Annotated in this window: 101 protein-coding genes and 2 tRNA genes (1 of these 103 only partly in view); 52 read left to right on the plus strand and 51 right to left on the minus strand. The window is 65.6% G+C overall.

Annotated features, from left to right (window positions below):
- The 9 genes from CDO87_RS21015 to CDO87_RS21055 form a co-directional block, all read left to right on the plus strand.
- Nucleotides 1-6,326, plus strand: partial view of an LEPR-XLL domain-containing protein gene (locus CDO87_RS21015; RefSeq protein ID WP_198521775.1) — the 3' portion only. Its footprint begins 32,767 nt before the window's first position; the window shows 6,326 of its 39,093 coding nt (coding positions 32,768-39,093); its start codon lies off the left edge, out of view; its stop codon occupies nt 6,324-6,326.
- A gap of 33 nt (nt 6,327-6,359) precedes the next feature.
- Nucleotides 6,360-8,222, plus strand: coding sequence for an HlyD family efflux transporter periplasmic adaptor subunit (locus CDO87_RS21020; protein WP_100930590.1), 1,863 nt, complete (start codon nt 6,360-6,362; stop codon nt 8,220-8,222).
- Nucleotides 8,223-8,225: 3 nt separating this feature from the next.
- Nucleotides 8,226-10,382: a PqqD family peptide modification chaperone gene (locus CDO87_RS21025; protein WP_100930591.1), complete on the plus strand. Its 2,157-nt coding sequence runs from the start codon at nt 8,226-8,228 to the stop codon at nt 10,380-10,382.
- A 118-nt stretch (nt 10,383-10,500) separates the two neighbouring features.
- Complete coding sequence (locus CDO87_RS21030; RefSeq protein ID WP_100930592.1) at nt 10,501-11,289, plus strand: SapC family protein; 789 nt, start codon at nt 10,501-10,503, stop codon at nt 11,287-11,289.
- Complete coding sequence (locus CDO87_RS21035; protein ID WP_100930593.1) at nt 11,282-13,312, plus strand: hypothetical protein; 2,031 nt, start codon at nt 11,282-11,284, stop codon at nt 13,310-13,312. The genes CDO87_RS21030 and CDO87_RS21035 overlap by 8 nt, the downstream gene beginning before the upstream one ends.
- Nucleotides 13,309-14,130 (plus strand): efflux RND transporter periplasmic adaptor subunit, encoded by an 822-nt coding sequence (locus tag CDO87_RS21040; RefSeq protein WP_100930594.1) that lies wholly within the window; start codon nt 13,309-13,311, stop codon nt 14,128-14,130. Before CDO87_RS21035 ends, CDO87_RS21040 begins: the two co-directional genes overlap by 4 nt.
- 189 nt (nt 14,131-14,319) lie before the next feature.
- Nucleotides 14,320-15,594: an NAD(P)/FAD-dependent oxidoreductase gene (locus CDO87_RS21045; protein WP_100930595.1), complete on the plus strand. Its 1,275-nt coding sequence runs from the start codon at nt 14,320-14,322 to the stop codon at nt 15,592-15,594.
- 14 nt (nt 15,595-15,608) lie between these two features.
- Entirely contained in the window at nt 15,609-16,037 is a 429-nt protein-coding gene (locus tag CDO87_RS21050) for a RidA family protein (RefSeq protein ID WP_100930596.1), read from the plus strand.
- 4 nt (nt 16,038-16,041) lie between these two features.
- A complete protein-coding gene (locus tag CDO87_RS21055; RefSeq protein ID WP_100930597.1) occupies nt 16,042-16,716 on the plus strand; it encodes a DUF1028 domain-containing protein in 675 nt (224 codons plus the stop codon).
- 35 nt (nt 16,717-16,751) lie between these two features.
- Here the strand turns inward: CDO87_RS21055 and CDO87_RS21060 are convergent, their stop codons facing one another.
- Together CDO87_RS21060 and CDO87_RS21065 are read right to left on the minus strand one after the other, a co-directional pair.
- Nucleotides 16,752-17,921 (minus strand): acetylornithine deacetylase, encoded by a 1,170-nt coding sequence (locus CDO87_RS21060; protein WP_100930598.1) that lies wholly within the window; start codon nt 17,919-17,921, stop codon nt 16,752-16,754.
- 220 nt (nt 17,922-18,141) lie between these two features.
- Nucleotides 18,142-19,080 carry a LysR family transcriptional regulator gene (locus CDO87_RS21065; RefSeq protein WP_100930599.1) on the minus strand — a complete coding sequence of 313 codons (939 nt, stop codon included), beginning with the start codon at nt 19,078-19,080 and terminating at the stop codon, nt 18,142-18,144.
- 63 nt (nt 19,081-19,143) lie between these two features.
- On the opposite strand from CDO87_RS21065, the gene CDO87_RS26885 reads away from it, so the two are divergent.
- From CDO87_RS26885 to CDO87_RS21080, 4 genes are all read left to right on the plus strand, one after another.
- Entirely contained in the window at nt 19,144-19,455 is a 312-nt protein-coding gene (locus CDO87_RS26885; RefSeq protein WP_157815068.1) for a hypothetical protein, read from the plus strand.
- 171 nt (nt 19,456-19,626) lie between these two features.
- Nucleotides 19,627-20,787, plus strand: coding sequence for a tyrosine-type recombinase/integrase (locus CDO87_RS21070; protein ID WP_157815069.1), 1,161 nt, complete (start codon nt 19,627-19,629; stop codon nt 20,785-20,787).
- A 182-nt stretch (nt 20,788-20,969) separates the two neighbouring features.
- The gene (locus tag CDO87_RS21075) at nt 20,970-21,212 is read left to right on the plus strand and encodes an AlpA family transcriptional regulator (protein WP_100930601.1); all 243 of its coding nucleotides are present in this window, start codon (nt 20,970-20,972) and stop codon (nt 21,210-21,212) included.
- Nucleotides 21,212-22,414 (plus strand): hypothetical protein, encoded by a 1,203-nt coding sequence (locus tag CDO87_RS21080; protein ID WP_100930602.1) that lies wholly within the window; start codon nt 21,212-21,214, stop codon nt 22,412-22,414. Before CDO87_RS21075 ends, CDO87_RS21080 begins: the two co-directional genes overlap by 1 nt.
- Before the next feature lie 159 nt (nt 22,415-22,573).
- Here CDO87_RS21080 and CDO87_RS26890 read toward each other — a convergent pair whose 3' ends face one another.
- Both CDO87_RS26890 and CDO87_RS21085 read right to left on the minus strand, forming a co-directional pair.
- Entirely contained in the window at nt 22,574-22,714 is a 141-nt protein-coding gene (locus CDO87_RS26890; RefSeq protein WP_157815070.1) for a hypothetical protein, read from the minus strand.
- 640 nt (nt 22,715-23,354) lie between these two features.
- Nucleotides 23,355-23,567 (minus strand): hypothetical protein, encoded by a 213-nt coding sequence (locus CDO87_RS21085; RefSeq protein WP_100930603.1) that lies wholly within the window; start codon nt 23,565-23,567, stop codon nt 23,355-23,357.
- A gap of 126 nt (nt 23,568-23,693) precedes the next feature.
- Here CDO87_RS21085 and CDO87_RS21090 point away from each other — a divergent pair, with 126 nt between their 5' ends.
- The 9 genes from CDO87_RS21090 to CDO87_RS21125 all read left to right on the plus strand — a co-directional run bounded on the left by CDO87_RS21090 (nt 23,694) and on the right by CDO87_RS21125 (nt 28,037).
- Nucleotides 23,694-23,981, plus strand: a complete 288-nt coding sequence (locus CDO87_RS21090; protein ID WP_100930604.1) for a hypothetical protein — start codon at nt 23,694-23,696, stop codon at nt 23,979-23,981.
- A gap of 41 nt (nt 23,982-24,022) precedes the next feature.
- Entirely contained in the window at nt 24,023-24,184 is a 162-nt protein-coding gene (locus tag CDO87_RS26895; RefSeq protein WP_157815071.1) for a hypothetical protein, read from the plus strand.
- Nucleotides 24,181-24,591 (plus strand): hypothetical protein, encoded by a 411-nt coding sequence (locus CDO87_RS21095; RefSeq protein ID WP_100930605.1) that lies wholly within the window; start codon nt 24,181-24,183, stop codon nt 24,589-24,591. The genes CDO87_RS26895 and CDO87_RS21095 overlap by 4 nt, the downstream gene beginning before the upstream one ends.
- A gap of 108 nt (nt 24,592-24,699) precedes the next feature.
- On the plus strand, nt 24,700-25,332 hold the full coding sequence (locus CDO87_RS21100) for a hypothetical protein (RefSeq protein WP_100930606.1): 633 nt from the start codon (nt 24,700-24,702) through the stop codon (nt 25,330-25,332).
- Nucleotides 25,332-25,907 carry a hypothetical protein gene (locus CDO87_RS21105; protein WP_100930607.1) on the plus strand — a complete coding sequence of 192 codons (576 nt, stop codon included), beginning with the start codon at nt 25,332-25,334 and terminating at the stop codon, nt 25,905-25,907. The genes CDO87_RS21100 and CDO87_RS21105 overlap by 1 nt, the downstream gene beginning before the upstream one ends.
- Nucleotides 25,904-26,146 (plus strand): hypothetical protein, encoded by a 243-nt coding sequence (locus tag CDO87_RS21110; RefSeq protein WP_100930608.1) that lies wholly within the window; start codon nt 25,904-25,906, stop codon nt 26,144-26,146. The genes CDO87_RS21105 and CDO87_RS21110 overlap by 4 nt, the downstream gene beginning before the upstream one ends.
- A complete protein-coding gene (locus CDO87_RS21115) occupies nt 26,136-26,924 on the plus strand; it encodes a terminase large subunit domain-containing protein (protein WP_100930609.1) in 789 nt (262 codons plus the stop codon). The genes CDO87_RS21110 and CDO87_RS21115 overlap by 11 nt, the downstream gene beginning before the upstream one ends.
- On the plus strand, nt 26,909-27,625 hold the full coding sequence (locus CDO87_RS21120) for a hypothetical protein (RefSeq protein WP_100930610.1): 717 nt from the start codon (nt 26,909-26,911) through the stop codon (nt 27,623-27,625). The genes CDO87_RS21115 and CDO87_RS21120 overlap by 16 nt, the downstream gene beginning before the upstream one ends.
- Before the next feature lie 31 nt (nt 27,626-27,656).
- A complete protein-coding gene (locus CDO87_RS21125) occupies nt 27,657-28,037 on the plus strand; it encodes a hypothetical protein (protein ID WP_157815072.1) in 381 nt (126 codons plus the stop codon).
- A 173-nt stretch (nt 28,038-28,210) separates the two neighbouring features.
- Here the strand turns inward: CDO87_RS21125 and CDO87_RS26900 are convergent, their stop codons facing one another.
- Both CDO87_RS26900 and CDO87_RS21135 read right to left on the minus strand, forming a co-directional pair.
- A complete protein-coding gene (locus tag CDO87_RS26900) occupies nt 28,211-29,254 on the minus strand; it encodes a hypothetical protein (protein ID WP_157815073.1) in 1,044 nt (347 codons plus the stop codon).
- A 125-nt stretch (nt 29,255-29,379) separates the two neighbouring features.
- Nucleotides 29,380-29,820, minus strand: a complete 441-nt coding sequence (locus CDO87_RS21135; protein WP_100930613.1) for a hypothetical protein — start codon at nt 29,818-29,820, stop codon at nt 29,380-29,382.
- A gap of 243 nt (nt 29,821-30,063) precedes the next feature.
- Here CDO87_RS21135 and CDO87_RS21140 point away from each other — a divergent pair, with 243 nt between their 5' ends.
- Nucleotides 30,064-31,227 carry a phospholipase D family protein gene (locus tag CDO87_RS21140; RefSeq protein WP_100930614.1) on the plus strand — a complete coding sequence of 388 codons (1,164 nt, stop codon included), beginning with the start codon at nt 30,064-30,066 and terminating at the stop codon, nt 31,225-31,227.
- On the opposite strand, the gene CDO87_RS21145 is transcribed toward CDO87_RS21140, so the two are convergent.
- The 3 genes from CDO87_RS21145 to CDO87_RS21155 form a co-directional block, all read right to left on the minus strand.
- Nucleotides 31,224-32,813, minus strand: coding sequence for an Eco57I restriction-modification methylase domain-containing protein (locus CDO87_RS21145; RefSeq protein ID WP_100930615.1), 1,590 nt, complete (start codon nt 32,811-32,813; stop codon nt 31,224-31,226). The two genes, CDO87_RS21140 and CDO87_RS21145, sit on opposite strands and share 4 nt — an antisense overlap.
- Nucleotides 32,814-33,070: 257 nt before the next feature.
- Nucleotides 33,071-33,145, minus strand: a tRNA-Asn gene (locus CDO87_RS21150).
- A gap of 81 nt (nt 33,146-33,226) precedes the next feature.
- Complete coding sequence (locus CDO87_RS21155; protein ID WP_100931068.1) at nt 33,227-34,141, minus strand: MBL fold metallo-hydrolase; 915 nt, start codon at nt 34,139-34,141, stop codon at nt 33,227-33,229.
- Between the two features lie 47 nt (nt 34,142-34,188).
- Here CDO87_RS21155 and CDO87_RS21160 point away from each other — a divergent pair, with 47 nt between their 5' ends.
- Both CDO87_RS21160 and CDO87_RS21165 read left to right on the plus strand, forming a co-directional pair.
- Complete coding sequence (locus CDO87_RS21160; RefSeq protein ID WP_198521776.1) at nt 34,189-35,478, plus strand: ATP-binding protein; 1,290 nt, start codon at nt 34,189-34,191, stop codon at nt 35,476-35,478.
- Nucleotides 35,479-35,640: 162 nt separating this feature from the next.
- On the plus strand, nt 35,641-35,916 hold the full coding sequence (locus tag CDO87_RS21165; RefSeq protein ID WP_100930616.1) for a hypothetical protein: 276 nt from the start codon (nt 35,641-35,643) through the stop codon (nt 35,914-35,916).
- Between the two features lie 90 nt (nt 35,917-36,006).
- On the opposite strand, the gene CDO87_RS21170 is transcribed toward CDO87_RS21165, so the two are convergent.
- The 5 genes from CDO87_RS21170 to CDO87_RS21190 form a co-directional block, all read right to left on the minus strand.
- Entirely contained in the window at nt 36,007-38,202 is a 2,196-nt protein-coding gene (locus CDO87_RS21170; RefSeq protein WP_100930617.1) for a PAS-domain containing protein, read from the minus strand.
- A 5-nt stretch (nt 38,203-38,207) separates the two neighbouring features.
- Entirely contained in the window at nt 38,208-39,386 is a 1,179-nt protein-coding gene (locus CDO87_RS21175) for an FIST N-terminal domain-containing protein (RefSeq protein WP_100930618.1), read from the minus strand.
- A gap of 52 nt (nt 39,387-39,438) precedes the next feature.
- The gene (locus tag CDO87_RS21180; RefSeq protein ID WP_100930619.1) at nt 39,439-40,146 is read right to left on the minus strand and encodes a response regulator transcription factor; all 708 of its coding nucleotides are present in this window, start codon (nt 40,144-40,146) and stop codon (nt 39,439-39,441) included.
- Between the two features lie 273 nt (nt 40,147-40,419).
- On the minus strand, nt 40,420-40,533 hold the full coding sequence (locus CDO87_RS21185; protein WP_100930620.1) for an entericidin EcnA/B family protein: 114 nt from the start codon (nt 40,531-40,533) through the stop codon (nt 40,420-40,422).
- 101 nt (nt 40,534-40,634) lie between these two features.
- On the minus strand, nt 40,635-42,464 hold the full coding sequence (locus tag CDO87_RS21190; protein ID WP_100930621.1) for an extracellular solute-binding protein: 1,830 nt from the start codon (nt 42,462-42,464) through the stop codon (nt 40,635-40,637).
- Between the two features lie 471 nt (nt 42,465-42,935).
- On the opposite strand from CDO87_RS21190, the gene CDO87_RS21195 reads away from it, so the two are divergent.
- On the plus strand, nt 42,936-43,709 hold the full coding sequence (locus CDO87_RS21195; protein WP_100931070.1) for a 3-hydroxybutyrate dehydrogenase: 774 nt from the start codon (nt 42,936-42,938) through the stop codon (nt 43,707-43,709).
- Between the two features lie 91 nt (nt 43,710-43,800).
- On the plus strand, nt 43,801-44,835 hold the full coding sequence (locus CDO87_RS21200; protein ID WP_100930622.1) for a patatin-like phospholipase family protein: 1,035 nt from the start codon (nt 43,801-43,803) through the stop codon (nt 44,833-44,835).
- Nucleotides 44,836-44,842: 7 nt separating this feature from the next.
- Here the strand turns inward: CDO87_RS21200 and CDO87_RS21205 are convergent, their stop codons facing one another.
- The 3 genes from CDO87_RS21205 to CDO87_RS21215 form a co-directional block, all read right to left on the minus strand.
- On the minus strand, nt 44,843-45,622 hold the full coding sequence (locus CDO87_RS21205; RefSeq protein ID WP_100930623.1) for a DUF502 domain-containing protein: 780 nt from the start codon (nt 45,620-45,622) through the stop codon (nt 44,843-44,845).
- Nucleotides 45,623-45,706: 84 nt separating this feature from the next.
- Nucleotides 45,707-46,612 carry a pseudouridine-5'-phosphate glycosidase gene (locus CDO87_RS21210; RefSeq protein ID WP_100930624.1) on the minus strand — a complete coding sequence of 302 codons (906 nt, stop codon included), beginning with the start codon at nt 46,610-46,612 and terminating at the stop codon, nt 45,707-45,709.
- A complete protein-coding gene (locus tag CDO87_RS21215; protein WP_100930625.1) occupies nt 46,609-47,502 on the minus strand; it encodes a PfkB family carbohydrate kinase in 894 nt (297 codons plus the stop codon). Before CDO87_RS21215 ends, CDO87_RS21210 begins: the two co-directional genes overlap by 4 nt.
- 183 nt (nt 47,503-47,685) lie before the next feature.
- Between CDO87_RS21215 and CDO87_RS21220 the strand changes: the two genes are divergently transcribed.
- From CDO87_RS21220 to CDO87_RS21230, 3 genes are all read left to right on the plus strand, one after another.
- Entirely contained in the window at nt 47,686-48,909 is a 1,224-nt protein-coding gene (locus CDO87_RS21220) for an acyl-CoA dehydrogenase (RefSeq protein WP_100931071.1), read from the plus strand.
- 569 nt (nt 48,910-49,478) lie between these two features.
- The gene (gene aroQ / locus CDO87_RS21225; RefSeq protein ID WP_100930626.1) at nt 49,479-49,916 is read left to right on the plus strand and encodes a type II 3-dehydroquinate dehydratase; all 438 of its coding nucleotides are present in this window, start codon (nt 49,479-49,481) and stop codon (nt 49,914-49,916) included.
- Between the two features lie 3 nt (nt 49,917-49,919).
- Nucleotides 49,920-50,681 (plus strand): LuxR family transcriptional regulator, encoded by a 762-nt coding sequence (locus CDO87_RS21230; protein ID WP_100930627.1) that lies wholly within the window; start codon nt 49,920-49,922, stop codon nt 50,679-50,681.
- Between the two features lie 507 nt (nt 50,682-51,188).
- Here CDO87_RS21230 and tsf read toward each other — a convergent pair.
- The 15 genes from tsf to CDO87_RS21305 form a co-directional block, all read right to left on the minus strand.
- A complete protein-coding gene (gene tsf / locus CDO87_RS21235) occupies nt 51,189-52,064 on the minus strand; it encodes a translation elongation factor Ts (RefSeq protein ID WP_100930628.1) in 876 nt (291 codons plus the stop codon).
- A 140-nt stretch (nt 52,065-52,204) separates the two neighbouring features.
- Entirely contained in the window at nt 52,205-52,972 is a 768-nt protein-coding gene (gene rpsB, locus CDO87_RS21240) for a 30S ribosomal protein S2 (protein ID WP_100930629.1), read from the minus strand.
- Nucleotides 52,973-53,321: 349 nt separating this feature from the next.
- The gene (locus tag CDO87_RS21245) at nt 53,322-54,626 is read right to left on the minus strand and encodes a HupE/UreJ family protein (protein ID WP_100930630.1); all 1,305 of its coding nucleotides are present in this window, start codon (nt 54,624-54,626) and stop codon (nt 53,322-53,324) included.
- Between the two features lie 371 nt (nt 54,627-54,997).
- Nucleotides 54,998-55,585 (minus strand): rhodanese-like domain-containing protein, encoded by a 588-nt coding sequence (locus tag CDO87_RS21250; RefSeq protein WP_100930631.1) that lies wholly within the window; start codon nt 55,583-55,585, stop codon nt 54,998-55,000.
- 349 nt (nt 55,586-55,934) lie between these two features.
- The gene (gene phoB / locus CDO87_RS21255) at nt 55,935-56,624 is read right to left on the minus strand and encodes a phosphate regulon transcriptional regulator PhoB (RefSeq protein WP_100930632.1); all 690 of its coding nucleotides are present in this window, start codon (nt 56,622-56,624) and stop codon (nt 55,935-55,937) included.
- A gap of 5 nt (nt 56,625-56,629) precedes the next feature.
- Entirely contained in the window at nt 56,630-57,373 is a 744-nt protein-coding gene (gene phoU / locus CDO87_RS21260; protein WP_100930633.1) for a phosphate signaling complex protein PhoU, read from the minus strand.
- A 4-nt stretch (nt 57,374-57,377) separates the two neighbouring features.
- Nucleotides 57,378-58,175, minus strand: coding sequence for a phosphate ABC transporter ATP-binding protein PstB (gene pstB / locus CDO87_RS21265; protein WP_100931072.1), 798 nt, complete (start codon nt 58,173-58,175; stop codon nt 57,378-57,380).
- Between the two features lie 78 nt (nt 58,176-58,253).
- Entirely contained in the window at nt 58,254-59,609 is a 1,356-nt protein-coding gene (pstA, locus tag CDO87_RS21270) for a phosphate ABC transporter permease PstA (protein WP_100930634.1), read from the minus strand.
- On the minus strand, nt 59,606-61,063 hold the full coding sequence (pstC, locus tag CDO87_RS21275) for a phosphate ABC transporter permease subunit PstC (RefSeq protein ID WP_100930635.1): 1,458 nt from the start codon (nt 61,061-61,063) through the stop codon (nt 59,606-59,608). The genes pstA and pstC overlap by 4 nt, the downstream gene beginning before the upstream one ends.
- A gap of 102 nt (nt 61,064-61,165) precedes the next feature.
- Nucleotides 61,166-62,206, minus strand: coding sequence for a substrate-binding domain-containing protein (locus CDO87_RS21280; RefSeq protein ID WP_100930636.1), 1,041 nt, complete (start codon nt 62,204-62,206; stop codon nt 61,166-61,168).
- Nucleotides 62,207-62,598: 392 nt separating this feature from the next.
- A complete protein-coding gene (locus CDO87_RS21285; protein WP_100930637.1) occupies nt 62,599-63,636 on the minus strand; it encodes an ATP-binding protein in 1,038 nt (345 codons plus the stop codon).
- A 1-nt stretch (nt 63,637) separates the two neighbouring features.
- Entirely contained in the window at nt 63,638-64,813 is a 1,176-nt protein-coding gene (locus tag CDO87_RS21290; protein WP_100930638.1) for a PLP-dependent aspartate aminotransferase family protein, read from the minus strand.
- A gap of 113 nt (nt 64,814-64,926) precedes the next feature.
- A complete protein-coding gene (locus CDO87_RS21295; protein WP_100930639.1) occupies nt 64,927-65,448 on the minus strand; it encodes a gamma carbonic anhydrase family protein in 522 nt (173 codons plus the stop codon).
- Nucleotides 65,445-66,098, minus strand: coding sequence for a guanylate kinase (gmk, locus tag CDO87_RS21300; protein WP_198521905.1), 654 nt, complete (start codon nt 66,096-66,098; stop codon nt 65,445-65,447). Before gmk ends, CDO87_RS21295 begins: the two co-directional genes overlap by 4 nt.
- A gap of 5 nt (nt 66,099-66,103) precedes the next feature.
- Nucleotides 66,104-66,994: a YicC/YloC family endoribonuclease gene (locus tag CDO87_RS21305; protein ID WP_254698237.1), complete on the minus strand. Its 891-nt coding sequence runs from the start codon at nt 66,992-66,994 to the stop codon at nt 66,104-66,106.
- A 252-nt stretch (nt 66,995-67,246) separates the two neighbouring features.
- On the opposite strand from CDO87_RS21305, the gene CDO87_RS21310 reads away from it, so the two are divergent.
- A complete protein-coding gene (locus CDO87_RS21310) occupies nt 67,247-67,963 on the plus strand; it encodes a PAS domain-containing protein (protein ID WP_100930641.1) in 717 nt (238 codons plus the stop codon).
- Between the two features lie 144 nt (nt 67,964-68,107).
- On the opposite strand, the gene CDO87_RS21315 is transcribed toward CDO87_RS21310, so the two are convergent.
- Nucleotides 68,108-69,478 (minus strand): class II 3-deoxy-7-phosphoheptulonate synthase, encoded by a 1,371-nt coding sequence (locus CDO87_RS21315; protein WP_100930642.1) that lies wholly within the window; start codon nt 69,476-69,478, stop codon nt 68,108-68,110.
- 182 nt (nt 69,479-69,660) lie between these two features.
- On the opposite strand from CDO87_RS21315, the gene CDO87_RS21320 reads away from it, so the two are divergent.
- On the plus strand, nt 69,661-70,671 hold the full coding sequence (locus CDO87_RS21320) for a GlxA family transcriptional regulator (RefSeq protein ID WP_100930643.1): 1,011 nt from the start codon (nt 69,661-69,663) through the stop codon (nt 70,669-70,671).
- A 282-nt stretch (nt 70,672-70,953) separates the two neighbouring features.
- Nucleotides 70,954-71,475, plus strand: coding sequence for a GNAT family N-acetyltransferase (locus CDO87_RS21325; protein WP_100930644.1), 522 nt, complete (start codon nt 70,954-70,956; stop codon nt 71,473-71,475).
- Here CDO87_RS21325 and CDO87_RS21330 read toward each other — a convergent pair.
- Nucleotides 71,451-72,575, minus strand: coding sequence for a PQQ-dependent sugar dehydrogenase (locus tag CDO87_RS21330; RefSeq protein ID WP_100930645.1), 1,125 nt, complete (start codon nt 72,573-72,575; stop codon nt 71,451-71,453). The two genes, CDO87_RS21325 and CDO87_RS21330, sit on opposite strands and share 25 nt — an antisense overlap.
- 171 nt (nt 72,576-72,746) lie before the next feature.
- Here CDO87_RS21330 and CDO87_RS21335 point away from each other — a divergent pair, with 171 nt between their 5' ends.
- From CDO87_RS21335 to CDO87_RS21370, 7 genes are all read left to right on the plus strand, one after another.
- Nucleotides 72,747-73,934 (plus strand): ABC transporter substrate-binding protein, encoded by a 1,188-nt coding sequence (locus tag CDO87_RS21335; protein WP_100930646.1) that lies wholly within the window; start codon nt 72,747-72,749, stop codon nt 73,932-73,934.
- 93 nt (nt 73,935-74,027) lie between these two features.
- A complete protein-coding gene (locus tag CDO87_RS21340) occupies nt 74,028-74,813 on the plus strand; it encodes an ABC transporter ATP-binding protein (RefSeq protein ID WP_100930647.1) in 786 nt (261 codons plus the stop codon).
- 106 nt (nt 74,814-74,919) lie between these two features.
- Complete coding sequence (locus tag CDO87_RS21345) at nt 74,920-75,753, plus strand: ABC transporter ATP-binding protein (protein WP_100930648.1); 834 nt, start codon at nt 74,920-74,922, stop codon at nt 75,751-75,753.
- A gap of 4 nt (nt 75,754-75,757) precedes the next feature.
- Nucleotides 75,758-76,234 carry a hypothetical protein gene (locus tag CDO87_RS21350; protein WP_100930649.1) on the plus strand — a complete coding sequence of 159 codons (477 nt, stop codon included), beginning with the start codon at nt 75,758-75,760 and terminating at the stop codon, nt 76,232-76,234.
- A 241-nt stretch (nt 76,235-76,475) separates the two neighbouring features.
- A complete protein-coding gene (locus CDO87_RS21360; protein ID WP_100930651.1) occupies nt 76,476-77,486 on the plus strand; it encodes a branched-chain amino acid ABC transporter permease in 1,011 nt (336 codons plus the stop codon).
- A complete protein-coding gene (locus CDO87_RS21365) occupies nt 77,483-78,775 on the plus strand; it encodes a branched-chain amino acid ABC transporter permease (RefSeq protein ID WP_198521777.1) in 1,293 nt (430 codons plus the stop codon). The genes CDO87_RS21360 and CDO87_RS21365 overlap by 4 nt, the downstream gene beginning before the upstream one ends.
- Before the next feature lie 141 nt (nt 78,776-78,916).
- Nucleotides 78,917-80,191, plus strand: coding sequence for an MFS transporter (locus tag CDO87_RS21370; protein ID WP_100930652.1), 1,275 nt, complete (start codon nt 78,917-78,919; stop codon nt 80,189-80,191).
- A gap of 35 nt (nt 80,192-80,226) precedes the next feature.
- On the opposite strand, the gene CDO87_RS21375 is transcribed toward CDO87_RS21370, so the two are convergent.
- The 3 genes from CDO87_RS21375 to CDO87_RS21385 form a co-directional block, all read right to left on the minus strand.
- Nucleotides 80,227-80,634: a hypothetical protein gene (locus tag CDO87_RS21375; RefSeq protein WP_157815074.1), complete on the minus strand. Its 408-nt coding sequence runs from the start codon at nt 80,632-80,634 to the stop codon at nt 80,227-80,229.
- Nucleotides 80,635-80,796: 162 nt separating this feature from the next.
- Nucleotides 80,797-81,570, minus strand: coding sequence for a ZIP family metal transporter (locus tag CDO87_RS21380; protein WP_100931075.1), 774 nt, complete (start codon nt 81,568-81,570; stop codon nt 80,797-80,799).
- 72 nt (nt 81,571-81,642) lie between these two features.
- Nucleotides 81,643-82,263: a helix-turn-helix domain-containing protein gene (locus CDO87_RS21385; RefSeq protein WP_100930654.1), complete on the minus strand. Its 621-nt coding sequence runs from the start codon at nt 82,261-82,263 to the stop codon at nt 81,643-81,645.
- A gap of 91 nt (nt 82,264-82,354) precedes the next feature.
- Here CDO87_RS21385 and CDO87_RS21390 point away from each other — a divergent pair, with 91 nt between their 5' ends.
- The 4 genes from CDO87_RS21390 (at nt 82,355) to CDO87_RS21405 (ending at nt 86,225) form a co-directional block, all read left to right on the plus strand.
- Nucleotides 82,355-83,869, plus strand: a complete 1,515-nt coding sequence (locus CDO87_RS21390) for a class I adenylate-forming enzyme family protein (RefSeq protein ID WP_100930655.1) — start codon at nt 82,355-82,357, stop codon at nt 83,867-83,869.
- Between the two features lie 92 nt (nt 83,870-83,961).
- Nucleotides 83,962-84,606 carry a DsbA family oxidoreductase gene (locus CDO87_RS21395; RefSeq protein WP_100930656.1) on the plus strand — a complete coding sequence of 215 codons (645 nt, stop codon included), beginning with the start codon at nt 83,962-83,964 and terminating at the stop codon, nt 84,604-84,606.
- Nucleotides 84,606-84,956, plus strand: a complete 351-nt coding sequence (locus tag CDO87_RS21400) for a potassium channel family protein (protein WP_100930657.1) — start codon at nt 84,606-84,608, stop codon at nt 84,954-84,956. The genes CDO87_RS21395 and CDO87_RS21400 overlap by 1 nt, the downstream gene beginning before the upstream one ends.
- An 18-nt stretch (nt 84,957-84,974) precedes the next feature.
- Entirely contained in the window at nt 84,975-86,225 is a 1,251-nt protein-coding gene (locus CDO87_RS21405) for a multidrug effflux MFS transporter (protein WP_100930658.1), read from the plus strand.
- Between the two features lie 32 nt (nt 86,226-86,257).
- Here CDO87_RS21405 and CDO87_RS21410 read toward each other — a convergent pair whose 3' ends face one another.
- Entirely contained in the window at nt 86,258-87,829 is a 1,572-nt protein-coding gene (locus CDO87_RS21410; RefSeq protein ID WP_100930659.1) for a methyl-accepting chemotaxis protein, read from the minus strand.
- A gap of 1 nt (nt 87,830) precedes the next feature.
- Complete coding sequence (locus tag CDO87_RS21415; protein ID WP_157815075.1) at nt 87,831-88,157, minus strand: hypothetical protein; 327 nt, start codon at nt 88,155-88,157, stop codon at nt 87,831-87,833.
- Between the two features lie 229 nt (nt 88,158-88,386).
- Here CDO87_RS21415 and CDO87_RS21420 point away from each other — a divergent pair, with 229 nt between their 5' ends.
- The gene (locus tag CDO87_RS21420) at nt 88,387-89,601 is read left to right on the plus strand and encodes an NADP-dependent isocitrate dehydrogenase (protein WP_100930661.1); all 1,215 of its coding nucleotides are present in this window, start codon (nt 88,387-88,389) and stop codon (nt 89,599-89,601) included.
- Nucleotides 89,602-89,776: 175 nt separating this feature from the next.
- Here the strand turns inward: CDO87_RS21420 and CDO87_RS21425 are convergent, their stop codons facing one another.
- Complete coding sequence (locus CDO87_RS21425; RefSeq protein WP_198521778.1) at nt 89,777-90,643, minus strand: glycosyltransferase family 2 protein; 867 nt, start codon at nt 90,641-90,643, stop codon at nt 89,777-89,779.
- A gap of 176 nt (nt 90,644-90,819) precedes the next feature.
- Here CDO87_RS21425 and CDO87_RS21430 point away from each other — a divergent pair, with 176 nt between their 5' ends.
- Entirely contained in the window at nt 90,820-91,434 is a 615-nt protein-coding gene (locus CDO87_RS21430) for a YitT family protein (protein WP_254698239.1), read from the plus strand.
- Nucleotides 91,435-91,640: 206 nt separating this feature from the next.
- Here the strand turns inward: CDO87_RS21430 and CDO87_RS21435 are convergent, their stop codons facing one another.
- Nucleotides 91,641-91,967, minus strand: coding sequence for a hypothetical protein (locus CDO87_RS21435; RefSeq protein ID WP_198521779.1), 327 nt, complete (start codon nt 91,965-91,967; stop codon nt 91,641-91,643).
- Nucleotides 91,968-92,440: 473 nt separating this feature from the next.
- Here CDO87_RS21435 and CDO87_RS27085 point away from each other — a divergent pair, with 473 nt between their 5' ends.
- A complete protein-coding gene (locus CDO87_RS27085) occupies nt 92,441-94,783 on the plus strand; it encodes a serine/threonine protein kinase (protein ID WP_198521780.1) in 2,343 nt (780 codons plus the stop codon).
- 6 nt (nt 94,784-94,789) lie between these two features.
- Here CDO87_RS27085 and CDO87_RS21445 read toward each other — a convergent pair whose 3' ends face one another.
- The 4 genes from CDO87_RS21445 to CDO87_RS21460 are packed head-to-tail and all read right to left on the minus strand — an operon-like array spanning nt 94,790 to nt 98,557.
- Nucleotides 94,790-95,635, minus strand: a complete 846-nt coding sequence (locus CDO87_RS21445) for a hypothetical protein (protein WP_100930664.1) — start codon at nt 95,633-95,635, stop codon at nt 94,790-94,792.
- The gene (locus tag CDO87_RS21450; protein ID WP_198521781.1) at nt 95,632-97,878 is read right to left on the minus strand and encodes a glycosyltransferase; all 2,247 of its coding nucleotides are present in this window, start codon (nt 97,876-97,878) and stop codon (nt 95,632-95,634) included. The genes CDO87_RS21445 and CDO87_RS21450 overlap by 4 nt, the downstream gene beginning before the upstream one ends.
- 1 nt (nt 97,879) lies before the next feature.
- The gene (locus CDO87_RS21455; RefSeq protein ID WP_100930666.1) at nt 97,880-98,290 is read right to left on the minus strand and encodes a hypothetical protein; all 411 of its coding nucleotides are present in this window, start codon (nt 98,288-98,290) and stop codon (nt 97,880-97,882) included.
- 18 nt (nt 98,291-98,308) lie between these two features.
- Entirely contained in the window at nt 98,309-98,557 is a 249-nt protein-coding gene (locus CDO87_RS21460) for a hypothetical protein (protein ID WP_157815076.1), read from the minus strand.
- 259 nt (nt 98,558-98,816) lie between these two features.
- On the opposite strand from CDO87_RS21460, the gene CDO87_RS21465 reads away from it, so the two are divergent.
- Both CDO87_RS21465 and CDO87_RS21470 read left to right on the plus strand, forming a co-directional pair.
- Nucleotides 98,817-100,625 carry an SUMF1/EgtB/PvdO family nonheme iron enzyme gene (locus tag CDO87_RS21465; protein ID WP_198521782.1) on the plus strand — a complete coding sequence of 603 codons (1,809 nt, stop codon included), beginning with the start codon at nt 98,817-98,819 and terminating at the stop codon, nt 100,623-100,625.
- Between the two features lie 30 nt (nt 100,626-100,655).
- Entirely contained in the window at nt 100,656-101,915 is a 1,260-nt protein-coding gene (locus CDO87_RS21470; RefSeq protein WP_100930669.1) for an ABC transporter substrate-binding protein, read from the plus strand.
- 3 nt (nt 101,916-101,918) lie between these two features.
- Here the strand turns inward: CDO87_RS21470 and CDO87_RS21475 are convergent, their stop codons facing one another.
- On the minus strand, nt 101,919-102,461 hold the full coding sequence (locus CDO87_RS21475) for a TetR/AcrR family transcriptional regulator (RefSeq protein ID WP_254698241.1): 543 nt from the start codon (nt 102,459-102,461) through the stop codon (nt 101,919-101,921).
- 180 nt (nt 102,462-102,641) lie between these two features.
- Between CDO87_RS21475 and CDO87_RS21480 the strand changes: the two genes are divergently transcribed.
- Genes CDO87_RS21480 through CDO87_RS21490 form a run of 3 tightly spaced genes read left to right on the plus strand, consistent with a single transcriptional unit; the run spans nt 102,642 to nt 106,430 of the window.
- Nucleotides 102,642-103,136 carry a (2Fe-2S)-binding protein gene (locus CDO87_RS21480; protein ID WP_100930671.1) on the plus strand — a complete coding sequence of 165 codons (495 nt, stop codon included), beginning with the start codon at nt 102,642-102,644 and terminating at the stop codon, nt 103,134-103,136.
- Nucleotides 103,133-104,185, plus strand: coding sequence for a xanthine dehydrogenase family protein subunit M (locus CDO87_RS21485; protein WP_100930672.1), 1,053 nt, complete (start codon nt 103,133-103,135; stop codon nt 104,183-104,185). The genes CDO87_RS21480 and CDO87_RS21485 overlap by 4 nt, the downstream gene beginning before the upstream one ends.
- Nucleotides 104,178-106,430: a xanthine dehydrogenase family protein molybdopterin-binding subunit gene (locus CDO87_RS21490; RefSeq protein WP_100930673.1), complete on the plus strand. Its 2,253-nt coding sequence runs from the start codon at nt 104,178-104,180 to the stop codon at nt 106,428-106,430. Before CDO87_RS21485 ends, CDO87_RS21490 begins: the two co-directional genes overlap by 8 nt.
- 256 nt (nt 106,431-106,686) lie before the next feature.
- On the opposite strand, the gene CDO87_RS21495 is transcribed toward CDO87_RS21490, so the two are convergent.
- The 5 genes from CDO87_RS21495 to pdxH form a co-directional block, all read right to left on the minus strand.
- Nucleotides 106,687-110,349: a vitamin B12-dependent ribonucleotide reductase gene (locus CDO87_RS21495; protein ID WP_100930674.1), complete on the minus strand. Its 3,663-nt coding sequence runs from the start codon at nt 110,347-110,349 to the stop codon at nt 106,687-106,689.
- 608 nt (nt 110,350-110,957) lie between these two features.
- Nucleotides 110,958-111,034, minus strand: a tRNA-Pro gene (locus CDO87_RS21500).
- Between the two features lie 67 nt (nt 111,035-111,101).
- On the minus strand, nt 111,102-111,650 hold the full coding sequence (locus tag CDO87_RS21505; protein WP_100930675.1) for a DUF192 domain-containing protein: 549 nt from the start codon (nt 111,648-111,650) through the stop codon (nt 111,102-111,104).
- A complete protein-coding gene (locus tag CDO87_RS21510; protein ID WP_100930676.1) occupies nt 111,626-112,153 on the minus strand; it encodes a cold-shock protein in 528 nt (175 codons plus the stop codon). Before CDO87_RS21510 ends, CDO87_RS21505 begins: the two co-directional genes overlap by 25 nt.
- Before the next feature lie 173 nt (nt 112,154-112,326).
- Nucleotides 112,327-112,932 (minus strand): pyridoxamine 5'-phosphate oxidase, encoded by a 606-nt coding sequence (gene pdxH, locus CDO87_RS21515; RefSeq protein WP_100930677.1) that lies wholly within the window; start codon nt 112,930-112,932, stop codon nt 112,327-112,329.
- Nucleotides 112,933-113,060: the final 128 nt, after the last annotated feature.

Genomic DNA, 113,060 nt, shown 5'->3' on the forward strand with positions numbered 1-113,060 from the left:
CGATCGAGGCGGCGGTTGCGGCCAGCAGCAACATCTGGGTGCAGGGTCCGCATGGCGGCCTGACCGTCGTACATGGCGGCGGCAACCTGCCGGTGCAGACCTTCGGCGCCTACACGACCGAAACCATCTCCGACAGCAACTACCTGCTGCGCGACGATGGCCGCGACTGGGCGAACGACGGCTACACCGTCGGCCAGCTCATCTATATCGAGGGCGAGACCGACACGCGCGAGATCCTCGCGATCCTCGACGCGGGCGACGTGCCCTCCGCCACCACCGACTTCGACAAACCGGACGGTGCCTCGGCGACCTGGGGCAACGGCTCCGTGCTGGTGCTCAGCGGCGATCCGATTGCGCCGGTGGACGAGAATGGCGACGGCTCCATCGACATCCACAAGTCCGTCGCGCTGAAGGTGGAGGTCACGACAACTGTCACGCTGCTGGCCGATCAGCTTGGCCGCACCGACGGCGGCAGCTGGCTGGACGACGGTTTTGCACCGGGGCAGGTGATCTTCATCGAAGGCATCCCGGGCGGCTTCACCATCGACAGCGTGACGGCCGAGACCATAACGCTGGCCGGGGCCGCCATCCACGAGTGCGTCATCGAGGAAGGCACGGAGATCACGGTCTACCGGATCGACCTGTCGCGCGACGACGGTGCGCAGGTCGGCGGCGATCACTTCATCATCGGTCTGGACCTCGACGCGCTTGGCGTGGACGCCAGCGACGGTATCGACGCCGCCGAGCAGGCCATCCTAGACAACGCGGTGCTGGCCGGATCGGAGAGCCCGCTGGTGGTCTACGGCGACACGAGCCAGGACGGCGTGTGGTACGGCGGGCGGTCCTCCGACCGGCTGGGTCTGGAATTCGGTCCCAAGCCGTTCAACCCGTTCCCGGATCTGCCCGACGAGGAGAACGAGGACGACGAGTGGGTCTTCCCGCTGGCCAATCCCTTCGATTTCGCGGGCAACGACGTCATCGACGCCAGCGCGCTCTTCGCCTACCGCGATGCGCAGTCCGTGGGCTTCACGGCCTATGGCGGCGCGGGCAACGACTCCATCATCGGCTCGCAGGCCGGTGACCATCTTGCCGGCGGTTCGGGCGACGACACGATCCTCGGGCAGGACGGCACGGACCACATCTACGGCGACAGCGGCGTGAACGTGAACATCCTCACCCGCGCGCTGCACATCGTGACCTCCGACAACAGCCCGGCGCCGACCATCGACCCGACGCAGGGCGCCTCCGACCAGACGTTCAAGCCGGTGCGCGTGGCCAGCCCGATGCGCGACGACATGCAGGCCGGTGTCGACGTCCTCTACGGTGACGACAGCATCGCAGGCACGCCGGAGAATACGCCCAACATCATCTTCGGCGACCATGGCCAGGTTGTGATGTGGGTCGACGATCCGAACCTGCCGCCGGTGCTGCTGCAGCGCATCCAGACCACCGACATGGGCCTGGTGCTGGAGATCAACACGGTGGAGTTCCAGAACGGCGGCGATGACGTGATCTTCGGTTCCGCCATCGAGGACCTGCTGATCGGCGGCGCGGGCAACGACATGATCGACGGGCGCGAGGGCGACGACCTGATCTTCGGCGATCACGTCTCGCTGACCCAGCGCTTCCTCGACGCATTCGGCAACCGCGTGGATCATCCGACCGACATGCTCGACATGACCAGCCTGCGCTTCCAGGCGCTGGCGGGCGTGCTGATGTACTCGCGGACCGATCGCAACAGCGCGGCGCTCATGGGCGACGGCACGACCGCAGCTCGGACGCCGGAGTTCGCCTATGCCGCCACCGGCACGGACTCGCTGAACGAGTACAACTCGGGCCGCCTGCTGACCAACGGCATCGCCCAGATGTACCGCGACACGGACGGCCCGGACTGGTGGAGCGCGTTCGAGATCGACTACGCCCAGTTCCACACCTTCGCCATCAACGACGGTCGCGAGGGCGTGGGCTCCTTCGGCAACGACTACATTGCCGGGGGCGCGGGCAACGACCAGATCTTCGGCCAGCTCGGCCATGACGTGATCCAGGGCGACGGCTCCATCGACGACGCTGTGGCGGGTATTGCCCATGTCGGCGCGGCCCGTGTGCCCAACGTCGACGGTTTCGGCATCGACGATCCGGTCGGTCCGCTCACCGTGGTTGCCAGCTTCGAGGCCCTGACCGACGGTCAGGACTACATCGAGGGCGGCGGCGGGCGCGACGTGGTGTTCGGCGGCCTGGGCCAGGATGATATCGTCGGCGGCTCTTCGGACTTCTACAGCCTCGTGACTTCCGAGAACCGCCCCGACAGCGACGATTGGCTGTTCGGCGGTGCGGGTCTCCAGATCGACCGCAACAACGGCTTCGATCCGCTGGCCGACACCGACGGCAACCCGGAGACCTACGGCGAGGACGTCACAACGGCACTCGGCGTGGCCTATGCCGACAAGCATGGCCGCGACAGCGACGCCATCGTGGGCGACAACGGCGACATCATCCGCATCGTCGGGGTCAACGGTGTCGACATCAACCCGACCGGCGATCCGGCGAACGGGCCGAACTACGTCGAGTTCAACTACGACAACTACGGCGGCGAGAAGATCGTCGTGCGCGGTGTCCGGCTGATCGACTACACGCCCGGCGGACCCGATTTCGCGCCGGAGACCGAAGGGCAGGGTCGCCTGATGTGGTCCGAGACCTGCGATCCGAACGATGGCTTCTGGTCCACCGACATCGGTGGCCACGACGAGGTGCACGGCGAAACCGGGGATGACTTCATCTACCTCGGCGGCGGCTTCGACATTGCCTTCGGCGATGCGGACGACGACGACATCATCGGCGGCTGGGGTCATGACTGGATCTCCGGCGGGACCGGCGATGATGGTATCCTCGGCGACGACGGCCGGATCTTCACCAGCCGTAACACCAGCGCGGAGCGTGCCGGCGAACTTGGCCAGAACGAGACGCTGTACGGCATCGACTACCTGCTGAACCGCGATCCCGACACGCGCACCAGCCAGGGCAACGTCCTGAACGAGCTGATCCGCACCCCCGGCAACGTGCAGGTGGAGCTGATCAACGTCGCGGGCGAGCTGAAGAAGAGCGTCGACCTCACGCCCTTCGCGCTTGGCGAGACCTGGGTGATCGACGATCCGCTGGGTCAGAACCCACGCTATGCCGACGACGTGATCTTCGGCGGTCTCGGGGTGGATTGGCTGCATGGCGGCGACGGCGACGACGCGATTTCCGGCGCGGAGGCGCTGGAGGACAGCTATGCGCCGCGCTTCGGCCAGCTGCGTGACGAGAACGGCGCGCTGATGTTCGACGAATTCGGCGAACCGGTGATCGGCATCGTCGGCCTTTACAAGTCGGACTTCAACAGCCCGTTCAACCCGGCGGATATCCTCGCCTTTGGCGACGACACCGACCCGTGGAACGATCCGAAGCCGATCCGGGCGCGCCTTGGCGAGTTCTTCCTGTACGACGAGTACGACGCGCGCCGCACGATCCTGTTCGAACTGTCCGAGGATCACACCGGCACGACCGGCTACCACGGCCTCGTCTGGGGCGACGACGGATCGACCGTCTCCGACGACACCGACCCGACGCTGCTGCACTACTTCCTCAACTTCCACGATAACGAGGGCGTCTCGGCGCTGGGTTATGTGGCCTTCGAGCCGAACGGCCAGACCCCGGACGAGGACGTCCCGGCAGAGTTCCGCCAGTCGGACGGCGACGACATGATCTTCGGCGACCTGGGCAACGACTGGATCGTCGGCGGCACAGGCCGGGACCGCATGTACGGCGGCTTCGGCAACGACCTGATGAATGCCGACGACGTGATGGGCGGGCCGGCGGTCTACCTGCGCGACGCGGAAGGCGGGCTGATCCTCGACGGCGGCGCACCTGTGAAGCTGTCGGACGTGTCGGTGCACGACGCCCATTCGGGCCTGAACGACGGGACGGACACCCACTGGCTGTACGAAGACCGTGCCTTCGGCGGGGCAGGGCTCGACATCCTGATCGGCAATACCAAGGGCGACCGCCTGATCGACTGGGTGGGCGAGTTCAACAGCTACATCGTCCCGTTCGCGCCTTTCGGCATCGCCACGGTCAGCCGCCAGGTGCCACCGCACCTGTTCGACTTCCTCTATGCGCAGGCCTTCGGCGACGGTGTCGACATCACCCGCACGGCGGATGGCAACGCGCCCAACCACAACGACCGCTATTCCAACGTGGCCCTGCTGCAGGGCGGGCTTCGTGGCGAGATCGGGCTGGTGACGCAGAAGGACCACGGCTACTGGCAGGACCAGACCGGCGGACCGAGCGATCCGCAGGCGGGCAACATCCCCGGCGGACGTCGCGACGTGCTGCGGACGTCGGACTTCAACAACAACTCCGGCGACATTTTCATCCGCGACACCGGCAACATGACGGTGCAGGGCGGGGCGCTGACCCTCGCGGCCACCAGCAACACCTCGCAGGCGTCGGCGGTCTACAATCTGGATGAGTATCTGCCGGGCTACTACGAGATACGCGCGCAGATCTCGACCGCGAAGCCCACGGGCGGGTCGAAGTCCAACGCCTACATCATCTTCGACTACAAGTCCGATATCGACTTCAAGTACGCGGGCATCAACATCTCGAACAACAAGATCGAGATGGGGTATCGCGACGCGTCGGGCTATCACGAGCTGGTCCAGTCCAACAAGCCGGTCCGGATCAAGCCCGACACGATGTACGACGTGCTGGTCGCAGTGAACGGCACCAACGTGACCGTGCAGGTCAACGGGGTGAACTGGTTCACCTACGACTACGTGCCGGAGATCGACATCGACGGCCAGCCGATCCCGCTCAACAAGGGCTTCGTCGGCTTCGCAACGGATGGCGGCACGGCCACGGTCGACAACTTCACCGTGCAGGTCCTGCCCCCCGACTGGACGATGGAGATGACCGACAGCTTCGAGGCTGCCCCGGCCCTCTTCATGCAGCCGGAATCGGGCGACTGGACGCTGGACACGGTGACTGCAGAGTATGCCGCGCTGGTGGGTGACGACTCCGTCGCCGTCAGCCTGATCGACCTCGGTGCGGATGTGTCCGCCTCCTCGGTACTGGAGGTGGAGACGACGCTGGCGCAGGGCGATGTGGGCGGGTTGGTCTTCGACCATTACGACGACACCCGCTACAAGTTCGTGCTGGTGGATGCGCCCAATGACATGGTCCTCGTGGGTCACGTGGACGGGGCATCGGGCGTGGTCATCGACCAGACCTTCGCCGCGACGCTCGACCCGGCGCAGACCCAGCACCTGAAACTGACGACCTCCGGCGCCTCTCTCAAGATCGGCGTGAACGGATCGAACGTGGGCAGCTTCGGGTTCAACTCCGTGCTGGTGGATGGCGACATCGGTCTGATGACCTTCGACGGCGCGGCCTTCCAGGACGTGACCGTGCGGTCGAACGACACGGCCTTCGAGGTGGAGGACGGCCTGAAGGCCACCGACATCGGGCAAGGGGCCGATACCGTGACCGAGGGTGAGGTCGCCGCGCTGAAGGACGCGGCCATCCGGATAATGGTCGAACGGATGAGCCTGAGCGCCGAGCAGGAGGAAATGCTCCGCGCGGTCGAGGTCACAGTTGCCGATCTGGAAGGTGCGCTGCTTGGCCGGGCCACCGGCCACGGTATCCACGTCGATGCCGATGCGGCGGGCCACGGCTGGTTCGTCGACCTGACACCGCTCTCGAACGAGGAATACCTCGCCGACGTGAACGGTGTCCTGCGGGCGCTGCCAGCTGCGGCCTCGGCCGGGCGTATCGACCTGCTCAGCGTACTGACCCACGAACTGGATCACATGCTGGGGTCGGTGCACCTGTCCCACGCCGTGGACGGCGACCTGATGGGCGACACGCTGTCGACCGGAACGCGCCTGTCCTTCTTCGCCGATGGCGAAGATGCGACCACCGGCGGCACGCTGATCTACGACGACACCACAGGCGGCTTTGTCACCGACGAGGGTCTGCGCCACATGACCTCGGCGCGGACACTCCGGCTGGATCTGGACGCCGGAACCGTTGCCGTCCCGGATGCGGATGTCGGCGACGCCCCGTTCCTGCTGACCGATCCGATCCCCGGAACGGCCAGCCCGGACGTGCCGCGCGTGTCCGACACGCTGGTCGTCTGGACCGCGCCCGAAGAGACGGCTCCGCAGGACGGCGAGACGGCATCCGGCAACGAGAAGGCTGCATCCGACACCGGCAAGAAGGCCGGGGCGGATGTGACATGGAAGGCGCGCAGCGGTCTGCTTGATCGGCTGAGCGGCCTGTTCCACTGACGGGACGGGCGTATTGCAGGGAATGACCGACATATGACAACGGAAAGCCCGAACGATACGCCCGCCCGGCGCGATGGCACCGGACAGGTCAGCTACGCGATCTTCGACCAGGCGCTCTGGACACGGTTCTCCGAGGCCGACTCCGTCGAGGGGTTTGTCGAAAGCTGGCTGGCCCTGCTGGCGCGGAACCTGACGGGCGTCACCTCTGCCGTGGCGCTGATCGGCGACCCCGACACCGGGCCCTTTGCCCCCGTCGCTCGCTGGCCGGAAGAGGCCGCGATCAGCCCCGCGCTCATGGCTGCCACGGAGCGGGCGCTCGGCAAACGCCAGCCGATCCTGACCCGGACGGAGGAGGGGCATGAGATCGCCCTGCCGTTCCTGATGGATGGACAGCTTTACGGCGCGGTGTCCGTCACCATGCAGGGGGAGGTGATGACCCCGGGCGAAGTGGTCCGCCATCTGCGCTGGGGCGCCGGCTGGATCGAGGTGCTGCTGCGCCGCGACCAGGGCCGATCCTTCGAACGTCTGCAGGCCCGCACAGCCAAGGCGCTGTCGATGCTGGCGACGGTTCTCGAACAGAAACGTTTCAATGCGGCGGCCAATGCGCTTGTCACCGAACTGGCGCGCAGTCTGAAGTGCGACCCCGTCAGCCTCGGGCTCATGAAACGCGGCAATGCCAAGGTCGTCGCGGTCAGTCACGCGTCCGGCTGGGGCAAGCGGATGAGCCTTATGCGCGACATCCGGGCCGCCATGAACGAGGCCGCCGACCAAGAGGCGGTGGTGCTTTATCCGCCGCCGCCCGGCTGGGACTATCGCGTGACGCTGGCGCACGAGGAACTGGTCCGCACCCACCGCGCCGACAGCGTGCTGAGTGTGCCGATCCAGTACGATGGCGACATCATCGGTGCGCTGACGCTGGAAAAGGCCGGGCCGGAGGGGTTCGACGAGGAGACCGTCGAACTGGTGGACGTGATCGCCACAGTCGTCGGCCCTGTGATCGAGGAGAAACGCCGCAACGACCGCATCCTGATCGTGAAGGTCTTCGAGGTCATCGGCAACCAGGTGAAGCGCCTGCTGGGACCTAGCCATTTCGGCCGCAAGCTGGCCACGCTGATCTTCGCCGGTCTGGTCTGGTATTTTGCCACGGCCACCACGACCTTTACCGTCACCGCCCCGGCCCAGTTGCAGGGCACCGTGCAACGGACGGTCGTGGCGCCCTTTAACGGCTATATTGCGGACGAGCAGGTGCAGGCCGGCGCGGTCGTCACCGAAGGGCAGGTGCTGGCGCGGCTCGACGATCAGGATCTTGCGCTGGAGCAACTGCGGCTGGTGACCTCGCGCGGTCAGAGGCAGGCGGAATACGCGCAGGCGCTGGCCGGCCGACAGCGCGCCGAAGCCAACATCATCGAAAGCCAGATCCGTCAGATCGACAGCCAGATCGCGTTGGTCGAGGAACAGATCGCCCGGACCGAGATCCGCGCGCCCTTCGACGGGGTGGTCGTGTCGGGCGACCTGAGCCAGAAGATCGGCGCGACGGTGGAACGCGGCGAGGAACTGTTCAAGATCGCGCCGCCGGACGGCTGGCGCGTGGTGCTGGAGGTCGACGAGCGTGACCTGGCAGAGATCGCACCTGGGCAGACCGGGCAGTTACGCGTCTCCTCGCTGCCGGACCTCCCGTTGCTCTACAAGATCGAGCGGATCACGCCGGTCTCGGACCAGCGGGAGGGGCGCAACTTCTTCCGGGTGGATGCCTCGCTTGAGGAGAACGATCCCCGGCTGCGGCCCTCGATGGAAGGGATCGCCCGCACCGAGATCGACGAACGGCTGCTGTTCGCGGTCTGGACCCGCCCGCTGGTGAACTGGGCCAAGCTGACCTTCTGGCGCTGGATGCCCTGAGCGATGGCCAAGGCGTTCCTTTCGCAGAACTGGTATCGTGTCGCCAACCTGAAACCGCGCCTGCGCCGCCATGCGCGCCTGCACCGGACCCGGTATCGCGGGCAATTGTGGTACGTCCTGCAGGACCGCACCTCCGGGCGGTTCCACCGGTTCTCGCCGTCGGGCTACCGGGTGATCTCCATGCTGGACGGCACGCGGACGGTGCAGGAGGTCTGGGACACGACCTGCGACCAGCTCGACGACGAGACGCTGACCCAGGACGAGGTGATCCGACTGCTCGGTCAGTTGCACGCGGCCGACGTGCTGCTCGGGGACATCCCGCCGGACATCGAGGAACTCTCCGACCGTGGCGAGCGCCAGCGCAGCAAGAAGCTCATCATGAGCTTCATGAATCCGCTGGCGGTGCGCCTGCCGGTGCTGGACCCGGACGACCTGATTTCGGCCACCATGCCGCTGGTCCGGCCGCTCATCTCGTGGTTCGGCGCCCTGATCTGGTTGGCCGTGGTGGGCTACGGCGGCTTCCTTGCGCTGTCTCACTGGGACGAACTGACCGAGAACGTCATCGACCGCGTGCTGACGGCGGAGAATCTCGGCCTGCTGGCGCTGTGCTACATCGGCGTGAAGGCCGTGCACGAGCTGGGCCATGCCTACGTGGTGAAGCGATGGGGCGGCGACGTCCACGAGATCGGCCTGATGTTCCTCGTGTTCATGCCCGTGCCTTACGTCGATGCCTCGGACTCGATGCGCTTCCAGTCGAAATGGCAACGCGCGTTGGTGGGCGCTGCGGGCATCCTGGTTGAGGCTTTCCTTGCCGCGATCGCGATGATCGTCTGGCTGAACGCCGAGGACGGGCTGGTGCGCGCCTTTGCCTTCAACGTGATGCTGATCGGCGGCGTCTCGACGCTGCTGTTCAACGGCAACCCCCTGCTGAAGTTCGACGGCTACTACGTGTTCTCCGACCTGCTCGAGATCCCCAACCTTGCCAACCGCTCGAAGGAGCACATCGGCTACCTGGTCAAGCGCTACGCCTTCGGCATGAAGGAGCAGGAGGGACCGGCGACCGCCCCCGGAGAGGCCTTCTGGTTCACCACCTACGCGCTGGCGGCGTTCGCCTATCGTGTCTTCATCACCTTTGTCATCGTGCTGTTCATCAGCACGCATTTCTTCTTCATCGGCATCATCATGGCGATCTGGTCGGTGACGCTGATGTTCGGCTGGCCGCTGATGAAACAGGCGTGGTACCTGCTGGCAAGCCCGGCACTGCGCCACCACAGGGGCCGGGCGTTTGCCGTGACAGGCGGCACGCTTGCGGCCATTGCCGCGGTTCTCTTTGCCGTGCCCCTGCCGCACGCCACGGTGGCCGAGGGCGTGGTCTGGGTTTCGGGCGAACACATCGTCCACAGCGAGGCCGACGGCATCGTGACCGAGCTTGCCGCAGTACCGGGAACCCAAGTGGACACGGGCCAGGCGCTGGCGACGATCGACAATCCGCTGATGGCCGCGCGCGTCACCATGCTGGAGGACTACATCGTCGAACTGCGCCGCCGCCTTGCCGCACAAGACTTCGTCGACCGCTCCGCCGCGCGGGTGCTGCAGGAAGAACTGCGCGCCGCCGAAGCCGACCGGGACCTCACGCTGGAGCGCAGCCGGAGCCTCGTGATCCGCGCCGCCTCGCCCGGCGAACTGGTGGTTCCGGCCGGTATGGACCTGATCGGGCGCTACCTTCAGAAAGGCGATGTCGTGGGCTATGTCACCGATTTCCGGGACCCGCTGGTGCGGGTCATCGTGCCCGAGGACCGGAGCGATCTTGTCCGCAGCGAGACCTACGGCGTGAAACTGCGATTCGCATCCACGCCCGACCGGATCCTGCCCGCCCGGATCGAACGGGAAATCCCCGCGCTGTCCGCCTCTCTGCCTTCGATGGCGCTGGCCACCGAGGGTGGCGGTCGCATCGCCCTCGACCCCGGCGCCAGCGGTCCTTCGGGCCAGCGGCAGACCTTGTCCAACCTTCTGCATCTGGACGTCCGCCTGCCCCCGGGCACAACATATCGCAGCCTTGGCGAGCGGGTCTATGTGAGGTTCGAACACGGGCAGGAACCGGTCGCCGCTCAACTTTACCGGGTACTTCGACAGATCTTCCTGCGCAATTTTGACCTTTGATCACAATACCTGAGCTATCGGACGTTTCACAAAACTGTTGTGCGATTCTCAGCAGTTGGTAACGTCAAGGTTGTTCCGTACCCGTTCTATTTTTCAAACTTGTTTTCTGGAGGATCCCATGACCCAATTGTTGTTCTACGAGAATGCCGTCCCTGTCAGTTCTGCACGGCACAAGAAGATGTCGGTGCGCACCGGCGCCGATTACAAGTTTGCCGAAAAGGTCAACTCTGTCCCCCTGACCGCCATCGAGTTCGGCCAGGCGGCCATCGAATACCCCATCGTCTTCACCGGCAATGCCGACACCGTCATGCCCTGCGCCATCCTCGGCGCGACCGCGACCAAAAACCTGTTCGTGAAGCCGGACGGGTCCTGGGGCGGCAAGTACGTGCCCGCCTTCGTGCGCCGCTATCCCTTCGTCTTCGCGCAGGACGCAGGCGGCAAGCAGCTGATCCTCCACATCGACGAGAGCTTCGAAGGCTGCAACGAGAAGGACAGGGGCGAGCGGCTGTTCGACAGCGACGGCAACCAGACGCAATACCTGAAAAGCGTGCTGACCTTCCTGCAGGACTACCAGCAGCGCTTCAACCGCACGCAGCTGTTCTGCAAGCGGCTGATGGAACTGGACCTGCTGCGTCCGATGGAGGCGCAGTTCAGCCTGCCGTCCGGAGAGCGCCAGTCGCTGTCCGGCTTCCAGACCGTCGACCGCGAAAAGCTGAAGGCCGTCTCGAACGAGGACCTCGGAAAGATGATGCGCACCGACGAACTGGAGTGCATCTACCTGCACCTCGGATCGCTGCGCCACTTCGGGTCGCTGGCGGAACGCTTCTCGCTGGACGGCGACATGGGGGAGGAGCCCCAGATCATAACGACCGAGACCGTAGAGGAGCCGACGGACGAGAATGCTTGATACCGGCCCTGTGGCCGCGGAAAAATCTGGCGTCGCCCCCGCGGGCGACGCTTTCCTCGCGCCTGCGCTGACGCTGTACCCCGAACGGGAAGAACCGCGCCACCACTGGCTCGACCCCGCCGAGAACGTCGCACGCTACCTCTACGGGCGCCTCATGGTGCCGGTCCTGCGTCTGCGCCTGCGCGTGTTGCTCCTGCGGACGGTCTGGCGGGCGCGGGGCATCGCGGCGCTGGATGACGCCGGCCTTGACGCGCGCATCGAACGGGTGCGCCGGAAAGCCCGCACCGATGGCCTGACCGACGCCAATCTGGTCGAGGCATTCGCACTGATCCGCGAAACCTCCCGCCGTATCCTCGGGCTTTATCACCACAAGGTGCAGCTCCTGGGGGCACTCGCCATGGCGCGCGGGGCGGTCGCCGAGATGGAGACAGGCGAGGGCAAGACCCTGACCGCGACGCTGACCGTGGGCGCCGCGGGGCTTGCCGGCATCCCCGTTCACGTGGTCACGGTCAACGACTACTTGGCCGAGCGGGATGCCGCGACGATGCAACCGCTGTTCGACCGCCTCGGGCTAAGCGTCGGCGTGCTGAAACACGGGATACCGCCGCCGGAACGCCGGCGCATCTACCGGCGCGACATCGTCTATGCGTCGAACAAGGAGATCACCTTCGACTATCTCCGTGACCGGGTGAAGCTGGGCGGCCCCCCGCAGAACGCCGCCCTGAAGCTGCGTCAGTTCCTCGACCCGATGGGGCAGGGCGAACTGCCGGTCATGCGGGGCCTGCATTTCGCCATCGTCGACGAGGCCGACAGCGTCCTGATCGACGAGGCCCGCACGCCGCTGATCCTGTCGCGCGAAACCGACGCGGAGTCCGAACGCATCTGGGCGGAAACCGCTTGGATGCTGGCGCGTCAGATGTTCGAGGGGCGTCACTACAAGCTGCACCGCCGGGAGCGCCGCATCGAACTGACGGACCGCGGCAAGGCGCGGCTGGAGACGCTCGGCCTGCAACGCGGCGGCATCTGGGCGAACCGGATCCGGCGAGAGCAGGCGGTCACGCAGGCGCTGACAGCCCGGTATCTCTTTACCAGGGGCGACCAGTACATCGTGTCGGACGGCAAGGTGGTGATCGTCGATGAGTACACCGGCCGCATCATGGAGGAACGCTCCTGGAACGACGGCATGCACCAGCTGGTCGAGGCCAAGGAAGGGGTGGAGATCACGCCGCGAAAGGACGTCCTGGCCCGTATCACCTACCAGCGCTTCTTCCGCCGTTACCGGCATCTGGCGGGCATGACCGGCACCGCGCGCGAGGTGGCGTCGGAACTGTCCACCGTCTACAGGCTGAACGTGGTTTCCATCCCGACCAACGCGCGGTCGAAGCGGCGCTTTCAACGCATGCAGCTTTTCCCGACAGCCGCCGCCCGCTGGCGTGCCGTGGCGGAGCGGGCGCTTGCCCTCTCGCGCGCAGGGCGCCCGGTTCTGATCGGCACACGCTCTGTCGAGGCGTCGGAACAGGCCTCGGAACACCTGCACGAGCTCGGCGTCGAGCACGATCTTCTGAACGCCCGCAACGAAGCCGAAGAGGCCGGGATTATTGCCCGGGCCGGTGAGGCGGGGCGGGTCACGGTGGCCACCAACATGGCCGGGCGCGGCGTCGACATCGCGCTGGGTGAAGGTGTGGCCGAACGCGGCGGCCTGCATGTCATCCTGACCGAGCGGCACGATTCCAAGCGCATCGACCGCCAGTTGGTCGGGCGCACCGCAAGGCGCGGCGAACCGGGTTCGAGCCAGCCCATGTTGTCGCTGCAGGACGGTATCCTCGAACACACCTCTGCCGGCAAGGGCTGGCTGGCGACCGTAGCCCGCATGCCCGGCGGCATCGGCCGCCTTGCGGCCCGCATCCTCTTCCGCCGCGCACAGAAACGCGCCGAACGAAACCACGCACGTGCCCGACGCATCCTACTGGATCAGGATCGCCGGCTGGGGACGATGCTTGCCTTCAGTGGAAAACCGGAATGACACGTATGTTGCCCGTCCCCAGCGTCCTCAAGACCTGCTTCGCCTTGATGCTCGCCGCGCCCGCGACAGCCGAGACCTTCGACTGCGTGATCACCCCTGCGGTCACCATCGACGTCGGCTCGCCCGTGTCGGGGCTGCTGGACAAGGTCCTGGTGGATCAGGGCGACACGGTGGAAAGCGGCCAGGTCATCGCCCGCCTGCATTCGGAGGTCGAGGCCAAGGCCGTCGAACTCCTGCAGCTTCAGGCCCGCAGCACCGCCGGGATCGAGGCGCAGGAAAGCCGCCTGGCACTTGCGCAGAAGCAGCTGGACCGGGCACGCGACCTGATGGAACGGCGGGTCGGCACGCTCGAACGGCTCGAAGCGGCAGAGGCCGAGGTGGAGGTCATCACCCGCGAACGTGCCATGGCGCAGCTCCAGCACGAGGTGACGGGGCTCGAACTGGAACGCGCACAGGCGCAACTGGAACAGCGCGTGATCCGCAGCCCGCTGGACGGCATCGTGGTGGCCCGTCACTTGTTCGACGGCGAATTCCTCGGGACCGAGAACAGCGTGGTGTCTCTGGCTCAGGTCGATCCGCTGCACGTCGAGGCGTTCCTGCCGGTCACCGCCCACCCGATGCTGAGCCCCGGCATGACGCTGACCGTCACCCCCGAAGCGCCGTTGTCAGGCACGTTTTCGGCGCAGGTGGACGTGATAGACCGGGTCTTCGACGCGGCCTCCGGCACGTTCGGCATCCGGCTGACCCTGCCGAACCCGGGCAACGCGATCCCGGCGGGCCATCGCTGCGAGGTCGAAGTGCCATTGCCGGGCCAGTGACATCGGGTTTCATGAGCGATCCGTCTCTGGGAAGGGACGGTTTGACCAGCCGCGGCGACAAGCGCGACTTTGGATAATCCGAACCAGAGAAGATGAAATCCGTAATTTTCCCGAACCGGGTTCATGCTTAAGGTGACGGGACGCACCGGGCCGGATGACACGCCCGGCATCGGGACAAGGGGACACCGCATGACCGTTGAAACCGTCGACACGCTGGTCATCGGCGCAGGACAGGCCGGAGTTGCCATGAGCGAACACCTGTCGCGTCACGGTATCGGCCATGTCGTGCTCGAAAAGGACCGGATCGCCGAACGCTGGCGGACGGGCCGCTGGGACTCGCTCGTCGCGAACGGTCCGGCGTGGCACGACCGGTTTCCCGGCCTGACCTTCGACGAGGGCGGAGAGGCATTCGTCCACAAGGACAGCGTGGCCGATTATTTCGAACGCTACGCCGCCCGCATCGATGCGCCGATCCGCTGCGGAGTCGAGGTTCGTCGTGTCTCGCGTCTGAAGGGCCGACCGGGCTTCCGGGTCGAGACGTCGGCAGGTGAGTTCCGGGCGCAGTCTGTCGTCAGCGCCACGGGGCCGTTCCAAGTTCCGGTGATCCCGGCGGTCATCCCGCCCGAGACGCCCGTGCACCAGATCCACTCCGCCGACTACCGCAACCCCGACGATCTGCCGCAAGGCGCCGTCCTTGTCGTGGGCGCCGGATCGTCGGGCGTGCAGATCGCCGACGAGCTGAACAGGGCAGGGCGCAAGGTCTACCTCTCGGTCGGACCGCACGACCGGCCGCCACGCCGGTACCGCGGCCGCGACTTCGTCTGGTGGCTGGGCGTGCTTGGCAAGTGGGACATGGCCGCGCCCGCGCCCGGCACCGCGCATGTGACGATTGCCGTCAGCGGCGCGCGGGGCGGCGAGACGGTGGATTTCCGCAGGCTGGCGCATGAGGGGCTGACCCTCGTGGGGCGGACGGAACGCTGCGAGAACGGCATCCTTTACTTCGCGCCCGACCTGGCGACGAACGTCGCGCGCGGCGATGCCAACCTGCTCTCGCTGCTCGACGAGGCAGATGCCTACGTGGCGGCAAACGGGCTCGACCTGCCGGAAGAGCCCGAGGCCCGCATCTTCCCCGATGACCCGGACTGCATGACCCATCCGCTGGCTGAGCTCGACCTGGCACAAGCGGGGATCGGCACGGTGATCTGGGCGACGGGTTATGCGCTCGATTATGGCTGGCTGGACGTGGATGTGCTGGACGAGACCGGCAAGCCCCGCCACCAGCGCGGCGTTTCCCCGGTGCGGGGGCTGTACTTTGTCGGGCTGCCGTGGCTGTCCCGGCGCGGATCGAGCTTTATCTGGGGCGTCTGGCACGACGCGGCGCATGTGGCCGACCAGATCGGGATACAGAAGACATACGAAACCTATGACGCGCAGGCCGGTGGCCTTGGCGCGGCGGCAGAATGAGAAGGACCCGCAAGGTGGCCCATACCCGCATACGCAAGTTCAACACGCGCGACACCTACCCCGAGCAGTCGCTGGACAACGACCTCTGTCAGGCCGTTGTCACACGGGGCGGCCGGACGGTCTGGCTGCGCGGTCAGTGTCCGCAGGACCTCGACACGGCAAGGAACATCGACAGCCACGATCCGGTCGAGCAGACCCACAAGGTCATGCAGAACATCCGCCAGCTGATCGAGGAGGCGGGCGGCGAGATGGCGCACCTCGTTAAGGTGGTCGTCTACATCACCGACGTGCGGCACCGCGAAGCCGTCTATCGTACGATGGGCGAATACCTGAAGGGGGTACATCCGGTGTCCACCGGCCTCGTGGTGCAGGCGCTTGCCCGGCCCGAGTGGCTGGTCGAGATCGACGGCACCGCAGTCATTCCCGACGAGCACGAGGGGTGAGGTCATGACGTTTTCCCTGGTGGCGCGCTGCGCCGAGACCGGCATGTTCGGCGTCGTGATCTCTTCGTCCTCGCCGGCCGTGGCGGCGCGATGTTCCTACGCCCGGGCGGGCGTGGGCGCCGTGGCATCGCAGAACATCACCGACCCGACCCTCGGCCCGCTGGCGCTGGAGCTTATGGCGTCGGGTGAAAGCGCGGCCCAGGCCATCGAAGCCCTGCGCCGCGACGGGTCGTTCATGGACTACCGGCAGGTTCTGGCGGTGGATGCCAGCGGCGGGACCGCGATCCATTCGGGCGCAAAGGCGCTCGGGATCTGGACGGAGGTGCAGGGGCTGGACGCGGCCTCAGGCGGCAACCTTCTTGCAAACGAAGGCGTGCCGCAGGCGATGGTGGATGCCTACGCCGTCGCAACGGGTCACATCGGCGACCGGCTGATCGCGGCCCTTCGCGCCGGTCTGGCTGCGGGCGGAGAGGCCGGCCCAGTGCATTCCGCCGGGCTGAAGATCGTCGACAAGGTGTCCTGGCCGGTGGCCGACCTGCGCTGCGACTGGACCGAGGATTGCCCGATCGAGGCCGTCGCCACCGCCTGGGAGGTCTACAAGCCGCAACTCGACGCCTACGTGCAAAGGGCGCTCGACCCGCGCGAGGCCCCGTCCTACGGGGTTCCCGGCGACCAGTAACGGTTGCCATTGCCGAGCAGGGGGACGCGGGAAGGCTACCCTGTAGTCGACGCCGGGCGTTCCTTGCAGAAGGCGGCCGCGGCACGCTCCAGAAACCGGCGGCATTCGGCAAGTTGCTCTGCCTCGATGAACTCGTCGGGCTGGTGGCCCTGAGCCATGTCGCCTGGGCCGCACACGACCACAGGCACGTCAAGACGTTCCGCGAAAAGCCCGCCTTCCGTGCCGAAACTCAGCCAGCAGGGACGCGCGGTCTCCGGCAGGCAGCCGGTCATCCTCTGGACCGCCGGAGCCGCGGCATCGGTGGTCAGGCCGGGATAGGAAAGCAATTCCTTCACAGTCAACCTGCATCCGTCGGGAAGCGCATCGTCCAGTTCCTGCGCCATGGTGCGGATGCGGGCGTCGAGGGCCGCGGCGTCCTCCGACGCGGGAAAGCGGGTCTCGAACAGCATGGTCGCCTCCGATGGCACCACGTTCACGGCAGTGCCGCCTGACAGGACCCCGACATGCACACTCGAATACGGGACGGAGTAGCCGTCCTCGCGGACGCCGTCCCGCGCAAGATCCTCCTGCATCCGGCGCAGACCGGCCATCAGGTCGCCCAGGGCGTGCAGCGCGTTCACCGCTAGCGGCGCCTCGGCACTGTGACGCGCGATCCCGCGCGACCGGGCACGGTAGGCCGTCTTCCCCTTGTGCCCGAGGCCGATGTTCATCGAGGTCGGCTCTCCGACCAGCACCAGATCCGGGTGGATGCCGCGTTCGGCGATGGCGGCCAGCATGGGACGCACCCCGACGCAACCGACCTCCTCGTCGTAAGAGAGCGCGATCCACAAGGGCTTTGCCAGGTCCTGCACAATCTCCGGTGTTTCGATCAGGTCCATGACGCAAGCCACAAAGCCCTTCATGTCTGTGGTGCCGCGCCCATGCAGCCGTTCGCCCCGCCAGGTCAGTTCGAAAGGCGGCACCGTCCAGTCCTGGCCCTCCACCGGGACCACGTCGAGGTGCGCAGACAGCATCAGACCGCCCGGCATATCGGGTCCGAAGCGGGCGAGCAGGGCGGCCTTGTTGCCCGTCTCATCGGGAAACGTCTCGACCACGGCCCCGGCGGCCGAGAGCGCATCCACAAGCCCGTGCACCAGGTCAAGGTTGCCTGCGCTGCTGATCGTCGGATGGGAGACGAGATGTTCCAGCCAATCTATCGCTCTCAAAACCGCGCCTCCGCTATCCTGCCCCTGAGTTGCAGGGCGACCATGAACCACCTGAACCCGGCAGAGCCTTCCCGGTCGACCCTGTGGCCCATGCGCGAAGCTGTAGCGCAGGCCACGATCAAACGCAAAACGCCTGCGGAGCTCGCGTCGTATGCAGAAGCAGGGCATGGGCGCCCGTCAAACCGGTCCAAAGCCGCCGGTCTGGTGACCGACCGAGGTGTCAACTTGGCGCGGAGAGTGGCGCCTCCATCCCGGGGACGTTTCCATCGGAGATCAGCGTTCGGCAGTGGTCACAGAAGGTCGAGACAAGCCGCGTCGGCTGTCGGCGTGCAACCCTCAGTAGCCCGATCTGCATCGGTTGAGGGTTTCCTTCGATCCGCAGGAGCGACACATCCCGCCCGTCCATCGCCCGGGTCGACCGCGGACGGACATTGGCGATCGCATAGCCGAAATCGTTGGCGGCCATGGTCCGGATGACGTCGGAATGGGGAATGCGCGCAGCGATGCGCGGCGCAAGCCCCTCCCGCGCGAAGAGCCCGAGGAAATAGTCACGCGACAAGGGCAGGTCGAGGAGGATGAGCCCGTACCGGGACAGTTCCTCCAGCGTGATTGCCGTCCGTGCCGCCAGCGGATGGCTCTGTGCCACGATGGCGTAGGGAGGCAGTTCCGCCAGAGGTTCGAAATCGAATTCGTCCGGAACCATCAGATCGTAGCCGAGCGCCACGTCCAGTTCGGCGCTTGCCAGCCTGTTCAGCAGGGCTTCCTGGTCGGCCACCTCCGGCAAGACCCGCGCACCGGGATAACGTGCCGCGAAACTCTGGGACACCTCCGGCAGGATCATCGGCGCAAGCGTGACGAGACACCCGAGCGCCAGTGTGCCGCGCACCGTCTCGCTGGCCTCCGACGCCGTCTGATACAGCCGGTTCGCTTGATCCAGAAGCAGCTTCGCCTCCGCCAGCAACTGCCGCCCGACGGGTGTCAGAGACAGACCCTGCGCGTGACGGCGCAGGAAAAGCTGGGCACCCAGTTCGCTTTCCAAATGGGAGATGGCGGTGGAGATCGACGGCTGCGAGATGTTGATCCGTTCCGACGCCAGCTTGATCGAACCGGATTCGGCGGCCGCGATGAAATACTCGATCTGGCGAAAGGTGAACCTCATGGCGCCTCCGGTGGCGGAACCGCACGTCGCGAGGCGCGGTCTTGACGCACGACTGATAGGGCCATGCGTTGGGAGTTGTCACCCGGAAACCCGACCTTCGGTGGAAGTCAGCTTGCGCCAGCTATGTGTGTGCGTTCGTTCTTCGGCACCGACGTGCTGATGGGCGGCCAGGGACCGTATCATAGAGAAACAGAACGCCTGTCAGTGAGTTTTGGCCTGTACTGGAACGCGTGCAAACTGAAGGCTCACCCATGCGGCAGGGTTTCCCAGACCGGGCTGCCGGCTGCACAGAGCAAAGTCTCGCAGCCCGAGGTGTTAGCCTACATCTTGAAGATTTTGGCTCCGGCGGTAGGGATCGAACCTACGACCAATTGATTAACAGTCAAGCGACGATATTTATTCGGTTGGTGCATGGTGCTGCGGTTAGTCAGCAAAAACAAGTGTTTGCACCTATTTTGCAACGATAATCAATCGGTTGACAGTGCGCCAGAATGCGTCTTAGTGACAATGCGCGTTGCAAAACGTTGCAAAAACGGAGCGAGACAGATGACCACCGCAATCGACTTCACCAAACCCGCGCGCCTGCTGAAAACGCCTCCGGGCATGTACCGCCACGACGGCGACCGCTTTCCGGGCCTCTACCTGAACGTCGGCAAGACCAAGAGCACTTGGTACATCAAGCGCAAGGTCGATGGGAAAACGAAGTCGATCAAGATCGGCGGGTTCCCGGCGATGGACGCCCTGACGGCGTTCAAGCAGGGCGACACCAAAACCGGGGTTGCCGGGAGCGACATTCAGACGGTGCGCGATGGTTGGCGCTTCTGGTGCGACACGTCGCAGGCGCAGGGCGGCATGTCCGACGCGCACCGCGAACGCATGACGCGCCAGCTTGAGATGCACGCGAAGGAGATCATGGACAGCAACGTCGCGGACGTGACCTCGGCAAACGTGCAGGCGGTCCTCAACCGCCTGATGGCCGAGGGCAAGAAGGCGACGGCGCGCGCCGTGCGGATCGGGATCGGCAACGCCTTCAACTTCGCCCCTGTGGTAAACCCGGTCGGCCAGAAGAAGACGCGCGTCGCCAAGAGCGACGAGACAGAGGCGCAATGGACGGCGGTCGCGCGGGCGCACGACCTCGATGCGGACGACTGGTCGGTGATCTGGGAGGCGATCATGGCGCGGCGGGAGCAGAACATCATTGTCGGCACGGCGGTTGCGGTCATGTTCCTGACGGGCATCCGCTCCGAGAATGTCTGCTCGCTGTCGTGGGATCAGGTCGATCTACAGAACAAGACGATCCACCTGACCAAGATGAAAAACAAGCTCGCGCGCACGCTGCCCGTCATGGACACGGTGATCGAATTGCTCAAGGTGATCCGTCAGTCTGGCAGCGAGTGGGTGTTCCCGGCGTCGTCGGCTACGGGATACATCACTGACCCCAAGGGTACTTTCGCGACGGTGGGCGACGAGCGCGTCCGGGTTTTCCTGCCTCACGACGGGCGTCGTCATTTCATGCAGGCGTCAGCCGAGGCCTTCCTGCCCGATTATGTCGCCCACTTCCTGCGCGGCGACAAGAAGGCAGGCGAGGGCAGCGATATGCTGATGAAATACCTCAAGCGCATGGGCAATCGCCGCGCTGTCGAGGATATTGAGAAGGTGTATTTCGAGCGGATTAAGGTAGCACCTTCTTTCGAAATTGAATCTTAACCATTAATGCACTACGTTGCAGGTGCGCCGAAAGCCGCGTCGTGAGACGCCGCGCACTGTGATGGTGGGGCGTGACTAGGCTGATTAGCGCCGCGCTGGAAGCGGACTTGGCCGACGACCCGAACCAGCGAGCATCAACGGAGGGTCACGTCTGTTCTGGATTGGGCAGAAGGAATCCGTTGATGACTGACCAACTACGCGCACTCGAGTCGCGCATTGAAGAACTCGAAATTCGGCTGAACAACCCCCGGATCATGACACCGCGCGATGTTTGCGACTTTCTGCAAATTTCCGAGCGGTCGCTGTATGACATGAAGGAGCGCGGCGACGCGCCGCCTGCCATGTATTTCAGCCAGCGCACCGTCCGCTATGACCTTCTCGAAGTCATGGCGTGGGCGAAGCAGAAAGAAGTGGGGAACGGGTGATGGCGAACAAAGATCGAGAAACGTCGAAACTCGGACAGGGTTACGCCAAGCAACTGCTGGCGTTCAATGTCCAGAAGCAGAAGATCGCCAACCTGTGCAATGTCGAGTTCGAGGACGACCTGTTCGACGACGCCAAGAATGACAGTTCGTGGAATCGGGCGATCAACGGCAAGGAGGTCTGGGAAGGCCTGATCGACGCGCTAGACAACCTGCTCAACGACCAGATCAACCACCCGCGCAAATACCTGCCTGCCGATGGTCCGCCGGACGAAGGCCTGCAAGATTGGATGAAGCAGATCGCCCCCGCGCCTTGGTGGCGCGACGTGTTGCAGGTGTCCGCCTCGCAGAGCGCGTTCAACGCGTGGTTCTCGAACAGGCCAATGGGCAAGGCGAAGGTGGCCGAGGTCAAAGCCGCTGTCGATGCTTGGTGGGCGCGTCTGATGGTGGCGGTGGACAGAGCCGAACAGGCGTCTCGCATCCGCGAGATGGCACAAGCGAAAGGATGGGGGAAAACGGCGCACAGTTTCGACTCCCATTTCTTTACGAAGGTCGTCGAGCAAGGCTTGGCCGTGGACGATGCCCGTGCCCTGTATGTCGAGATGAACATGCTGGCGTTCCGGCACACCGCTGACATTATCGACCTGTCCGATCCCCAAGACCCGCTGACGCCGATGGATGGCAGGCATGACGCGATGTACCGGGACGACTTCGCCAAGGAGTTCGACGCGATGCACAAGGCGGGGTATCCCAATGCGTTGCCGGGCGTTCCGCCTGACTTCGACCAAGACCCGTCTTATGAGGTCAAGCGATGGGGTGGCGAGGAAAACGAGGAATGCCCAAAGAACCTGAACGAGTCGCTTTACGGATTGTGGTATCGCGTTCGGCGTCAACGTTTCTGGAATGCTGAGATGCGCAAGGTCGATATGACCCACGAGATCGTCGAGGTGTCGGACGACGGTGTAACGTGGCGTGCGGCGAACGAACGCGAGAAGCGCGGCTGGGATGCAGGGACGGAATTGTTCTTTAGGGGCATCGTTGAGGACGGTGACGGTCGCAGCCAGTACGAGCGCGAAGTCGATGATCTGCGCGCCAAGATCAAGCGGCTACGCTTCGCGACCCAGAACGCGTTCAAGCCGGAAGAGCGTGCCTCGGCGCAGGCAGAGTTGACCGACGCCGAGAAACGCCTAAGCGCGCTGCGCTAGGACGGGAACAGTTCGTCCAGGATTTGGCGGCGCGTCGCGTCGTCCACACGGTCCCGCAGCCACTGAGAGCAGGTTGCGGGATCGTTCAGTGCGTTCGCGCGGGCGAGGCGGTTGATAAGGCGCAGGGGTATGTTCGGCAGCTTGGAGGCCTCCAAGGGGTTAAGCCGCAAGCGAGGCGTCGGGGAGCGAAGCCAGGATGGTATCGCGCTCGCGGCGCGTCGTCAGGGGGATGAGCCAGCGGCGGATAGTGTCGAGGTCGATGCCTTCGGCGTAGAGTCGCTGTGCGTGGGATTTAGCCATGGGTCGGGTCCTTTCGGCTTTTGAGTTCGATTAGGCCTTGGTCGAGCAAGGCTTTTATCAGGCATTTCGCGCCAGCCGAGATGGCTGGGCATTCGAGCAACCAAGATTGCATCGCGTCGGAAGATGTATGCGCGCCGTCCTCAATCAGGCGGGCTACGACCTTCTGTCCGTAAGGCGTCCCTTTGGGGTTTCTGCGTCGCATTGGCGATCTCCGTTGCTTCGGACAGGATTGTATCGCCCGAGGCGGGGTCGGTTCGACCACGGATCAAGGTGGGAATAACTCAGTTGTAGGTCTCAGGTCAGAATGCCTGCGGATATCGTGCGCGCATGTATGTGCAACAAAAAATGATGATGAGATTTTCCGAATTGAACCCAAGAATCTCATCATCATTATTTCATGCACACATACGCGCGTGCGCTATGCTGGCGCAGGGCGTGCCGTCTTGGGCATTCAATCTCCCCGGGAAATTTCCGACCGCTTCCTGCGAGCGAGTCGCAACTGAACGGACCTAAATCTGACCGATTGATTCCTAATCAAGCGTCACAGGCGTTTTACCACTGTAATACCAAGCGGTTGATCTGCTGACCTTCGATTTTTGCAACGCGTCTTGCAACGTGGGCGAATACCCTACCCAAAAGGTCACTGAAAATCGGGCAGATCGGGCGCGCTGTAGCACATGCGGGCGACGTGAACCGCCGACACCGTGTCAGAGACGCGATCTGCTGAGGCACAGGCGGTCGTGTTGGTCAAATCCGAGTGAGTGTGCCCGACGACGGCAGACGCCCGTCTCTGTGGCGCTGCTGCGGTGCGCGCGGCCAGCACCTGAAACTGCCCCGACTCCATCTCATTCATCGGAACATCCGCCGAACGGAAGTTGATACGACGATTGCTGTCGAACCCTGCGATGAACCCGCGCGCCCGAGGTGGTTCGGAAGTTCCTTTGCGCCTCGGGTGCGCACATCACCGAAAGGAACCCCCATGCAGATCACCGCCATACTCGACGACGGCACGGCAACCCTGACCCTCACCACGTTGTCGAGCACATCGCGCCTCGACGTGAAAGGCGGGCGGCTGCTGGCCGACGACCTCGAACGTTTCGTGACTGACCCCGACGCCCCCGCCGTCAACCGCGACTACCGCGTCGTGCCCAACGACACGGGCGTTGCCGTCCACACCCAGCACGGCGGGTTCTCGATCCCGTGGCGGCACATCATGACGGCGGTCAACGGGCTGCGGGCATCACCGACTGGCGATCCCTCCCGCTGACCCAGCGCGCCCTTGCCGACGACAACCTGCCCACGCGCGGGGTGTTCAAGCTGGGCGACGACCTGACCCTGCGCGTCGTCTACGTCGTCTGGTTCAAGGAGCCTGAAGCATGGCAGCGCATCGCAGCCGAGCGGATCGTCTTCGCCGCCCATGTGCGCCACGTCATGCCCGGAACGACCTATCCGGGGTGCCCGTGGGCATGATCGATGGCGATGCCCCACAGACGCCAGAGCAGGCCCTTGTGACGGCGATCCTGATGCAGGCCTACCGCGACCTGTTTCTGACCGTCCGCAACGAGAGCAACGCGTCCTTCACGACGCGCGCGGATCAGGATCAAGCCATCTCCTTCCTGACCGACCGCGCGGGATCACTGGCACAACACCGCAACGCCCTCTGCGCCCTGATCGGCTGGGACGGCGACCTGTTCGCCGCCCGCGTCCGCGCGATGATGGAGGGCGCACCGTTCCCCCATCCATCCCCTGACCCCAAACCCGCCGCACGGAAACGCCACGCCGAAGCCGTCGAACTTCTCCGGGAGCGTTGGCAGCACCTTAAATCGCCCCGCAAAAGATCTCCTTTTCCGGTCGGCGATCTGATGGCTGCCGAATAAATTCATCTCGTGAGCGCATCGGTGCGTCGCTTCATTCTGTCCAATCCAGATTGAGCGCGGCGAACCCCGACTTCGTCGCGCTCAGTTTTGGACAGATAGGAGCATCCCATGCCCGACGATACGACAGCCGCGCTGCAAGCACTGATACAGCAAGTCACGAAGTTGACCGAAACGGTCACCGAACAATCGAAGCGCCTCGACTCCCTGCACGATTTCAACTCCCGCGTTCTGGACGAGAAGAAGGACATGCAGCGCCAGCTCGACGCGGCCAAGAAGAAATCAATCGTGGACATCGTTGCGGAAGAAACGCAGGAGCGGAAAATGCGCGCGGCGGGCCTCGAAAAGGATGCCTATGGCAACTGGTATCCCAAGGGCATCCGACCGAAGCACGCGATCACACGCGAAGATGCCCGCGACCCTCGCAAATACGCGGCGGCGAAGGAGGCGGCGGCGAAAGATGGCGTGACTGTCACCGTGATCGACGGCGACGTTGATCCCACGATCCGCAACACGGGCAAGCGCGAAGTGATCCAGTCGAAGACCTTCACCTTCGACGACGACCACGAGCGCGTCCGCTGGGTTCGCGCCGACATGGAGACGGGCAAAGGTATCGTGCAACGCCGGATGCGCGCCGAGCAGGACGGCTACACCATCAAGACCTTCCACACGCTCGACGACCTGCCGCAGCACGCCCGCACGAAGTTCGAGTTGATGGAACGCGCGGCGAACGCGGAATCCTGATGGCACAGGGCGGGAACAAGAACAGCGGGCGGCGCGCGGCAATCGACATGCGCCCGGACAAGGGCGAGATCATCCGCGACATTGTTCTGCGCCGTCGCACCTTGTCCGAGATCGCACGCCGCATCGGCGTCCACACGGACACCGTGCGTCGCTACAAGGATGAAAAGATCACCGAGGAAATGCGGCGCTCGATCCTGGCCGAAAACCGGATCGACGCGATCAAGGCGGATACGGAGGTGATCAACCAAGACCGCATGGACGTTGCCATGACCTACGAGTCTCTGGCGCGTCGGGTGGAGAAGCTGATTACGCAGGCAGAGGAAGACGACAACCCTGCTTTCGCGCTCTCTGCGATGGAGGGCCTGCGCAAGGTGCTGCGCGACATTGCCACCATGCAGGGCAAACTCGCAACCAATCTGACCGTCAACGTATCGCTGGCCGAAAGCAAGGAGTGGGTGACGCTTCGGACCATCTTGCAGGAAGTGTGCGACGAGGTGCCCGAGGCCCGCGAACCGCTGCTGCGCCGGATGCGTCACCATGTGCTGTCAGTCACGAAGGAGGACAGCGTGCTATGACCCATCGCGTGTTTGAGGGTTGGCATTCTTTCGGGCGTCGCCTTGTCGCATCGGAGAGGGCGGGCAATCCCGACTGGCTGCGCCTGCCGCATTGTCGGAGCGCCATGCTGGCCGAGGGCGGCAAACTGTTCTTCACGGGCAACGCGTGTAAACGCGGACACATCGCGCCGCGCAACGAGCATGGCGACTGCACCCGCTGCCACGCGATGCGCCTAGCGGAGCGTCGCGATGCCGTTTGACGCTTTCCATGACTGGTGCAGCCTCGTCGAGCGCGACCTCGATCCCGGCGCGGAAATGCTTCACTTCCTGCGGCAGGAGGTGCCGGGCGCGACCAGCGTCGATCCTTGGCAGGTCGAGGCGATCACGTCGGACGCGCAGACGGTCGCGCTGCTGGTCTGCCGTCAGGCAGGCAAGTCTTGCGTCCTCGCGACGCGTGGCGTCCGCGAGTTGAAGAACGGCGGCACGACGATCTGCCTTGCCCCTGCGGAACGCCAGACGCGCGAGATCACCCGCAAGGTGCAACACTACCTGCGTGCGACCGACCTTGTGGTCGAGCGGGCGACGCAAACGGAGATCGAGTGTTCCAACGGCGGGCGGTTTATCGCCGTGCCTGCGTCGGGCGCGACGATCCGGGGTTATACAGCCGACCTGCTGCTGGTGGACGAGATGGCATATCTCCCCGGCGCGAACGGGGGCGAGGATGTCGTGGTCGCGCTGCTGCCGATGCTCAAGGACAACGGGCAAACCTTCTACGCTTCGACACCTGCCGGGAAGAACAACCTGTTTGCCAGCCTGTTCCTCGAACCGAAAGACAACGTGCACCGGATCAAGGTGCCCGGAACGTCGATCCCGCGCCTTGCGTCGCGCGTCGAACGCCTGCGGTCGCAACTTTCGGCAACGCGATTCCGGCAGGAGGTCATGTGCGAGTTTCTGAGCGACGGCCTGTCCTATTTCGACCTCGCGACCATCGAGAACGCGACCAGCACAACGGAGGGCGCGGTATGCCCAAGGATTTGAACCTGATCCACATGCCGGATGGCCGGGTCGTCAACGAAACCGGGCAAGACCCCGCCGTGCCAAAAGTGACGGGATTTGTCAGATACTGGATCGGGGCAGACCTTGGGCAGAGCAACGACTACTCGGCCGTCTGCGTGATCAAGGACCAACAACTGCCTATCCACGACGGGACGCGGGTCGTCCTCGGCGCACGGAAACGGACGGTGGTCTACGCGGACAAGTTTCGCGGGGTGTCCTACGTAGATGTGGTCGATCACCTGATCCGCCTGCGCAACGCCGCGCCGTTCGGCGGCAAGTCGGAACTCGTGATCGACGGCACCAGCATTGGCCGGGTCGTTTCGGACATGCTCTTTGACCAATCCGTCCCTCACATGGCGATCCAGATGACACGCGGGCAGGAATGGCGGCGCTCCGGGCGGTATGTCAACGCGAGCAAGACCCTGATGATCGAGAACCTTGCCGTCCTGTTCGCGGCGGGGGAATTGACCTTCGCGCATGACCTGCCGCTTCGTTCAGAGATCGAAGAAGACCTTGGATCGTTCACGACGCAGACGACTGCCGCTGGCAACCAGATCATCACCCAGTCGCGGAATGCGTCCGGTCACGGCGACCTTGGTATCGGCTTGATCGTCGCGGCGTTCGGTTCGCAATACCTCGCCCCGCAGAGCATCAAGGTCAGCCGCCTGACGGGAATGTACTAGCGCCATCGTCACCTCGTGCTATGGTTGCGGCATGGCACGAGATTCCAACAGAGGGCGCGACTTACCGCGCGGACCGCAGCACGTCCCGATGAAACAGCCCAAAGACCCGGTGGTTCAGGCGGACATTGAGCGCATGAACAAGATCGGGAAGGTCAAGAAGGCCTTGGCGAAGATGGAGAAGCGGCGCGGTTTCGACGACTTGCTCGCATCGCCGCGTTTGTCCAACCCAAAGGTCGAGGCGAAAGAGCGGGAAGACATCCTGCTCGCCCTGAAATACGGCGTGCCCGTCCATCCGAAATTGCTGGCCGAGTTCAACCTTGAGGCAGAACCGAACCCCAAGGCCCCTGACATTGACGAGGGACGGGCACCCTTTGGCAAGGATGACGACGACGGGGATGGAATCCCGGTTTAACCCGCGCTCTCGTCGCGCTCGTGCCCGTCGCGCCTGCCGTTGCCCGACGAGTTCGACGAGACACGCCCAGCGCCCCCCGAAAAATCGCGCGCTGATGGGCGTCTCCATGTTTTGGGCATCGTTGCGCCCGCGCACGCGAACCCCGCCTTAGACGCGCGCTGCTGGGCGGTAGGTCAATCGTTTGCTTTCTTGGGGCTTTTTCGCTTCCGCCACCAAGTGATCACTCCGTTGCTTGGCAGGAAGGGGAAGTCAAAATTTAGGGTGTCGTGATGCTGACCTTCGGAAATGCTCATACACTCCTTCGCCCTCGGGTGTATGCAGCGATACCCCACCTCAAACTCGTTCTTGTCGTATTCCACATCAATGACCATGTTTTCCGCGAAGTTGGTATTGGTGAATACCTCGTTGTCATTCTCAAATTTTGGACTAGCCCATTCCACTTGTAGGCGGACTTTGTCGCCGAACTCCAGTTGAATTGGATCGTTCAAATTCACACCATCCAAATCAGCCGTAAATTTCTCATTTGACTCCGCTTCTTTTTGATTGCTAGAGCGTTGCCAGCTTAAGACCTTTTCTGACGCGCGACTTCCGGCACGTGTTACGGAAAGCGTCAAAGATAGCAGGCCCCAGATTTCATTTGGGTGGCGTTCCTCTGCTTCCACAATCTGATTGTGGTAACTCTGGAACGGTGGGTAATAGTCGTAGGGTTCTCGATGAACGTTTTCATAGGTCGCGTCGAGCGATTGTACTAACTTGGCGTATGGGTCTAGGAAATGAATACGGTATTTTACACGTTGATCTCTCTTCAAGAGCTTTGACGCTAATATATACTTGTTGAGTTCGTCGGATATGTCATTCGGCAAATCGACTTCTAGTACGGTTGAAAGGTAGAGTTTCGAAGTTACCCGCCTTTCAGCAAGACGACGTTCTGTTTCTAATCTTCTCTGTTCTGCTCTAATCTCCCTGCGCATTTCCTGCTTCTCATCTCTGTCCACAGTAATGATGATCACGTGTGCGATGAAGAATGCGAAGCCTAGTTCAGTAATTCCAGCCACGACTAGTTTCTGGAATAGTGTCGGACTGTATATCGTTAGTGCAAAAAAGACCCCTATTGATATAAGTATTACACCTACCCAGAGCGGCCAGTTCTTGAATCTGAACGAGAAATTACGCTGGGCGCCAAGTAAAAGCTTTTCATAATCGGATTGGCCTGCCATAAATCACTCCTGAATGCTTAGTTGCAGGATGGGGTGTTCCTGAATCCCGGGCAACAAAAAAGTTGCTTTGGAGCGTACTAATCGCTTTGGCATGGCATCGAACGTTCAACCATTGAGTCTTCCGCTCATTTGCAAGCCGCCACGAGGGCATCCGCGCGGGTGGTGTCCGCGTCATGCGCCGGGATGCGCTTCACGCCCTTGGGCAACAGGAGGTAGTATTTGCCGCCTTTGCGCTCGACGCCCAGCCCAAGCGCGCCCATGTCGGTCCGCAGCGCGCTGGACACAGTGTCCTTGTTCCAGCCGAGCGTTGCCATCAGTTCTTCGATGGTCGCGCCCTTTGCCAGCGCCTTGGCCATCAAGTGCCGTTTGCTGCCTGCCTTCGTGGCTTTCATGTCTTCCGGCTTGCCGGGTTCGAGCATCACGCGGTCGGGCAGTTCGCGCGGCTTCCGGGCCTCAATCATGGCGACGAGGTCGGCCTTGGCCATCTTCTTTAGCGCGGAAGCGGTCAGCGGCTTTGCCAGCATGTCGTTGAGGGCGGGCTTGGTCAGGGTGTTGAAGTCGGTCATGTCTGTCGCTCCGTTGATGTGTTCCTGAAACGTTCCGGGTATAACTGAGTTATCGGACCTGTCTCCGGCGCGGCTCAACCTAAGATTGAGTTGATTGCTGTTGTTTGTTTGAGACACCGGGCAATGCCACCACGAACCGTCTCAGGTCGGCTGCGATTTGATTTCCTGATTTCTGCACTTCCGCACTCGCCGGGAGTTACCTTTTCGGGTATTTCGGAACTTGCAACTGCACGGAAAGATTGAATGAAGCGATTTCTGTTACAGGCGGTAAACGATGAAGACCACCTCGCACCGGCCCGCGAGGTGTTTGGTCTTGACGGATTGCAAGCCGCGACAATTAGCACCGCGTTTATGACCGCCTCGGGCCTGTCGTTATTGCAGGGCGTGTTGGAGCCAATTGCCGACCGTACTCGATTGTTCGTCGGCATTCGTAACGGAGTCACGACGGTTCAGTCTATCCAAAAGGCGCTGGAAATCGGCTGTGAGACCTACATGGTCGATACCGGTAGCCGACAGCGCATCTTCCACCCGAAGATGTACTACGCCCGCTCAGCTGCGCGCGCGAAATTGCTGCTTGGCAGCGCCAATCTGACAATGGGCGGAATGCGGACCAATATCGAGGCGAGCGTTATGCAGGAACTGGACCCTGCGACAGACGCTGCGTTTCTGGCCGATCTCGAAGGCAAATTCGACGCGATGATCGCTGACTACCCAGAACATGTTATTCAGGCCGTGGGTATTGATCAACTCGCAGACCTGCAACGCTCTGGCAGGCTCCTAGACGAGAGGAAAGTCCGGCAGCCTAAGGCAGTGGGTAAGTCTGGCAACCCTGAACTCGATGCCGTTCCCAAGATGCTCCTGCGGACAACGCCAATCGCGTCACAGGCTCCGCAAGCGCCGCCAATCGAAATACAGCAGCCGCAACCAGAGCAGGCTGAGAACGGTGCGGTCCCTCCGGATGTGGCTGATGGTGACCTTGTCCTTGTTTGGGTCAGTAAGCCTCTAAAGCGTGCCCACATCAGTCTTCCGAATAAGCTAGGTACCAATCCCAAGGGCTCCATGAGCCTGACTGTTGGGGAAATGGAAAACATCGACCAACGCCATTATTTCCGCGATGAAGCTTTCGAGGCTCTCGATTGGGCTCCGGACGAAAAACTCGCTCACAAGGAGCGTGCGACAGGCTCTTTCAAGGTTTTGGTCAAGGGCATCAATTACGGTTCGCACACACTCCGACTGTCGCACGACACAAGAACCGATACGCCAGCTTACGAACAGAATAACTACATGACCAGTTTGCACTGGGGAGAAACGGCACAGTTCGTCGCCAAAGAAGAGTTATTAGGTAGTACGTTGAGGATTTTTCGCGAGAGCGATAACCCGACGCGTTTCACACTGGAAATTGACTAAGTGGGCAGGCGGTGTCGCCTGTCGCGCAAGGTTGCCCATGCACCAAGCAAGTCCATCTGTTCCGATTTCGTCAACGCGCCGAGCACAGCCTCTGACTGCACCTCAAGCGTGTCGGCAACCGAGTCCTCACGAACCATGCGGTCCAGCCGCTCAACGTCAGGCACAATCACTTCCGGGGCAGGCAATAGCAACTTCTCGATCTCACTGGGCACGAGTTCGAGCACCCCGCCACCATAGTGACGCCCTTCGAGTTCGGCGCTGAGGGCGGTCAACGCGTTGTAGAAGCCGTAGACCAACGCATCGGCCGTGCCACGTAGCGCCCGAATGCGATACGCGGTGTCAGTCGTGTAGGCGCCCGCACGGTTCAGGATCAGACGGGGTGTGTCGTGGCTCCGCTTGAGCATTCCGACCTCGGTCGCGTGAACTGATGGGACTGTGTACCAAGGGCTTCGGATTCGGCACTTGTATCGCTTGTGCAGGTCTTCACTTTCGCCAGAGGCGATATAGGCGCGGCCTTTCGCGCTCTCTTCGACGGACCGATCCAGCCAAAGGAAATTGGTCGGCTTGCCAGTGGCGGCGTTGCGCGCGTGCTGCGCGTCGTCGTAAATCACGCCCGGACAGTGATCACTCCGTCCGAACATGGGGTGTGCCCACTTTTCCAAGCCGTTCTGTTTGACGACCTCATCCGTAACGAGGAAGAACTTGTTGGCCCCTGTGACGATGCCCACGTCCACCTTCGCGGCATCAGAAAAGCGGCAGAACCGAGAGTCGGCTTCCACGGCGTCCAGAATGGCGAGTGTTGCTGCGGGAACCAGCGCGCGTGTCCACTTACCTTGAACAGTCTTCCCGTTGATCGCCTGCGGCCTGTTGAACACCGCCTCCGGGTCTTCGTTGAGGAAGCCACGGCCAGAAACGCGATGAATGCCGAGACCTTCACCGTGGACCTTCGGCGTCGCCTTCTTCTCGGCCATAAGCAGCACGGCACCTTGTAAGGTGCCCTCGAACCAAATCTCCTGCGGGTCCACGATCACGATGCGGCGGCATTGTTGCCCGAGGAAGGTCCGCAGCGACTGCGCGTGCATGACGTGGACAATCTCGGCTGGGACAACCATCGCCAGCCGCCCACCGGGTCGGAGCAACTCCATCGACGCAAGGATGAACGGCACCCAAGCGTTGGTATGCTTGGTGAATTTGCAGCCGAGGCGATCAAACACGCGCTCGGCATTGGCTTGGAAGTCGGCAGGGAGATACTGGTATCGGATGAAAGGGGGGTTTCCGATCACCGCATCAAACTGTCCGGGTTGTGCCTTCAAGGCCCAGCTAAGGAAGTCTTGGATTTGAACGGTACAGCTGGGCAGACCGCGAGCAGCCGCCTTGGCCGCTTCCTCTGGCGCAAGTTCAAACGCAGTAACGGCGGCTTCTGTGCCCTGCAAACTCGGGAAGAACGCTCCATCACCGCAGCTAGGCTCTAGCACGCGGGTGCCAGTCGTCGGTGCAACCCAGCGGGTTAGGAATTGGGCGAGGTCGTCAGGCGTGTAGTAGCCACCGCGCAGCTTCTGTTCTGATTCTAACGCGATGAAGTTCATGGTGCCTGTCCCTGCCGCTTTGTTCTTATTGCGTTCCCACGATTACCGAATGGTGAACTGCCCACTTTTTATCGCAAAGCAATGCATTTCGCCAACCATATTTGGTGGCAGGGCATTGATGCGATACCGAATGTCGTCTGTCTTCTACACTGTGCGGGAAGCGTCGAAAAGCGCGCCCGCGTTGCAAAATCGTTGCAAAAACCAAAAATGGCGATCCCGGAGGATCGCCATTTTTTCTTCACAACCAAGTGGTTGATTGGCTCCGGCGGTAGGGATCGAACCTACGACCAATTGATTAACAGTCAACTGCTCTACCGCTGAGCTACGCCGGAACACGTGGGCCGTATAGCAATGGCGATTCAGGTCGTCCAGAGGGTTTCGCCACTTTTTTCGGAAAACATGCCAACCGATTGTCAGAGCCGGGAAAACCTGGCTTCGGCCCGCAGTTCTCCGACCGGTCTCACGGCGCTTCTTTCAACGAGATCAATGAGATGCGCCAGGACGTTGCGGGTTGCCGCGGGCAGAAGCGTCGGGGGGGTGTCGACGTAGATCCGGGACGCGAGTTCTGTCGCGGTGGCGGGGCCTTCGGAGAGCGCAGCGAGGATGGAGGTTTCCCGGCCTTCGCGATGCGACAGCAGGTCAGCGATGCGTGCGGCAGGTTGTGACACCGCGTCTCCGTGCCCGGGCAGGAAGCGTGACCATGCCCGTCCGGCCAGCCGGCGGAGCGAGGTCATGAAGGCCGTCAGGTCGCCGTCGGGCGGCGAGACCAGCGAGGTGGCCCAGCCCATCACGAGGTCCCCGGAAAACAGCGTGCCATCCAGTGCGAAGGACAGGTGATTGGCCATGTGACCCGGGGTGTGCAGCGCCTCCAGCGTCCAGCCGTCGCCGGTCACGGTGTCTCCGTCGGCGAGGCGGTGGTCCGGCGCAAATGCCGTGTCCACGCCTTCGCCGCCGCCGACAAGGCCGTCCTCCGCCAGGCGGGTCATCACCGCGCTGCGGCCCGCTTTTGCGTCGCCGAAAGCGAACACCGGCGCACCCGTCACGTCGGAAAGCCTGCGCGCCAGCGGCGAGTGGTCGAGATGGGCGTGCGTCACGAGGATATGGCTGATGTGCTGATCCGGGCCGACCGAAGCCAAAAGCGCGTCAAGATGCGCGTCCATATCCGGCCCCGGGTCGATCACCGCCAGCCCGCGCGTGCCCACGAGATAGCTGTTGGTGCCCCGAAACGTCATCGGCGACGGATTCGGCGCCACCACCCGGCGTACGCCCGGCAGCAATTCATCCGGCTTTCCGGGAACCGGCTGGAAGTCCGGCTGTGGGTCCTGCATCATGCCTCTCCAACGACGCCGCACATGCGGCTTGTCCGGAGGGCAGAATGTCATTCCAATGGCTCAAACGCTATATGCCGCGCAGTCTTTTCGGGCGCGCCGCACTGATCCTCGTCCTGCCGGTGGTCACGCTGCAACTGGTCGTGTCGGTGGTCTTCGTCCAGCGGCACTTCGAGGACGTCACGGAACAACTGAGCCGGGAGCTTTCGCGCGCGGTGAACCTGGCCATGGACGAAACGGTGGACAACCGGGTCGACGGCCTGCTGGGGATCTTTCCGCAGCGTGTCGATGACTCGGCGGAGCCAGCCGAAAACCTGCGCAGGTGGTACGACTTCACCGGCCTCATAGTGATCCGGACGCTGGAGGCACGGGTGCGGGGCCTGGAGAAGGTCGACCTGCCGGACGACAAAAGCGTGAACCTGTACATCCGGCGCAACGGCCAGCTCTGGCTGGTTTCGGTGGACCGGACGCGCAGCTCGGCGACCAATGCGCACCAGCTCTTCGTCAACACGCTGTTCTTCGGCTTCCTGATGACGCTGATCGCCTTCCTGTACCTGCGCAACCAGTTGCGGCCGATCACCCGCATGGCCGAGGCGGCGGAGGCCTTCGGCAAGGGGCGCATCGTGCGATACTCGCCATCCGGCGCGACCGAGGTACGGGCGGCGGGCCGGGCCTTCGTCGACATGCGGAGCCGGATCGAGCGGCACATCGAGCAGCGTACCATGATGCTGTCGGGGGTCAGCCACGACCTGAGGACGCCGATCACCCGGTTGCGGCTGGGCTTGTCGTTGCTCGATGACGAGGACCGGGAACCGCTTGAACGGGACGTGGAAGAGATGCAGCGCCTGATCGACACCTTCCTCGACTTTGCGCGGGGCGATGCGCAAGCCGGCCCTCCGGAGCCGGTAGACCCGATGGCCCTGATCACCTCCATCGTCGAGGATGCGCAGCGAGCGGGACAGAACGTCAGCCTGGGTCCACTGGACGGGCAGGGCGAGGCGGCTCTGAGGCCACGGTCCCTGCGCCGGGCGGTCGAGAACCTGATCGGCAATGCCACGCGTTACGGCACGCAATGCCGGGTGTCGGCCAACATGACGGAGCGGTCCCTGCGCATACGCGTCGAGGACGACGGCCCGGGCATCCCCCCCGAGGATCGCGAGAGCGCGCTGAAACCCTTCGTGCGGCTCGATCCGGCGCGCAATCAGGACAAGGGTTCCGGCGTGGGCCTGGGGCTTGCCATCGCCGCCGACATCACGCGGTCGCACGGCGGCGTCCTGAGGCTGGGTGAAAGCGACGATCTGGGCGGCCTACGGGCCGACATCGTGATCGCGCTTTAGCGTCGCCGTACAGGGCGTTGTAAAAACTCCATTTACATTCAAATGCGATGCTTCGGACACGGATTTGCCGCCTTCTGTCCACCTGTCTGTCGTGCATCCGGGGGAATGTCCGGCAAGTGCGCCAGCTGCGCCACAGATCAACCCTGAGGGAGATACCGCCAAATGGCCTTCACCGCATTCGCCGCTGCAACGCTGGGGCTGGCATCGCTGACCGCATCCGAGGCAGAGACACCCAAGCAGATGATCCTCGCGCAGGCACAACCTTACCTCGCGCAGAATTACGTCGTGCCGCAGGGTGGCGACTACATGACCACGCCCGAAGGGTGTACATATCGCCGCACCCAAGCGCCGGGTTACCCGCCGCGCTGGATCCTCGTGCTGAACCCGCATCACGTGGGCAAGGGCGTCGCACGCGGGAAATGCAGCGGTATGCGGTGACCGGCTGGTTTGGCCTGCTGCGAACCGGATACCAGTGGGTTGATGGCCGGCCAAGCACAGGGGCGTAGTTGGGGCGTGGCGCCCCGGGAGTCAGTTCATCTCCCGCGCCACCTCTTCGAGGAACCGGCCCAGCTTGTGCCGGTCGAGCGGCTTGGCCAGCAATTCGATCCCGAGCGCCTTGCAGTCCTGCCGCAACTGGGGCGAGCGATCTGCCGAGATCACAGCGCAGGGCAGGGGTCGTGCGACCCCGTCGTTGATGGCGTGGTACAGGCCGATCCCGTTTGCCCCGGGTCCAAGCTGGTAATCCAAGAGCAGGACATCCGGGCGCAGTTGCAGGTCGTCCAGCAATGACAGGGCAGAGGCGGCGTCTTCCGCCTCGATGACGTTCACGCCCCAGCTTTCCAGCATGATCGACAGGGCGCGGCGGAGGGTCGGGTCGTTCTCGACCATCAGCGCGATCAGGCCGGCATGGGACAGCTTCACCGGGCGGGCGCTGCGTGGACGGGCATCGGCGGTCCCGGGCGCGTGGCCCGCAATCGGCACGTTGACCATGAAGCAACTGCCGCGCCCCACCTCGGACCAAAGACCCAGCGGATGGCCCAGCCGCGCGCAGGCGCGTTCCACGATGGCAAGACCCAGCCCGAGCCCCTCGTTGGTGGAGGCCTTGGTGTCCAGACGTCGGAACTCCTCGTAGATGGCGTTCTGATCCTCTTCGGCGATGCCGGGCCCGGTGTCCCAGACCTCGATCCGGGCCGAGCCGCCGTTGCGCCGCACGCCGACCAGCACCTTGCCCTCCATGGTGTAGCGGATGGCGTTGCCCAGCAGGTTCTGCACGATACGGCGCAGGTAGGTCGGGTCGCTCTCGACGATCAGGTTGCTGTCGACGATGGTCAGCTCCAGCCCCTTGCGCTCGGCCAGAACGCTCATCTCGTCGTTCAGGGGGCGCAGGATTTCGGACATCCTGACGGGGCGCACGTTGAAGTGGATGCCGTCCGAGTCGAGCTTGGAGATATCCAGAAGCGCGTCGATGATCTGTTCGGCAGAGGTGAGCGCCGATTCCGCCTTTTCCAGAACGGCATGTTCGGCGGTGCCTTGGCAGCGATCGGCGAGGGAGGACACGTAAAGCTTCGCCGCCGACAAGGGTTGCAGAAGGTCATGAGAGGCTGCCGCCACGAACCGAGACTTCGACGCGTTCGCCCGCTCCGCCGCAGACAGCGCATCCTCCAGCTCAAGCGTCCGTTCCATCACGCGCTGTTCGAGGATCTCGTTCATCTCGAACAGGCGCCGCGCCGCTTCGCGCTCGGACGTCACGTCCGTGACCGAGACCACGAAACCGCCGTCCGGCATGCCGCGGCCAAAGACCTGAAGGACCGTCCGCTCGCCGCGCGTGACCTCGAAGGAGATCGGCGCGCGGTGATCGCGGCTCATGGCCCACCGCTGGAACCCGTCCCGGTCGATGCCCTGCGTGAACCGCACGTCGAGCGCCAGCCGCTCGATCAGCCCAGCGAAGGAGGCCCCGATCTGCAGCCGCCGCGCGTCGAGCGCCAGAAGGGCCCCCAGCTTGCCGTTCCAGCCAACGAGCCGGCCCTGATCATCGAAGATGCCGACGCCCTGGTTCAGGTGGTCCAGCGTCGCGCGGACCATCACTGCCTGCTTGTCGCGCAGCCGGTCCCGTTCGGCCCGCTCGATCCGGACGAGGTCCGTCACGTCGGTCTGAAGGACAACCGTGCCGCCGTTGGTCGTGCGATGCTCCGACACCTGCAACCATCGGCCGGGGCGCACCTGCACGTTGAACATGACGTGCCGGTCCTGGTGCCGCCTGATGCGCCGCGCCGACCAGCTTTCAGGGGTCTCGCCGTCGGGCAGAACAAGGTAGGCAGACCGGCTGACACGCGCCACATAGCCTTCGAAGGCCAAGCCCGGTGACAGATCGCGCGTGGTGTCCCGGAAGTCCATGCAGAACCGCGTGTTGCACATCACCAGCCGCTCATCGGCATCGAAGAGGGCGAACCCCTCCGACACCGCCTCGATCGCGTCGGCGAGGTTGCGACGGGCGGCTTCCGCCTGCGCGTTCGCCTCGGACAGCTGTGCGTTCGACTCGTGCAGCAGATTGAGCGTGCGCTCCAGTTCGAGTGTCCGTTCGCGCACCCGCTTTTCCAGAAGGGCCGCGCGCTCGAACTGCGCATAGGCCGCGCCGTATTCGACGCGCTTCATCAGCGCCTGTGCGATCTGCAACAGTTTCTCGTTCTGCCGTTCGAGACTGTCGTTCGGATTGACCAACGACATGGGCGCTACGCCGGAGCGTCGTCCGGCGGGTAGATGGCCACGCCGGTCAGGGTCTGGTTCACGTGCAGGCCTCCGATCTGTTCACCGTAGGTGGAAAATCCCACCACCCGGTGTTGCCGCAGAAGCGAGGAGATTTCCCGCGTTTTCTGCACCTGACCCGCCGCAATGCGACGCAGGAGGCAGTCGAAGCCCAGAATATGATCGGGGGCACCGTCCTCGGCCATGGCTTCCAGACCGGCTTCGAGGTGTTTCGCAATGTCCTGATCGCTGGCCAGCGTCAGGACCATGCCTTCGTTGATCGCCGAAAAGAACACGAGGTCCCCGTTGTCGCTGACCCTCTGGATGGCGCGGACGTGGTGGCTGTCGCCCAGGCGGACGACGACCGGATGCGCGGCAAACGTGAACGGGCCGAGCTGGTTCGGGTCCTTGCCCAGCAGGCGCGCGTATTCCTGGGCCGCCGGTTCGGCGTTGATCTCGTGCACCACGCGCGCCTCGGGCGTTGCAGAGGTCACCACCATGCGGACGCCCGTGGGGATCAGGTGGTCGAGGCTGAAAACCTTGATCGGGCAGCGGGTGCGGACCATGGCGACAAGCGCGGCATTCTGCAGGACCATGCCGTTGCGCGACAGGAAGGTCGCGGAGAAATTGGTGCCGTCCCCAGACGATCCACCGAACAGCGGTACAGGCCCCAGCCCGGTGGCCAGCACGGCGGTCAGTTGCTCTTCACGCAGGGACAGCCCGTCGACCAGCGTGAAGGCGAATTCGGAGCCCATCTCGGGCGCCCGGCGTGTCAGTTCCAGCCGGTCGGAGATGAGGCGATCGATCAGCCCCTGTTCGTCGAAGCGGTCGAGCGTCTCGACAGCGCAGGTGATGACCTCGAAATGGGACTTCGGAAACCCGATGGCGACGATCTGGCCGTCTTCGTAGCCTGCGCTGCCCAGTTCGCCGGCGGTGGTGCAAGCCAGCACATCGGCACCGCCGAAAGCGTCGGCGGCGTCCCGCGTCAAGGCGGCGAAATCCGCGTCAGGCGAAGCGAACAGGCAGACCAGCGCCAGGGGAGCGTCCCCAAGGGCCTGTGCCAGTTCCGTGACCGGGTCGTCGTCCAGGCAGTGCACCTGTGCGGTGCGCAGCGCCGTCGACCCGGTCCTTTCCTCCCGCGCGGAACGTTCTTGCGCTCCGTCCACTCCAAGTGTTCCTTATGGTCGCCTCTTGGCGCGACACCCGAGGATTATGTATTCACATTCCGGTTGGCAAGTCCTTCCGGAAACCGCTGTCGGCAGCATTGGAGAACCGCGCCTCCTGCGCGACCAGTACCGCCTGCGTGCGGCTGTGTACCCCCAGCTTGCGCATGATTGCCGTCACATGGGCCTTCACCGTGGTCTCGGCGATGGAGAGGTCAAAGGCGATCTGCTTGTTCAGCTTGCCCTCGCAAATCAGGTAGAGGATGCGCGCCTGCTGGTTGGTCAGGGAGGCCAGCCGCGCCAGCGCATCGTCGGGTTCAGAGGACTGCCCGCCGGTCGGGTCGATGAAGCCGTCCGGCACGAAGGACCGGCCCGAGGTCACGGCCTCAAACGCGCGGCGGAAGACCGACCGTTGGGAATGCTTGGGTACGAACCCGTCCGCACCGGCCTTGAGCGCGTGGCTGATCATCCCGTTGTCGGCCATGGAGGAGGCGACGAGGATCGCCGCCCGGGGCGCGGCGTTGCGCAACCGCACGAGGCCGTCCAGCCCGTTCACATCCGGCAGGTTGAGGTCCAGCACGATCAGCCCGATGGCCGAATCCTGCGCCATGACCTCGAGCGCCTGTTCCAGTGTGCCGGCGGTCCGGATCTCCTGGAAATCGGCGATGGACTGGAGGGTCAGCGTCAGCGCGTCACAGAAGAGCGGGTGATCGTCGACCACCAGCGCCTTTTCCGGGCCGCGCACCTGTGCTTCAGCGGGCATACTCATCTTGTCCGTGCCTTCTTGATGACGCGACCAGAATAGGCGCTGCGGCGTCGCGGGTCTCTTGGCGAAAGGTCTCATAGCGCGGTGCGTCGCGCTCAGGATACCACATTCCGCCCCGTGGCGCAGGGCCCCGCTGCAATGCGCAGACAAATCGGGAGTCAGAGCATTATGCACGCACGCTAATATGCCCGGCAGAATGGATCAGCCGGGGCAGGGGCAAGGCACGCCCGCTTCAGATACGGAAAGGACGGTCCGGGGTGGGGTCGGTTCTCAGAACCAGCTCTGCACGGTGCGTGCGCCGCCCGAAATGTCGTGGCCCAGCCCTTCGACCGTAGCACAGCCCGCCAGCCCCGCGGCCAGCGCCAGTATCAGGATCGTTCTCATGGAGACCTCGCTCTATCTTGCCTGTTTCATTGCCTCGTCAGCCCCGCCGGTCATCTCGCCGGTTTGAGGGGCAGGAATGGGCCCCGAAGGGCCCGCTCCGATCACTCTTCCCACCACCATACATCAGGCTGGAAGCCCAGCCAATCGCCATAAACGGGCAGCGTCGCGGGGTAATGCAGTTCCTTCGCATGGGCGATGCGGCTCAGGTCGTAGCGGTACATGATCGGGATCACGTAGCGCCCGGTCGTCAGAACCCGGTCCAGCGCACGGACCGCCGAGACGAAATCTTCGTGGGTGTCCGCAGTCAGCATCTCGCCGATCATCGCCTCTGCCGCGGGGCTGTTCATGCCCATCCAGTTGCCGGTTCCCGGCGTGTCGACACCTGCCGCGCCCCAGTAGAGGTACTGCTCGTTGCCGGGGCTCAGGGACAGGCCGCGTTCGTAGTACGCCATGTCGAAGTCATAGGACTTCGTGCGGTCCTCGAACTGGGCGGAGTCCACCATGACCACCGTCGCATCTATGCCGAGGCGTTTGAGCGAGGTCGAGAAGATTTCGGCGATGGAGACGTTGTCGGTCTGGCCCTGGCGGATCAGGATCTCGAAGGTCACGGGCTGCCCCTCGGGCGAGGTCATGACGCCGTCCTCGATCGTGTAACCGGCCTCCGCCATCAGGTCGAGCGCCTGTGCCGTGTTCGCCCGGTTGCGCACCGTGCCGTCGGCCACCGGCAGGCTGTAGCCTTCCAGCGCGCCGGGCAGAAGTTCGTCGGCGAAGGGTTCGAGGAGTTCGCGCACCTTGCCCTCGGCCGGACCGTCCTGCATCCCCAGCTCGGAGTTCGAGTAGTAGGAGGTGATCCGCGGCTGCACACCGCCGGTCTGCACGTCGTTGATGTACTCGAAGTTGAAGACGTGCATCATGGCATCACGCACGCGCCAGTCGTCGAACAGGTCGCGGCGGGAGTTCATGACAAAACCGTAAATCCCGGTGGGCCGCTCGTGCCCGATTTCCGATTTCACCACGTCGCCATTCTGCACGGCGGGGAAATCGTATTGCGAATTCCAGGTCTCGACATTGGTTTCGCGCAGCGAGGTGATTTCACCGGCCTTGAATGCCTCGAAATGCGCGGTGGCATCGGCAAAGAATTCCATCCGGATCGTGTCGAGATTGTCGGTGCCGACCTTGAAGGGCACGTCCTTGCCCCAGTAGTCCGGATCGCGGGTCAGCTCGACGAAGCGGCCGGGTTCGTAATCGGTGATCTGGTAGGGCGCGGAAGTGATCGGGATCACGTCGAGGCCGGAGTTCTCGAAGTCCACGCCATCCCATTGGGCTTTCTTCAGAATCGGGCGCATTCCCGCCAGCAGGGCCAGCTCGCGGTTTTCCTCGTTGAATGTGAAGCGGACGGAGCGTTCGCCGGTCTGCTCCATGCTCTCGACCTTGGCCCAGAAACCGCGATACCGGCCGTGGCCCTTCGTGCCGAGCGTCTCGTAGGACCACATGACGTCCTCGACCGTCACCGGGCTGCCGTCGGAGAATTTCGCCTCGGGTCGGAGGGTGAATTCAACCCAGTCGCGATTCGGTCCGACCTCTATCGATTCGGCCAGAACGCCGTAAAGTGTGAACGGTTCGTCGTAACTCCGGCCCATAAGGCTTTCATACGCAAGAAAACGCAGCTGCCACGGTGGCGTGCCTTTCAGGATATGCGGATTGAGGCTGTCGAAGCTGCCGACCTCGCCCAGAACGATCTTTCCGCCCTTGGGCGCATCCGGGTTGGCGTAGGGCAGGGACACAAAATCGGGTGGGAGCGCAGGCTCCCCATACATAGCTATGCCGTGCTGCGGTTCGGCCATCAATGCAGAGGCACAGAGAATCGAGCTCGCGGTAACTCCGATCCGGTTCCGAAACCGGCCCGAAATCCGGAAAGATTTTATGTTCATTTCGGCTACAATCCCTGTCTGCCCTTGTTTTCTTGACGCTGACCGTACCGCCGCTTTTACGCCTTTTCAAACTTTTAGCTTGGACTCACGCGGCGAATTGCTTATACAGGGGGCACTGCTCGATAGGTTTCTTGCCTGTATGAAACCTGCCTCAATGACTGAACCCCGGCTTCGGCCGGGGTTTTTTTCTGTCCATTGACCGGGTGGCTCTGACCTGTCTGACGATACGGAACCCTGCAGCACGATCCCGAAGCGCGGATCAAACGATGGTGTGCCGTAGAATGCCCGCGGACTCCGGTCAATGCCGACCTTCAGGGGTCCGGTGTCGCCGGCGTCTTCCAGCCGGTTCTGCCGGTTCGGCGCAGGGTCGCTTCGGAAAATCTTGCCCCCCGAGACGGATTGCCCCTGTCGCTTCAGCCCGCGAGGATTAGGATGCTGCAGGACAGCATGAACTCGCACGGAGACAGACACATGACCCTCAAGGGCAAGACGGCGGTGATCACAGGTTCCAATTCCGGCATCGGGCTCGGCATCGCGCACGAGATGGCGAAGGCCGGCGCAAACGTGGTCATCAACTCCTTCACGGACCGCGACGAGGACCACGCCCTCGCGAAGGAGATCGCGGACAAGCACGGCGTCGAGGTCCGCTACATCAAGGCCGACATGTCGAAGGGGGACGAGTGCCGCGCCCTGATCGAGAAGGCCGGTGCCTGCGACATCCTGGTGAACAACGCCGGCATCCAGCACGTCGCCCCCATCGACGAGTTCCCGGTGGACAAGTGGGACGCGATCATCGCGATCAACCTGTCCTCGGCCTATCACACGACCGCTGCAGCACTGCCGCTGATGCGCAAGGCGGGCTGGGGCAGGGTGGTCAACATCGCCTCCGCCCACGGGTTGACCGCATCGCCCTACAAGAGCGCCTACGTGGCCGCCAAGCACGGCATCGTCGGCATGACCAAGGTCGTGGCGCTGGAGACCGCGAAAGAGCCGATCACCGCCAATGCGATCTGCCCGGGCTACGTGCTGACCCCGCTGGTCGAGGCGCAGATCCCCGACACCATGAAGAAATACGACATGGGCCGCGACGAAGTGATCGAGAAGGTCATGCTCGAACGGCAGCCGTCGAAGGAATTCGCCACGGTCGAGCAACTGGGCGGCACCGCGGTGTTCCTTTGCTCGGACGCGGCGAGCCAGATCACAGGCACGACGATTTCCGTCGACGGCGGCTGGACGGCGCTCTGACCCATCCGATCTGCCGGGCCGGACGCCATTGCGCCGGCCCGGCGACGTGTTTTCGACGTGACTGCACAGTTATTGGGGAACGGCTATTTCCATGAAGAAACGGATCAATGTTGCCCTGCAGGGCGGTGGTGCTCATGGTGCCTTCACCTGGGGTGTGCTCGACCGGCTGCTGGAAGAGCCGGAGCTGGAAATCGCTGGCGTATCCGGCACCTCCGCCGGCGCCCTGAACGGTGCGGCGCTGAAGGCCGGGATGGTCGTCGGCGGCGCGGAGATGGCGCGCGCCAACCTCGACTGGGTCTGGGGAGAGGTCGGCGCACTCGACACCACCATGCTGCCCGACTGGTTCTCCTCCTGGTTTCCGGATCCCGGGCACGTGTCCAAGACCATCGAGTATTCCTTGCCCTACATGGTGGGGGACACCGTCAGCCGGATGATGTCGCCCTACTCCTGGGGGCCGCTCTACCGCAATCCGCTGGCGGCGATCGTTGCGCGGCTCGACTTCGACTCGGTCTGCGCCGACGCGTCGCCGGAATTCTTCGTCTGCGCCACGCTGGTCCGCACCGGCAAGATCCGCATCTTCGAAGGCGACAGGATCGACTCCAACGCCATCCTCGCCTCCGCCTGCCTGCCGACGATGTACCAGGCGGTCGAGATGGACGACCCCGAGACCGGTGTGTCCGAGGCGTTCTGGGACGGGGGCTATACCGGCAACCCGGCGCTCTTTCCGTTCTTCAAGGCGGCGCTGCCGGACGACATCGTGGTCATCAACATCAACCCGCTGGTGCGGGAGAAGGTACCGGTGACGCCGCCCGAGATCCAGAACCGGATCAACGAGATCAGCTTCAACTCGTCGCTGCTGCGCGAACTCCGGGCCATCGACTTCGTCCAGCGTCTGCTGGCGTCGGGGGTGCTGGCGCCGGGCACGATGAAGGACGTTCGGGTGCACATGATCTCGGACGATGCGCTGATGAATGCGCTGTCCGTCGCGACCAAGACTGTGGCCGTGCCCTCGCTGCTGGCGCAGCTGAAGGAGGCAGGGCGTCGCGCGGCCGGTGCCTTCCTCGCGGATCACATCGACGATGTCGGCAAACGTCAGACGGCGGACCTGCGGGCGATGTTCGAGTGAGGCGTCCTCAGGACGCCTTTGCCCATTCCTCCACCGCCTGCTTGGCCTCCTGTCCGTTGGGGTAGACCAGACCCGCCGAGATCACCAGCTTGGCGGCGTCCTCGATGGTCATGTTCAGTTCGATCACGTCCTCGACGGGGAAGAACAGCAGGAAGCCCGAGGTCGGGTTCGGCGTGGTCGGCACGAAAACGGAGGTCAGCCCGGCCGATGTTGGGGTCCGGCGCGCGATCTCGCCCTTGGCATCGGTCGAGATGAAGCCGATGGCCCAGATCCCCTTGCGCGGGTATTCGATCAGGCAGGCCTTCTCGAAACTGCGTTCGGACTGCGCAAAGACCGTCTCGGCCAGTTGCTTGATGCCGGAATAGATCGACCGGACGACCGGCGTGCGGTCCACGAGGCTTTCGGCGAAGTTGATCATAGAGCGGCCGATCAGCCCCTTGGCGATCCAGCCGACGATGATGGTGAACAGCAGGAAGACGACCACGCCCAGGCCACGGACGTTGACCTCGAGTATCCCGTCGTTGTTGCTGTCGAGAAACTCGAACAGCCACGGGATGCGCGGATCACCGGAGGCATCGACCATCCAGCGGTTGAGCAGGGCGTTGGGCTGCAGGCGGTCGGGCACGAAGGGCCAGACGACACCGTCGACCCAGCCCACGACGGTCCAGATCAGCCAGACGGTCAGGCCAACGGGCGCGATCACGACGATGCCCGTCAGGAAAGAGTTCCGAAGGTTCGCCAGGAGGCGTCCGCGTTTCTTCGGCTCTGGATCGAAAGGCATGTTCATTGACGTCCGTCTGAAAAGGTTTCCGACGAAAGTATGCACTCCGCCGCGGCGCCACAATGGGGCGCCGTGCGTTGGGATGAAAAGTCAGGCTATTCTGCCGAGTTCCTGGGCGATGCCCGCTGCAAGACGGGCATTATTGAGGACAAGGGCGATATTGGCTTGCAGCGAGCGGCCTTCCGTCAATTCGAAAATCCGCTGCAGCAGGTAGGGCGTGACCGCCTTGCCGGTGATTCCGTGCTTTGCCGCGTCCTGCGTCGCGCGGGCGATGATCGGCGCCAGCGTGTCGGCCGCGATCTCGTCGCCGCCAGGGATCGGGTTGGCAACGAGCTGCCCGCCCGGGATATCGAGGTCCCGGCGCATCTTGTGGGCGCGGGCGATGCCCTCTGCGGTGTCGATGCGCAGCGGGGCCTTCATGCCGGAATTGCGCGACCAGAAGGCCGGCAGATGGTCCTGGCAGACCGCGATCACTGGCACGCCCAGCGTTTCCAGCACTTCCAGCGTCTTGGGCAGGTCGAGGATCGCCTTTGCACCCGCCGCCACAACCGTCACCGGCGTCTGCGCCAGTTCCTGAAGGTCGGCGGAAATGTCGAAGCTTTCCTCGGCGCCCTTGTGCACGCCGCCGATCCCGCCGGTTGCGAAGACGTCGATGCCTGCCCGGTTGGCGGCAATCATGGTCGCCGCAACCGTGGTCGCCCCGGTGCCGCCGCTGGCAAGGCAGGCGGCCAGATCGGCGCGCGACAGCTTTGCCACGTTCTTCGCCTGTGCCAGGCTTTCCAGTTGTTCGTCGGTCAGCCCCACATGGATCCGGCCGTCGAGGATCGCGATGGTCGCGGGCACGGCACCTGCATTGCGCACCTCGGCCTCGACCCGGCGGGCGGTTTCGAGGTTCTGCGGATAGGGCATTCCGTGCGTGATAATGGTCGATTCAAGTGCAACCAGCGGCGCCTTGGCGCCCTTCGCGGCCTGAACTTCGGGCGAAAGGGTAATCATGAGGGCATGTCTCCGGATACGTAGGCGGCAGCCGCCTTCAGGGCGTGCGACAGGGCGGTTGGCCGGTCTTCGCCGGCGCGCTCTGCCGCGATATGGGCGGCCATGAATGTGTCGCCGGCACCGGTGATCCGCGTCACGAGGACCTTGGGCGGGCAGGCGCGGATCACGCCGTCGGACGTACCGTCGGCGCATGTCTCTCCGCCATGTGTGACGATGGCGCGGGACGCTCCGCGCGCCAGAAGCGCCGCGGCGGCATCGGGTGCGTTGGTGAAGGTCCGCTGGCACAGCAGCCCGGCCTCTTCGAGGTTCACGTAAAGCGTTCCCCGACCGGCGCGCAGGAAGGGCATCAGCCGCAGAGCCTTGCCGGGGCTGGCGGGTGCGATCCGCAGATCGGCGGCGGCAAAGGCCGGTGCACCGGCGATCTCGGACAGCAGCGACTCGGTCAGGTTGCCATCGAGCGCGATGGCGCCGGGGTAGGGGGCGTCGGCAGTCCCGAGCGGCCCGTCGATGAGCGGACGCAGGATCTTCTTCCCGGCGGCTTCCAGCGAGTGCGCATCCGCGATGGCAGCGATCAGCCCGTTCACGCCTTCGATCGCCATGTAACGGTCGGTCGGCAGGTCCTCGGACAGGTAGACGTGTTCGGTGACCAGCCCCAGCGCGCGGCACTCGGCCAGCAGTTCATCACCCTGGCTGTCACGTCCAACCGAGGACAGGAGCGCCGGGCGTAGGCCGAACCGCGCGAGCGTCATGGCGATGTTCAGCGCAACGCCGCCGGGAATGCGGGTGATGCGCCCCGGCACGTCGGACCCGACCGTCATGTGCAGGTTGGCGCGGCCGATCACGTCCCAGAGGACGGAGCCGATGCAAAGGATATCCGGGTCGCGCGTCATGGCCGCCTTTTGGCGGGTTCGTCCGCGCGGCGCAAGGGGAGCCATGTTGCAGCTGACGCCAGCCGATTTCTGCCGCTGCGGCGATACGGTCAACGCGTTTGATCAAATCCTGACAGACAGGGGTTTCAGCCTCCGCCGGAACGCGTATGATTTGCCCAAATTCCGGAGGGGACCATGAACGAAATGAAGGATGTGAAACCAGCGCTGAAGGCCAAGGATGCCCCCGATCTCGGGGCGTTCGACTGGGAGGATCCCTTCCGGCTGACGGACCAGTTGTCGGAAGAGGAACGCATGCTGGCCGAGGGCGCGCGCGCCTTCGCCGCCGAAAAGCTCGCGCCGCGGGTGACCAAGGCATTCCTGGAGGAGACCGTCGCGCCCGACATCTTTGCCGAGATGGGCGGCATGGGCCTGCTTGGCATCACGGTGCCCGAGGAATACGGCGGCCTGGGGTCGTCCTACGTGTCCTATGGACTTGTGGCGCGCGAGATCGAACGCGTCGATTCCGGCTACCGCTCGATGATGTCGGTGCAGTCGTCGCTGGTGATGTACCCGATCTACGCCTACGGCTCGGAAGAGCAGCGCCGTAAGTACCTGCCGAAACTGGCCACCGGCGAATGGATCGGCTGCTTTGGCCTGACGGAGCCTGACGCGGGGTCCGACCCCGGCGGCATGAAGACGCGGGCGGTCAAGACCGACGGCGGCTACCGGCTGAACGGCTCCAAGATGTGGATCTCCAACAGCCCCATCGCGGATGTCTTCGTGATCTGGGCGAAGTCCGAGGCGCATGACGGCAAGATCCGCGGCTTCGTGCTGGAGAAGGGCGCCAAGGGCCTCTCTGCGCCGAAGATCGAGAACAAGCTGAGCCTGCGTGCCTCCGTCACCGGCGAGGTGGTGCTGGACAACGTGGAGGTCGGGGAAGAGGCGCTGCTGCCGAATGTGCAGGGTCTGAAAGGGCCGTTCGGGTGCCTGAACCGTGCACGCTACGGCATCAGCTGGGGCGTTCTGGGCGCGGCAGAAGCCTGCTGGCACGCGGCCCGTGCCTATGGACTCGACCGCAAACAGTTCGACAAGCCCATCGCGGGCACACAGCTTTTCCAGAAGAAGCTGGCGGACATGCAGACGGAGATCGCTTTCGGCCTGCAAGGCTGCCTGCGCGTCGGACGGCTGATGGACGAGGCCCGCGGTGCGCCCGAGATGATCTCCATTCTCAAGCGCAACAATTGCGGCAAGGCGCTGGACATCGCCCGGATGGCCCGCGACATGCACGGGGGCAACGGCATCTCTGCCGAGTTCCAGGTGATCCGCCACATGATGAACCTCGAGACGGTGAACACCTACGAGGGCACACATGACGTGCACGCGCTGATCCTCGGCCGGGCGCAGACGGGCCTGCAGGCGTTCTACTGACATAAGAGGCGGCGTGCGACTGTAAGGTCAGTCGCCGCCGCCGGTTTAGTGAATGCCGACACCAGCGCCTTCGATCTGGTGCCGATGGCAAACGTGAGCTTCACCAAGCTTTGGAGCATTGGACAGCAAGTCCCGAGTATTGCGTCCAAAAAGCGAAGCCCCAGCGCGGTCACACCGAGGTGCCGGTTTCTGGTCCAACACCGATGAGCGACCTGTTTTGGCAACGACCTTGGGAATTCGTGCCAACACAGCGACAAGTGTAAGGAGGGTCGCTTCCGGGCCTGACAGAGCCGTCTTGTTCTGCATGTCTTTATCAGCGGGATTGGGCGGTGCATGAAACCAGACAGGGACCGTTCCAAACCCGACACGTTAATCTGATAATCTGTATTATGTGTAAATTTGATGTGGTGAACCACTGATCCGCTGCATCGTCTGGTATCGCATCCGGCCGAATTTTCTTAACCCTGCCTAAGAACCACAACCCTAGATAACCTGTCGAACACGCGCTCAAGGCTGGACAACCCGGTTGACCAGTCGTTAACTCGCGCACCTCAATACCGGAGTCCGACATGACCTCTATCCTCGTGCTGAATGGCCCGAACCTGAACCTGCTTGGCACACGTCAACCCGAGATCTACGGATCGACCACACTTTCGGATGTCGAGGAGATGTGCCGCACCCACGGCGCGACCAAGGGCGTCTTGGTGACCTGCCTGCAGTCGAACTTCGAGGGCCAGCTCGTGACCTGGATCCATGAGGCGCGCGGTGTGCATGCCGGGATCATCCTCAACGCTGGCGCCTACACGCACACGTCCGTCGCGTTGATGGACGCCATCAAGGGCACACAGATGCCGACGATCGAGCTGCACCTGTCCAACGTGCATGCGCGCGAGGCTTTCCGCCATCATTCCTACATCAGCCCTGTCGCAATCGGGGTCATAGCGGGCTTTGGCGCCAAGGGCTATACTCTGGCAATCGACGCCCTGTTGGGCCATCTGGAGGGCTGATCCGTGACGCCGGACTTACGAGACAAGCTGATCGAACTAACCAATGTCGACCGTGTCGAAGTCCTCTGGGCGGAACACTGCAACCTGATGGACGCCTACGGGTTCGACCGTCTGATCTACGGGTTCACCCGGTTCCTGACGCCGAACTCGATGGGCGATCCGAACGATTTCGTCATTCTGAGCAACCACTTGCCGGCCTATCGCAAGGGTTTTGTCGAAGGCGGTCTGTACCGCGATGCACCCATGGTCCGCTGGGCGCTGGAGAACGAAGGCCATTGTTCCTGGCGCGTCCTGGCCGAGCAGATCACCACCGGTGCGCTCTCGGAAAAGGCGCAGAGGGTCGTGGCGTTCAACGTCGCGCACAAGGTTCAGGCCGGCTACACGATCAGCTTCAAATCCGTGTCGAGCCGCGCCAAGGGCGCGATTTCCCTGACGGCGCGGGCCGAGATGACGCAGGACGACGCGGATGCCGTCTGGGCGGAACACGGCCCGGACATCATCCTCTTGAACAACCTCGTGCATCTCAAGATCCTCACCCTGCCCGTTCCTTTGCATAATCAGACACTTACCCCGCGCCAGCGCGAGGCCCTGGAATGGGTCGGTGACGGCAAGACCATGCAGGACATCGCGCAGATCATGGGCCTGACGCAGGCAACGATCGAAAAGCACCTGCGCCTGGCACGCGAGACCCTGAACGTGGAAACCACCGCACAGGCGGTCGCAAAAGCAGCGTTTCACAACCAGATGTACATAATAGAGGCGTGATTCCACGCTCTAATTGAGCCGCGCTTCGTTGCTGCATCAACATGACGCGGAAACGGGCAAATCGCTTTCGCTTGCACGCGCTTCCTGCAGGTCTTCTTAAAATTCGATTTCAAAACCTGAAATCGGCGGCTGCGAAATCGTTAATTTTCCGTTTTTACCTGTTGGTCAGGAAATCCCGACTTTCTTTACCATGGGTAAATTGCGAGGGTATCCACGTTCCGTGAGTGGTGGCTTTGGCCATGGAGCAAAGGAGCGGCACCCCGCGTATTTCCGGGCACTGTCGATCTTCCGGTGCAAACCGGCGCTGGTCCAGCGGGGAAATTTCCGCCCCGTTGGCCGGCATCCCAAACGGGGTCCCCGGTCTCATCCCCAATGTCTCACCGGGGGCCCCGCCCTTTTGTCCATTTGCAATAACGAAAGCGCCGGTCCCATCTTGGAACCGGCGCTATTTGTTGCTGTCGTCCAAGGGCGCCGCCTGCAAAGACGGCGCCCGTCCGGAATGGGACCTCAGCCCTGAGCGGCCTTCGCCACTTCGGCTGCGAAATCCTCTTCCTTCTTCTCGATGCCTTCGCCGACCTGCATGCGGATGAAGCCGGTGATCTCTGCACCTGCCTCTTTCGCGGCCTGCGCGACGGTCACATCGGGGTTCAGCGCGAAGGGCTGACCGACCAGCGTGATCTCGGCGAGGAACTTCTTCATCCGGCCTTCGATCATCTTCTCGATCACCTGCTCCGGCTTGCCGGATTCGCGGGCGATGTCGATCTGCACCTGGCGCTCTTTCTCGACGATAGCCGGGTCCAGTTCGGACTCGTTCAGGGCCGCCGGGTTGGTGGCGGCGATGTGCATCGCGACCTGCTTGCCGAACTCGTCGGAACCGCCGGTCAGCGCAACCAGCACGCCGATCTGGCCCATGCCGTCAGCCGCCGCGTTGTGCACGTAGGTGGACACGGTCTCGCCCGAGATCTTGGCCATCCGGCGCAGGGTCATGTTCTCGCCGATCTTGGCAACCGCGTCGGTGATGTTCTCCGACACCGGCTTGCCGTTGAGCTGTGCATCGGCCAGCGCCTCGACGGAGTCGACGTTCAGTGCGGCGCCGGCAATGCCAGCCACCATCGACTGGAACTCGGCGTTCTTGGCGACGAAGTCGGTTTCCGAGTTGACCTCGACGGCGACGCCCTGGCCGCCTTCGACCTTCACGGCCACGAGACCTTCGGCGGCGGTGCGGCCGGACTTCTTGGCGGCTTTCGCCAGACCCTTGGTGCGCAGCCAGTCGACCGCGGCATCCATGTTGCCGTCGTTCTCGACCAGGGCCTTCTTCGCATCCATCATGCCTGCGCCGGTCATTTCGCGCAGTTCTTTCACCTGTGCAGCAGTGATCGCCATCGCTTGGCTCTCCTCATGTCATCTTGGTGGGGCACGGTGGCCCCTTCAAACCGGCGCATGGCAGTCCCCTGCCCCGCGCCGGATCGCGAACCTCATGTCACGGGCAGGTATCGCTTTTGCGACAGCCCGCCCGGACCGGCTCAGTTGCCGTCGGTGCCGGCCAGCAGCTCTTCTGCCGGGGCTTCCTCGAGCGCGCCGAGATCGACGCCTGCCGCTTCCATCTGGCCGGTCATGCCGTCCAGGGCCGCACGGGATGCGAGGTCGCAGTAGAGCGCGATGGCGCGTGCCGCGTCGTCGTTGCCCGGGATGATGTAGTCCACGCCGTCGGGCGAGCAGTTGGTGTCGACAACCGCGACAACCGGGATGCCCAGCTTGTTGGCTTCGGCCACGGCCAGCTGCTCTTTCTTGACGTCGATGACGAACAGCATGTCCGGCACGCCACCCATCTCACGGATGCCGCCCAGCGAGGCCTGCAGCTTCGCCTGGTCGCGTTCCATGTTCAGGCGCTCTTTCTTGGTGAGGCCCTCTGCGCCGGATTCCATCTGCTCGTCGATGGAACGCAGGCGGTTGATCGACTGCGACACGGTCTGCCAGTTGGTCAGCGTGCCACCGAGCCAGCGGTGGTTCATGTAGTACTGTGCGCACTTCTCGGCCGCTTCGGCGATCGGCTGTGCTGCCTGACGCTTGGTGCCGACGAAGAGAACGCGGCCGCCCTTGGCGACGCAGTCACGGATGGCCTGCAGAGCCTGGTCCAGCATCGGGACGGTCTGCGTCAGGTCCATGATGTGGATGCCGTTGCGCGCACCGTAGATGAACTCGCCCATGCGGGGGTTCCAGCGCTGCGTCTGGTGGCCGAAGTGAACGCCAGCTTCAAGCAGCTGACGCATGTTGAACTCGGGAAGAGCCATGCCTTCTATCCTTTCCGGTTTAGCCTCGGCGGGGGATTTGTCCGGATCATTCCGGGCCAACCGGTGGACCTATGGGGATGTCTCCCCCATAAGGCCCGCCCCCGCCTGCGGGTTCGTGAGGGGGCCATTACAGAGGTTTGTACGCCGTGGCAAGCCCATAACGGCCGGCGATGCGGGCATGGCGCCATACAGCCTTTCCTGAGCTGCGGATCGGCGGTGGCGTGACCGGGGCCAAGTGGGGTTTCGCGCGGAAGATCGCGACAGGCAAGTGGATCGTTCGGAATTGCGAGGGGCCGCGCAGCAATGCGGCCCAACCGTTTGAATTTCCTGTCTTAGTCGGCCAGCGAGATCAAAGGAAAACCCGCTCCACGAACCAGTAGGCGCCGACGCAGGCGATCGCGACGGAGGCGGGCGTGGCCACGTAGCGGCGGTAGGCGTCGAGGTGATCCACGAAATGTGCCGAGATCAGGCAGGCCACCGAAAGCGCCGCCAGCGGCCAGAGGAAGACCGGCGCCCCTGCCCCCATCGCGGCGGTGAATCCCGGGCCGTTCAGCAGGTAGCCCGCCGCCACGAAGACGATGGCCAGCACGCCGTAGACCACCTGCGCCATGCGCTGGTCGGCCTTCAGGCGGTCGGTTCTCTGGGCCAGGACCACCAGCAGGAAGGCGATGGCGATGACCGTGAGCTGGCCGAACTCCACGCCGACGTTGAAGCCGATAAGTGCTGGAATGAACTGGTTTTCCGGCAGTCCGAACTCTTGCAGGACCGAGGCGAATCCCAACCCGTGCAGCAGGCCGAAGATGAAGATCACCAGCGGCCGCCAGCGGTGCAGCTTGTCGGAGACGATGTTCTCCACCGCGACGTAGACGATGGAGGCGGCGATGATCGGTTCCACGATGCTGCCGGGGATGGATACGTACCCCAGCGCGCCGAGCGCGAGCGTCACGGTATGCGCCAGCGTGAAGGCAGAGATCTGCCAGAGCAGCGGGCTGAGCCGGGTGGAGAGGAAGAACAGGCCCAGCACGAAGAGGATGTGGTCGAGGCCCAAGGGAAGGATGTGCTCGAAGCCCACCGGGATGTAGCTGGCGAAGGTGGCGAGCGGCCCCATGGCGTCGCCGCCGGCGAGGGTGATCGGTTCGGACGGGCCGCCGGTCAGGTAGCCGGTATAGCCGTCCTCGACGTCCATCTGCCGCAGGATCAGCGTGCCGTATTCCGAAGGCCAGGAGACGGTGATCGCCTGCGCGCCCGCGGGCAGATTTCCGTTCAGGAACAAGCGGCTCTCGCGCGGAAGGTCGATGTTGGGTTCGTCGTCGATCTCGACGTTGCCGAGCGTGAGCGGCACCTCCGTACCGTCCTGCGTGGTCACGGTGACCGGGCCGAGGATGGCCTGTTCCTCGCCCTCGATGCGGGCCTTCAGGTCGTCGGGAGAGAGCGCGCGGAGGGTATCGACCTCCTCTGCGCCGTCGGTGGCGTTGGTGTCCTCCACGCCTTCGAGGTCGACGCCTGCCAGAAGCGGTTCCGCCGACAGGCGCAGCACCAGCGCCAGGTCGGACCCTTCGGTGGTCAGGTCGCCGATGGCGGGCCGGACCTCGTGGGCGGCGGCGGTGGAAAGCCACAGAAGGCTGGCGAGAAGGGCGGCAAGGGCGCGGATCATGGTCGTCTCCGTGGCGGCAGTTCCGATCCAAGATGACGCAATGTCAGGCGGGTTCAAGGGCGGAAGCGACCCCATCGTACGCCGTTAACCTGCCACATGGGCACCCCCGAGGGATAAACGGCGCGCGCGGAGGGGTAACGGAGCGTACGCCGCACGGGCATACGACATGCTGTGGTGCGAAAACGCATCTGCCACAACGGGTTAACGGATCTTCATGAATCGAGAGGCGCGTTAAGGGACGAACCGGCCGATTGGACCCCGATTCCCGGCCGGTTGTTAATCTTTTGCGCGAATCGGTGCCGTCAAACCGTTGCGCAGCAATGTTTTTCGTTAACCCTGCCGGAAACGTCGCGTCACGGCGCCCTGCCCGCTCAGCCGGTCTGGTCGGTGACCGAAAGGCCCAGCAGCCGCCAGCTTTGCATGCCGCCGCGATAGTAGAAGATACGGTCGGCCGGATAGCCCGCCTCGATCATGTTGCGGATCGCGGTCGGCGACTGCCCGCACCAGAGACCGTTGCAAAACAGCGCGACACGCCGCGCACCGGCGCAATCCCAGCCGTCGAAGTCGGGCTCGCAGCCGAGCTGTGCCAGTTCGTCGATGACGTAGGTATAGGGGATGTTCACCGCGCCGGGGATGGAGCCGGTGCGGAACCAGTCTTCGGTTCGGCTGTCGATCACCATGGCGTCGGGGTCCTGCAGCATGTCGAGCAGTTCCAGCTCGCCGATGGTGGTCACGCCCGGTGCCGGGGTCATCGGCTGGATGCAGAACGGCGGACAGGCGCGCGAGGTCTGTGCCCATTCGCCGTCAAGCTCGTTGGCCTGGTCCTGGATGCGGCTGATGGTGGCCGATCCTTTTGCCGTCTCGATCGTGACCGAGGGCATGTCCGGGGTGATGTTGACCTCTTCGGCCAGGAGCGGCGTGCTGAGCAGCGCGCCTGCGACGATGGATCTGATGAGCATGATGTGTCCTCCCTTGTGAAATGGAGGTTGGGGCCGGGCAGGCACAATTCAAGCGCGGGCGCCCTGCCCCCATGTGCTGCCGACGGTCATGGGGCGCCTTGGGTGGGGTCGTCCCCGCGCTTCGCCGGACCCGCTGGTTTGCCCGGGGCTTCGCCCGTTCGTCGCTTGAAAGGTCCACCGGACCTTTCATCCGGCTCTGCCGGACCCGCTCCTTCGCCCGTGATTTGCCCGAACCGTCCCCCGGACGGTTCGCCGCGCCGGAGGCGCGGTCCGGCCGCCCCGGGGCTTCGCCCGTTCGTCGCTTGAAAGGTCCACCGGACCTTTCATCCGGCTCTGCCGGACCCGCTCCTCACCCCAGCGCGTATCCTGCGCCGCGGACGGTGCGGAGGGGGTCCTGACCGCCGTGCTGGCTCAGCGCCTTGCGGAGGCGGCCGATGTGGACGTCGACGGTGCGGGTGTCGACATAGATGTCGCGGCCCCAGACGCGGTCCAGAAGCTGTTCGCGCGACCACACGCGGCCCGGCTTTTCCATGAAGGTGGTCAGCAGGCGGAATTCTGTCGGGCCGAGTTTCAGCGGCTTGCCGTTGCGGGTCACGCGGTGGGTCTCGGAATCGAGCACGATGTCCTCGTATTCGAGCCGCAGACCGGCGGCGGAGGGCCGGGTGCGCCGGAGTTGCGCCCGCACCCGCGCCATCAGCTCGATGATCGAGTAGGGTTTGACCACGTAGTCGTCGGCGCCGGTTTCAAGGCCACGCACGCGGTCGATTTCCTCCGAGCGGGCCGAAAGCATGATGATCGGCACGTTGCGGGTTTCCGGCCGGGTCTTGATCTGGCGGCAGACCTCGATCCCGGAGACGTTGGGCAGCATCCAGTCGAGGACCACGATGTCGGGGTTTTCCTCCGCCATCATCAGGAGCGCCTCTTCGCCGTTGCCGGCGCTGGCCACCCGGAAGCCTTCAGCCTCCAGGTTGTAGGACAGGACTTCGCGCTGTGCCGGCTCGTCCTCGACGAGCAGAACCGTGGGCTGATCCGCCGCCATCGCCCTCAGTCCTCGTCCGCTTGCGAGAACTCCGGCGAGAGCCGGTAGTCGGAGGACGTGCGGTCGTCCTTTACCCGCGCCTCTGTCGGCATCTGCCCGGTGACGAGGAAGACCACCTGCTCGGAGATCGAGGTGACGTGGTCGCCCATGCGTTCGATGTTCTTGGCGATGAAATGCAGGTGCATGCAGGCGGTGATGTTGCGCGGGTCCTCGAGCATGAAGGTCAGGAACTCGCGGAACAGCGTGTTGTACATCTGGTCGACGTCGCGGTCGCGGTCGATCACGTCGAGCGCCAGCGCCTCGTCGCGCTGGATGTAGGCGTCGAGCGCGTCCTTCAGCATCAGCTCCACCTCGCGGGCCATGCGGCGGAGCGAGGCGGCGGTGCCGCCGATCTGCTGCATCTGCGACAGGACCGAGGTGCGCTTGGCGATGTTCTTCGACAGGTCGCCGATGCGTTCGAGGTTCGCCGACATGCGCATCACCGACAGCACGACCCGCAGGTCGGAGGCGATGGGCGCGCGCAGGGCGATGACCCGGGCGGCTTCCTCGTTTAGGCTTTCGTCCATGGCGTCGATGGCCTTGTCGCCGTCGCGCACCTTCTGGGCCAGTTCCTCGTCCCGCTTCTCGAGCGCGGTGGCGGCGCTGATGATCGCCTCTTCGACGAGGCCGCCCATCTTCATGATCCGGGCCTGGATGCCTTCGAGGTCGCGGTCGAAGGCCGAGGCGATGTGCTGGTTCAGTTCGGTCATGGGATTATCCGATCCGTCCTGTGATGTAGCTTTCGGTGCGGGGATCTTCGGGGTTGGTGAAGATCTTGCCGGTTTCGCCGTATTCCACGAGGTTGCCGAGGTGGAAGAAGGCCGTCTTCTGGCTTACGCGGGCGGCCTGCTGCATGGAGTGGGTCACGATCACCACCGAGTAGTCCTGCCGCAGCTCGTCGATCAGCTCCTCCACCTGGCTGGTGGCGATGGGGTCGAGCGCCGAGCAGGGCTCGTCCATCAGCAGGACCTCCGGTTCGGTGGCGATGGCGCGGGCGATGCAGAGGCGCTGCTGCTGACCGCCGGACAGGCCGGTGCCGGGCGCCTGCAGGCGGTCCTTCACCTCGTTCCAGATGGCGCCGCGGCGGAGCGACTTCTCGACGATCTCGTCGAGGTCGGCCTTGTTCTTGGCGAGCCCGTGGATGCGCGGCCCGTAGGCGATGTTGTCGTAGATCGACTTGGGGAACGGGTTGGGCTTCTGGAAGACCATGCCGACCTTGGCGCGGAGCTGCACCGGATCGACGCGCTTGTCGTAGATGTCTTCGCCGTCGATCTCGATCCGGCCCTCGACGCGGCAGATGTCGATGGTGTCGTTCATCCGGTTCAGCGTGCGCAGGAAGGTGGACTTGCCACAGCCCGAGGGGCCGATGAAGGCGGTCACGGTCTTGTCCTCGATGTCCACGTCCACGTCCTTGATGGCGTGGGTGTCGCCGTAGAATACCTGAACGCCACGGGCGCTGATCTTGGTCTCGGTCTGGGTCACGTTTCGGTCCGTATGCGGTGCGTCGTACATGTTCATGGGTCCTATCCTAGCGGTTTGGCCGCCCGTCGGGAATGCCGGGCCTTGGCGGTGGGGCCGGATCTCTCCGGCTTACCAGCGGCGCTCGAAGCGGCGGCGCAGGATGATGGCGATGATGTTCATGGTCAGCAGGAAGACCAGGAGGATGATGATCCCGCCCCAGGCCCGTTCGTAGTAGGCCGGGTCGGCGCGCTTGGCCCATTCGTAGATCTGGGCGGGCATGGCGGAGTTCGGGGACATGAAGCCTTCGGCGATGCCCTCGGGGTAGTTGGTGGCGATGTAGCCCACCATGCCGATCAGCAGGAGCGGCGCGGTTTCGCCGAGCGCCTGCGCCAGGCCGATGATGGTGCCGGTCAGGATGCCCGGCATGGCGAGCGGCAGCACATGGTGGAAGACCGCCTGCATCTTCGACGCGCCCACCCCCAGAGCCGCGTCGCGGATCGACGGCGGGACCGACTTCAGCGAGGCGCGGGTGGAGATGATGATCGTGGGCAGGGTCATCAGCGTCAGCACGAGGCCGCCGACCAGCGGCGCGGACTGCGGGAGACCGGCGAACTGGATGAAGACGGCAAGGCCCAGGATGCCGAAGACGATGGAGGGCACGGCCGCGAGATTGGAGATGTTCACCTCGATCAGGTCGGTGAAGCGGTTCTGCGGCGCGAATTCCTCGAGGTAGATGGAGGCGGCGACACCGATGGGCAGCGACAGCGCCAGCACCACCAGCATCATGAAGAAAGAGCCCAGCATCGACACGCCCAGACCGGCCTGTTCGGGGCGGGATTCGGAGGCGTCGGCGCCGAAGATGAACTCGGAGTTGAAGGACTTCTCGACAAGCCCCGCCTCGCGCATCTGGTCGATGAGGTCGAGGTGCTCGGCGTCGATGTTCTTGTCGCGGGTGATGTCCTCGCGCTTGACCCGGCCCTTGAAGTAGCCGTCCACGCGGGAGGATGCGAGGATGCGAAACTCGATGGTCTCGCCGATCTGGCCGGGGTTGGCGATGACGTAGTCGCGCAGCTGTGCGGCGGCGGAGGCGGAGATCAGCGCCTTCATGTCGCCGTCGTCCTCCAGCGGGGTTTGGAAGCCCTGCTCCTGCACCTGCGCGAAGATCGCCTGCTGGATCAGCGGCTGGTAGCCGAAGGTGGAGACCTTCTTGATGTCCTCGATGTCGCGGTTGCCGTTCTTGTCGAGCTTTGCCTCGTCCAGATAGACGGGCACCTCGATGAAGGTCTGCTGGAAGGCGGTCAGGCCGTTCGTCAGGATCGCCCAGAGCAGCACGACGAGGAAGAAGATGCCGGTGCCGATGGCGGCGAGGCCGTACATCCGGAAGCGTTTCTCGGCAGCGTTGCGGCGCTTGGTCCGGGCGTCGGCGGCGGTCAGGGAAATCTTGCCGCGCGGTGCACCGGCGGTGTCCATGGATGCGTCGGTCATTCGTACTGCTCCCGGTACTTGCGCACGATGTAGAGGGCGAAGACGTTCAGCCCCAGCGTCAGGATGAAGAGGGTCATGCCGAGGGCGAAGGCCACCAGCGCCTCGGGCGAGGCGAAGTCGGCGTCGCCGGTCAGCTGGGAGACGATCCGCGTGGTCACGGTGGTCATCGCCTCGAAGGGGTTCAGCGACAGCTTGGCCGCGGCCCCTGCCCCCAGCACCACGATCATCGTCTCGCCGATGGCGCGCGAGGTGGCCAGCAGGATGGCGCCCACGATGCCCGGAAGGGCCGCGGGCAGGATCACCTGCTTGATGGTCTCGGACTTCGTCGCGCCCAGCCCGTAGGAGCCGTCACGCATCGCCTGCGGCACGGCGTTGATGATGTCGTCGGAGAGCGAGGAGACGAAGGGGATCAGCATGATGCCCATGGCGATGCCGGCGGTGATGACCGCGCGGGTGCCCTGCATCCAGCCCAGACCGTCGCTGCCGAAGACCGACAGCAGCAGGGGGCCGACCGTCAGCAACGCGAAGAGGCCGTAGACGATGGTGGGGATGCCGGCCAGCACCTCGAGCGCGGGCTTGGCGTAGGCGCGCATCTTCGGGCCCGCGTATTCCGACAGGTAGACGGCGGCGAAGAGGCCAATCGGCACGGCGACCAGCAGCGCCACGAAGGAGATGTAGAGCGTGCCCCAGAGCAGCGGCCAGATGCCCAGCTCGGACCCGCCGCCGAAGGAGGGCGACCAGGTGAGCGAGCCGAAGAATTCGCCCGCCGGGTAGAGGTTGAAGAACCGGATGGTGTTGCCGATCAGCGAAAACACGATGCCGATGGTGGTCAGGATCGCGATGGAGGCGGCGGCGATCAGCAGGTAGCGGACGGAGGTTTCCACCACGTTGCGGGCGCGGAAGTCCTTGTGCGTCTCGCGCAGGGCGATCACGAAGCCCGCGATCGCGAGGACCAGCACGGCCACGGTCATGTAGAGGTTGCCGCGGTTGTTGATGACGCGGAACTCCTGGGCGGCGTCCAGCACGGCCGGGGTGATCGCGGAGGTGACGATCTGGCCCGCGTCCTTCAGCGACTGGGTGAGCTGGTCGGCGCTGATGTCGCGCACGCGGTCGGCCTGCATCAGCCCTGCGGCGATGGCGTTGTCGATGCCGTCGGCGGTGCGGCGCACCTCGGCCATCACGAGCGACAGGTTGCTGCCCTCGGCGACCTCGCTTTCGGGGATCATCCCGGAGACGACGGAGTTGACGTAGATCGGCTGCGCCAGAAGCCAAACGATCAGCAGCAGGAAGGCGGGAACGACGACCTTGATCGCCGCGTTCGAGCCGTAATAGGACGGCAGCGAGTGCAGGTGGCGGCTGTCGCCGCCGGCGCTCTTCATTGCGCGGCCGCGCCCGGCGACATAGCCGACGGCTGCCAGCGCAAGCACGATCACGATGAGCCAGAGTAAAGGCATGTGCCCCCCGAAGTCCCTGATGTATTTCTTTGCCTGAATGGCGGACGGGGCGGCGGGAATGGCCGCCCCGTCTGAGGTGTGCAAGGTCCCTTTCGGGTCCTATTACATGCCTTCTTCGGACATGGTGGTCTCGTTCGCGACCTTTTCCTGGGTCTGTGCCAGTTCCGGGTCAGCCACGAGGCCGTATTCGGAGAGCGGGCCGTCCGGGCCTGCGATCTCGTCTGCGACGAAGAATTCCGCGAATTCCTTCAGGCCCGGGATGACGCCGATGTGTGCCTTCTTGATGTAGAAGAACAGCGGGCGGGAGACCGGGTATTCGCCGGAGGCGATGGTCTCGGTCTTCGGCTCGATGCCGGAGACGGTGGCGACCTTCAGCTTGTCGGTGTTGTTCTCGTAGAACGCCAGGCCGAAGACGCCGATGCCGTTGGAGTTGGAGTCGATGGAGGCCAGCGTCTCGGTGTAGTCGCCGTCGATGTCCACGGAACGACCGTCGGTGCGCACTGCGATGCAGGCGTCCTCGGCGTCGTCCTCGGACATGCCGCTGTCGAGCATCGCCTGCAGTGCGCCGGTGGTCTCGCAGCCTGCTGCCAGGACCTTCTCTTCAAAGACTTCACGGGTGCCGTGCTTGGTGCCCGGGATGAAGGCCATGATCTCGGCTTCCGGCAGCTCGGCGTTGAACTCGGACCACATGGTGTAGGGGTTGTCGACCAGCTCGCCGTCCTTGACCACTTTCGGGGCCAGGGCGTTGTAGATGTCTGCCGGTTCGAAGGCGGTGAAGGCCGGGCCGTCGATCTGGGAGGCGAAGACGATGCCGTCATAGCCGATGCGGACTTCGATGATGTCGGTCACGCCGGCGTCTGCGCAGGCGGCGATTTCGTTTTCGCGGATCGCGCGGGAGGCGTTCGCGATGTCGATGGTGTTTTCGCCCACGCCTTCGCAGAAGCGCTTGAGGCCGGCGGAGGAGCCACCGGATTCCACGACCGGGGTCGGGAAGTCGAAGTTCTCGCCGAAGGCTTCGGCCACGATGGAGGCGTAGGGCAGAACGGTGGAGGAGCCTGCAACCTGCACGTTGTCACGTGCGTAGGCTGCGGAGGCTGCGGAAGCGAGCGCCAGAGCAGAGGCGGTCAGTTTCACGAATTTCATCAGGTTTGCTCCCTAGGTCAGGAATCGATCATCCCCAGTGATGACCGTCGCGCCCCTCGCTAAGGACAGCGCGCAATGCTTTTGTGACGGTGATGTAACAGTTTGATGACGGCGCGGTTTTTAACGGGATTTCATGCAACGTGAGCGGGACGCGGGCGGCATGACTTCGCGCCTGGGACGGTATGCGGTTTGAGTGGATTTTGTTTTATTGTTTAATGCCAGATACTTCCGCGGCGCTCTTCAATTTGCACGCGCTGAGGGGCGGAAATCGTCGATGACGCTGGGTCATTTTGCCGATCTCGACGGATACTTCGGCGCCCCGGTCGAATCGTGACGGCGCGTTTACCGATTCCCGGGGTTTGTGACGGGCGGGCAAACGTGCCGCCGCACCGTCAGCCGGCGGGCAGGATGACGGTGAAGGTCGTGCCCTTGCCCAGTTCGCTGTCCACCCGCAGCCGCCCGCGGTGGCGGTTCACGATGTGCTTGACGATGGCGAGACCCAGTCCCGTGCCGCCCATCTCGCGCGAGCGGTGGCTGTCCACGCGGTAGAAGCGTTCAGTCAGGCGCGGCAGGTGGATCTGGTCGATCCCCGGGCCCGTGTCGCTGACCGTCAGCCGCACCCCCCGGCCCCGGACGCGCGGTTCGTAGTCCACCGCGGTCAGCGTCACGGTGACGGAGGCGCCGCGCCCGGAATACTTGATCGCGTTCTCCACGAGGTTGGTCAGCACCTGCCGAAGCTGGTCCTCGTCGCCGGGAATGGACAGCGGCACATCGGGCACCGACAGGTCGAGCGTCACGCCCGCCTCCTCGGCGATGGGGCGCAGCCCGTGCAGCGTCGACCGCGCGATCTCGGCCGGGTCGAGCCGGGTCGTGGGCCGGACGCGTTCGTCCGCCTCCACCCGGCTGAGCGACAGCAGGTCGCCGATCAGCCGGTTCATGCGGGCGGCCTCCGACTCCATGATCGACAGAAAGCGCGCCTGCCCCGCCGGATCGCCGCGCGCCGGGCCTTTCAGCGTTTCGATGAAACCGATCAGGGCGGTCAGCGGCGTGCGCAGTTCATGGCTGACGTTGGCGACGAAGTCGCGGCGCATCTGGCCGATCTGCTCGATGGAGGTGACATCCTCGAAGCAGACCAGCACGCCACGCCCGCTTTCCAGCGCCACGGCGCGGACGGTCACGCGGTAGGTGGTGTCCTGCCGCCCGTCATTGGTCAGGAAGTCCGCCACGCGCGGCGAGCCGTCGCGCAGGCAGCTCTCTATCGCGTCGAGCAGGCCCGGCTGGCGCAGCGCAGTGATGAAGTGGCGGCCCCGGATGCCCTGCCCCAGCAGCGCCAGCGCCGGGCCGTTGGCCGCCTCGATCCGCTCGTCCCGGCGGATCATCACCGCAGGCAGCGGGATCGCCTCGACGAAACCCGCTTCGGCCTCCGTCATCTCAGACGCTCCGCGCGGCGGCGATCCCCGCGTCGAAGCAGGCGATCAGCGCGTCGGGGTCCTCGAGCCCCACGGAGACGCGGAAGAACCCCTCGGTGATGCCGAGCGCCTCGCGGCCCTCGGGTGTCAGCGCGCGGTGAGAGGAGGAGGCCGGGTGCGAGAGCGTGGTGCCCACATCGCCCAGCGTCGGCGCGAAGGCCACGCCGTTGGCGGCCTCGGCAAAGGCGTTGGCCTCGGCGCGTCCGCCGTCGAGCACGAAGCTTACCATGTTGCCGCCCTGCCCCTGCAGCAGCCCCTGCGCGCGGGCCATGTCGGGGTGGTCGGGCCGGGTCGGGTAAAGCACCCTGGCGATGCCCGCCTGTCCGGCGAGGTGATCGGCCAGCCGCCGCGCGGTCTCCTGCGTGCGGGCCTGCCGCAGCGCGAAGGTGTGCAGCCCGCGCTCCGCCAGCCAGCAGTCGAAGGGGCTGGGCGTCATGCCGGTGGTCACGGCGAAGACCCGCATCTTCGCCATCAGGTCCGGGTCCCGCGCGCCGATCCAGCCGAGCGTCACGTCCGAATGGCCCGCCAGCAGCTTCGTCACCGAGTGCAGCACGATGTCGGCGCCGTGTTCGAACGGTTTGACCGTGGCGGGTGTGGTGAAGGTGTTGTCGACCACCAGGAGCACGCCCTTTTCCCGGCAGAGGGCGGCGATGCCGTCGAGATCGGCAAGCCGCAGCGTCGGGTTGGAGACGACCTCGATCAGTACCATTTTCGTTTCGGGGCGCAGCGCGGCGGCGACCGATGCGGCGTCCGTCACCTGCGCCATGGTGGTCGCGATGCCGAGGCGCGGCAGGTCTTCGGTCAGCATCCTGAGCGAGCGGCCGTAAAGCTGATCGCCGCCCACGACGTGGTCGCCCGCCTTCGTCAGGCCCAGCAGCACCGCCGCCACCGCCGCCATGCCGGAGCCCAGCACCAGGCCGCCCTCGCACCCTTCGAGCGCATCGATGCGGCGGGCCAGCACGTCGGCGTTGGGGTGGCCCTCACGCGCGTAGGTGTAGCCCTGCGCCCGGCCCTCGTATTGCGAATCGAGCTCGTCCGGCGTGGTCGAGGCATAAACCACCGAGGGCATCAGCGGCGTGATGACCGGGGTCGAGAGGCTCTGCGGGACGGTCACGGGACGTTGCAGCGTGGGTTTCATGGCGTCTTTCCTATCGGGTCTTCTGATGGCGTCAGAGGGAGCACCGCGCGCAGGGGCTGTCAATCGCGCAAACCCGCGGGCACGCGCGATTTTCGTGTGAGATCAGGGGGCGCTCAGAGCGCGCGCAGGCCCTTGGCAAAGCGCCGGGCGTTGGCCTGGTAGCCGAGCGCAGACAGCTTCAGGCCCTCGATGGCCTCGGGCGTCAGTTCGCGCACGACCTTGCCCGGCATCCCCATGACGAGGCTGCCATCGGGGATCTCCTTGCCCTCGGTCACCAGCGCGCCCGCGCCGATCAGGCAGTTCTTGCCGATCTTCGCGCCGTTCAGGATCGTCGCCCCCATGCCGATCAGGGTGTTGTCGCCGATGGTGCAGCCGTGCAGCATGACCTTGTGGCCGATGGTGCAGCCCGCGCCGATCACCAGCGGATAGCCCATGTCGGTGTGGCAGACCACGTTCTCCTGCAGGTTGGAGCCGCGGCCGACGCGGATTTCCTCGTTGTCGCCGCGCAGGGTGCTGCCGAACCAGACGGAGCTGTCCTCCTCCATCACGATGCGGCCGATGACATGCGCGCCGGGGGCGACCCATGCGGTGGCGTGCAGTTGCGGTTCGATGTCGTCCAGGGCGTAGATGGTCATGCGAGCTCCTCGAATTCCGTTTGCAGGCTGCGGACGTGGTCCACGAGCCAGGGCTGTTGCAGGCGGCGCAGACGGGTGGCGGCGACGATGGTCTTCAGTTGCCCGAAGGTGGCGTCGAGGTCGTCGTTCACCAGCACGTAGTCGTAGCTGCCCCAGTGCGAGATCTCGTCCCAGCTTTTCTGCATCCGCTTGGCGATCACCTCCGGCGCGTCCTGTCCGCGGCCAACGAGGCGGCGGCGCAGTTCGGCGATGGAGGGCGGCAGGATGAAGACCGAGAGCGTGTGCGGCCCGAGCGCGGAGTTGACGATCTGCTGCGCGCCCTGCCAGTCGATGTCGAACAGCACGTCGCGCCCCTGCCCGATCGCGGCCTCCACCGGCGCGCGGGGCGAGCCGTAGAAGTGGCCGAAGACGTGGGCGTGCTCCAGCATCCCCTGATCGTTGACCGTGCGCTTGAAATCCTCCTCGGCAAGGAAGTGGTAGTGCTGGCCGTCCACTTCGCCGGGCCGCGGCGCGCGGGTCGTGGCAGAGACGGAGAACCTCAGGGACGGGTCCCAGTCCAGCAGGCGCCGCGACAGGGTGGATTTGCCCGCGCCCGAGGGCGAGGACAGGATGATGAGCAAACCGCGGCGGTTCGGCAGGCTGTCGGACATTGCGGTCATTCCACGTTCTGGATCTGCTCGCGCATCTGGTCGATGGCGGTCTTGAGGCTCAGGCCGATGCGGGTCAGTTCCGTATCGCCGGACTTCGAACACAGGGTGTTGGCCTCGCGGTTGAATTCCTGGCAGAGGAAGTCGAGCTTGCGGCCGATGGCGCCCTCGGTGGCCATGAGGTCGCGGGCGGCGCCGATGTGGGCGCGCAGGCGGTCGATCTCTTCGGTGACGTCGGATTTCACCGCGATCAGCGCGAGTTCCTGCGCGATGCGCGCCTCGTCGATGCCGTCCACGTTGTCGGTGACGCGGGCCAGCTGGGTGCGGAACCGCTGCACCTGCGCATCGGCGCGGACGGCGATGGCGGCCTCGGCCTCCGTCACCAGCGACTCGATCTCGGCCAGCTGGCGCATCACGATGTCGGCCAGCGCGGCGCCCTCACTTTGCCGCATTCCGATGAACGCATCGAGCGCGCGGGAGAAGTCGGCAACCAGCATGTTGCGCAGCGCGTCCTGGTCGACCTCTGCGGCCTCAGACGTCAGCACGCCGCGCAGGCCCACCACCTCGGCCGCCGTCGACGGCGCCAGCGAGAGCCCGCGTTCCATCGCCTCCGCCTCGATCCGGGACATGGCGTCGAGCACGGCGGTCAGCTGGCCCTCGTCCAGCCGCAGCGCGCCGTCGCCCGCGTCGGAGGTCAGGCGCAGCCCGATCTGCACGTTGCCGCGCACCAGGGCCTTGGCCGCAAGGGCCCGCACCTGCGCTTCGAGCCCCTCGACCCAGTCGGGCAGGCGCAGGCGCAGGTCCAGCCCCTTGCCGTTGACGCCCCTCAGGTCCCACACCCAGGCAAGGCCGAAGGCCGCGCCCTGAACACTCGCGAACCCGGTCATGGACTGCCGCATGTCTGTCTCTCCTGTCATGGGTTCCGGGTAAAGCCCGGAGCCGCGCAAGGCAAGCGCCGAGCGCCCGGCAGACGGCGCCGTTCCGGCAGGCAGATGCCAACAATTCTTTGGAAGACGTTAACCGTTGAGCCAGAAATGAGGCGAAATTCGGGCGGCGTTCTGGTAGTAATGGTTTTATAAGAAGTATTGACACACGGACATGGTGGCAGGGGGCTCTGCCAGGTCGCATCCGGAACCAAAAGGAGCGGACACATGTTTGGCAAGGGCGGAAACGGACAAGGGATCGTTTCGATGACGGAGCGGGAGAAGGCACGGCGCGAAGCGCCCTTGCGCCAGGTGGAAACCTACTGGCGCGGGTTGTGCGATGGCAGCTCTGTCCCGTTGCGCAGCCAGGTCGACCCGAGGGGCATGGAGAGCGCGCTGGAAAACGCGTTCCTGCTGGAGCGCATCGCACCGTCGATGGCAAAGATCCGCGTGGCGGGCACACATCTCAACGACCTGATGGGCATGCAGGTGGCGGGCATGCCGCTGTCGAGCCTGATCGCGCCCGCCGACCGCGAGCGGTTCGGCCAGGGCGTCACGGCGCTCTTCGCCGACCCGGCCATCGTGCGCATCGACCTGCGGGCAGAGGCCGGTTTCGGCAAGCCCGACCTGGAGGCCAGCCTTGTGCTGCTGCCGCTGCGCTCGGACTTCGGCGACCTGACCCGCGGGCTTGGCGCGCTGATCAGCCATGGCCGGATCGGCCGGACGCCGCGCCGGTTCCAGGTGGTGCGGATGCACATCTCGGCGGCGGTGAGCGGAACGCCTGCGGCGCCCGGCCTTGCCGGCACGGACGTGCCGCAGCCGCGCCCGGCCTTCGAGGTCCGCGAAGAGCAGCGCAGTTTCACCCCGGCCCCTGCCGCGAAGACCGAAGAGCCGCGTCCCACCGTGCAGCGCGGGCACCTGCGCCTGATCGTCGACAACGACTGACACCTGAACGCCACGTGCCGCGGGACCGGCCCGTGGCATCGAGCAAGGCGCCCGAGGCGCCTGGCCCACAAGGGAAAGGCCGGCCCCCGGGGGACCGGCCTTCGTTCCTTGCCAGACCTGACGCCAGAATGACGCCTGAGGCGGTCAGCCGTGCGCGGCGGCGGCGGCGTTCTCGCGGCGGGCGGTCAGCTCCTCGGCCACGAGGAAGGCCAGCTCCAGCGACTGCGAGGCGTTGAGGCGCGGGTCGCAGGCGGTGTGGTAGCGGTCGCTCAGGTCCTCTTCGGTCACTTCGCGGACGCCGCCGGTGCATTCGGTCACGTCGAGGCCGGTCATCTCGAAATGCACGCCGCCGGGCACGGTGCCCTCGGACTCGTGCACGCCGAAGAACTCGCGGACTTCGCGCAGGACGTTGTCGAACGGCCGCGTCTTGTAGCCGGTGGCCGACTTGATCGTGTTGCCGTGCATCGGGTCGCAGACCCAGGTCACCTTGGCGCCCTCTTCCTCAACCGCCTTGATCAGGCGCGGCAGGTTCTCGGCCACCTTGCCCGCGCCGAAGCGGGCGATCAGCGTCAGCTTGCCCTCCTCGTTCTGCGGATTGAGCTTCGACATCAGTACCTTGAGGTCGTCGGCGGTGGTGGTCGGGCCGCACTTCAGGCCGACGGGGTTCAGGATGCCGCGGCAGAATTCCACGTGCGCGCCGTCGGGCTGACGGGTGCGGTCGCCGATCCAGACCATGTGGCCGGAGCCCGCGAGCCACTTGCCGGAGGTCGAATCCATCCGGGTCAGCGCCTCTTCGTACTCCAGCAGCAGGCTTTCGTGCGAGGTGTAGAACTCGACCGTGTGCAGGGTGTGCGCCTGCTCGTTCGAGACGCCCGCCGCGCGGATGAAGTCCAGCGTGTCGGTGATGCGCGAGGCCATGTCGCGGTACTTCGCGGCCTTCTCGCCCTCGGTGAAGCCCAGCGTCCACTGGTGCACCTGATGCACGTCGGCGTAGCCGCCGGTGGAGAACGCGCGCAGCAGGTTCAGCGTGGCGGCGGCCTGCGTGTAGGCCTGCAGCATCTTCTGCGGGTTCGGGGTCCGCGCTTCGGGGGTGAAGGGCAGATCGTTGATGATGTCGCCGCGGTAGCTGGGCAGCTCGACGCCATCGACCACCTCGGTCGGGGCAGAGCGCGGCTTGGCGAACTGGCCGGCCATGCGGCCCACCTTCACCACCGGCACCTTGGCGCCGAAGGTCAGCACCATGGCCATCTGCAGCATCACCTTGAAGGTGTCGCGGATGGCGTTCGCGCTGAACTGGTCGAAGGATTCGGCGCAGTCGCCGCCCTGCAGAAGGAAGGCCTCGCCGCGGCCGGCGGCGCCCAGGAGGGACTTCAGGCGGCGGGCTTCACCGGCAAAGACCAGCGGAGGATACTTTGCCAGCTGTGCCTCGACGGCATGCAGCGCCTCGGCGTCCGTATACTCGGGCATCTGAACCCGCGGGAGTGCGCGCCAGTTCGATTTCTGCCACTCGGTCATTTGATCTACTCCGGTTGTCGTTCCTTGAACGGTCTGCGTTTTGACGGTTCCGCGTTATAGGCGAGCCTTCCTCTGCTGGCCAGTCGTGTTTTTCGCGACATCTCTTGACGCTGGCGGTCCCTTCTGCCCATCTGAGCCGCACCACCTGCGCCGGATCCGGCCCCAAGCTCATGAGGCTTCCCATGCTGCCGCCGAACCAGCGACAGATCGTCGAGATCGAGAACGTGCCTGCGAAACCGCGCCGGTTCGTCTTTGTGCTGCTGGAGGATTTCACGCTGCTGTCCTTTGCCGCCGCCATGGATTGCCTGAGGCTGGCGAACCGGATGTCGGCGAAGAAGCTCTATGAATGGCGGGTCATCGGCGAGGGCGGCGCGACGGTTTCGTGCTCCACCGGGACGGTGTTCCAGCTTGACGGCGACCTTGACGAGCTGCACCGCGACGACACTGTGGTGCTGTGCGGCGGCGCCAACGTGCAGAAGGCCACCACCAAGCGGCTGATTTCCTGGCTGAGGCGCGAGGCGCGCCGCGGCCTGCATGTGGGCGGGCTGTGCACCGCCGCCTATCCCCTTGCAAAGGCAGGACTTCTGGACGGCAAGAAGGCCACGATCCACTGGGAGAACCAGGACAGCTTTTCGGAGGAATTCGAGGATGTCTTCCTGACGAAGTCGGTCTTTGCCATCGACGGGACGCGGATGACGACCGCCGGCGGGACCTCGTCCATCGACCTGTTCCTGCAGATCATCGCCAACGACCATGGCGAGGAACTGGCCAGCGCCGTGGCGGACCAGCAGATCTATTCCTCGATCCGCACCGACCAGGACACGCAGCGGCTGTCGGTGCCGACCCGGATCGGGGTGCGGCATCCGAAGCTGAGCCAGGTCATCCAGATGATGGAGAGCAACATCGAGGAGCCGATTTCCCCGGCCCTGCTGGCCAAGGACGTGGGCATGTCGACCCGGCAGCTGGAGCGGCTGTTCCGCCGCTACCTGAACCGCTCGCCCAAGCGCTACTACATGGAACTGCGGCTGCAGAAGGCGCGGAACCTCCTGATGCAGACCGACATGAGCGTGATCAACGTCGCGCTGGCCTGCGGCTTTGCCAGCCCCTCGCATTTCTCGAAATGCTACCGCGCCCATTACGAGACGACGCCCTACCGCGAGCGCGGAACCCACGCGGCGCGGCTGTCGGTCTGAACCGAGGTTAACGGGCCGTGCGTGGCGGTGAACGCGGCGCGCGCGCACCACGGGTGGTGGCGCATCCGGCGCTTCGTTAACGGCTTTACCCGATCTTCATGCAGATGACCGCCGCGTTATGGGGTGAACCGGCCGGTTCGACCCCCTGAAACGGCCGGTTGGTAACCTTTTCACGCGGGCCCAGGATGACGCAGCGTCACAATTGGTTAACCGCGTCCCGGACGGGTGCATAACGCTCCAAAGGCTTGTCCCGCCGCCCCGTTGCATGGCACCCCTGTCGCCATGATCCGGACAGACCGCCTTATCCTGCGCCATGCGCGGCCCGACGACCTCGAGGCGCTGCACGAGGCGTTTTCCGACCCGCGCGCCATGCGCTACTGGAGCGGCCCTGCGCATCACGACATCGCGCAGACCGCACGCATCCTGAAGACCCTGATCGCCCCGGACCCGGACCGGCAGGAGGAATACGTCCTCGAATGCGACGGGCGCTGCATCGGCAAGGCCGGGGTCTGGCACAGGCCGGAGGTCGGCTACATGGTGGTGCCCGCCTTCTGGGGGCGCGGCTTTGCCTTCGAGGCGCTGTCCGCCATCCTGCCGCGCGCCTTCGCGCGGTGGCCGGAGCAGGCGCATCTGACCGCGGAACTGGACCCGAGGAACGAGGCCTCTTCCCGTCTGCTGGAGAAGCTGGGCTTCGTCTGCACCGGGGTGGAGGAGAAGAACTTCCTCTATGGCGGGGTCGAGTGGACGGACACGGCGTATTACCGGCTCGACCGCCCGGATCAGCCTTCGGGCACCAGCCTGTAGAGACCGCCCTCGTATTCCGAGAGGAACCACAGCAGGCCATCCGGCCCCTGCCCCACGTCACGGATGCGGCCCGTGTCGGAGAGGTCGATCTGTTCCACCTCTGTCATGGGGTCGCCTGCGAGGCGGGCGATGTAGTCGAACTTCAGCGAGCCGACGAAGGCGTTGCCCTGCCAGTCCGACACGGCGCCGTCGTAGAACGCCATGCCGGAGGGCGCGATGGAGGGGTCCCAGTAGTGGACGGGCTGTTCCATGCCGTCCTGCGCCGTGCCCTCGCCGATCTTTGCGCCACTGTAGTGACGGCCGTAGGAGATGACGGGCCAGCCGTAATTGGCGCCCTTCTGCACCCGGTTGACCTCATCCCCGCCCTGCGCGCCGTGTTCGTTGACCCAGAGCTGGCCGGAGGCGTCCATCGCCGCGCCCTGCGGGTTGCGGTGGCCGTAGGACCAGATCTCGGGCTGCGCGCCGTCCTGACCGACAAAGGGGTTGTCGGAGGGCACGCTGCCGTCGCGGTTGATGCGGATGACCGAACCGTTGTGGCGGGACAGGTCCTGCGCGGCGGGCCGGTCGCCGCGTTCGCCAATGGTCACGAAGAGCGTGTCCCCCGGCCCCTCGACGAGGCGGGAGCCGAAGTGCCGCCCGGTGGTGTCGCCCGGGGCCATCTCGAAGATGACCTCGCCGCCTTCCAGCGCGGTGCCGTCGTCGGAGAGCGTGGCGCGGTAGACCGCCGTGCCCGCGCCGCGGCCCTGCGCCTTGGCGTAGGTCAGGAAGAGCGTGCGGTCGTCGGAGAAATCGCTTGGCACGAGGATGTCGAGCAGGCCGCCCTGCCCGCCCACCGCGATGTCGCCCGGCAGGCCGGAGACGCGGGTGGCGCCGCCGCCCCGGACCGACAGGAGGCTGCCGCCGATCTCGGTGATGAGGATGGTGCCGTCGGGCAGCGTGTCGAAGGCCCACGGCCCGTCGAGCCCCTGCACCACCGGCTGCACGGTCATCGGCCCGGCGGAGGTGTCTATGGTCTGGCCCGCCGTCTGAGCTGCCGTCTGGGACAGCGCGGGCTGGCAGAGGATGAGGGTCAGAAGTCCGGTGTGGGTCAACGCGCGCATGTGCTGCCTCCTGGGCCTGGGGTCCTTTCCCCGAAGTGGGGCGTTTCCGGGACCGAGCAAGACTGTTCACGCTGCGATTTCCCATACGTGACCTTGCGGCGGGGCTTTTCATTTCCCGATCCGCCGCATAGCCTTTGCGCTGGACAACAGATCCAACACGGGAGTTGAACAATGAAAAAACTGCTTCTTGCCGCGTCTGCAGCCGCCCTTGCTTCTGGGGCCGCCCACGCCGAGAGCCACATGTCCGAAGTCAAGATCGGGATCATCCTGGGCTTCACCGGGCCGATCGAATCCATCACGCCGGCCATGGCCGACAGCGCCGAGCTGGCGCTGACCGAAGTGAACGAGAGCGGCATGTTCCTCGACGGCATGACGCTGGCACCGGTGCGCGCGGATTCGACCTGCGTCGACGCCGCCGCCGCAACCGCCGCCGCCGAGCGTCTGGTGACCTCCGAGGGCGTCGTGGCGATCATGGGCGCGGACTGCTCCGGCGTGACCGGCGCCGTGCTGTCCAACGTGGCCGTGCCGAACGGCATCCCGATGGTGTCGCCGTCCGCGACATCTCCGGCGCTGTCGACCGCCGAGGACAACGGCCTGTTTTTCCGCACCGCGCCGTCCGATGCGCGCCAGGGTGCGGTGATCGCCGAGATCCTGAAGGAAAAGGGCATCTCCTCGGTCGCGGTGACCTACACCAACAACGACTACGGCAAGGGTCTGGCCGATGCCTTCGCGGAGAACTTCGAGGGCGAAGTGACCCTGTCCGCGCCGCATGACGACGGCAAGGCCGACTACTCCGCCGAAATCGGCGCGCTGGCGTCTGCCGGTGGCGACGCGCTGGCGGTGTTCGGCTACACCGACCAGGGCGGCAAGGGCATGATCCAGGCGTCCTACGACACCGGTGCCTTCGACATGTATATCATGGGCGACGGCATGTACGGCGACACGCTGTTCTCCGAACAGTCGGACGCGCTGGAAGGCTCCTTCGGGACCTCGCCCTGGGCGCAGGGCGAAGGCGCGGAAGCGTTCGACAAGGTGGCCGGCGATGCGGGCATCGACGCGGCGTCCTCCTACACCCGCGAATCCTACGACGCGGCGGCGCTGATCGCGCTGGCGATGGCGAAGGGCGGCGAGGCGACCTCCGAAGCGGTGGCCGCGAACCTGATGGATGTGGCCAACGCCCCCGGCGAGCCGATCCTGCCGGGTGAGCTGGGCAAGGCGCTGGAAATCCTGAAGAACGGCGGCGACATCGACTACGTCGGTGCATCCGGCGTCGAGCTGATCGGCGAAGGCGAAGCGGCGGGTTCGTACCGTCACTACACCGTCACCGGCGGCGCGGCTGAGACCGTCGAGTTCAAGTAAGCCAGGGCGAAACTTGGGGCCGTCCGGAATTTTTCCGGGCGGCTTCAATGCTTTATGGGGCGCACTTCATGTGCGTGCCACGGGGGACGTTCATTGATAAAGGTGGAGAACCTGCACCGTCATTTCGGTGCCTTCCGCGCCGTGGACGGCGCTTCGCTGGAGATCGCCAAGGGGTCGATCACGGGCCTCGTGGGGCCGAACGGCGCGGGCAAGACGACGCTGTTCAACGTGATCGCGGGCGCGCTGCCGCCGACCTCGGGCAAGGTGACGATGGACGGCGAGGACATCACCGGCCTGCCGCCGCACGAGCTGTTCCACAAGGGGCTGCTGCGGACCTTCCAGATCGCGCATGAATTCTCGTCCATGACCTGCCGCGAGAACCTGATGATGGTTCCGGGCGGGCAGTCGGGCGAGACGCTGTGGAACACCTGGATCGGCCGCAAGCGCATCGCGGAAGAAGAGCGCGCGCTGCGCAGGATGGCCGACGAAGTGCTTGATTTCCTGACCATTTCGCATCTGGCCGATCATCCGGCCGGGGCCATTTCCGGCGGCCAGAAGAAGCTGCTGGAGCTGGGCCGCACGATGATGGTGGATGCCAAGATCGTCTTCCTCGACGAGGTGGGCGCGGGCGTGAACCGCACGCTTCTGAACACCATCGCCGACACCATCGTGCGGCTGAACCGCGAGCGCGGCTATACCTTCTGCGTGATCGAGCACGACATGGATTTCATCGGCCGCATCTGCGACCCGGTGATCGTCATGGCGGAAGGCAAGAAGCTGGCCGAGGGCACGCTGGACGAGATCAAGGCCAACGAGCAGGTGATCGAGGCCTATCTGGGCACCGGCCTGAAGAACAAGGACAAGGTGGCGCAGGAATGAGGGCGGTTTTCGCAACACGCCGTCACCGGCGAAAGGCCTGCACCGGCGGCACGGGCGCCGTCTGCGCGGCCGGGCACCTGCACACGACGGATACCGGGGGGCGCGCATGAGTGGCGAGGAAGGGTTCTACCAGGACGACCGCGGCAACCACGATGCGTCGATCACCCGGCGCGGCGGCGAGGGCACGGTCGATCCGACCCGGCGCTCCGGCGCGGTGACGGATGCGCCCGGCGGGCCGTTCCTGATCGGCGACAGCATGACCGGCGGTTACGGCAAGGGGCCGGACATCCTGCACGACTGCACCATCGCCGTCGACAAGGGCGAGATCGCGGTGATCGTCGGCCCCAACGGCGCGGGCAAGTCCACGGCGATGAAGGCGGTCTTCGGCATGCTGGACGTGCGGTCGGGTGCCGTGCGGCTGGACGGCCACGACATCACCCAGCTCACGCCGCAGGACCGGGTGGCGCGCGGCATGGGCTTCGTGCCGCAGACCTCGAACATCTTCACCTCGATGACGGTGGAGGAGAACCTGGAGATGGGCGCCTTCATCCGCACCGACGATTACCGGACCACGATGGAGCAGGTCTACGACCTGTTCCCGATCCTGCGCGAGAAGCGCCGTCAGCCGGCGGGCGAGCTGTCGGGCGGGCAGCGGCAGCAGGTGGCCGTGGGCCGCGCACTGATGACCAAGCCCACCGTCCTGATGCTGGACGAGCCGACGGCGGGCGTGTCGCCCATCGTGATGGACGAGCTTTTCGACCGGATCATCGAGGTGGCGCGCACCGGCATCTCCATCCTGATGGTGGAGCAGAACGCCCGCCAGGCGCTGGAGATCGCGGACAAGGGCTATGTCCTGGTGCAGGGTGCCAACGCCTACACCGGCACGGGCCGCGAACTGCTCGCCGACCCCGAAGTGCGCAAGAGCTTTCTCGGGGGGTGACGGTTTGAGTATTTGCAAAGCAGAGAAGCTGGGCGCGCTGGCGCTGATCGTCGCCGCCCTGCCCGCCTTTGCGCAGGAGCATGGCGGGGAGTCGGGCGGTGAGTCTGGCGAGGATACCGGCACGATGCTGACCGTGACCGATGCGCCGGTGCAGGAGGACATCCGCCTCGCGTGCCGGTTCGAACGCGAGTGCTACGAGGACGAGGCCTGCAGCGACGGTGGCTTTGCGCCGCTGCTGGACGCCCGTGCGGGCGGGATGGACCCCTCCGTGATGATGGTGGAGGCGAACCTGATCGCCGATGCCGGGACGGTCTTCATGGTGGGGGCGAAGGACGGCGGACGGCTGTCGCTGTCGGGCGGCGACTTCGACGCGCGCCACCTCTTGACGATCTCCGAGGCGGGCGACGTGCGCTACACGGTGCATTACGCGGAGGGGCCGATGATGGTGAGCTACCTCGGACGCTGCGAGGCCGAGGAATGAGGGCGGCGTGGCATCCGGTTTCCGCGGGCGTGGCGCCCGTGCACATGCCCGCGGCCCTCGGGGGCGCGGTGTGGCCGTCCGGCATGGACGCTGAGGCCGGCGGGCGGCGCCTGCGGACCTTTGCCCTCTTCGAAAACGGCGCGTTCCGTTTGAACGCGCGCAATGACCTTGAGAGGCCGGGCCCGACCGGCTTAGGGGGCGTCACGCTGTACCGCACCTGCGACATGGAGGGAATGTCCTGATGGACCTGCTGAACGCTTTGGTTGCGCTGTCGAATTTCGTGCTGATCCCGGCCATCGCCTATGGCAGCCAGCTTGCGCTGGGCGCGCTGGGGGTGACGCTGATCTACGGCATCCTGCGCTTTTCCAACTTCGCCCATGGCGACACGATGGCCTTCGGCACGATGGTGACAATCCTCGTGACCTGGCTGTTCCAGAGCTGGGGGATCGGGCTGGGTCCGCTGCCCACGGCGCTGCTGGCCATACCCTTCGGGATCGCGGGGACGGCGGTGCTGGTGCTGCTGACCGACCGGGTGGTCTATCGCTTCTACCGGGCGCAGAAGGCCAAGCCGATCATCTTCGTCATGGTCTCGATCGGGGTGATGTTCATCTACAACGGGCTGACGCGCTTCGTTCTGGGGGCGGACGACCAGATCTTTGCCGATGGCGAGCGGTTCATCATCTCGGCCGGCGACTTCAAGCGCGCCACGGGCCTGGCCGAGGGGCTGGGCCTGAAGACGACGCAGGCGATCACGGTGGTGGTGGCGGTCGTCGTGGTGGCGGTGCTGTTCTGGTTCCTGAACCGCACGCGCACCGGCAAGTCGATGCGCGCCTATTCCGACAACGAGGACCTTGCGCTCCTGTCCGGCATCAACCCCGAGCGGGTGGTGATGGTGACATGGCTGATCGTGGCCGGGCTGATCACCGTGGCGGGCGTGCTTTACGGGCTCGACAAGTCGTACAAGCCCTTCACCTACTTCCAGCTCCTGCTGCCGATCTTCGCCTCGGCCATCGTGGGCGGGCTGGGCTCGCCGCTGGGGGCCATCGCGGGCGGGTTCGTCATCGCGTTCAGCGAGGTGGGCATCACCTACGCATGGAAGAAGGTGCTGGGCTACATGATGCCCGAGGCGCTGGAGCCCTCCGGCCTCGTGCAGTTGCTGGCCACCGAGTACAAGTTCGCGGTCAGCTTCATGATCCTGGTGATCGTCCTGCTGTTCCGCCCCACGGGCCTCTTCAAGGGGAAATCGGTATGAACCAGTCGTTGAAGACCGTCCTTCTCTTCGCTCTTGTGGCCGGGCTGATCCTGTTCACCGGCTTCTACCAGAGCTGGAACACCGCGCTCGTCATCCTGAACATGGGGCTGGTCAGCGCGATCATGGCGCTGGGCGTTAACCTGCAGTGGGGCATCGCCGGGCTGTTCAACGTGGGTGTCATGGGCTTCGTCGCGCTGGGCGGGCTTGCGGTGGTGCTGACCTCCGTCTCGCCGGTGCCGGAGGCGTGGGCCGCGGGCGGGCCGCGCGCGCTTCTGGCGCTGGTGGTGGGCACCGCGGTCATCGCCGTCTCGGCCATGCTGTGGAAGCGGTCGCGCAGGGGCTGGCTGGTGGCGCTGGTGCTGATCGCGGGCTTCTTCCTTTATCGCTGGGTGCGGGACGACGCGGTCAACGCCATCGAGGCGGTGAACCCCGCGGGCACCGGCTTCCTCGGGGGGCTGGGCCTGCCGGTGGTGCTGGCCTGGCCGATGGGCGGCCTGCTGGCGGCGGGCGCGGCCTGGGTGATCGGCAAGACGGCGCTGGGGCTGCGCTCCGACTATCTCGCCATCGCGACGCTCGGCATTTCCGAGATCATCATCGCGATCATGAAGAACGAGGAGTGGCTGTCGCGCGGCGTGAAGAACGTCAACGGCCTGCCCCGCCCCGTCCCCTACGAGACCGACCTTCAGGCCGATCCGGCCTTTGTCGAGCAGGCGGCGGGCCTTGGCCTCGATCCGGCGACGGCCTCGACCATCTACGTGAAGCTCGGCTATTCGCTGATGTTCGCCGCCGTGCTGGTCGTGCTGCTGGTGCTGGCGCAGCTGGCGCTGAAATCGCCCTGGGGCCGGATGATGCGGGCGATCCGCGACAACGAGGTCTCGGCCCGCGCGATGGGCAAGGACGTGACCTACCGCCACCTGCAGGTCTTTGTGCTGGGGTCCGCGATCTGCGGGATCGCCGGGGCAATGATGACCACGCTCGACGGGCAGCTCACGCCCACGACCTACCAGCCGCTGCGCTACACCTTCCTGATCTGGGTGATGGTCATCGTCGGCGGCTCGGGCAACAACCTGGGCGCCGTGCTGGGCGGCATGCTGATCTGGTTCTTCTGGGTGCAGGTGGAGCCGCTGGGCCAGTCGCTGATGTCGCTTCTGACCGCGGGCATGGCCGACGGGTCATGGCTGAAGGCGCACCTGCTGGATTCGGTGCAGCACATGCGGCTTCTGACCATGGGGGTGATCCTGCTCTTGGTGCTGCGCTTCAGCCCGAGGGGTCTGCTGCCCGAACGGTGACGGCGCCGGTGGCGTCATAGTCAGCAAGAGACATGATTTGTCGCAAACGGAGGCCGGCGCGGGGATGAATCCTTCGCGCCGGTGGCCTTTGGCCTGTAGGCTGCGGGAAGGTCCGAACCCCGACGCGCGAAAGGTCATCCCATGCTTCAGGTCCTTGCAACGATCTGGGCGCTCCTGATCGGCATCGTCTTCATCATGCTGGGCAACGGCATGCATTTCACCCTGATCGGCCTGCGCGGCGGGATCGAGGGGTTTTCGGCGGGCGAGCTGGCCATCGTCACCTCGGGTTATTTCATGGGGTTCCTGTCGGGCGCGCGGTTTGCCCCGGTGCTGATCCGGCGGGTCGGACACGTGCGGGTCTTTGCGGCGCTCGGCAGCTTCATGTCCGCCGGGCTGATCGCCCTGACCCTGCTGGCAGAGCCCTGGGCCTGGACGATCCTGCGGGTGATCCTCGGATTCTGCATGTCCGGCATCTATGTCGCCGCCGAAAGCTGGCTGAACAACGCCGCCACCAACGAGACGCGCGGCAAGGTGCTGTCGGCCTACATGATCGCCCAGACGCTGGGGATCATCGGTGCGCAGGGTCTGCTGACGCTGGGCGACGCGGGCACGGCGGCGCTGTTCATCGGGGCGTCGATCCTTGTGTCGATCTCCTTCGCGCCGATCCTGCTCAGCATCTCGCCCGCGCCGGTGGTCGAGGTGGCAAAGCCCATGTCGCTGAAACAGCTCTTCGTCAGCTCGCCGCTGGGCGTGGTGGGCACCTTCCTGCTGGGCGGGCTCTACGCCACGCAATCGGGGATGGGCGCGGTCTTTGGCACGCAGATCGGCATGTCGGCCAACCTGATCTCGCTGTTCATCGCGATGCTGTTTGCCGGGGCGCTGGTGCTGCAATACCCGTTCGGCTGGCTGTCGGACCGCATGGACCGCCGCAAGCTGATCTTCGGCGCGGCGGTGGTGGGCGCCGCCGCCTGCCTGATGGGCTGGGGCTACGGCACGGACCGCCGGGCACTGATGGCCGCGGCCTTCCTCGCCGGAGGCGTCACGACTCCGCTTTACGCGCTGTTCCTGGCCTATACCAACGACTTCCTGGCGACCGAGGAGATGCCGGCGGCCTCCGGCGGGCTTGTCTTCACCTTCGGGCTGGGGGCCATTGCCGGGCCGCTGATCACCGGCTGGGCGATGCAGGGTTTCGGGCCCTTCGCCTTCTGGCTTGTGCTGGCGGTGACCTTCGGGGCCGTGGCGCTCTACGCGCTCTACCGCATGGCACAGCGCGCGGTCACGCCGGTCGCGGAGACCGACAGCTACCTCGGCGTCCTGCCCATGTCGTCGCCCGTCGCGGTCGAGGCCGCGGGCGCCTGGGCCGCCGAACAGGCAGAGGCGGAACGCGAGGCAGAGGGCGAGACGGTGCCGGGGTGAGGGCGGCATGCGGCCGCCCGCTCCAAGCTGCGCTCTTACCAGGTGATGTCGATGACACGCCCGTCGCTTATCTCGCAACGGCCGACACCGCCGGACGAGGTCATTCCGCTGCTGTCGGCGTAGTTCATTTCACATCTCATGCTCGAGCCCTTGTCTCCCAGCAGAACGGCAACGAAATTGCCGCTGGAGGTGGTCGTGAACACGTTCTGCACACCGTTTCCGGTGAAGACATTTCCGATGCCGCTTGTCGCACCGACGTCGACGGCGTGACCGCTGAACTTCTCTCCGTCAATCGTTGTGGTGTAGAAATCGCGATCCATGCCCTGTTCGTATTCGAACACCACCGGCGTGCCCTCTCCACGGATCACGCCCTGCATGGTACCACTGCATGCAGTCAGCAGCACAAGCATCGAAATACTTACGGAAAATCTGGAAACGTTCATTGGTCTTTCGTCTTTCGGAAATCGTCCTCGGCGAGGACTTCGCACACCAAATTTCCGGAAAGGTCTCGGAAAAACAATAGGTGTCGTGAGCCCTTTCGGTCCGTGTTTCCTATCTGCAACCAGACCGTCACAAACCCCGTTCTCGGGATACCTTCGCCGCCCCTACCCCAGCGTCACGTCGAGGAACATCATCAGCACCAGTCCGACGATGAAGCCCAGTGTCGCCTTGTCCTGATGGCCGTGACGGTGGGTTTCGGGGACGATCTCGTGGCTGATGATGAACAGCATGGCGCCTGCCGCGAAGGTCAGGCCCCAGGGCAGGAGCGAGGCGGAGACGCTGACCGCCGCCGCGCCGAGGCCCGCGCCCACGATCTCCACCGCGCCGGTCATTGCCGTGACGCCGAGCGCCTTCCAGCGGGAATAGCCGAGGCCGGTCAGGGCGACGGCGACGGCCAGCCCCTCGGGGATGTCCTGAAGCGAGATGCCGGTCATCACCGACAGGCCCTTGGCCTGGTCGACGCCGAAGGCCACGCCGATGGACAGGCCCTCGGGGAAGTTGTGGATGGTGATCGCGAGGATGAAGAGCCAGATGCGCGCGACCGTGGCCTTGTCGGCGCCGCCTTCCGGGCCGGACTTGAAGTGTTCGTGCGGGATCTTGGCGTTCAGCAGCCAGACGAACCCCGCGCCCAGCGACACGCCCGCCGCCGCGATGGCCGCCGCGAGCCAGACGGAGCCGGTCTGCTCCTGCGCGCGTTCGATCCCCGGCAGGATCAGCGAGAAATAGGCCGCCGACAGCATGACGCCCGCGGCAAAGCCCAGCATCAGGTCGGAGGTGGCGCGGGTCATCCGCTTGCCGATCACGGCGGGAATGGCGCCCGAGGTCGTGGCCAGCGCGGCAATCGCGCCGCCAAGAAGGGCTGTGGTGAGGGGGGTCATCTTGTCTCCGGTGTCGCGCAGGAGGTGGCGCAAAGCGGTCGGAGGGCAAGCTGCATCCCGTGTTTCCTGCGTTCAGGCCAGCGAGGTGACCCAGAGGATCGTCGCATCCTCCGGCGAGACGGAGACCACGTTGTGCCCCATGGTCGCGTCGTAATAGGCGCTGTCGCCGCGCTTCATCTCCACCGGTTCGTAGAACTCGGTGTAAAGGCGGACCACCCCGGTCAGCACGTAGAGGAATTCCTCGCCGTCGTGGCGCACCCAGCCGTCGAATTCCTCCAGCGTGCGGGCGCGGACGCGGGCGCGGTAGGGCAGCATCTTCTTGCGGCTGAGCGATTCCGCCAGCAGGTCGTGTTCGTAGGTGGCGGTGGCGAGGTGCCGGCCCTCTTCCACGCGGGTCACGGCCATGCGGCCGTTGGCCTGCGCCTGGACGGGCGGCGTGAACAGCTGCGGGACGGAGATTTCCAGCCCCGTGGCCAGCTTCTTCAGCGCGTCATAGGTGGGCGACATCTGCCCGTTCTCGATCTTCGACAGCGTGGAGCGGGCGAGCCCGGCCTTCTTCGCCGCCTGTTCGAGCGTCCAGTCCTTTTCCTTGCGGAGTTCGCGCACCCGGAGGCCGAGGTCGAGCGGCTCTGCCACCGTCTCGGGGCCGGTTTCGCGCGCGATGCGGATCAGGGATTTCGGGTCGTTGGACATGGCTTGGATGACGGCCTCCGGTGTGGCGCCTTTCTATAGGAGCGCGGGGCCACCCTTGCAAGCGGCGGGCGGCGGACTTACTCCATCCGTCATGAAAGCCTCCGTCTTCGATCAGGGCGCCTTTGCGCCATGCCCCGCGCCGTTCAACCTTGCCGCGCATGTTCTGGCCGCGGGTGCGCTGACCCCGGACAAGATCGCGCTGTCGGTGGTCCGGCCCACGGGCGCGCAACGCTGGTCCTACGGGCGGCTGATCGCGGCGGTGCGCGGAACGGCAACCGGGCTGATCCAGGCGGGCCTTCGCCCCGGCGACGTGCTGCTGATGCGGCTGGGGAACACGGTGGATTTCCCGATCGCCTACCTTGGCGCGATTGCCGCGGGCGTGGTCCCGGTGCCGTCCTCCTCGCAGCTGACCGCGCCGGAGGTGCAGAAGATCCTCGACCATCTGTCGCCGGCGGCGATCCTGAGGGCGGAGGGCGTGCCCTGCCCCGGGACCACCGTGCCGGTCTTCGGGCCCGATCTCTACGAGGGCTGGCACGATCTGCCGCCCGCCGATTATGCCATGGGCGATCCGGAGCGGCTGGCCTACATCGTCTACACCTCCGGCACCTCCGGCACGCCGCGCGCCGTGGGCCATGCGCACCGGGCGATCTGGGCGCGGCAGATGATGATGGAGGGCTGGTACGGGCTGGGGCCCGAGGACCGGCTGCTGCACGCGGGCGCCTTCAACTGGACCTTCACGCTGGGCACCGGGCTGATGGACCCCTGGACCATGGGGGCCACGGCGCTGATCCCCGCGGCGGGCACCGATGCGGCGCAGCTGCCGCTGCTGATGAAGCGCAACGATGCGACGATTTTTGCAGCCGCGCCGGGCGTTTACAGGCAGATCCTCAAGTTCCCCGTGGTGCCGATGCCGCGCCTCCGGCACGGTCTGGCGGCGGGCGAGAAGCTGTCGGAGGCGATCCGGGACGGCTGGCGCGCCGCGACGGGGACGGAGATATTCGAGGCCTACGGCATGTCGGAATGTTCGACCTTCATCTCCAACGCGCCGGCGCGGCCCTCCGCCCCCGGCACGCTGGGCCGTCCGCAGGCGGGCCGTCACCTTGCCATCGTCGACGAGGCGGGCGTGCCGGTCGACCGGGGCACACCCGGCACCATCGCCATCCACCGCGACGACCCGGGGCTGATGCTGGGGTACGTGGGCGCGGAGGAGGCCACAGCGGAGAAGTTCACCGGCGACTGGTTCATGACCGGCGACCTTGGCGCGATGGACGAAGACGACCAGATCTCCTACCTCGGGCGGTCGGACGACATGATGAACGCGGGCGGCTACCGGGTCTCTCCCCTTGAGGTGGAGGCGGCGCTGGCAGGACTGCCGGGGGTGATTGAACTGGCGGTCACGGACCTGCAGGTGAAGGACGACGTGCGGGTGATCGCGGCCTTCTACACGGCGTCCGACGAGCTGGACGAAGAGGCGTTGAAGGCCGCGGCGGCGGAGCGGCTGGCGCGTTACAAGTGTCCGCGCACCTTCATCCGGCTGGACGCCCTGCCCCGCAATCCCAACGGCAAGCTGATCCGCAAGGCGCTGCGACGGCCCGATCCGGCGTGACCGCGCGCCCCTCGGGGCCGTGACACGGCGCCGTGCAACGCGGTCTCGCCACCGCGGTGCGTGGCTGCTAAGAGACCGGGACTGGAGGTCTCATGGTACAACTCGATATCTTTTCCGACCCGATCTGCCCGTGGTGCTACATCGGCAAGGCCTATCTCGACCGGGCGCTCGAGGCGCATCCCGATCACCCGTTCCGCATCCGCTGGCTGCCGTTCATGCTGAACCCGGCAATGCCGCAGGAAGGGATGGACCGGCGGGAATACCTCGAAGGCAAGTTCGGCGGACAGGAGGGCGCGGTGAAGGCCTACCTGCCGGTGGAGGAGCACGCGAAGAAGGCCGGCCTGACGATCAACCTCGACCGGATCGCGCGTACGCCGTCCACCATCGACGCGCAGCGGCTGATCCACTGGGCGGGGATCGAGGGGCGGCAGACGCCCGTCGTCTCGGCGCTGTTCCGGGCTTATTTCGTCGACGGCCGCGACATCGGCGACCGCGAGACGCTGGCCGACATCGCCGACAGCATGGGCATGGACGCGGCGTTGGTCATGCGGCTGATGAACTCCGACTCGGACCGCAAGGAGATCGTCGAGCAGGACGCCACGGCGCGCGGGATGGGCGTGACCTCCGTCCCGACCTTCGTGGTGGCGCAGAAACATGCCGTGCCGGGTGCGCAGCCGCCGGAGCTTTGGGCGAAGGTGATCGAAGAGCTGCGCAGCGGGGCCGACCCGAGCGCGTGATGCAGAAGCTGCGCTGGCTTACCCTGATCCTGACGCTGGCGGCGATCATCGCCACCGGCACGGTGTTCTTCCACCGGGTCGAGGGCTGGAGCTGGCTGGACAGCTATTTCTTCACCGTGGTGACGCTGTCGACCGTGGGCTACGGTGAGCTTGTTCCCGCCACCGCCGTCGGCAAGATCGGCACCACGGTGTTCATCCTCGTGGGTCTGGGGATTTTCGCGGTTGCGATCCAGCAGTTCGGGCAATACGCCATGCGCAAGCGCGAGGAGCACACGGAATGGCTGATCGCGCGGCTCGACACCACCGAAGAGAATGCTGCCAATGATGATGATCCGCCGGACCGCCGCTGACGCCTGCGAGGTGGCGGCATGACGTCCCGTCCCGAAGCGCCTCAGGCGCCCGCAACACCTGCCACGCCCGATTACGTCATGCCGGGGCGGTTGGAGTTCGTCACGATGATGGCGATGCTCACCGCGATGGTTGCCTTTTCCATAGACGGGATGATGCCCGCCCTGCCCGAGATCGCGAGCGACCTCAGCCCCGACTCGCCCAATGCCGCGCAACTGGTGCTGACCACCTTCGTGCTGGGGCTGGGCATCGGCACGCTGTTCACCGGGCCGCTGTCGGACCGCTTCGGACGCAAGCCGGTGATCGTCGCGGGCGTGGCGGTCTACGTTCTGGCGGCGCTGGCCTCGGTGCTGTCGGACAGCCTGTGGTGGCTGCTTGCCACGCGCATGCTGCAGGGGCTGGGCGCCGCAGGGCCGCGCGTGGTGGTGATGGCCGTGACGCGCGACCTTTACGAAGGGCGCGGCATGGCGCAGATCATGTCCTTCGTGATGATCGTCTTTGCGCTGGTGCCCGCCATGGCGCCGCTTCTGGGCCAGCAGATCATCCGCGTCTGGGAATGGCACATGATCTTCGTGGCCGCGGCGATCTTCGGGGTGGCTGCAGCGACCTGGGTGACGATCCGCCTGCCCGAGACCCTGCCGAAGTCCCGGCGCCGCCCGTTCCGCCCGCGGCAGATCCGTGCGGCGCTGACGGAGATGATGGCGCTGCCCGACGTGCGGCTGCCGATCGTCGTGCTGACGCTGACCTTTGCCTGCCTGTTCTCGGTGATTTCCTCGATCCAGCCGATCTATTCGGTCTGGCTGGACCGGGCCGAGACCTTCCCGCTGTGGTTCTGCCTGACGGCAATCCTGGCCGCCTCGTCGAGCTACGTGAACGCGAGGCTCGTGGTGCGGCTGGGGATGCGGCGGCTGATCAACTCCATCCTCTACGTGCAGATCGTGGCGAGCGTCGGGATGCTGGTGCTGCTCGTGCTGAACCCCGGCGCGCTGGTGCTGTTCGTGGCCTTCCTCGTCTGGCAGCAGGTGCAGTTTTTCCAGGCCGGGCTGACCATCGGCAACCTCAACGCCATCGCCATGTCGCCCATGGGCCATATCGCGGGGACCGCCGCTTCGGTCATCAGCGCGCTGGCGACCGTGGCCTCCGTTGTCCTGGCGATTCCCATCGGGCTCTTGTTCAACGGCACGCCGGTGCCGCTGGTGGGCGGGGTGCTGATCTATGCCACGCTGGGCCTGCTCGTCATGCGCAGGCTGCGCCACCTCGAGGACGCCTGACGCGGGGCGCGCCTGCAGGGCTGTCCGGCGCTTCAGGGCGCTGGACCGGTCCGGTCCGGCGATGCCCGGTCGTCGGGGTCGTTCAGGTCGTCCTCGGAGAAGGTGAAAGCCTCCATGTCGCAGGACAGTTTCCTTGAGGAGACGGTCATACGGCGGCTCATTCCGGCAAGCCGTTCGCCCATGGCGGCGGCCTGCCGGGTCCGGTCGTTGGTGCTGCGCACCATCTCGTGCAGTTGTGAAAGCGCGCCCGCCTGTTCAGCGTTGCGGTTGGAGATCGAGGCGGTGAGGTCGCTGGCGCGGGAGATCTGGTCCTTGATCTCCTGCAGGCGCTGACCCACGGCATCCACCAGTTCCGCGCCGCTGCTGACCTGACGGGTGCTGTCATGGATCAGCTGACGGATGCCGCTGGCCGCCTCCGACGTGCTTTTCGCCAGTTGCCGCACCTCTGCCGCGACGACGGCGAACCCCTTGCCCGCCTCTCCGGCGCGCGCCGCCTCCACCCCGGCGTTGAGCGCCAGAAGGTTGGTCTGGAAGGAGACGTCGTCGATCAGGTCGACGATGGATTCGATCTGGCGGGAGCCTTCCTCGATGGCACGCATGGCGGCGATGGCGGCGGCGGTGACCTCGCTACCGTTGACGGCGCTGTCGCGCGCCTCTCCGGAGCTGCGGGCGGCGTCGCGCGCCTGTTCGGCGGTCCTCGACAGCACGTCGACCAGCGTTTCCGTGGCGGCGGTCATCTCTGCCAGCGCGCGGGACTGCACCTCTGACAGGGCGGCGAGGTCGTTCATGGTGTGCGACAGGCTTTGCGAGTCGGTCGAAAAGCCGCCGACCACGTCGCTGGCGCTGGCGAAGGCCTCCCGCAGGGTGCCGACGGTCATGTTGAATTCGGAGCGCAGCACCTCGTACTGCGCGGGAAAGGGACCCTGGATACCGAAGCAGAGGTCGCGCCCGGCCAGTCGGCTGAGGGCGATGCGCATCTCCTCGATCACCCGGCTGGCGGCCTGATGCGCGGCCTGAACCTCCAGCCGGGCGTCTTCGGCCATCTGCGTGCCGATCTCCAACTCACGCGATTTTCTGCGGATCTGCGCGAGGCTGGCGTTGCGGTCGCGGGCGGCAAGGCCCAGCACGACGCCCTCCAGCACGACGATGCCGCCATGCAGCGCGGTGCGCGCGAGGTTGGTCGTCAGCTCTGCCGTGGGATAGACCAGCGCCGGGAGCGCCACGGTGAGCAGCAGGTGATGCAGCGCCGTGATGGCGCAGGCGTAGATCAGCACGTCGATCCGCCCCGGGATCGCGATCACCGCCAGCAGCACGAAGAACAGCATGTGCGTGTCGATCTGGAACGGGTGCCCGGTGAAGACGGCGGTCATCATCATCGCCTGCCCCATGAGCGCCGTGGCCATCACGTAGTCGCGCAGACCCGAGGACATCGCGGTTCCCAGAACCATCGCCACACCCAGCGCGAGCGTCCCCATGAGCGCCGGCACGAAAGATGTCCCGGCGTAGAGGCTGGCGAGCGGGATCAGCGGCAAGAGCAGCGCGCTGACGGCGAGGCGGCGCGCCGGGAAGTCCGGCCGCCGGGCCCATGTGGCGAGGGAAGTCATCTCAGGACACTCCGCAGAACCGGGCGAGCTGCCCGCCATCGACCAGCGCCCAGGCCCCCTTACGTCGAAGGCTGTCGGCGGGCACAGTGCCGTCGAAGACCGCCAGGGCGGCCAGCCTGTGCGGCGGCCAGGGCGTGAGCCTGCGCCCGCCCGCTGCGTCCACCATGCCCCCGGCCCCCGTGGACCACGGCGCGGCGATCACCACCACCGGTGCCCCGTCGCGCGGTGGCAGGGCCGAGACCGTCACCACCAGCGCCGCGCCGGTCACGAGGACAAGCATCGCCACAAGCAGCGCTATTCCGGCGATTTGTCGAACGAGGCTTCTCATCCAGCCTGCCTAGGGCAAGGGAGATTAACCGCCGTTTAACGCCTCCGGATTTATCCCTAAATTTCAGGTATTTAAAAACTGCCGCAAATGCGTGCAGGGCTTGCCTGAACTGCCTGTCGCGGGGCCGCAGGCTGGATGTTTTTTCGGTATGCCACTGTATACTTCATTCACGTGCAACGTCCCATGCGTTAGACAGCGGACAAACGACTCATCGCAGAGGGGAAAGCCGATGACCCGTATCAAGGTCGACAACCCGATCGTGGAAATGGACGGCGACGAGATGACCCGCATCATGTGGGCCTTCATCAAGGAAAAGCTGATCCTGCCGTACCTCGACCTGGACCTGCTGTACTACGACCTGGGGATCGAGGAGCGCGACAGGACCGACGACCAGGTGACCATCGACGCCGCCGAGAAGACCAAGGAGGTGGGCGTCGCGGTCAAATGCGCGACGATCACCCCGGACGAGCAGCGGGTCGAGGAATTCGGCCTGAAGAAGATGTGGAAGTCGCCCAACGGCACGATCCGCAACATCCTGGGCGGCGTGGTCTTCCGCCAGCCGATCATCTGCCGCAACGTGCCGCGGCTGGTGCCGGGCTGGACCTCGCCCATCGTGGTGGGCCGCCATGCCTTCGGCGACCAGTACAAGGCGACGGATTTCCATTTCCCCTCGGCCGGCAAGCTGACGATGAAATGGGAAGGCGCGAACGGCGAGGTGATCGAGCGCGAGGTCTACGATGCGCCCGGCGCCGGGGTCTACATGGGCATGTACAACCAGGACGAGTCGATCCGCGACTTTGCCCGGGCGTCGCTGAACTACGGTCTGACGCTGGGCTGGCCGGTGTACCTGTCGACCAAGAACACCATCCTCAAGGCCTATGACGGGCGGTTCAAGGACCTCTTCCAGGAGATCTACGAGGCCGAGTTCGCCGAGAAGTTCAAGGAAGCGGGCATCTGGTACGAGCACCGGCTGATCGACGACATGGTGGCCTGCGCGCTGAAGTGGAACGGCAAGTTCGTCTGGGCCTGCAAGAACTACGACGGCGACGTGCAGTCGGACACGGTGGCGCAGGGATTCGGCTCGCTCGGGATGATGACCTCGCAGCTGATGACGCCGGACGGCCGGATCGTCGAGGCGGAGGCGGCGCATGGCACGGTGACGCGGCACTACCGCCAGCACCAGAAGGGCGAGGCGACCTCCACCAACTCCATCGCGTCGATCTATGCCTGGACCGGCGGGCTGAAGCACCGCGCGAAGCTGGACGACAACGTGGCGCTGCGGGCGTTTGCCGAGACGCTGGAGCGGGTGATCGTCGAGACGGTCGAGGCCGGGTTCATGACCAAGGACCTCGCGCTGCTTGTGGGCCCGGACCAGGGCTGGCTGACAACGATGGGTTTCCTCGAGAAGGTCGACGAGCGTCTGAACAAGGCGCTGATGGGCTGAGGGCCGGGATGTCGGCGCGCTGGCAGCGCGCCGGTTGGTCCGTTATATCGCCGCGCTGGCGCGCGCCGATCCGCCGGGGGGCTGCCGCCCCCGGACCCCCCGCAGGTATTTGGGCCAAGATGAAGGCGATGGACCTTTGGGTCCGGGGTGGGGTTTCCTGGTTTGGGGTCCGGGGTCAGCCCTGGCCGAAGAAGCGGTCGGGCAGCTCGGTCCGGAAGGGCAGTTTCAGGGCGCGGGTCTTGACCACGCTGAAGCGGTCGAGGCGGGCCGGTTTGACCGAGAGGGTTGCATGGGCCTGCGGTTCGGCCTCTTCCCATGGCAGCTGCGGCTTGGCCTCGAAGGTTTCGTAGAATTTCCGGGCGTCTTCGCCGGCCTCCTGCCAGCCGCCGCCGGGCAGGCCCTTGCCGGGGGCGTTGGCCACCGCCATGCGGATCGCGTTGCCATCGTCGAGCACCGCGCGGTTGGCGTATTTCAGGTGCGCGAGGTAGACCCCCTGCGGCATGTGGAAGGGGAAGCTGTCGAGCTTGCGGGGGGCGACGCGGGTGCCGTGCAGTTGGAAGCCCACGGCGCGGCGGGCGGCCACCGCCTTGGAGTAGTGGCCGGAGAAGGCCAGCGCGCGGCGCGGACCGAAGACCGGGCCATCCTTCAGCGGCGTGTCGCCGGGGCGTTCGGCAAGGTCGAAGCCCAGGGCCGTGACGACCGGCACGTCGCAGGCGGCCAGCGCGGACCCGAGGCTGTCCCAGCGGTCCGGGTCGATCACCACCAGTTCGTCGGCATCGGTGCGGATCACCCAGTCGTAGACCTTCGAGAGACCGGCATGGAAACCGTCGAGCATCTCCGCCCGTGCCTTGTCGAAATTGTCGAAGCCGTCGCGCGGGATGGTGAGCACCGAGGCGCCGGGGCAGATGCGCGCGATCTCCGGATCGGCGCCGTGGGCCACGACGAAGAGGTTACCGGCGCCCACATGGCGGGCGTGATGGGCGTACCAGCGGGACAAAGCCCAATAGTCGCGGTGGACCATGGTCAGGCAGGCAATGTGCATGAAGGCCCTTTCGACGCCGTGCATCCGTTTCCGCGCCACTGTTTCGCGGCGCGCGGGGAGTTTCAACCGCGCAGCGCCCTGAGTTTGAGCAAACGCACCGGCGTCGTGCAGACCGCGGCACCCTGCCCCTTGCCCGCGCCGCCGCAATGGGGCATCGGCTGACGATGCCCAGCCTGATGCACCTTCCCCCCGCCGACCGCCACACCCTTTACGAAGACGCGGTGGGCCTGATCGTCGGCACGCTCCTGATGGCGCTGGCCGTGCAGGCGTTGCGCGCGGGCGGGCTGATCACCGGGCAGATCGCCGGCCTGTCGCTGATCCTGTCCTATGCGGCGGGATGGTCCTTCGGGGCGGTGTTCTTTGTGCTGAACCTGCCGTTCTACGTGCTGGCGCTCCGCCGGATGGGGGTGAAGTTCACCCTGAAGACCTTTGCCGCGGTGGCGCTGCTGTCGGTCTTTACCGAGGTGCTGCCGCTGGGGCTGACCGTGACGGCGCTGCAACCCTGGGTGGCGGCGGTGGTCTTCGGCGTCTTGGGCGGCGTGGCGCTGATCGTGCTTTTCCGGCACGGGGCGACGCTGGGCGGTGTGGGCATCGTGGCGCTGTGGCTGCAGGACACGCGGGGGATCGCGGCAGGCAACGTGCAGCTTGCCTTCGACCTTTGCGTCTTTGCGCTGGCCTTCGCGCTGTTCCCCTGGGAGGTGGCGGCGACGTCGCTTCTGGGGGCGGTGATCCTGAACCTGATGATCACCGTGAACCATCGGGGCGACAGGTACATCGCGCGCTCGCGGTAGGCTTTGCGCATGACTGGCGGGGCGCGGGGTGCGTGCCGGTCGGGCAGACGCCCCGGACCATCGCATTGAACCATCGGGAAGGCCCCTTGGCCAGCGCGGGGCACGGGAGGTAAGCCGCGCGCTGGCCCTGGCCGCCGGTCATGGCGGCCCGGGGGCACGCGCCCCTCCCGAGGGAGGAGAAGGGGCGCGGCCTGTGGGCCTGGGCGTCAGCCGCGGTCGGTGCTGTCGTCCGCGGGCTCTTCGGGCAGGAGGCTGTCGGCCTGGGCGATCACCACCTCGTCGGCGTTCAGGAGCCCGTCCGCATCGACATCGGCCTCGTCGAAGACCTCGGCCTGCACCTCGGGGAAGACCGCCTGGACTTCGGCCAGCGTGACGAAGCCGTCGGCGTCGGCGTCCATCTGCTCCATCACGGCGACATCGGCGCCGGGCATGGGGGCATCGGCGCCCATCTCGCCGTCCATCGTGGTGGACTGCGCAAAGGCGGGGAGCGTGAGGGCCGCGAGGGCGGCTGCGGTCAGTGCTGCGGTTTTCATCTTCTTTCCTCCTTCGGGTTGGTTCGAAGATGACAGGGATCTGGGGGCACGGTCGGGCGCTTGCCAGAGGGGCGGGAGCCGGGCCGCATTTCGGTGCGGAAGGTTGCCCAAAGGCCGGGTGCGGCTGGGCGGCGGATCGCCATTCAAGACCGCATTCCAAGGGGTTGGCCAAGTTCTGCCGTGCCGCAGCGCAGCAACGGGCGCCTTGCCGCCGCTGGCCTTGCGGGTCTGCCGGGTCATCGGGAACCGGGCTTTGACCGGGGATGCGCGGTGCGCGGGCGGGGGTCGTGATAGACTGACGTTCGAGGTGCAGCAAAGAGGGACACCCGGCCCCCTGCCCGCCATCCGGGCAAGCCGGCCACACCCGCCAAGCCCGTGTCCTGAAATGCGAATGCGGCGCCGCTTGCAATCGACGCGCCCGGATGCCGGTGCTAAGGTCGCCCCTGAGCAGAGAGGCCACATCGGATGCGTGCATGAAGGACCCCCGGGCGAAAGACATCTTCCAGCTCGGACAGCTCCTCAACAACACCTACCGGGTGGAGGCGGTCCTCGGCCGTGGCGGCCTGTCGGAGGTCTATCTCGCACGCTCCACGATTTCGGGGCGCGTGGTGGCGATCAAGGCGTTGCGCGCCGAGTTCTCCGACAACGACAGCTACACCTCGCTTATCACCCGCGAGGAAGGCGTGCGCGAGATCCGGCACGACGCGGTGGTGCGCTACTTCGACACCCAGCGGACCCCGGACGGCATCGTCTATCTCGTGATGGACTACATCGAGGGCAAGGCGCTCGACATCGTGCTGCGCGAGGGCGGCATGTCGATGGAGGACGTGCTGGCGGTGGGCGAGCGGGTGCTGGCCGGGCTGGCGGACGCGCACCGCAACAACATCGTGCATCGCGACATCGCGCCCGACAACATCATCCTGCGCGCGGGCGATCCCCGGCAGGCGGTGATCATCGACTTCGGCATCGCCAAGGACACGACGCCCGACGCGGTGACGATCGTGGGCGAAGGCTTTGCGGGCAAGCTGGGCTATGCGGCACCCGAGCAGTTCGGCGGCCATACCGATCCACGGTCCGACATCTACGCGCTGGGCGCGGCTTTGCTGGCGACCTACCTCGGCAAGAAGCCCAACATGGGCAAACAGCCGATGGAGGTGCTGCCGAAGAAGATGCAACCGCTCGACACCGAGGGCGTGCCGGAGCCGTTGCGGATGCTGATCCTGCGGATGACGGAGCCCGACGCGAAGAAGCGGTTCCAGACGGCGGACGAGGCGGTGGAGGCCTTCAAGCGGGCGCAGAACGGCACGCCCCTGCACTACGTGCTGGACGGGCCGCCGGAGCTTACGGTGACGGAGAGCCCGACGGTGCGCGCGGTGCCGCCGCAGGGCAACGGGCACGGCACGATGGCGCCGGGCACCGTACCGCCGGGAACGATGCCGCCCGGTTCCTTTCCCCCCGGAACCATGCCGCCGGGGACGTTCCCGCCGGGCACGATGCCACCAGGGACGTTTCCGCCCGGCACGATGCCACCGGGCACCATGCCGCCCTCCGGCGGGACATGGACCATGGCGCCGGATGGCACCGCGCATTGGCAGACCGCCGTGCCGCAGCCTCCGAAGCGCGGCAAGGGGCTTTGGATCGGCGCGGGTCTTCTGGCCGTGGCGGCGGTGGCCGGCGGCGCGTGGTACGTCCTGAACGGCTCCGGCGGATCGCGTTTCCCGGAACAGTCGCCGTTCGAACTGACCGTGTCGCGCGGGGCGGACGGCGCGGTGACGGCGACGGGCTTTGTCCCCTCGCCCGCGGCGCTGGCGGAGCTGACGCAGCGGGTCGAGGCCCTGGGCGGCACGGCGGAGCTGTCGCTGGGCAGCGGCGCTCTGGCAGAGACCTGGCCGGAGGATGTCATATCGTTGCTCGGCGCCGCCGCCACGCTGGAGGAGTTCGAGGTCGCGCTCAGCGACAACCGGGCCGAAGTCACCGGGCTGGCGGAGGACCGCGCCGCGCTCGACGCCGCGACCAAGGGGCTGGATGGCACGCTCTATCCCGGGCTGGACGTGCAGGCGGACCTGCTGCTGGGGCCGCGCGTGCTGACGCCCGGGGACCTCTCCGACGTGATCGACTTCTGGGCCGACTGTGGCGCGCTGACGTTGCAGCCGCCGCAGGGCGAGGCCTATGCGCTTGGCGATACGCTCAGGATAACCGGCACCTTCGCCGCCGAGGCCAGCCGGGCGGAGCTGGAGACATCGCTGACCGACCGCATCGGCAGCCGGTCGTTGCAGATCGACGCCGATGTGCTGAACGACATGCATTGCCGCATCGACGAGGCGCTGCCCCCGCTGCCCGCCGAGGGGATGGAGATCGCCTTCGGCTCTGGCGACGATGGCGGGGCGCGGCCCGACGGCATCTTCCGCCCCGGCGACAACCCGACCATCGACGTGGGCCTGCCAGAGGGGTCCGAGGGCTACATGCACGTGATCCTCGTGGACGTGCAGGGCGTGGTCTACAATCTGCTGCCGAACCGGCTTGCGCCGGAGCACAGTGTCGCCGCGCTGCGCGAGACGGCGGAGGACGGGCGCATCCGGGTCGCGTTCTCGGAGGCGGTGGCGCGGGCGGAGACGCGTGTCGCCTTCCGCGTCGACGACAGCGTGATCGGCCGGTCGCGCGTGGTGGCCTTCCACACGCGGGAGCCGCTGTTCGAGGGCAACCGCAAGGTGACGGAGACGCTGGACATCTTCCTGCAGGACCTCGTCAGGCGGCGCGAGGCGGCGCCGGAGATCTTCCTCGGCGTGCAGTCGGCGATACTGGAAACGCGCGGCTGACGGGCCTCAGTCGTCGTCCACCGCCGCGCTGCCCGGCGCAGGCCAGGGACGGAAGGCGGACATGAGGTGGTCGAGCGCGCCGAGGCCGCGCAGCGCCTGCCCCAGCGCCAGACCGTTGGAGAACTTGTCGAGCGCGTCCTCCGTCCCGTCCTGCCGCTGGAAGTAGGAGGCGGAGGGGAATTCCCACGCCGGAACGTCGAAGCCCAGCGTCGCGAGATGACGCGAGAGGTGCTGGGCGCGGACCTCCGGCGTGCCGGGCAGGAGGTCGCGGTCGTATTCGACCGTGGCACGCGCAACCCCTGACCCGTCGCACAGCCGCGCCACGTCACCCAGCCACGCGTCGAGCATACCCGCGAAGGCCAGCGCCTGCTCGGCCCCGCCTTCGGGCCTGAGCGCGGACGTGTTGGCGCCGAACCAGATGCCGGTCTCGCGCGCCTTGAGGTAGGAGGCGTATTGGTCAAGCCGCCGCCGGGTGAGGATCAGCGCGCCGAAGGCTTGCGCCTCGAGGCACTGGCGCAGGGCGGCGAGGTGCACGTGATGCGGCAGGACCTTGAGCACGATGGCCTGATCCTGCGGGACGGCCGCGTCGAGGAGCGCCAGCGCCCCCGGCGGGTCCATCCGGAAGAGCCGGGCCAGCGCCCGCGGGCCCCCGGCGCGCTCGGTCAGCTCCGTTTCGAGGTCGGGATGCAGGCTCAGCCCGTAGATGCCGGCGGGGTTGAAGACCTCCGACAGGGCCAGCACGTCCGGCAGTTGCCCGAGGATGTCGACCAGCAGGTTCGACCCGGCGCGCGGCCCGGAGAAGACCACCAGCATCCGCTTGTCGCGGGCGGGATGGGTCACGGTCCCGGTCATCGCGGGTAGGCGTCCCACGGGAAGCGGTCGGTGCGCACCATGCCCGCATGATCGGCGACCAGACCCGCCAGTTCCGCGGCACCGTTGCTGGGTTTCAGCGTGGCCATGGTGGCGCGCATCGCGGCACGCGCCTCGGGGTCGAGCAGTTCGGCCAGCTTCGCGTCGAGCCGCGCGGCGGTGTCGCGGTCGCGCAGGCAGAGGCCGTGGCCCATGACCTCCGCCCATTGCGCGCGGGTGAGCTGGCTGTCCATCTCGGGCGACTCGTTGGGGATGAAGAGCGTGGGGATGCCGCCGTAAAGCTGTTCGTGGAAGGCGTTGTATCCGGCCACCCCCACCGCGGCATCGACGGCGCGGCTGTTGAGGAAGCTCGGGAATTCGCGGACCTGGAGGACACGGGCCTCCGCCCCTTCGGGCACGGGCGGCAGGGTGGCCAGCGGCGAGACGATGTCCAGCACCCGCACCTTCGGATGGCGCAGCAGGTGGCGGATCACCTCGGCGCGCAGGTCGGCCGTCTCGAAATTCGCGCCGGAGCCCATCTGCAGCGCCACGACGAGGTCGTCGTCGGCAAAGCCGTAGTGGCGGCGGGCGGCGGCGCGGGCGTGACGGGCGGCGGGGTCGATGTGGAGGACCGGCGCCGTGACATGGGTGTTGATGCGCTGGTCCCGGGTCGGGCCGAAGTCGAGGTCGCCGGGCAGTTCGCCCGGTTCGATCACCCCGGTGAAGGCGTCGGAGGCATCGAGGAAATCGCGGTGGATCTCTCGCCACATGGCCCGGCGGACCCAGAGCGAGACCAGATCGGGGAAGGCGTCGAGCGCATCGATCAGCCCGCCGAAGGCCGCCGTCCCGTCATAGGCCAGAAGCGCGGGCTGCAGGTGACGGACCAGGTCGTAGAGTTCCTCGGCGAAGACGGTGTTCCAGGTCTCGTGCCCGGCGCCGAGGTGGCGGTGGTGCGGCAGGTAGAACACCGGATAGCCTGCGTCGGAGGCGACCTTGAGCGAAAAGCTCATGGAGGAAAAGACCGGTTGCAGCGCGTCGCGGGGCAGACGGTCGGCGATGGCCATCTGCTGGGTCAGGTGCCCGACCCCGATGCCGTTTGTGGACACAAAAAGGACCGGCGCGCGCGATCTGCCGCCGATGGCGGGCGTTTCCTGCACGGTTTCGGGCCCCGGGCGTTCCGAGAGGCCGAAAAGCTTTGCCCGGTCGGCGGCGCGCCACGTCACGGCGTGGTTCTCCAGCACCCAGCGGCGCGCGGCGAGGCGCAGGGAGCGCCAGCGGGCCGGATCGGCGGCGATGGCACGGACGAGCGGCAGCACCTCTTCGGGTTTGGCGTAAAGCGCCGCGTCGCCGAAGAGGTCGCGGAAGTGCGGCGGCAGGATGGTGACGCAGCCCATGGCGAGCGCCTCGAGGATGGTCCTGCCGAAGGCCTCGCTCCACGCGCTGTCGTGGTAGTAGACGTAGAAGTCGAGCCCGGCGAGGAAGTCCTGCACGCCGTCGAACTCGAACGGCAGCAGGCGCCAGTTGCCCGGCACGGGCTTGCCGTACTTCTCCTGCAGGAAGTCGCCCGCGCCCAGGACGCGGACCTCTATGTCGTCCTCCTCCGCGCCGTAGATCAGCGCGGCCTCCTTCAGAGTGTCGGGCCATTTCGACGGGTCCGGGCGGGCGTGGCGGCCCAGCACGATGTTCTTCGGGTCCGGTGCGGCGCGGTCGGGATCGAAGGGCCAGTCCTCGGGTGCGATGAGGTTGATCCAGTCCTCTTCGACCAGCAGGCCCGTCTTTCCCCTGCGCGCCCGGAGCGAGCGGCGCACCACGGGGCTGACCGGGGTGATCAGCACCTCGGGCGCCAGTGTCGCGGCGATGACCTCGCAGTCCGCGTCGAGGTCGTATTGCCGGGCGCCCTTCGCGTCGACCATGGGGTGATGCAGGACGAGGATCGCGCGGCCGGCCCGGAGCGGCAGGCGCGCGCGCGGCAGGTTGGCGAAGACCACCGGGTGATGGATCAGCGCAAGCTGCGCGGTCAGCCGCTCCCACGGCCAGACCACGCGAAGGAAGCCGCTTTCGATGTGGCGCCGGATGCCGGGGTGCGAGGGCCAGGGCAGACCGAGGAGGTGCGCCTTGACCATCATGATGCCGACGCGCGGCGGGTTCGGTGCCTCTGCCAGCCCGTCGAGCTCGGCGGCGACGGCGGTGGAGGCCCCTCCCTCGAACCGGGGGTCGAGCACGTAGACGAGATCGAGATCTTCCACGCTAGGCCCGCCCTCCGAAGCGGCGCGCCGCCTCATCCGCGTATCCCTGAAGGTCGAAGCCATAGGCGATGGCGCGTTGCGGGCGCCATTTCGACAAGAGCAGCGCGCGCCGGTCCTCGAGGTAGCGCGGCCAGTTGACGAGGTCCGGGAAGGCCGCCATCTGGCCGAAGGAGGGCAGCACCTCGAAGGCGGCCTTCGCCTCCATGAAGGGGCGGAAGTCGAGCGCGGAATGCACGAAGACCAGCTTGTGCCGGGCAAAGCGGCGGTCCAGCTGGGCGATCACCGGCGGCAGCGCGGCGGCGTCGATGTCGAGGGTGAAGACCATGATGACCGGCACGTCATCCGGCAACAGCGCCAGTTCGGCGGAGGGTTCGGGGGCCGTGGTGCCGGTCTTGTGCCCGAAACCGAGCATCTGCCTGACCTGCGTCCCTCAGTAGTTGAAACGGGAGCGGTCGTTGATGGGCCTCGTCGTCCGCGGCACCGTCACCGGCGCCGTCGTGGTGACGGGCGTCGTCCTGGTCACCGCCACTTGCGGACGGGGGGTGGCGGGCGTGTAGACCCGGGGTCCGCAGTCGATGGCGCGGCCGCGCGTGGCGCTTCCGGGTTCGCAAAGACGGGGTTTGTGGGTATCGGCGGGGAGGCACCCGATCAGGCCGAAGCCGGTGACTGCAAAAGCCATCAATCTGCCAAGACGCGACTTCATGGTGCAAACCCTTTTCGAATATCAATATTTAACGCATACTTAATTTTGTCCGGAATCTCAAGCTCGCAGACGTAGGGTAAACCTCTTTGCCAGCCTGCGGCGCGATCCGGACAGCCGGGTCCCGGTTTTCAATGGGCCGGGTTGGTACAGGCAAGTCACTGATATCCTTTTCGGAATTTCAATTCGAAGTGGTTGGACAATGATTTTGACGGCACGATTCCTCGGAACGCTCGGGGTGGCTCTCATACTGTGGCTGGGGGCGGCCGGCGGGCTTCTCGCGCAGGGCGCAGAGCCGCGCCGGGTGGCGCTGGTGATCGGCAACGCGCGCTATGTTCAGGTGCCCGCACTGGGCAATGCGGTGAACGATGCGCGGTTGATTGCCGACCGGCTGGAGGGCCTCGGCTTCGAGGTCATGTTCCGCACCGACCTGACGCGGCGCGGCTTCCTCGACACGATGACCGAGTTCCGCGAGACGGTGGAGGGCGCCGATACGGGGCTGTTCTTCTTTGCCGGGCACGGGGTGCAGCTGCGGGGCACCAACTACCTGCTGCCGACCGACGTGGAGCCGGGCACCACCGACTTCCTCAATGCCGAGGCGATCGACCTCGACACCGTGACGCGCATCCTGAACGAGGGCGCGCAGGTGTCGATGGTCTTCCTTGACGCCTGCCGCAACAACCCGTTCGAGGCGACGCGCGGCAGCGATCCCGACACGCGCGGGCTGGCCCGGGTGGCGGCGCAGCGCAACACGCTGATCTCCTTCGCGGCGGCGCCGGGCGAGGTGGCGCTGGACCGGGTGGCGGGCAGCGACTTCCAGAACAGCCCGTTCACCACCGCGCTGGCCCGGCACCTGGGCACGCCGGGCGATCCGATCAGCCGCACGATGATCAAGGTCCGCCGCGACGTGCTGGACCTGACCGACGGGCGGCAGGTCCCGTGGGAGAATTCATCGCTCGTGGAAGAGCTTGTGCTGACCAAGGACCCCGCCGCGCCGCCGGAGGCGGTGGGCGCGCTGGATGCGGAGTTCTGGGACCTGATCGGCGAAAGCGGCAGCGTCGACCTGCTGGAGCGGTTCCTCGAACGCTTCCCCGACAGTTCGTTTGCGCCGGAGGCCGAGGCCCGCCTGCGCCGCGCCCGCACCGCGCGCGAGACAGCACAGGCCGAACCGACGGAGGCGGAGCTGCGGGCGTTTTATGCCGAACCGCTGCCGCCGGTGATCCTCCAGCGGTTCTGGGACTGCGACACCTGCCCGGAAATGGTGGAGATCGAAGGCTCGGAGCTGATCTACGGCACGCCCGACACGGTGGCGCGGGCGCAGTACGACGAACGCCCTGCCCTGCGGCTGTCGGTGGGCCAGGCGCCGATTGCCGTCGCGGTGACGGAGACCTCGCAGGCGCAATTCGACGCCTTCGTCCGCGAGACGGGGCACGACTGGCCCGACGCCTGCATGATCACCGCGGGCGACGATGCGCTACCCTCCATGGGATCACGCAACGACGTGCCCCAGGACCCGGAGCTGCCCGTCACCTGCGTGAGCTGGACCGACGCCAAGGCCTATGCCGACTGGCTGAGCCAGAAGACCGGCGAACGCTACCGGCTGCCCAACGAGATCGAGCACGAGTACCTGGCCGAGGCGCTCTATTTCAACGTCTCGCTCGAAGAGCGGCTGGACGGCCGGGGCGTCTGCGAGATGGTGAACATCGCCGATTACGGCGCACCGTTCAGCTGGCGCAACTTCGGCTGCGAGGATGCGCTTGGCCGCGGCGCCTTTCCCGTACGGTCGCTGAAACCGGACGGCTTCGGGCTTTACCACCTTCTCGGCAACGTCTGGGAATGGGCCGAGAACTGCTATACCGACCATCCGCAGGCGATGCTGCCCCGCTCGCTGATCCTGATCGAAGGCGCCGAGGAATGCGAGCGCCGCTCGGTCCGGGGCGGCGGGTGGAGCGATCCGCTGACCTCGCTCAGCACTTCGAACCGCAACTGGGAACATCCCGATTTCAGGTCCGACACCATCGGCTTCCGCGTATTGCGCGAGATGTGAGGCCGGACCCCAGGACAAAGGACGACCGCCATGACCCGACTGATCCACACCTGCCTTGCCATGCTCGTGCTGGCCGCGCCCGCGCGCGCCGTCGAGATCTCGCTTTCCTGCGGGGTGATCGGCGGGCAGTACAACGTCTGCCAGGATTCGGTGGACCGATGGGAACGCCGCACCGGCCACACGGTGCGCATCGTGCCGACGCCGCAGGCCAGCAACGACCAGCTTGTCTTCTTCCGCGAACGCCTGGCCCGCCCCGAAAGCGGCGAGGTGATCGACGTGGTGAAGATCGACACGATCTGGGTGAACTTCGTCGAGCAGTACCTCGTCGACCTGAGCGCCTATTCGGAGGGCGCCGAGACGCAGCATTTCGCGGCCCTGGTGGAGAACGCCAGCTTCGAGGGGGAGCTGAAGGCCCTGCCGCTCTGGTCCGATGTGGGGCTGTTCTTCTACCGCAAGGACCTGCTTGAGAAACACGGCACCGCCGTGCCGCGCACATGGGACGAGATGGAGACGGTCGCGCGCCAGATCCAGGCAGCGGAGCGCGCCGAAGGCAACCGCATCTGGGGCTACATCTTCGACGGCGACGCGGGCGAAGGGCTGACCTGCAACGCGATGGAGTGGCTGGCAACCATGGGCGGGGCGCAGATCCTCGACGCGGAGGGGCGCGTGGCGGTGGACGATCCCGCCGCCATGGACACGCTGCGCCGCGTGAAGGGCTGGATCGGCGATATCGCTCCGCCGGAAGTGACGACGCTGAACAACGAGAGCGCACGCGAGATGTTCCAGGACGGCGGCGCGGTCTTCATGCGCAACTGGCCCTACGTCTGGGCGCTGGCGCAGGAGGACTGGAGCAAGGTGAAGGGCAAGGTCGGCGTGACCACCCTGCCCGGCGGCGCGGCGGGGTCCGGCGCGGGCACAAGCGGCGGCTGGTATCTCGGCGTGTCGCAGGACAGCGCACATCCGGAGATCGCCGCCGACCTCGTGCTGCACATGACCTCGAAGAACGAACAGCTTCAGCGCGCGCTCTTCAGCAGCGTGAACCCGACGCGGCCGGAGCTGTATTCCAACCCTGATATCCGCAACATGTCGGACTTCTTCGGAGAGATCTTTGCGGCGCTGCAGACCGCCATCAACCGGCCCAACGCCGAGTTGCGCGGCAGCTACACCTTCGTGTCGGACCGCTGGTCGGAGACGGTGAACGCCTACCTCTCGGGCGAGGCGGAGGACCCGTCCACCCTCTTCGCACCTTTGCAGGAGCAGCTTGCCCGGCTGGAGCGGCGCGGCTGGTGAGCCTCAGGCCTTGAGGCCGTCCACGAAGATGTCGAGCAGGCGCACCACCTGCGCGCGCCAGTCCGGCCCGGGTTCGCGCGCGTAACACAGCGCGTACATCGTCTGGAACAGGTCGTCGGCGGTGATGCCTTCGCGCAGGACGCCGGCCTGCTGGCCCTTGGCGATCAGGCCGTTGACCGATCCGGTGATGCGCGCCGAAAGCTCCGCGTAGGTCTTTTTAGCATCCTCGGTCATGACCATCGAGAGCGCGCCGAGCATTCCGCGCTTGGTCTCCACCATCGCGACGTTGGCGTGCAGCCAGCCGCGCAGCGCCGCCACCGGATCGTTGGTGCCGTCGAGCCCTTCGGCAAGGTCGGCCAGCTGCTCCATCTCGCGGCGGAAGACCGCGTGGAACAGTTCTTCCCGATTCGGAAAGTGGCGGTAGAGCGTGCCAATGCCCACGCCGGCACGGCGCGCCACGGCCTCCAGGCTGGCGTTGGGACCGCCCTGTCCCAGCACGTCCTTGGCCGCCTCGATCAGCAGATCGCGGTTGCGGGCCGCGTCCACGCGCGGTTTTCTCTTGCGCGTTTCACACAAGCGCACGCTCTCCTCTTGAAAAACGGAGGCACCCTCCGTATAACTATAGCACGGGACGGGCACGGTGCCCTCCCCCATACGGACTGTAGGGACTTCCTCGCCCGGGTGCGAGGGACCGGCTTTCATTAAATCATCAAAAAGGAGGGACGGATGTCTTTCTCCATTTCGCTGACCCTGAACGGGGTCGCACGCGATGTCGCGCTGGACGATCCACGCGTCACGCTTCTCGACCTGCTGCGCGAACGGCTTGCGATGCCCGGCACCAAGAAAGGCTGCGACCGCGGTCAATGCGGTGCCTGCACGGTGCTTTTGAACGGAAAACGGGTGAATTCCTGCCTGACGCTGGCCGTCACGCTGGACGGCGCCGAGGTGACGACAATCGAAGGGCTGGCGCAGGATGGCGCGCTGCATCCGGTGCAGGCGGCGTTTGTCGAACATGACGGGTTCCAGTGCGGTTATTGCACGCCGGGCCAGATCATGAGCGCGGTAGGCCTGATCGCCGAGGGCGCGGCGGGCGACGATCCCGAACGCATCCGCGAAGGCATGAGCGGCAACATCTGCCGGTGCGCGGCCTATCACGGCATCACGCTTGCGGTGCAGGACGCCACGCGCCGGATGTCCGCAAATCCGGAGGGCACCGCATGAAACGGTTCGATTTCGTTCAGCCCGCGTCGCTGTCGGAGGCGCTTGGCGCATGGAAGCCCGGCGCAGTCTGGCTGGGCGGCGGCACCAGCCTTGTGGACCTGATGAAGACCGGCGCGGCCAAGCCCGACAGGGTGATCGACATCACCCGCCTACCCGGCCTGCGCGGGATCGAGGTGCTGGCAGATGGCGCCACGCGCATCGGTGCGCTGGTCTCCAACGCCGATCTGGCGCGGGACGACGGCTTTGCGAAGCGTTTCCCCATGGTGGCGGAGGCGCTGCTGTCCGGCGCGTCGGGGCAGTTGCGCAACGCCGCGACGGTGGCGGGCAACCTGATGCAGCACACCCGCTGCGCCTATTTCCAGGACCCGAACGCCGCCTGCAACCGGCGGCAGGCCGGGTCGGGCTGCGATGCGAAGGACGGCCTGAACGAAGGCCACGCGGTGCTGGGCTGGTCGGAGGGCTGCATCGCCACCCATCCGTCCGACTTCTGCGTGCCGCTGGTGGCCCTTGGCGCGGTGGTGGAGACCGAGGGACCGAACGGCACCTCCGAGATGCCACTGGCTGATTTCCTGCGCCTCCCCGGTGACACGCCGGAGCGGACCACCGCCCTCGGTCCCGACGAACTGGTGACCGGCCTGCGGCTGCCCGCCGGGGCGGAGGCGTTTGCCGCCCATGCCCGCTATCTCAAGGTGCGGGACCGGACGTCCTTTGCCTTTGCGCTGACCTCTGCCGCGGCCGCGCTGCGGATGGAGGGCGGCGCGATCGCCGAGGCGCGGCTGGCACTTGGCGCCGTGGCGGCCCGCCCGTGGCGCGTGGCAGAGGCCGAGGCGATGCTGGCCGGACAGACGCCGGATGCGGCGCTCTTCGACCGGGCGGCCAGCGCCGCGATGGCCGGTGCCGCGCCGTCCGGCGACAACGGCTGGAAGATCGACCTCGCCATCCGCACCGCCGCGCGGGCTCTGGCCCTTGCGGCAGAGGGCACGCCGGACCGTGTGCCCGCCCTGCCCGCTTCACCCTTCGGACCGACCAAGGAGGCTCAACATGCCTGACACCCTTTCCCCACAGGTCCGTTTCGGATCGAACTCCGGCCAGCCCGTCACCCGGCGGGACGGCATCGCAAAGGTCACGGGCACCGCGACCTTTGCCGCCGACAACATGCGCGACGGCCTGCTGCACGCGGTCTATGTTCCCGCCACCATCGCGCGGGGGCGTGTCGCGTCGCTGGATGTCGCGGCGGCAGAGGCGCACCCGGGCGTGATCCGGGTCTACACCCCGGCCAACCGCCCGGCCCTGCAGGGCGACCCGGACGACAAGCCGACCATGTTCTCCATGCGCATCGAGGCGCTGAAGGACGACACCGTGCGTTACGCAGGCCAACCCATCGCGCTGGTCGTGGCCGAGACGCTGGAGGCCGCGACGGAAGGCGTGCGCCTCCTGGCCCCGCGTTACGAGATGGAGTCACCGCGCGTCTCGCTCGCCGACGAACCGGCGCTGAAGGTCGAGGGCGCGGGCTTCGGCAGCCCGGGGGACACCACGCGCGGCGATCCGGAGGCAGGCCATGCCGCCGCCCTGAACGCCGTCGACGTCACCTACACGACGCCCGCGCAGTATCACAACGCGATGGAGATGCATGCCGTCGTGGCGGAGTGGGAGGGCGACCGGCTGACGCTCGACCTGCCGAGCCAGGCGCTGATGCTGACCTGCGAGGCCTACGCGTATTACTTCGGCATCCCGACAGAGAACGTGACCCTGCGCAGCCCCTATCTCGGCGGCGGCTTCGGGTCGAAGGCCTTCACCACCGGGCCGCAGCTTCTGGCGATCCTCGCGGCGCGGGACATCGGGCGGCCGGTCAAGCTGATGCTGACGCGCAACCAGATGTTCGGTCCGGTGGGCCATCGCGGTGCGACCCTGCAACGGCTGCGCGTTGGCACGGATGCGGAGGGCGCGCTGACGGTGATCGACCACGAGGGCGTCTCGGCGGTGTCGAGCTTTGACGTCTTCGTGGAACCCGCGCCGAATGCGACGCAGGGCCTTTACGCCGCAGGCGCGCTGCGGTCGCGGCACCGGATGGCGCGGCTGGATATCGGCACGCCGGGTCCGATGCGGGCCCCGGGCGAGGCCTCGGGGGCCGCCGCGCTGGAGGGTGCGCTGGACGAGATGGCGGAGGCCTTGGGCATGGACCCGCTGGCCTTCCGCCTGAAGAACTACGCGGAAACGGAGCCCGGCACCGGGCGGCCTTATTCGTCGAAGGCGCTGCGCGAGTGCTACGAACAGGGCGCGGCGCGCTTCGGCTGGGCCGACCGGCCGCTTCAGCCGCGCATGATGCGGGACAGCGACGGGATGCTGACCGGCTGGGGCATGGGCACGGCGCTGTTCGGCTGCCCGATGTTCGCCGCCGACGCCCGCGCCACCCTGCGCGCCGACGGCAGCGCACTGGTGGAGACCTCTGCCGCCGACATGGGCCAAGGCGCCTGGACCGCGCTGGCGCAGATCGCGGCGGACAGCCTTGGCCTGCCGCTCGACCGGGTGGAGTTCCGGGCCGGGCATTCCGCCCTGCCAAGCGGCGGGGTCGCGGGCGGCTCCGGCCACACGGCGACGGCGGGCGGCGCGCTGCATGCGGCGGGCGGCGACGTGCTGCGGCAGCTGGGCGAGATCGCCAGCGCCGACCCGGACTCGCCGCTTTTCGGGGCGGGCAATGCCGGTTTCGTGGCGCGGGACGGCAGGCTTTACGTGGACGGCGACGACAGCCGCAGCGACAGCTTTGCCGATATCTTCGCGCGCAACGGCAGCGCCGAAGTGACAGGCGAAGGCAGCGCCTCGCGCGCGGCGGAACATGCAGAGCGGTTCGCGATGTATTCCCACGGCGCGGTCTTTGCGGAGGTCAAGGTCGACCCCTCGCTGGGACAGGTACGGGTGACCCGCATGGTGGGCGCCTTTGCCGCCGGGCGGATCATCAACCCGAAACTGGCCGAAAGCCAGCTTATGGGCGGGATGATCTGGGGGCTGTCCTTTGCGCTGCACGAAGCGGCGAAACAGGACCCCCGGCGCGGCCATATCGTCAATGCCGACTTCGGCAGCTACCACGTGCCGGTCAATGCCGACGTGCAGGGGCTGGAGGTCATCACGGTGCACGAGGAAGACCCCTTCGTGAACCCGCTGGGCATCAAGGGCGTGGGCGAGATCGGCATCACCGGCACGGTGGGCGCCATCGGCAACGCCATACGGCACGCGACCGGGCGGCGCATCCGGTCCTACCCGATCCGGGTCCGGGACCTTGTCGGCGCGGGCGACTGATCCCGTCCTTCGACAGCAAAGAAAAAGGGCCCCCACCGGGGCCCTTTTGAGTTTCGCGAACAAGGCTCGATGTTTCACCGCCCGAGTGTTTTCTGCCTGTGTCCTTGTTCACGCTCAGGGCCAGCGCACCGGCCCCAGAAAAGGATGGCTTCAGTCCCATCCACAACCGGCGCGCCACAGGGACATGCGACGCGCCACCCCCCACTCGGGGTAGCGTCGGGCCCGGGCAGCGGCAGGAGCCGCCCGGGCCGTCCGATCAGCTGCAGCCGCTCGTGGAGCCGCAGGTGTTGCACTTCATGCAGGTGCCGTTGCGGACCAGCGTGTAGTTGCCGCATTCGCCGCAGGCTTCGCCTTCGTAGCCCTGCATCCGGGCCTTCGTGCGCTCGTCCATCGACATGGCACCGGAGGCCACGGCAATGGTCGAGGTCGCCGCTGCGGATGCCTTCGAGGTTTCCGGCACCAGCGTGCTGAGCGTCGCCACCGGATCGGTGCCCGTCGCCTTTGCCACGCCGCCCTGCAGGACAACCAGTTCCTGCGGAAGACGCTTGCGCAGGTAGCCGGTGGAGCTGATCTGCTTCAGCACCTCGAGGCTGCGCGACGCGGCGGTTTCCGACAGTTCCTTGACGTTGGCCACGCCTTCCTCGGCGCCCCGGCCCAGATCGTCGAAGGCGGCGCCTTCGGGCTTCACATGGGCAAGGTCGGTGCGGTCGAGGTAGGAGACCGCCAGTTCGCGGAAGATGTAGTCGAGGATCGAGGTCGCGTTCTTGATCGAGTCGTTGCCCTGCACCATGCCCGCCGGTTCGAACTTGGTGAAGGTGAAGGCGTCGACGAACTCCTCCAGCGGCACGCCGTACTGGAGACCCACGGACACGGCGATGGCGAAGTTGTTCATCATCGCGCGGAAGCCCGCGCCTTCCTTGTGCATGTCGATGAAGATCTCGCCCAGGGAGCCGTCCTGGTATTCGCCGGTGCGCAGGTAGACCTTGTGACCGCCGACGATGGCCTTCTGGGTGTAGCCCTTGCGGCGCTCGGGCATCTTCGTCCGTTCGGACTTGATGATCTCCTTCACCACGATCTTCTCGACGATCTTTTCGGCCAGCACCTGCGCCTTTTCGTGAGGCGTGCCGGTTTCCATGATCTCGGCGGCGTCCTCGTCGTCCTCGACCAGCGCGGAGGCCAGCGGCTGCGACAGCTTGGAGCCGTCACGGTAGAGCGCGTTGGCCTTCGTGCCCAGCGACCAGGACAGCTCGTAAGCCTTCTGGCAGTCCTCGATCGACGCCGTGTTCGGCATGTTGATCGTCTTCGAGATCGCGCCCGAGATGAACGACTGGGCCGCCGCCATCATGCGGATGTGCGCCTCGACCGACAGGTAACGCTTGCCCTTCTTGCCGCAGGCGTTGGCACAGTCGAAGACCGAGTAGTGCTCTTCCTTCAGGTGCGGCGCGCCTTCCAGCGTCATCGTCCCGCAGACGTGGTCGTTGGCCGCGTCGATCTCGGCCTTCTTGAAGCCCAGGTGACGGAGCATGTCGAAGGTCGGGTCGTTCAGCTTGGCCTGCGGGATGCCCAGCACGTCGGTGCAGAAGGCCTCGCCCAGGGTCCACTGGTTGAAGACGAAGCGGATGTCGAAGGCGGTGGCAAGGGCTGCCTCGACCTTCTCGATCTGCGCTGGGCCGAAGCCGTGGCCGATCAGCGCGGTGTGGTTCACGCCCGGGGCGTTGCCCAGCGTCTGGTGACCCACGGCGTATCCGATGATCTCCTCGATCTGCGCAGAGCCGTAGCCCAGCTTGGCCAGAGCCGCCGGAACGGAGCGGTTGATGATCTTGAAGTAGCCGCCGCCCGCGAGCTTCTTGAACTTCACCAGCGCGAAGTCCGGTTCGATCCCGGTGGTGTCGCAGTCCATGACCAGGCCGATGGTGCCGGTCGGCGCGATGACGGAGACCTGCGCGTTGCGGTAGCCGTGACGCTCGCCCAGTTTCAGCGCCTCGTCCCAGGAGGCCATGGCCAGTTCCACCAGCGTGGCGTCCGGGCAGTTCTTGTGGTCGAGCGCGACCGGCTTCACCGCCAGCTTTTCGTAGCCGGTGGTCTTGCCCCATGCCGCGTTGCGGTGGTTGCGGATGACCTTCAGCATGTGCTTGGCGTTGCGCTCGTAACCCGAGAACGCGCCCAGCTCGCCCGCCATCTCGGCGGAGGTGGCGTAGGACACGCCGGTCATGATCGCGGTCAGCGCACCGCAGAGCGCGCGGCCTTCGTCGGAGTCGTACCCGAAGCCCATGTTCATCAGCAGGCCGCCGATGTTGGCATAGCCGAGGCCCAGCGTCCGGAAGTCATAGGAGAGCTGCGCGATCTCCTTCGACGGGAACTGCGCCATGGTGACGGAGATTTCCAGCGTCAGCGTCCACAGACGGGTGGCGTGCATGTAGTCCTCGGACTGGAACACGCCGTCCTTGAGGAAGGTCAGCAGGTTCATGGACGCGAGGTTGCAGGCCGTGTCGTCGAGGAACATGTACTCGGAGCACGGGTTGGAGCCGCGGATCTCGCCGTCTTCCGGGCAGGTGTGCCAGGCGTTGACGGTGTCGTGGAACTGGATGCCCGGGTCGGCACAGGCCCATGCGGCGTGGCCGATCTGTTCCCACAGCTCCTTGGCGGACACGGTGCGCGCCACCTTGCCGTCGGTGCGGCGGATGAGCTCCCACGGCTTGTCCTCGCGGACGGCCTTCAGGAAGGCGTCGGTCACGCGGATCGAGTTGTTGGAGTTCTGGCCCGACACGGAGGCATAGGCCTCGCTGTCCCAGTCGGTGTCGTAGGTCGGGAACTCGATGGAGGCATAGCCCTGGCGTGCGTAGTCCAGCACGCGCTTGATGTAGGTCTCCGGGATCATCGCCTGCTTGGCGGCGCGGACGGCCTTCTTCAGCGCGGTGTTGGCGGTGGGCTCATAGGCGTCGGCCTCGGCTCCGTCCCATGCGCGGATCGCCTCGAAGATGCCGTTCAGCATCTTTTCGTGCATCTTGGAGCCGGCGACGATGGACGCCACCTTCTGCTCTTCCTTCACCTTCCAGTTGATGAAGTCCTCGATGTCGGGGTGGTCGGCGTCGCAGATCACCATCTTGGCGGCGCGGCGGGTGGTGCCGCCGGACTTGATGGCCCCGGCTGCGCGGTCCCCGATCTTGAGGAACCCCATCAGGCCGGAGGACTTGCCTCCGCCTGACAGGGCCTCGCCTTCGGCACGCAGGGAGGAGAAGTTCGTGCCTGTGCCGGATCCGTATTTGAAAAGCCGCGCCTCACGGACCCACAGGTCCATGATGCCGCCTTCGCTCACCAGATCATCGGAAACCGACTGGATGAAGCAGGCGTGCGGCTGCGGATGCTCATAAGCCGACTTCGATTTGACGAGTTTGCCGGTTTTGTAATCGACGTAGTAATGGCCCTGGCCCGGACCGTCGATGCCATAGGCCCAATGCAACCCTGTGTTGAACCACTGCGGGCTGTTCGGCGCGGCAACCTGAGTCGCCAGCATGTAGCGCATTTCATCGTAATAGGCGCGGGCGTCTTCCTCGGTGGTGAAGTAGCCGCCCTTCCAGCCCCAGTAGGCCCATGCGCCTGCAAGCCGGTCAAAGACCTGTCGGGCGGAGGTTTCGCCGGTGCGCTTGGTGTCCTTCGCGGCGGGTTCGGAGCGCCACAGGAATTCCGGCACGCCCTCTTCCTCGACCTTCTTCAGTTCGACGGGCACGCCTGCCTTGCGGAAGTATTTCTGCGCGATGACGTCGGACGCAACTTGGCTCCACTTGGCGGGAACTTCGAGGCTGTCGTGCCGGAACACCACGGTGCCGTCCGGGTTGCGGATTTCCGAACTGGTGGTGACGAAGGGCACCTCGGCGTAAGCGTCCTGTCCTGCCTTCGTGTATTTTCTTTCGATCTTCATCGTGTTCTGCCCCGTCGCAAAGTCCTGGTCCCGAGCCGTCACGACAGGGCAACAGGGGTAAAAGAGCCGCCTCGTGCAGAGCGCACGTTTCCGGGGTGTCCCCCCCATCAGGCTGTATGGCTGTTCTGTCCCTGAGCCGCCCCGACCACTATATCTTGTGGCATCATCGTCCGGCCCGCACAAAATGACCAATCCGGAGCAGAGTCGTCAACGCCAAATTTACCCAAAACGTCATATATTTTGTGTTGACGATACGGGCACCTACTACTGGCAGTTCTCTGTACAAGAGTGTCCCGTGATTCATTCACAACGCGTTAATCTTCCCTTTACCCGGGAAACAGCGATTCCGCGTTTGTTTGCACAAAGTTATCCACAGAGCAGGGGATAACCCGTCCCGCGTCCCGGAAAGCCCAAGTTTACGCTTTTTAAACTGAGGTTAACGCCATCTGGTGTGGCACCGATGTGACGCGCAAGCACCTGACGCAGGGGAATGGGCGGGGAGTCATGCACAGGCAGATTCGTTTGCCGCATCTCGCGGCATCGCCTGTCCTGACCGATCACATATGAAGTGGTGTGTTGCCCTGTGCGCCGCGGCGCAGGAGGCGGGATGGTCGGGGCGGCGAGATTCGAACTCACGACCTTCTGTACCCAAAACAGACGCGCTACCAGGCTGCGCCACGCCCCGACAGCGAGGGGAATAGCGATCCCCCGCCGCAAAGAAAAGCCCCTATCTGGTGCGGTCGCGGATTGCGTCAGTCGCAGGGCCAGGCGGCGTCCGTGATGGCCGGATGGCGCAGCTCCGTGCCGGGGCCGATGCCCAGCATCCGCGCCATGCCGCCGTTGATTTCCAGCACGTACTGGATCTGGCCCTTGCCCGGGATGGAGGTCAGGTCGCCCGGCACGGCGTTTGCGTGCACGTTCTGCACCACGCCCTGCGCATCGGCAAAGATCATGTCGAGGGGGATCAGCGTGTTCTTCATCCAGAAGGCCACGCGCTGCGGACGGTCGTACACGAAAAGCATGCCGTAGCTGGCGGGCATCTGCTTGACGAACATCAGGCCGCGGTTGCGGTCCTTGGGGGTCGCTGCGATGTCGATGGAAAAGCGGGCCTGCCCGAAGTCGCCCCTGAGGTAGAGCGTATCTTCCCTGCAGGCGGGCGCGGCATCGGCGCGGACGGTCGCCGGCGCAAGGACGGCCACACAGGCCAGCGCCAGAAGCGCCGCGGTCAGCAGGGACCGGGCGCGGTACAAGATGCCAGCAGTCGCGGCAGAGCGGTTCAACGGGTCAGAGCGGCTTCCCATGCGTTCACTTCCATAGCCATGCGGCCGCGCCGTCCATCGACCACCCGGATTGCAAGGGCTTCGCCCGGCTGCAGATCCGAGAGGCCCGACCGGCGCAGGACCTCGATATGAATGAACACATCTTCGGGTTTTCCGAACACGTTTGCAAAGCCGAATCCCTTGGCCTTGTCGAACCATTTCACGCGGGCGGGTTCCAGTTCGGCGGCTTTCATCACCTCGGGATCGAGATGTTCGAAATCGGCCAGCGGCGCGCCTTCGCCTGTTTCCGGCGGCTCGATCGACAGCACCTGTGTGGCCTGCACCCCGCGGTCGGTGCGCTGGACACTGATCTCGATCCGGGCGCCGTCGGCGACCGAGCTCTGGCCGAAATTCCTCAGCACGTTGGCATGCAACAGGATGTCCGGACCGCCTTCATCCGATACCACGAACCCGAACCCCTTAACCGGGTCGAACCACTTCACTTTCCCGACGACGTGCCCGTCGTCACTTGACTTGTTTTCCAACTCTTCTTCCCAAACGCATCCTGCGGCCACAGCCAGAGTCTTGGATCAAACTTTGAGTCACATTCAAGGCACGCGGAAGGCTGATTTGTGTCAGCACCCCCGTTTTTCCACGTTAAGTTGACCGTCGGAGCATTTGACGTAACGTGAAATGCCCCTTCACTGTCAGACCTTTGTTAAGGATTCAACCGGGTAACGGTCCATTCACGTTGCCCGGATTTCTTCTGCCAGCGAAATCTATCATGCAACCTGAATGCACCATCTGCCCAGAACTCGATCTCATTCGGACGTATACGATACCCTCCCCAAAAGGGTGGTCTTTTGGGGTCCGTGCCGTGCCGTGCGGTGACCTTTGCCACTTCGGTGACCAGCGCCGCGCGACTCGCCAGGGGCTGACTCTGGTGTGAGGCCCACGCGCCCAAGCGGCTTTTCAGCGAGCGCGAGGCGTAATATTCGTCCGCCTTCGGACCGTCCTCGCGGGTGACCGTGCCGCGCACGCGGACCTGACGGCGCAGAGATTTCCAGTGCATCACGAAGGCGGCCTTGCCCGCCCCCTCGATCTCGGCGGCCTTCACGCTTTCGTAGTTGGTATAGAAGACAAAGGCGTCGTCCTCGATCTCCTTCAGAAGCACCATGCGCACGTTGGGCAGCCCGTCGGCATCGACCGTCGCCAGGGCAATGGCGTTGGGATCGTTTGCCTCGGTCTTCTCCGCCTCTTCCAGCCAGCGCCGTGCCAGTGCAAAGGGATCGTCGCCCTTGAAAATGCCGTCTCTGTCGCTCATCCGCCGTTCCCTGTCCTGTCTTCCATCGTGTTCCGATCCGTCACCGCCCCGAGGTCCGTGACAGCGCCCGCCCGATCACCCTGTTTCCGGTCTGGCGCAGCCCCGGGGGCGCCACAAGTCGGGATTTC

It is taken from the genome of Sagittula sp. P11, assembly GCF_002814095.1.
Classification (GTDB): Bacteria; Pseudomonadota; Alphaproteobacteria; order Rhodobacterales; family Rhodobacteraceae; genus Sagittula.

Excerpts from the sequence above, each read along its gene's own strand:
- CDO87_RS21100 (WP_100930606.1), top strand. The coding sequence starts at position 24,700 with ATGCCCGACGATACGACAGCCGCGCTGCAAGCACTGATACAGCAAGTC.
- CDO87_RS21180 (WP_100930619.1), bottom strand. The coding sequence starts at position 40,146 with ATGCCCGCTGAAGCACAGGTGCGCGGCCCGGAAAAGGCGCTGGTGGTC.
- CDO87_RS21165 (WP_100930616.1), top strand. The coding sequence starts at position 35,641 with ATGGCCTTCACCGCATTCGCCGCTGCAACGCTGGGGCTGGCATCGCTG.
- CDO87_RS21400 (WP_100930657.1), top strand. The coding sequence starts at position 84,606 with ATGCAGAAGCTGCGCTGGCTTACCCTGATCCTGACGCTGGCGGCGATC.
- CDO87_RS21490 (WP_100930673.1), top strand. The coding sequence starts at position 104,178 with ATGCCTGACACCCTTTCCCCACAGGTCCGTTTCGGATCGAACTCCGGC.
- aroQ (WP_100930626.1), top strand. The coding sequence starts at position 49,479 with ATGACCTCTATCCTCGTGCTGAATGGCCCGAACCTGAACCTGCTTGGC.
- CDO87_RS21460 (WP_157815076.1), bottom strand. The coding sequence starts at position 98,557 with ATGGCTTTTGCAGTCACCGGCTTCGGCCTGATCGGGTGCCTCCCCGCC.
- CDO87_RS26900 (WP_157815073.1), bottom strand. The coding sequence starts at position 29,254 with ATGGCAGGCCAATCCGATTATGAAAAGCTTTTACTTGGCGCCCAGCGT.
- CDO87_RS21430 (WP_254698239.1), top strand. The coding sequence starts at position 90,820 with ATGCACCTTCCCCCCGCCGACCGCCACACCCTTTACGAAGACGCGGTG.
- CDO87_RS21045 (WP_100930595.1), top strand. The coding sequence starts at position 14,320 with ATGACCGTTGAAACCGTCGACACGCTGGTCATCGGCGCAGGACAGGCC.
- phoU (WP_100930633.1), bottom strand. The coding sequence starts at position 57,373 with ATGACCGAACTGAACCAGCACATCGCCTCGGCCTTCGACCGCGACCTC.
- CDO87_RS21290 (WP_100930638.1), bottom strand. The coding sequence starts at position 64,813 with ATGAAACCCACGCTGCAACGTCCCGTGACCGTCCCGCAGAGCCTCTCG.
- pstC (WP_100930635.1), bottom strand. The coding sequence starts at position 61,063 with ATGCCTTTACTCTGGCTCATCGTGATCGTGCTTGCGCTGGCAGCCGTC.
- CDO87_RS21245 (WP_100930630.1), bottom strand. The coding sequence starts at position 54,626 with ATGATCCGCGCCCTTGCCGCCCTTCTCGCCAGCCTTCTGTGGCTTTCC.
- CDO87_RS21215 (WP_100930625.1), bottom strand. The coding sequence starts at position 47,502 with ATGACGCGCGACCCGGATATCCTTTGCATCGGCTCCGTCCTCTGGGAC.
- CDO87_RS21020 (WP_100930590.1), top strand. The coding sequence starts at position 6,360 with ATGACAACGGAAAGCCCGAACGATACGCCCGCCCGGCGCGATGGCACC.
- CDO87_RS21135 (WP_100930613.1), bottom strand. The coding sequence starts at position 29,820 with ATGACCGACTTCAACACCCTGACCAAGCCCGCCCTCAACGACATGCTG.
- CDO87_RS21095 (WP_100930605.1), top strand. The coding sequence starts at position 24,181 with ATGATCGATGGCGATGCCCCACAGACGCCAGAGCAGGCCCTTGTGACG.
- CDO87_RS21035 (WP_100930593.1), top strand. The coding sequence starts at position 11,282 with ATGCTTGATACCGGCCCTGTGGCCGCGGAAAAATCTGGCGTCGCCCCC.
- CDO87_RS21085 (WP_100930603.1), bottom strand. The coding sequence starts at position 23,567 with ATGAATGAGATGGAGTCGGGGCAGTTTCAGGTGCTGGCCGCGCGCACC.
- CDO87_RS21505 (WP_100930675.1), bottom strand. The coding sequence starts at position 111,650 with ATGGGAAGCCGCTCTGACCCGTTGAACCGCTCTGCCGCGACTGCTGGC.
- CDO87_RS21485 (WP_100930672.1), top strand. The coding sequence starts at position 103,133 with ATGAAACGGTTCGATTTCGTTCAGCCCGCGTCGCTGTCGGAGGCGCTT.
- CDO87_RS21455 (WP_100930666.1), bottom strand. The coding sequence starts at position 98,290 with ATGCTCGGTTTCGGGCACAAGACCGGCACCACGGCCCCCGAACCCTCC.
- CDO87_RS21495 (WP_100930674.1), bottom strand. The coding sequence starts at position 110,349 with ATGAAGATCGAAAGAAAATACACGAAGGCAGGACAGGACGCTTACGCC.
- CDO87_RS21205 (WP_100930623.1), bottom strand. The coding sequence starts at position 45,622 with ATGAACATGCCTTTCGATCCAGAGCCGAAGAAACGCGGACGCCTCCTG.
- pdxH (WP_100930677.1), bottom strand. The coding sequence starts at position 112,932 with ATGAGCGACAGAGACGGCATTTTCAAGGGCGACGATCCCTTTGCACTG.
- CDO87_RS21220 (WP_100931071.1), top strand. The coding sequence starts at position 47,686 with ATGAAGGATGTGAAACCAGCGCTGAAGGCCAAGGATGCCCCCGATCTC.
- CDO87_RS26890 (WP_157815070.1), bottom strand. The coding sequence starts at position 22,714 with ATGGCTAAATCCCACGCACAGCGACTCTACGCCGAAGGCATCGACCTC.
- CDO87_RS21425 (WP_198521778.1), bottom strand. The coding sequence starts at position 90,643 with ATGCACATTGCCTGCCTGACCATGGTCCACCGCGACTATTGGGCTTTG.
- CDO87_RS21315 (WP_100930642.1), bottom strand. The coding sequence starts at position 69,478 with ATGACCGAGTGGCAGAAATCGAACTGGCGCGCACTCCCGCGGGTTCAG.
- CDO87_RS21410 (WP_100930659.1), bottom strand. The coding sequence starts at position 87,829 with ATGACTTCCCTCGCCACATGGGCCCGGCGGCCGGACTTCCCGGCGCGC.
- rpsB (WP_100930629.1), bottom strand. The coding sequence starts at position 52,972 with ATGGCTCTTCCCGAGTTCAACATGCGTCAGCTGCTTGAAGCTGGCGTT.
- CDO87_RS21335 (WP_100930646.1), top strand. The coding sequence starts at position 72,747 with ATGAAAAAACTGCTTCTTGCCGCGTCTGCAGCCGCCCTTGCTTCTGGG.
- CDO87_RS26885 (WP_157815068.1), top strand. The coding sequence starts at position 19,144 with ATGCGTTGGGAGTTGTCACCCGGAAACCCGACCTTCGGTGGAAGTCAG.
- CDO87_RS21445 (WP_100930664.1), bottom strand. The coding sequence starts at position 95,635 with ATGACCGGGACCGTGACCCATCCCGCCCGCGACAAGCGGATGCTGGTG.
- CDO87_RS21390 (WP_100930655.1), top strand. The coding sequence starts at position 82,355 with ATGAAAGCCTCCGTCTTCGATCAGGGCGCCTTTGCGCCATGCCCCGCG.
- gmk (WP_198521905.1), bottom strand. The coding sequence starts at position 66,098 with ATGTCCGACAGCCTGCCGAACCGCCGCGGTTTGCTCATCATCCTGTCC.
- CDO87_RS21310 (WP_100930641.1), top strand. The coding sequence starts at position 67,247 with ATGTTTGGCAAGGGCGGAAACGGACAAGGGATCGTTTCGATGACGGAG.
- CDO87_RS21360 (WP_100930651.1), top strand. The coding sequence starts at position 76,476 with ATGGACCTGCTGAACGCTTTGGTTGCGCTGTCGAATTTCGTGCTGATC.
- CDO87_RS21075 (WP_100930601.1), top strand. The coding sequence starts at position 20,970 with ATGACTGACCAACTACGCGCACTCGAGTCGCGCATTGAAGAACTCGAA.
- CDO87_RS21285 (WP_100930637.1), bottom strand. The coding sequence starts at position 63,636 with ATGACGGAGGCCGAAGCGGGTTTCGTCGAGGCGATCCCGCTGCCTGCG.
- tsf (WP_100930628.1), bottom strand. The coding sequence starts at position 52,064 with ATGGCGATCACTGCTGCACAGGTGAAAGAACTGCGCGAAATGACCGGC.
- CDO87_RS21025 (WP_100930591.1), top strand. The coding sequence starts at position 8,226 with ATGGCCAAGGCGTTCCTTTCGCAGAACTGGTATCGTGTCGCCAACCTG.
- CDO87_RS21320 (WP_100930643.1), top strand. The coding sequence starts at position 69,661 with ATGCTGCCGCCGAACCAGCGACAGATCGTCGAGATCGAGAACGTGCCT.
- phoB (WP_100930632.1), bottom strand. The coding sequence starts at position 56,624 with ATGGCGGCGGATCAGCCCACGGTTCTGCTCGTCGAGGACGAGCCGGCA.
- CDO87_RS21480 (WP_100930671.1), top strand. The coding sequence starts at position 102,642 with ATGTCTTTCTCCATTTCGCTGACCCTGAACGGGGTCGCACGCGATGTC.
- CDO87_RS21370 (WP_100930652.1), top strand. The coding sequence starts at position 78,917 with ATGCTTCAGGTCCTTGCAACGATCTGGGCGCTCCTGATCGGCATCGTC.
- CDO87_RS21345 (WP_100930648.1), top strand. The coding sequence starts at position 74,920 with ATGAGTGGCGAGGAAGGGTTCTACCAGGACGACCGCGGCAACCACGAT.
- CDO87_RS21155 (WP_100931068.1), bottom strand. The coding sequence starts at position 34,141 with ATGCAGGACCCACAGCCGGACTTCCAGCCGGTTCCCGGAAAGCCGGAT.
- pstB (WP_100931072.1), bottom strand. The coding sequence starts at position 58,175 with ATGTACGACGCACCGCATACGGACCGAAACGTGACCCAGACCGAGACC.
- CDO87_RS21195 (WP_100931070.1), top strand. The coding sequence starts at position 42,936 with ATGACCCTCAAGGGCAAGACGGCGGTGATCACAGGTTCCAATTCCGGC.
- CDO87_RS21420 (WP_100930661.1), top strand. The coding sequence starts at position 88,387 with ATGACCCGTATCAAGGTCGACAACCCGATCGTGGAAATGGACGGCGAC.
- CDO87_RS21140 (WP_100930614.1), top strand. The coding sequence starts at position 30,064 with ATGAAGCGATTTCTGTTACAGGCGGTAAACGATGAAGACCACCTCGCA.
- CDO87_RS21065 (WP_100930599.1), bottom strand. The coding sequence starts at position 19,080 with ATGAGGTTCACCTTTCGCCAGATCGAGTATTTCATCGCGGCCGCCGAA.
- CDO87_RS21200 (WP_100930622.1), top strand. The coding sequence starts at position 43,801 with ATGAAGAAACGGATCAATGTTGCCCTGCAGGGCGGTGGTGCTCATGGT.
- CDO87_RS21160 (WP_198521776.1), top strand. The coding sequence starts at position 34,189 with ATGTCATTCCAATGGCTCAAACGCTATATGCCGCGCAGTCTTTTCGGG.
- CDO87_RS21435 (WP_198521779.1), bottom strand. The coding sequence starts at position 91,967 with ATGAAAACCGCAGCACTGACCGCAGCCGCCCTCGCGGCCCTCACGCTC.
- CDO87_RS21120 (WP_100930610.1), top strand. The coding sequence starts at position 26,909 with ATGCCCAAGGATTTGAACCTGATCCACATGCCGGATGGCCGGGTCGTC.
- CDO87_RS21415 (WP_157815075.1), bottom strand. The coding sequence starts at position 88,157 with ATGAGAAGCCTCGTTCGACAAATCGCCGGAATAGCGCTGCTTGTGGCG.
- CDO87_RS21030 (WP_100930592.1), top strand. The coding sequence starts at position 10,501 with ATGACCCAATTGTTGTTCTACGAGAATGCCGTCCCTGTCAGTTCTGCA.
- CDO87_RS21110 (WP_100930608.1), top strand. The coding sequence starts at position 25,904 with ATGACCCATCGCGTGTTTGAGGGTTGGCATTCTTTCGGGCGTCGCCTT.
- CDO87_RS21145 (WP_100930615.1), bottom strand. The coding sequence starts at position 32,813 with ATGAACTTCATCGCGTTAGAATCAGAACAGAAGCTGCGCGGTGGCTAC.
- CDO87_RS21305 (WP_254698237.1), bottom strand. The coding sequence starts at position 66,994 with ATGCGGCAGTCCATGACCGGGTTCGCGAGTGTTCAGGGCGCGGCCTTC.
- CDO87_RS21405 (WP_100930658.1), top strand. The coding sequence starts at position 84,975 with ATGACGTCCCGTCCCGAAGCGCCTCAGGCGCCCGCAACACCTGCCACG.
- CDO87_RS21125 (WP_157815072.1), top strand. The coding sequence starts at position 27,657 with ATGGCACGAGATTCCAACAGAGGGCGCGACTTACCGCGCGGACCGCAG.
- CDO87_RS21295 (WP_100930639.1), bottom strand. The coding sequence starts at position 65,448 with ATGACCATCTACGCCCTGGACGACATCGAACCGCAACTGCACGCCACC.
- CDO87_RS21210 (WP_100930624.1), bottom strand. The coding sequence starts at position 46,612 with ATGATTACCCTTTCGCCCGAAGTTCAGGCCGCGAAGGGCGCCAAGGCG.
- CDO87_RS21470 (WP_100930669.1), top strand. The coding sequence starts at position 100,656 with ATGACCCGACTGATCCACACCTGCCTTGCCATGCTCGTGCTGGCCGCG.
- CDO87_RS21385 (WP_100930654.1), bottom strand. The coding sequence starts at position 82,263 with ATGTCCAACGACCCGAAATCCCTGATCCGCATCGCGCGCGAAACCGGC.
- CDO87_RS27085 (WP_198521780.1), top strand. The coding sequence starts at position 92,441 with ATGAAGGACCCCCGGGCGAAAGACATCTTCCAGCTCGGACAGCTCCTC.
- CDO87_RS21055 (WP_100930597.1), top strand. The coding sequence starts at position 16,042 with ATGACGTTTTCCCTGGTGGCGCGCTGCGCCGAGACCGGCATGTTCGGC.
- CDO87_RS21105 (WP_100930607.1), top strand. The coding sequence starts at position 25,332 with ATGGCACAGGGCGGGAACAAGAACAGCGGGCGGCGCGCGGCAATCGAC.
- CDO87_RS21395 (WP_100930656.1), top strand. The coding sequence starts at position 83,962 with ATGGTACAACTCGATATCTTTTCCGACCCGATCTGCCCGTGGTGCTAC.
- pstA (WP_100930634.1), bottom strand. The coding sequence starts at position 59,609 with ATGACCGACGCATCCATGGACACCGCCGGTGCACCGCGCGGCAAGATT.
- CDO87_RS21190 (WP_100930621.1), bottom strand. The coding sequence starts at position 42,464 with ATGAACATAAAATCTTTCCGGATTTCGGGCCGGTTTCGGAACCGGATC.
- CDO87_RS21330 (WP_100930645.1), bottom strand. The coding sequence starts at position 72,575 with ATGCGCGCGTTGACCCACACCGGACTTCTGACCCTCATCCTCTGCCAG.
- CDO87_RS21090 (WP_100930604.1), top strand. The coding sequence starts at position 23,694 with ATGCAGATCACCGCCATACTCGACGACGGCACGGCAACCCTGACCCTC.
- CDO87_RS21185 (WP_100930620.1), bottom strand. The coding sequence starts at position 40,533 with ATGAGAACGATCCTGATACTGGCGCTGGCCGCGGGGCTGGCGGGCTGT.
- CDO87_RS21250 (WP_100930631.1), bottom strand. The coding sequence starts at position 55,585 with ATGCTCATCAGATCCATCGTCGCAGGCGCGCTGCTCAGCACGCCGCTC.
- CDO87_RS21375 (WP_157815074.1), bottom strand. The coding sequence starts at position 80,634 with ATGAACGTTTCCAGATTTTCCGTAAGTATTTCGATGCTTGTGCTGCTG.
- CDO87_RS21325 (WP_100930644.1), top strand. The coding sequence starts at position 70,954 with ATGATCCGGACAGACCGCCTTATCCTGCGCCATGCGCGGCCCGACGAC.
- CDO87_RS21380 (WP_100931075.1), bottom strand. The coding sequence starts at position 81,570 with ATGACCCCCCTCACCACAGCCCTTCTTGGCGGCGCGATTGCCGCGCTG.
- CDO87_RS21115 (WP_100930609.1), top strand. The coding sequence starts at position 26,136 with ATGCCGTTTGACGCTTTCCATGACTGGTGCAGCCTCGTCGAGCGCGAC.
- CDO87_RS21040 (WP_100930594.1), top strand. The coding sequence starts at position 13,309 with ATGACACGTATGTTGCCCGTCCCCAGCGTCCTCAAGACCTGCTTCGCC.
- CDO87_RS21170 (WP_100930617.1), bottom strand. The coding sequence starts at position 38,202 with ATGTCGTTGGTCAATCCGAACGACAGTCTCGAACGGCAGAACGAGAAA.
- CDO87_RS21280 (WP_100930636.1), bottom strand. The coding sequence starts at position 62,206 with ATGAAATTCGTGAAACTGACCGCCTCTGCTCTGGCGCTCGCTTCCGCA.
- CDO87_RS21070 (WP_157815069.1), top strand. The coding sequence starts at position 19,627 with ATGACCACCGCAATCGACTTCACCAAACCCGCGCGCCTGCTGAAAACG.
- CDO87_RS21080 (WP_100930602.1), top strand. The coding sequence starts at position 21,212 with ATGGCGAACAAAGATCGAGAAACGTCGAAACTCGGACAGGGTTACGCC.
- CDO87_RS21365 (WP_198521777.1), top strand. The coding sequence starts at position 77,483 with ATGAACCAGTCGTTGAAGACCGTCCTTCTCTTCGCTCTTGTGGCCGGG.